At 49.9% G+C, this 115,343-nt stretch carries 113 protein-coding genes, 2 pseudogenes and 1 riboswitch (2 of these 116 running past the window's edge); of the genes and pseudogenes, 53 read left to right on the forward strand and 62 right to left on the reverse strand.

Annotated features, from left to right (window positions below; all coding sequences use genetic code 11):
• Positions 1-1,066, forward strand: the 3' portion of a protein-coding gene (locus WBJ47_RS04480) for an MATE family efflux transporter (protein WP_422243734.1). 308 nt of this gene lie to the left of the window's left edge; 1,066 of the gene's 1,374 nt are visible here — the last part of the coding sequence; its start codon lies beyond the left edge, outside the window; its stop codon occupies positions 1,064-1,066.
• Here WBJ47_RS04480 and WBJ47_RS04485 read toward each other — a convergent pair.
• Both WBJ47_RS04485 and WBJ47_RS04490 read right to left on the reverse strand, forming a co-directional pair.
• On the reverse strand, positions 1,056-2,585 hold the full coding sequence (locus WBJ47_RS04485; protein WP_422243735.1) for a glycosyltransferase: 1,530 nt from the start codon (positions 2,583-2,585) through the stop codon (positions 1,056-1,058). The two genes, WBJ47_RS04480 and WBJ47_RS04485, sit on opposite strands and share 11 nt — an antisense overlap.
• 65 nt (positions 2,586-2,650) lie before the next feature.
• A complete protein-coding gene (locus WBJ47_RS04490; RefSeq protein ID WP_422243736.1) occupies positions 2,651-4,066 on the reverse strand; it encodes a sodium:solute symporter family protein in 1,416 nt (471 codons plus the stop codon).
• A 126-nt stretch (positions 4,067-4,192) separates the two neighbouring features.
• Here WBJ47_RS04490 and WBJ47_RS04495 point away from each other — a divergent pair, with 126 nt between their 5' ends.
• The 5 genes from WBJ47_RS04495 to can all read left to right on the forward strand — a co-directional run bounded on the left by WBJ47_RS04495 (position 4,193) and on the right by can (position 7,817).
• A complete protein-coding gene (locus tag WBJ47_RS04495) occupies positions 4,193-4,744 on the forward strand; it encodes a cytochrome b (RefSeq protein WP_422243737.1) in 552 nt (183 codons plus the stop codon).
• A gap of 271 nt (positions 4,745-5,015) precedes the next feature.
• Positions 5,016-5,714, forward strand: coding sequence for a TerC family protein (locus WBJ47_RS04500; protein ID WP_422243738.1), 699 nt, complete (start codon positions 5,016-5,018; stop codon positions 5,712-5,714).
• Positions 5,715-5,843: 129 nt separating this feature from the next.
• A complete protein-coding gene (locus WBJ47_RS04505) occupies positions 5,844-6,593 on the forward strand; it encodes an SDR family NAD(P)-dependent oxidoreductase (protein ID WP_422243739.1) in 750 nt (249 codons plus the stop codon).
• A 15-nt stretch (positions 6,594-6,608) separates the two neighbouring features.
• Positions 6,609-7,106 carry a hypothetical protein gene (locus WBJ47_RS04510; protein ID WP_422243740.1) on the forward strand — a complete coding sequence of 166 codons (498 nt, stop codon included), beginning with the start codon at positions 6,609-6,611 and terminating at the stop codon, positions 7,104-7,106.
• A gap of 30 nt (positions 7,107-7,136) precedes the next feature.
• Complete coding sequence (gene can / locus WBJ47_RS04515; protein ID WP_422243741.1) at positions 7,137-7,817, forward strand: carbonate dehydratase; 681 nt, start codon at positions 7,137-7,139, stop codon at positions 7,815-7,817.
• Here the strand turns inward: can and WBJ47_RS04520 are convergent.
• Positions 7,797-9,047, reverse strand: coding sequence for an MFS transporter (locus tag WBJ47_RS04520; RefSeq protein ID WP_422243742.1), 1,251 nt, complete (start codon positions 9,045-9,047; stop codon positions 7,797-7,799). The genes can and WBJ47_RS04520 overlap by 21 nt on opposite strands.
• Before the next feature lie 82 nt (positions 9,048-9,129).
• On the opposite strand from WBJ47_RS04520, the gene WBJ47_RS04525 reads away from it, so the two are divergent.
• Positions 9,130-10,011: a DMT family transporter gene (locus WBJ47_RS04525; RefSeq protein ID WP_422243743.1), complete on the forward strand. Its 882-nt coding sequence runs from the start codon at positions 9,130-9,132 to the stop codon at positions 10,009-10,011.
• Between the two features lie 24 nt (positions 10,012-10,035).
• Here WBJ47_RS04525 and WBJ47_RS04530 read toward each other — a convergent pair whose 3' ends face one another.
• Positions 10,036-10,230, reverse strand: coding sequence for a hypothetical protein (locus WBJ47_RS04530; RefSeq protein ID WP_422243744.1), 195 nt, complete (start codon positions 10,228-10,230; stop codon positions 10,036-10,038).
• Positions 10,231-10,381: 151 nt separating this feature from the next.
• Here WBJ47_RS04530 and WBJ47_RS04535 point away from each other — a divergent pair, with 151 nt between their 5' ends.
• From WBJ47_RS04535 to WBJ47_RS04550, 4 genes are all read left to right on the forward strand, one after another.
• Entirely contained in the window at positions 10,382-11,536 is a 1,155-nt protein-coding gene (locus WBJ47_RS04535; RefSeq protein ID WP_422243745.1) for an alpha-hydroxy acid oxidase, read from the forward strand.
• 71 nt (positions 11,537-11,607) lie between these two features.
• Positions 11,608-12,129, forward strand: a complete 522-nt coding sequence (locus WBJ47_RS04540; protein WP_422243746.1) for a TIGR00645 family protein — start codon at positions 11,608-11,610, stop codon at positions 12,127-12,129.
• An 11-nt stretch (positions 12,130-12,140) separates the two neighbouring features.
• Positions 12,141-13,712 carry an alkaline phosphatase D family protein gene (locus tag WBJ47_RS04545; RefSeq protein WP_422243747.1) on the forward strand — a complete coding sequence of 524 codons (1,572 nt, stop codon included), beginning with the start codon at positions 12,141-12,143 and terminating at the stop codon, positions 13,710-13,712.
• Positions 13,713-13,904: 192 nt separating this feature from the next.
• On the forward strand, positions 13,905-14,555 hold the full coding sequence (locus tag WBJ47_RS04550) for a response regulator transcription factor (RefSeq protein ID WP_422243748.1): 651 nt from the start codon (positions 13,905-13,907) through the stop codon (positions 14,553-14,555).
• Here WBJ47_RS04550 and WBJ47_RS04555 read toward each other — a convergent pair.
• Genes WBJ47_RS04555 through apaG form a run of 6 tightly spaced genes read right to left on the reverse strand, consistent with a single transcriptional unit; the run spans position 14,548 to position 20,253 of the window.
• On the reverse strand, positions 14,548-15,621 hold the full coding sequence (locus tag WBJ47_RS04555; RefSeq protein ID WP_422243749.1) for an AI-2E family transporter: 1,074 nt from the start codon (positions 15,619-15,621) through the stop codon (positions 14,548-14,550). The two genes, WBJ47_RS04550 and WBJ47_RS04555, sit on opposite strands and share 8 nt — an antisense overlap.
• Positions 15,621-16,568, reverse strand: coding sequence for a D-2-hydroxyacid dehydrogenase family protein (locus tag WBJ47_RS04560; protein WP_422243750.1), 948 nt, complete (start codon positions 16,566-16,568; stop codon positions 15,621-15,623). The genes WBJ47_RS04555 and WBJ47_RS04560 overlap by 1 nt, the downstream gene beginning before the upstream one ends.
• A 49-nt stretch (positions 16,569-16,617) precedes the next feature.
• Entirely contained in the window at positions 16,618-17,358 is a 741-nt protein-coding gene (locus WBJ47_RS04565; RefSeq protein ID WP_422243751.1) for a DsbC family protein, read from the reverse strand.
• 8 nt (positions 17,359-17,366) lie between these two features.
• Positions 17,367-18,533: an FAD-dependent monooxygenase gene (locus WBJ47_RS04570; protein WP_422243752.1), complete on the reverse strand. Its 1,167-nt coding sequence runs from the start codon at positions 18,531-18,533 to the stop codon at positions 17,367-17,369.
• Positions 18,534-18,543: 10 nt separating this feature from the next.
• On the reverse strand, positions 18,544-19,824 hold the full coding sequence (locus WBJ47_RS04575) for a murein transglycosylase A (protein WP_422243753.1): 1,281 nt from the start codon (positions 19,822-19,824) through the stop codon (positions 18,544-18,546).
• Positions 19,825-19,878: 54 nt separating this feature from the next.
• Positions 19,879-20,253, reverse strand: a complete 375-nt coding sequence (apaG, locus tag WBJ47_RS04580) for a Co2+/Mg2+ efflux protein ApaG (RefSeq protein WP_422243754.1) — start codon at positions 20,251-20,253, stop codon at positions 19,879-19,881.
• A 59-nt stretch (positions 20,254-20,312) separates the two neighbouring features.
• Between apaG and rpe the strand changes: the two genes are divergently transcribed.
• The 9 genes from rpe to WBJ47_RS04625 all read left to right on the forward strand — a co-directional run bounded on the left by rpe (position 20,313) and on the right by WBJ47_RS04625 (position 30,052).
• On the forward strand, positions 20,313-21,026 hold the full coding sequence (gene rpe, locus WBJ47_RS04585; RefSeq protein WP_422243755.1) for a ribulose-phosphate 3-epimerase: 714 nt from the start codon (positions 20,313-20,315) through the stop codon (positions 21,024-21,026).
• 2 nt (positions 21,027-21,028) lie between these two features.
• On the forward strand, positions 21,029-21,712 hold the full coding sequence (locus tag WBJ47_RS04590) for a phosphoglycolate phosphatase (RefSeq protein ID WP_422243756.1): 684 nt from the start codon (positions 21,029-21,031) through the stop codon (positions 21,710-21,712).
• Positions 21,713-21,950: 238 nt separating this feature from the next.
• On the forward strand, positions 21,951-23,489 hold the full coding sequence (locus WBJ47_RS04595) for an anthranilate synthase component I family protein (protein WP_422243757.1): 1,539 nt from the start codon (positions 21,951-21,953) through the stop codon (positions 23,487-23,489).
• Between the two features lie 24 nt (positions 23,490-23,513).
• Positions 23,514-24,104, forward strand: coding sequence for an anthranilate synthase component II (locus WBJ47_RS04600; RefSeq protein ID WP_422243758.1), 591 nt, complete (start codon positions 23,514-23,516; stop codon positions 24,102-24,104).
• An 11-nt stretch (positions 24,105-24,115) separates the two neighbouring features.
• Entirely contained in the window at positions 24,116-25,144 is a 1,029-nt protein-coding gene (gene trpD / locus WBJ47_RS04605) for an anthranilate phosphoribosyltransferase (protein WP_422243759.1), read from the forward strand.
• On the forward strand, positions 25,141-25,929 hold the full coding sequence (trpC, locus tag WBJ47_RS04610; protein ID WP_422243760.1) for an indole-3-glycerol phosphate synthase TrpC: 789 nt from the start codon (positions 25,141-25,143) through the stop codon (positions 25,927-25,929). The genes trpD and trpC overlap by 4 nt, the downstream gene beginning before the upstream one ends.
• Before the next feature lie 42 nt (positions 25,930-25,971).
• Complete coding sequence (locus tag WBJ47_RS04615; RefSeq protein WP_422243761.1) at positions 25,972-26,718, forward strand: uracil-DNA glycosylase; 747 nt, start codon at positions 25,972-25,974, stop codon at positions 26,716-26,718.
• A 372-nt stretch (positions 26,719-27,090) separates the two neighbouring features.
• Positions 27,091-28,848: a DEAD/DEAH box helicase gene (locus WBJ47_RS04620; protein WP_422243762.1), complete on the forward strand. Its 1,758-nt coding sequence runs from the start codon at positions 27,091-27,093 to the stop codon at positions 28,846-28,848.
• On the forward strand, positions 28,751-30,052 hold the full coding sequence (locus tag WBJ47_RS04625) for a class I SAM-dependent methyltransferase (protein ID WP_422243771.1): 1,302 nt from the start codon (positions 28,751-28,753) through the stop codon (positions 30,050-30,052). Before WBJ47_RS04620 ends, WBJ47_RS04625 begins: the two co-directional genes overlap by 98 nt.
• Here WBJ47_RS04625 and WBJ47_RS04630 read toward each other — a convergent pair.
• Together WBJ47_RS04630 and WBJ47_RS04635 are read right to left on the reverse strand one after the other, a co-directional pair.
• The gene (locus WBJ47_RS04630; protein ID WP_422243763.1) at positions 29,997-31,079 is read right to left on the reverse strand and encodes a CCA tRNA nucleotidyltransferase; all 1,083 of its coding nucleotides are present in this window, start codon (positions 31,077-31,079) and stop codon (positions 29,997-29,999) included. The two genes, WBJ47_RS04625 and WBJ47_RS04630, sit on opposite strands and share 56 nt — an antisense overlap.
• Positions 31,080-31,087: 8 nt before the next feature.
• Entirely contained in the window at positions 31,088-33,139 is a 2,052-nt protein-coding gene (locus WBJ47_RS04635) for a transglycosylase SLT domain-containing protein (protein WP_424585261.1), read from the reverse strand.
• 205 nt (positions 33,140-33,344) lie between these two features.
• On the opposite strand from WBJ47_RS04635, the gene WBJ47_RS04640 reads away from it, so the two are divergent.
• A complete protein-coding gene (locus WBJ47_RS04640; protein WP_422246076.1) occupies positions 33,345-33,965 on the forward strand; it encodes a 5-formyltetrahydrofolate cyclo-ligase in 621 nt (206 codons plus the stop codon).
• Positions 33,966-33,986: 21 nt separating this feature from the next.
• On the opposite strand, the gene metF is transcribed toward WBJ47_RS04640, so the two are convergent.
• From metF to WBJ47_RS04660, 4 genes are all read right to left on the reverse strand, one after another.
• Positions 33,987-34,832 carry a methylenetetrahydrofolate reductase [NAD(P)H] gene (gene metF, locus WBJ47_RS04645; RefSeq protein WP_422246075.1) on the reverse strand — a complete coding sequence of 282 codons (846 nt, stop codon included), beginning with the start codon at positions 34,830-34,832 and terminating at the stop codon, positions 33,987-33,989.
• Complete coding sequence (locus WBJ47_RS04650; RefSeq protein WP_422246073.1) at positions 34,829-35,167, reverse strand: phage holin family protein; 339 nt, start codon at positions 35,165-35,167, stop codon at positions 34,829-34,831. The genes metF and WBJ47_RS04650 overlap by 4 nt, the downstream gene beginning before the upstream one ends.
• Positions 35,168-35,266: 99 nt before the next feature.
• Positions 35,267-36,682 (reverse strand): adenosylhomocysteinase, encoded by a 1,416-nt coding sequence (gene ahcY / locus WBJ47_RS04655; protein WP_422246071.1) that lies wholly within the window; start codon positions 36,680-36,682, stop codon positions 35,267-35,269.
• A gap of 80 nt (positions 36,683-36,762) precedes the next feature.
• Positions 36,763-36,858: riboswitch (S-adenosyl-L-homocysteine riboswitch) on the reverse strand.
• A 68-nt stretch (positions 36,859-36,926) separates the two neighbouring features.
• Entirely contained in the window at positions 36,927-37,742 is an 816-nt protein-coding gene (locus tag WBJ47_RS04660; protein ID WP_422246069.1) for an N-acyl homoserine lactonase family protein, read from the reverse strand.
• A gap of 150 nt (positions 37,743-37,892) precedes the next feature.
• Here WBJ47_RS04660 and WBJ47_RS04665 point away from each other — a divergent pair.
• Positions 37,893-38,297, forward strand: a pseudogene (locus tag WBJ47_RS04665) (carboxymuconolactone decarboxylase family protein); the annotation flags it as partial.
• A gap of 137 nt (positions 38,298-38,434) precedes the next feature.
• On the forward strand, positions 38,435-39,349 hold the full coding sequence (locus WBJ47_RS04670) for an NAD(P)-dependent oxidoreductase (protein WP_422246067.1): 915 nt from the start codon (positions 38,435-38,437) through the stop codon (positions 39,347-39,349).
• 72 nt (positions 39,350-39,421) lie between these two features.
• Here WBJ47_RS04670 and WBJ47_RS04675 read toward each other — a convergent pair whose 3' ends face one another.
• On the reverse strand, positions 39,422-39,694 hold the full coding sequence (locus WBJ47_RS04675; protein ID WP_422246065.1) for a DUF1289 domain-containing protein: 273 nt from the start codon (positions 39,692-39,694) through the stop codon (positions 39,422-39,424).
• Between the two features lies 1 nt (position 39,695).
• Entirely contained in the window at positions 39,696-40,865 is a 1,170-nt protein-coding gene (gene metK, locus WBJ47_RS04680; RefSeq protein WP_422246063.1) for a methionine adenosyltransferase, read from the reverse strand.
• A gap of 216 nt (positions 40,866-41,081) precedes the next feature.
• Between metK and dapF the strand changes: the two genes are divergently transcribed.
• The 8 genes from dapF (at position 41,082) to WBJ47_RS04720 (ending at position 48,314) form a co-directional block, all read left to right on the forward strand.
• Positions 41,082-42,008, forward strand: a complete 927-nt coding sequence (gene dapF, locus WBJ47_RS04685; protein WP_422246061.1) for a diaminopimelate epimerase — start codon at positions 41,082-41,084, stop codon at positions 42,006-42,008.
• On the forward strand, positions 42,005-42,694 hold the full coding sequence (locus tag WBJ47_RS04690; RefSeq protein WP_422246059.1) for a DUF484 family protein: 690 nt from the start codon (positions 42,005-42,007) through the stop codon (positions 42,692-42,694). The genes dapF and WBJ47_RS04690 overlap by 4 nt, the downstream gene beginning before the upstream one ends.
• A gap of 14 nt (positions 42,695-42,708) precedes the next feature.
• Complete coding sequence (xerC, locus tag WBJ47_RS04695; RefSeq protein ID WP_422246058.1) at positions 42,709-43,680, forward strand: tyrosine recombinase XerC; 972 nt, start codon at positions 42,709-42,711, stop codon at positions 43,678-43,680.
• Positions 43,681-43,929: 249 nt separating this feature from the next.
• Positions 43,930-45,108, forward strand: coding sequence for a CobW family GTP-binding protein (locus tag WBJ47_RS04700; protein ID WP_422246056.1), 1,179 nt, complete (start codon positions 43,930-43,932; stop codon positions 45,106-45,108).
• Positions 45,109-45,316: 208 nt separating this feature from the next.
• Positions 45,317-45,736 (forward strand): RNA polymerase-binding protein DksA, encoded by a 420-nt coding sequence (gene dksA, locus WBJ47_RS04705; RefSeq protein ID WP_422246081.1) that lies wholly within the window; start codon positions 45,317-45,319, stop codon positions 45,734-45,736.
• A gap of 125 nt (positions 45,737-45,861) precedes the next feature.
• Positions 45,862-46,398, forward strand: coding sequence for an ATP-dependent protease subunit HslV (hslV, locus tag WBJ47_RS04710; protein WP_028816652.1), 537 nt, complete (start codon positions 45,862-45,864; stop codon positions 46,396-46,398).
• A 2-nt stretch (positions 46,399-46,400) separates the two neighbouring features.
• A complete protein-coding gene (hslU, locus tag WBJ47_RS04715) occupies positions 46,401-47,732 on the forward strand; it encodes an ATP-dependent protease ATPase subunit HslU (protein ID WP_422246054.1) in 1,332 nt (443 codons plus the stop codon).
• A 39-nt stretch (positions 47,733-47,771) separates the two neighbouring features.
• On the forward strand, positions 47,772-48,314 hold the full coding sequence (locus tag WBJ47_RS04720) for a cob(I)yrinic acid a,c-diamide adenosyltransferase (protein WP_422246052.1): 543 nt from the start codon (positions 47,772-47,774) through the stop codon (positions 48,312-48,314).
• On the opposite strand, the gene WBJ47_RS04725 is transcribed toward WBJ47_RS04720, so the two are convergent.
• Both WBJ47_RS04725 and WBJ47_RS04730 read right to left on the reverse strand, forming a co-directional pair.
• On the reverse strand, positions 48,315-48,818 hold the full coding sequence (locus tag WBJ47_RS04725) for a type II toxin-antitoxin system YhaV family toxin (protein ID WP_422246050.1): 504 nt from the start codon (positions 48,816-48,818) through the stop codon (positions 48,315-48,317).
• Positions 48,815-49,144, reverse strand: a complete 330-nt coding sequence (locus WBJ47_RS04730) for a type II toxin-antitoxin system PrlF family antitoxin (protein WP_422246048.1) — start codon at positions 49,142-49,144, stop codon at positions 48,815-48,817. Before WBJ47_RS04730 ends, WBJ47_RS04725 begins: the two co-directional genes overlap by 4 nt.
• Positions 49,145-49,333: 189 nt before the next feature.
• Here WBJ47_RS04730 and WBJ47_RS04735 point away from each other — a divergent pair, with 189 nt between their 5' ends.
• The 3 genes from WBJ47_RS04735 to WBJ47_RS04745 are packed head-to-tail and all read left to right on the forward strand — an operon-like array spanning position 49,334 to position 52,423.
• Entirely contained in the window at positions 49,334-50,296 is a 963-nt protein-coding gene (locus tag WBJ47_RS04735; protein ID WP_422246046.1) for a Bug family tripartite tricarboxylate transporter substrate binding protein, read from the forward strand.
• Positions 50,297-50,323: 27 nt separating this feature from the next.
• Entirely contained in the window at positions 50,324-51,496 is a 1,173-nt protein-coding gene (locus WBJ47_RS04740) for an L-rhamnonate dehydratase (RefSeq protein ID WP_422246044.1), read from the forward strand.
• A 3-nt stretch (positions 51,497-51,499) separates the two neighbouring features.
• Positions 51,500-52,423 carry a dihydrodipicolinate synthase family protein gene (locus WBJ47_RS04745; protein WP_422246042.1) on the forward strand — a complete coding sequence of 308 codons (924 nt, stop codon included), beginning with the start codon at positions 51,500-51,502 and terminating at the stop codon, positions 52,421-52,423.
• Between the two features lie 53 nt (positions 52,424-52,476).
• Here the strand turns inward: WBJ47_RS04745 and WBJ47_RS04750 are convergent, their stop codons facing one another.
• Positions 52,477-53,397 (reverse strand): LysR family transcriptional regulator, encoded by a 921-nt coding sequence (locus tag WBJ47_RS04750; protein ID WP_422246040.1) that lies wholly within the window; start codon positions 53,395-53,397, stop codon positions 52,477-52,479.
• Between the two features lie 162 nt (positions 53,398-53,559).
• On the opposite strand from WBJ47_RS04750, the gene WBJ47_RS04755 reads away from it, so the two are divergent.
• Positions 53,560-54,585: a 4-hydroxythreonine-4-phosphate dehydrogenase PdxA gene (locus WBJ47_RS04755; RefSeq protein WP_422246038.1), complete on the forward strand. Its 1,026-nt coding sequence runs from the start codon at positions 53,560-53,562 to the stop codon at positions 54,583-54,585.
• Positions 54,582-55,184 carry a LysE family translocator gene (locus tag WBJ47_RS04760; RefSeq protein WP_422246036.1) on the forward strand — a complete coding sequence of 201 codons (603 nt, stop codon included), beginning with the start codon at positions 54,582-54,584 and terminating at the stop codon, positions 55,182-55,184. Before WBJ47_RS04755 ends, WBJ47_RS04760 begins: the two co-directional genes overlap by 4 nt.
• Before the next feature lie 8 nt (positions 55,185-55,192).
• On the opposite strand, the gene WBJ47_RS04765 is transcribed toward WBJ47_RS04760, so the two are convergent.
• Positions 55,193-55,699, reverse strand: coding sequence for a zinc ribbon domain-containing protein (locus WBJ47_RS04765; RefSeq protein ID WP_422246034.1), 507 nt, complete (start codon positions 55,697-55,699; stop codon positions 55,193-55,195).
• 156 nt (positions 55,700-55,855) lie between these two features.
• Here WBJ47_RS04765 and WBJ47_RS04770 point away from each other — a divergent pair, with 156 nt between their 5' ends.
• Positions 55,856-57,337, forward strand: coding sequence for an aldehyde dehydrogenase (locus tag WBJ47_RS04770; RefSeq protein ID WP_422246032.1), 1,482 nt, complete (start codon positions 55,856-55,858; stop codon positions 57,335-57,337).
• 3 nt (positions 57,338-57,340) lie between these two features.
• Here the strand turns inward: WBJ47_RS04770 and WBJ47_RS04775 are convergent, their stop codons facing one another.
• The 12 genes from WBJ47_RS04775 to WBJ47_RS04830 all read right to left on the reverse strand — a co-directional run bounded on the left by WBJ47_RS04775 (position 57,341) and on the right by WBJ47_RS04830 (position 68,100).
• On the reverse strand, positions 57,341-58,285 hold the full coding sequence (locus WBJ47_RS04775) for a hydroxymethylglutaryl-CoA lyase (protein WP_422246030.1): 945 nt from the start codon (positions 58,283-58,285) through the stop codon (positions 57,341-57,343).
• 44 nt (positions 58,286-58,329) lie between these two features.
• Positions 58,330-59,508, reverse strand: a complete 1,179-nt coding sequence (locus tag WBJ47_RS04780) for a CaiB/BaiF CoA transferase family protein (RefSeq protein WP_422246028.1) — start codon at positions 59,506-59,508, stop codon at positions 58,330-58,332.
• Between the two features lie 24 nt (positions 59,509-59,532).
• The gene (gene lipA, locus WBJ47_RS04785) at positions 59,533-60,534 is read right to left on the reverse strand and encodes a lipoyl synthase (protein WP_422246026.1); all 1,002 of its coding nucleotides are present in this window, start codon (positions 60,532-60,534) and stop codon (positions 59,533-59,535) included.
• 53 nt (positions 60,535-60,587) lie between these two features.
• Complete coding sequence (gene lipB / locus WBJ47_RS04790; RefSeq protein WP_422246024.1) at positions 60,588-61,220, reverse strand: lipoyl(octanoyl) transferase LipB; 633 nt, start codon at positions 61,218-61,220, stop codon at positions 60,588-60,590.
• A 38-nt stretch (positions 61,221-61,258) separates the two neighbouring features.
• Positions 61,259-61,531 carry a DUF493 family protein gene (locus WBJ47_RS04795; protein ID WP_422246022.1) on the reverse strand — a complete coding sequence of 91 codons (273 nt, stop codon included), beginning with the start codon at positions 61,529-61,531 and terminating at the stop codon, positions 61,259-61,261.
• Between the two features lie 28 nt (positions 61,532-61,559).
• On the reverse strand, positions 61,560-62,432 hold the full coding sequence (locus tag WBJ47_RS04800; protein ID WP_422246020.1) for a D-amino acid aminotransferase: 873 nt from the start codon (positions 62,430-62,432) through the stop codon (positions 61,560-61,562).
• Between the two features lie 38 nt (positions 62,433-62,470).
• A complete protein-coding gene (locus WBJ47_RS04805) occupies positions 62,471-63,775 on the reverse strand; it encodes a D-alanyl-D-alanine carboxypeptidase family protein (protein WP_422246018.1) in 1,305 nt (434 codons plus the stop codon).
• A 93-nt stretch (positions 63,776-63,868) separates the two neighbouring features.
• Positions 63,869-64,513: an alpha/beta hydrolase gene (locus tag WBJ47_RS04810; RefSeq protein WP_422246017.1), complete on the reverse strand. Its 645-nt coding sequence runs from the start codon at positions 64,511-64,513 to the stop codon at positions 63,869-63,871.
• Between the two features lie 64 nt (positions 64,514-64,577).
• Positions 64,578-65,213 (reverse strand): ABC-type transport auxiliary lipoprotein family protein, encoded by a 636-nt coding sequence (locus WBJ47_RS04815; RefSeq protein WP_422246015.1) that lies wholly within the window; start codon positions 65,211-65,213, stop codon positions 64,578-64,580.
• Positions 65,214-65,223: 10 nt separating this feature from the next.
• A complete protein-coding gene (locus WBJ47_RS04820; protein ID WP_422246014.1) occupies positions 65,224-66,180 on the reverse strand; it encodes an MlaD family protein in 957 nt (318 codons plus the stop codon).
• Positions 66,167-67,015 (reverse strand): ABC transporter ATP-binding protein, encoded by an 849-nt coding sequence (locus tag WBJ47_RS04825; protein WP_422246012.1) that lies wholly within the window; start codon positions 67,013-67,015, stop codon positions 66,167-66,169. Before WBJ47_RS04825 ends, WBJ47_RS04820 begins: the two co-directional genes overlap by 14 nt.
• Positions 67,016-67,017: 2 nt before the next feature.
• Complete coding sequence (locus tag WBJ47_RS04830; RefSeq protein ID WP_422246080.1) at positions 67,018-68,100, reverse strand: MlaE family ABC transporter permease; 1,083 nt, start codon at positions 68,098-68,100, stop codon at positions 67,018-67,020.
• A 204-nt stretch (positions 68,101-68,304) separates the two neighbouring features.
• On the opposite strand from WBJ47_RS04830, the gene WBJ47_RS04835 reads away from it, so the two are divergent.
• Genes WBJ47_RS04835 through WBJ47_RS04845 form a run of 3 tightly spaced genes read left to right on the forward strand, consistent with a single transcriptional unit; the run spans position 68,305 to position 70,190 of the window.
• Positions 68,305-69,198 (forward strand): biotin--[acetyl-CoA-carboxylase] ligase, encoded by an 894-nt coding sequence (locus WBJ47_RS04835; protein ID WP_422246010.1) that lies wholly within the window; start codon positions 68,305-68,307, stop codon positions 69,196-69,198.
• Positions 69,195-69,971 (forward strand): type III pantothenate kinase, encoded by a 777-nt coding sequence (locus WBJ47_RS04840; protein ID WP_422246008.1) that lies wholly within the window; start codon positions 69,195-69,197, stop codon positions 69,969-69,971. The genes WBJ47_RS04835 and WBJ47_RS04840 overlap by 4 nt, the downstream gene beginning before the upstream one ends.
• Positions 69,972-70,016: 45 nt before the next feature.
• Positions 70,017-70,190, forward strand: coding sequence for a hypothetical protein (locus WBJ47_RS04845; protein ID WP_422246006.1), 174 nt, complete (start codon positions 70,017-70,019; stop codon positions 70,188-70,190).
• Here WBJ47_RS04845 and WBJ47_RS04850 read toward each other — a convergent pair.
• From WBJ47_RS04850 to WBJ47_RS04910, 13 genes are all read right to left on the reverse strand, one after another.
• On the reverse strand, positions 70,141-71,640 hold the full coding sequence (locus WBJ47_RS04850) for a 3-deoxy-D-manno-octulosonic acid transferase (RefSeq protein ID WP_422246004.1): 1,500 nt from the start codon (positions 71,638-71,640) through the stop codon (positions 70,141-70,143). The genes WBJ47_RS04845 and WBJ47_RS04850 overlap by 50 nt on opposite strands.
• Positions 71,641-71,649: 9 nt before the next feature.
• The gene (waaC, locus tag WBJ47_RS04855; RefSeq protein WP_422246002.1) at positions 71,650-72,615 is read right to left on the reverse strand and encodes a lipopolysaccharide heptosyltransferase I; all 966 of its coding nucleotides are present in this window, start codon (positions 72,613-72,615) and stop codon (positions 71,650-71,652) included.
• A complete protein-coding gene (locus tag WBJ47_RS04860) occupies positions 72,605-72,805 on the reverse strand; it encodes a hypothetical protein (RefSeq protein WP_422246000.1) in 201 nt (66 codons plus the stop codon). The genes waaC and WBJ47_RS04860 overlap by 11 nt, the downstream gene beginning before the upstream one ends.
• A gap of 13 nt (positions 72,806-72,818) precedes the next feature.
• Positions 72,819-73,235, reverse strand: a complete 417-nt coding sequence (locus tag WBJ47_RS04865) for a type II toxin-antitoxin system PemK/MazF family toxin (RefSeq protein ID WP_422245998.1) — start codon at positions 73,233-73,235, stop codon at positions 72,819-72,821.
• Positions 73,235-73,516 carry a hypothetical protein gene (locus WBJ47_RS04870; protein WP_422245996.1) on the reverse strand — a complete coding sequence of 94 codons (282 nt, stop codon included), beginning with the start codon at positions 73,514-73,516 and terminating at the stop codon, positions 73,235-73,237. The genes WBJ47_RS04865 and WBJ47_RS04870 overlap by 1 nt, the downstream gene beginning before the upstream one ends.
• Positions 73,517-73,618: 102 nt before the next feature.
• The gene (gene rfbD, locus WBJ47_RS04875; protein WP_422245995.1) at positions 73,619-74,542 is read right to left on the reverse strand and encodes a dTDP-4-dehydrorhamnose reductase; all 924 of its coding nucleotides are present in this window, start codon (positions 74,540-74,542) and stop codon (positions 73,619-73,621) included.
• Positions 74,543-74,562: 20 nt separating this feature from the next.
• Positions 74,563-75,327 carry a sulfite exporter TauE/SafE family protein gene (locus WBJ47_RS04880; RefSeq protein ID WP_422245992.1) on the reverse strand — a complete coding sequence of 255 codons (765 nt, stop codon included), beginning with the start codon at positions 75,325-75,327 and terminating at the stop codon, positions 74,563-74,565.
• A 58-nt stretch (positions 75,328-75,385) separates the two neighbouring features.
• Positions 75,386-75,703, reverse strand: coding sequence for a helix-turn-helix domain-containing protein (locus tag WBJ47_RS04885; RefSeq protein ID WP_422245991.1), 318 nt, complete (start codon positions 75,701-75,703; stop codon positions 75,386-75,388).
• Positions 75,696-76,070 carry a type II toxin-antitoxin system RelE/ParE family toxin gene (locus WBJ47_RS04890; protein ID WP_422245989.1) on the reverse strand — a complete coding sequence of 125 codons (375 nt, stop codon included), beginning with the start codon at positions 76,068-76,070 and terminating at the stop codon, positions 75,696-75,698. The genes WBJ47_RS04885 and WBJ47_RS04890 overlap by 8 nt, the downstream gene beginning before the upstream one ends.
• Before the next feature lie 115 nt (positions 76,071-76,185).
• Complete coding sequence (locus WBJ47_RS04895; RefSeq protein ID WP_422245988.1) at positions 76,186-77,001, reverse strand: enoyl-CoA hydratase; 816 nt, start codon at positions 76,999-77,001, stop codon at positions 76,186-76,188.
• 2 nt (positions 77,002-77,003) lie between these two features.
• A complete protein-coding gene (locus tag WBJ47_RS04900; protein WP_422245986.1) occupies positions 77,004-77,843 on the reverse strand; it encodes a FadR/GntR family transcriptional regulator in 840 nt (279 codons plus the stop codon).
• Positions 77,827-79,005 (reverse strand): CaiB/BaiF CoA transferase family protein, encoded by a 1,179-nt coding sequence (locus WBJ47_RS04905; RefSeq protein ID WP_422245984.1) that lies wholly within the window; start codon positions 79,003-79,005, stop codon positions 77,827-77,829. Before WBJ47_RS04905 ends, WBJ47_RS04900 begins: the two co-directional genes overlap by 17 nt.
• A gap of 138 nt (positions 79,006-79,143) precedes the next feature.
• Entirely contained in the window at positions 79,144-80,499 is a 1,356-nt protein-coding gene (locus WBJ47_RS04910) for a leucine-rich repeat-containing protein kinase family protein (protein WP_422246078.1), read from the reverse strand.
• A gap of 86 nt (positions 80,500-80,585) precedes the next feature.
• Here WBJ47_RS04910 and rfbB point away from each other — a divergent pair, with 86 nt between their 5' ends.
• The 3 genes from rfbB (at position 80,586) to WBJ47_RS04925 (ending at position 84,822) form a co-directional block, all read left to right on the forward strand.
• On the forward strand, positions 80,586-81,659 hold the full coding sequence (rfbB, locus tag WBJ47_RS04915; protein WP_422245982.1) for a dTDP-glucose 4,6-dehydratase: 1,074 nt from the start codon (positions 80,586-80,588) through the stop codon (positions 81,657-81,659).
• 11 nt (positions 81,660-81,670) lie between these two features.
• A complete protein-coding gene (locus WBJ47_RS04920) occupies positions 81,671-82,855 on the forward strand; it encodes a hypothetical protein (protein ID WP_424585622.1) in 1,185 nt (394 codons plus the stop codon).
• Between the two features lie 116 nt (positions 82,856-82,971).
• The gene (locus WBJ47_RS04925) at positions 82,972-84,822 is read left to right on the forward strand and encodes a hypothetical protein (RefSeq protein WP_422245979.1); all 1,851 of its coding nucleotides are present in this window, start codon (positions 82,972-82,974) and stop codon (positions 84,820-84,822) included.
• Positions 84,823-84,829: 7 nt separating this feature from the next.
• Here the strand turns inward: WBJ47_RS04925 and WBJ47_RS04930 are convergent, their stop codons facing one another.
• On the reverse strand, positions 84,830-85,693 hold the full coding sequence (locus tag WBJ47_RS04930; RefSeq protein WP_422245977.1) for a class I SAM-dependent methyltransferase: 864 nt from the start codon (positions 85,691-85,693) through the stop codon (positions 84,830-84,832).
• 132 nt (positions 85,694-85,825) lie between these two features.
• Here WBJ47_RS04930 and WBJ47_RS04935 point away from each other — a divergent pair, with 132 nt between their 5' ends.
• Both WBJ47_RS04935 and WBJ47_RS04940 read left to right on the forward strand, forming a co-directional pair.
• Entirely contained in the window at positions 85,826-86,806 is a 981-nt protein-coding gene (locus WBJ47_RS04935; RefSeq protein WP_422245975.1) for a glycosyltransferase family 2 protein, read from the forward strand.
• Between the two features lie 34 nt (positions 86,807-86,840).
• Positions 86,841-88,031, forward strand: coding sequence for an acyltransferase family protein (locus tag WBJ47_RS04940; RefSeq protein WP_422245974.1), 1,191 nt, complete (start codon positions 86,841-86,843; stop codon positions 88,029-88,031).
• Between the two features lie 6 nt (positions 88,032-88,037).
• On the opposite strand, the gene WBJ47_RS04945 is transcribed toward WBJ47_RS04940, so the two are convergent.
• Positions 88,038-88,904 carry a hypothetical protein gene (locus WBJ47_RS04945; protein WP_422245972.1) on the reverse strand — a complete coding sequence of 289 codons (867 nt, stop codon included), beginning with the start codon at positions 88,902-88,904 and terminating at the stop codon, positions 88,038-88,040.
• A 197-nt stretch (positions 88,905-89,101) separates the two neighbouring features.
• Here WBJ47_RS04945 and WBJ47_RS04950 point away from each other — a divergent pair, with 197 nt between their 5' ends.
• The 5 genes from WBJ47_RS04950 to WBJ47_RS04970 are packed head-to-tail and all read left to right on the forward strand — an operon-like array spanning position 89,102 to position 96,967.
• Positions 89,102-90,169 (forward strand): NAD-dependent epimerase/dehydratase family protein, encoded by a 1,068-nt coding sequence (locus WBJ47_RS04950; RefSeq protein ID WP_422245970.1) that lies wholly within the window; start codon positions 89,102-89,104, stop codon positions 90,167-90,169.
• On the forward strand, positions 90,166-92,337 hold the full coding sequence (locus tag WBJ47_RS04955) for a bi-domain-containing oxidoreductase (RefSeq protein ID WP_422245968.1): 2,172 nt from the start codon (positions 90,166-90,168) through the stop codon (positions 92,335-92,337). Before WBJ47_RS04950 ends, WBJ47_RS04955 begins: the two co-directional genes overlap by 4 nt.
• Positions 92,334-93,542: a glycosyltransferase family 4 protein gene (locus tag WBJ47_RS04960; RefSeq protein WP_422245966.1), complete on the forward strand. Its 1,209-nt coding sequence runs from the start codon at positions 92,334-92,336 to the stop codon at positions 93,540-93,542. The genes WBJ47_RS04955 and WBJ47_RS04960 overlap by 4 nt, the downstream gene beginning before the upstream one ends.
• Before the next feature lie 46 nt (positions 93,543-93,588).
• Positions 93,589-94,983, forward strand: a complete 1,395-nt coding sequence (locus WBJ47_RS04965) for a DUF2142 domain-containing protein (protein ID WP_422245964.1) — start codon at positions 93,589-93,591, stop codon at positions 94,981-94,983.
• Positions 94,952-96,967, forward strand: a complete 2,016-nt coding sequence (locus tag WBJ47_RS04970; RefSeq protein WP_422245963.1) for an acyltransferase family protein — start codon at positions 94,952-94,954, stop codon at positions 96,965-96,967. Before WBJ47_RS04965 ends, WBJ47_RS04970 begins: the two co-directional genes overlap by 32 nt.
• Here WBJ47_RS04970 and WBJ47_RS04975 read toward each other — a convergent pair.
• Positions 96,964-98,394 carry a glycosyltransferase gene (locus WBJ47_RS04975; RefSeq protein ID WP_422245961.1) on the reverse strand — a complete coding sequence of 477 codons (1,431 nt, stop codon included), beginning with the start codon at positions 98,392-98,394 and terminating at the stop codon, positions 96,964-96,966. The two genes, WBJ47_RS04970 and WBJ47_RS04975, sit on opposite strands and share 4 nt — an antisense overlap.
• A gap of 320 nt (positions 98,395-98,714) precedes the next feature.
• Between WBJ47_RS04975 and WBJ47_RS04980 the strand changes: the two genes are divergently transcribed.
• The gene (locus WBJ47_RS04980) at positions 98,715-100,115 is read left to right on the forward strand and encodes a hypothetical protein (RefSeq protein WP_422245960.1); all 1,401 of its coding nucleotides are present in this window, start codon (positions 98,715-98,717) and stop codon (positions 100,113-100,115) included.
• A 7-nt stretch (positions 100,116-100,122) separates the two neighbouring features.
• On the opposite strand, the gene WBJ47_RS04985 is transcribed toward WBJ47_RS04980, so the two are convergent.
• From WBJ47_RS04985 to WBJ47_RS05005, 5 genes are all read right to left on the reverse strand, one after another.
• Positions 100,123-102,066 (reverse strand): ArnT family glycosyltransferase, encoded by a 1,944-nt coding sequence (locus WBJ47_RS04985; protein WP_422245958.1) that lies wholly within the window; start codon positions 102,064-102,066, stop codon positions 100,123-100,125.
• Positions 102,067-102,361: 295 nt separating this feature from the next.
• On the reverse strand, positions 102,362-104,203 hold the full coding sequence (locus tag WBJ47_RS04990; RefSeq protein WP_422245956.1) for an acyltransferase family protein: 1,842 nt from the start codon (positions 104,201-104,203) through the stop codon (positions 102,362-102,364).
• Between the two features lie 33 nt (positions 104,204-104,236).
• Complete coding sequence (locus WBJ47_RS04995) at positions 104,237-105,082, reverse strand: hypothetical protein (protein ID WP_422245954.1); 846 nt, start codon at positions 105,080-105,082, stop codon at positions 104,237-104,239.
• Positions 105,083-105,156: 74 nt separating this feature from the next.
• Positions 105,157-106,257, reverse strand: coding sequence for a glycosyltransferase family 10 domain-containing protein (locus WBJ47_RS05000; RefSeq protein ID WP_422245952.1), 1,101 nt, complete (start codon positions 106,255-106,257; stop codon positions 105,157-105,159).
• Positions 106,254-107,453, reverse strand: coding sequence for a hypothetical protein (locus tag WBJ47_RS05005; RefSeq protein ID WP_422245951.1), 1,200 nt, complete (start codon positions 107,451-107,453; stop codon positions 106,254-106,256). Before WBJ47_RS05005 ends, WBJ47_RS05000 begins: the two co-directional genes overlap by 4 nt.
• Before the next feature lie 231 nt (positions 107,454-107,684).
• On the opposite strand from WBJ47_RS05005, the gene rfbF reads away from it, so the two are divergent.
• Both rfbF and rfbG read left to right on the forward strand, forming a co-directional pair.
• Entirely contained in the window at positions 107,685-108,449 is a 765-nt protein-coding gene (gene rfbF / locus WBJ47_RS05010; RefSeq protein WP_422245949.1) for a glucose-1-phosphate cytidylyltransferase, read from the forward strand.
• Positions 108,434-109,537: a CDP-glucose 4,6-dehydratase gene (gene rfbG, locus WBJ47_RS05015; RefSeq protein WP_422245947.1), complete on the forward strand. Its 1,104-nt coding sequence runs from the start codon at positions 108,434-108,436 to the stop codon at positions 109,535-109,537. Before rfbF ends, rfbG begins: the two co-directional genes overlap by 16 nt.
• Before the next feature lie 35 nt (positions 109,538-109,572).
• On the opposite strand, the gene WBJ47_RS05020 is transcribed toward rfbG, so the two are convergent.
• The 7 genes and pseudogenes from WBJ47_RS05020 to WBJ47_RS05050 all read right to left on the reverse strand — a co-directional run.
• Complete coding sequence (locus WBJ47_RS05020; protein ID WP_422245945.1) at positions 109,573-110,517, reverse strand: SGNH hydrolase domain-containing protein; 945 nt, start codon at positions 110,515-110,517, stop codon at positions 109,573-109,575.
• Between the two features lie 57 nt (positions 110,518-110,574).
• Positions 110,575-111,456, reverse strand: a pseudogene (locus WBJ47_RS05025) (acyltransferase family protein).
• Positions 111,457-111,490: 34 nt separating this feature from the next.
• On the reverse strand, positions 111,491-112,219 hold the full coding sequence (locus WBJ47_RS05030) for an FkbM family methyltransferase (protein WP_422245944.1): 729 nt from the start codon (positions 112,217-112,219) through the stop codon (positions 111,491-111,493).
• Positions 112,220-112,288: 69 nt separating this feature from the next.
• Positions 112,289-113,209 carry a transketolase family protein gene (locus tag WBJ47_RS05035; RefSeq protein WP_422245942.1) on the reverse strand — a complete coding sequence of 307 codons (921 nt, stop codon included), beginning with the start codon at positions 113,207-113,209 and terminating at the stop codon, positions 112,289-112,291.
• 1 nt (position 113,210) lies between these two features.
• Positions 113,211-114,023 (reverse strand): transketolase, encoded by an 813-nt coding sequence (locus WBJ47_RS05040; RefSeq protein WP_422245940.1) that lies wholly within the window; start codon positions 114,021-114,023, stop codon positions 113,211-113,213.
• A 5-nt stretch (positions 114,024-114,028) separates the two neighbouring features.
• Entirely contained in the window at positions 114,029-115,063 is a 1,035-nt protein-coding gene (locus WBJ47_RS05045) for an NAD-dependent epimerase/dehydratase family protein (RefSeq protein ID WP_422245938.1), read from the reverse strand.
• A 43-nt stretch (positions 115,064-115,106) separates the two neighbouring features.
• On the reverse strand, positions 115,107-115,343 hold the 3' end of the coding sequence (locus tag WBJ47_RS05050; RefSeq protein WP_422245936.1) for an aminoglycoside phosphotransferase family protein. Its footprint extends 660 nt past the window's final position; 237 of the gene's 897 nt are visible here — the last part of the coding sequence; the start codon falls outside the window, past its right edge; its stop codon occupies positions 115,107-115,109.

Genomic DNA, 115,343 nt, shown 5'->3' on the forward strand with positions numbered 1-115,343 from the left:
CAGCCTCGCCCTCCATGCTCTTGTTCTCAACACAGTGTTGGGCATCATCTGCTCTGCCGTCCTGATCATATTCAGTACGCCGCTATTTGAGCTGATGGGTGCCAAAGATGAATCTCTTGTTGCAGCCCTTGCTTACGCAAATATTGCCTTTCCTGGCTTAATTCTGATGTGGGTCATGAATGCGCTCGCAAGCGTCATCCGCGGCTCTGGCAACATGTTTACCCCCGGCATCGTCATCTCAGGCGGCGCCGTATTGCTCGTCCCGATTTCTCCACTGCTCATCTTTGGTTGGGGACCTTTTCCAGCTCTTGGTATCGCCGGTGCGGGGTGGGCGCTAGTGATCTATTACGCCAGCGGCACAGCAATTATGTTGTGGTACGTCCTGTCGGGCCGCAATCTTGCACGCCTTCAAAAAGGACTGCTGAGCTGGCCACCTATGCGCAACATTCTGGCTGTAGGCGGCCTCGCCACCCTCAATCCACTTTTGACAAATGGCTTGATCGCGTCCACCACCGCCCTGGTCGGCGCCTACCTTGGCACAGCCGCTTTAGCCGGCTATGGCACAGCTGCCAGACTTGAATATTTGATTTTTCCAGTCGCCTTTGGCATTGGCGCACCGCTTGTGGCGATGGTCGCCTCCAATCTCGGTGCCAATCAACCTGAGCGGGCCTTGCGCATCGCGTTGACAGGTGGCGCGATGGCGTTTGTCGTTGCAGAGATCATCGGCGTTGCTGCCGCGATCTGGCCGCATCACTGGATGCAACTATTTGGTCACGATCCCGACATGATTGAAGCGGGCGTCTCATACCTTAGAGTCGTCGGACCATTTTTTGGATTTTTTGGATTGGGTTTTACGCTTTATTTCGCCGCGCAAGGTGCCAGAAAACTTGCCTGGCCTCTCTTTTCGGGCATCTTGCGCTTAATCATTGCTGTACTGGGGGGCTGGGCGATTTTGCACATCACCGGCTCACTCAACTGGTTTTTTGTCGCGTCAGCTGTTGCCATGACCGCATATGGAGGATTGATCTTGACGACGACCAATCCCCGCATATGGTTTAGGCAGTAGGCTTTCCCTCAAGGATTTCCGCATAAGACGTCACCTGCTGAATATGCGGATAACGCATAAAGTCATCACTTTCAGGGCTCATCACAAAAGCACGATTGGCGAGCGCCAACAATTTGATGTCATCCTGAGCGTCTCCGACCACCCAAATTTCTTTGAACAAAGGCGCGCTATTTTTTGCCCTAAATTGGTCCAGAACGTGTGACTTGCACACAGTATGATCCGAGCGATCATGCTCACTTAAGAATGCATCATTGAGCAAGAGCTGTCCCGTGCAGATATCATTTTGAAACTGCAACACATGCGCAAGCGCAAAATCCGCAAAAATTCGCTTTCGAATGATTTCAGCTCCTGCGAAATAATGATTAGAGACAACACCCACCATAAAGTGATCACGTCTCATCTGATTAACAAACTCAATCACACCAGGCTTGAGTGTTAAGGCCATCGCGGCTTTTTCAAACTGACTGCGATGGATAAATTTGAATAGCAGTGCGATACGCTCGCTCCGCTCTGCCTCAGTCAAACGTGGATCAAGGCGCAACGCTTCAAGTTCTTTTTCCGCATTGGTTAACACTGCCAACGCATCGATATAGCGCTCTTCGCAAAGCGTCTTATCCATATCTAGCAGCAAGAGCTTCGTTCGATCCTTTTGACGCGTTAGAACATATTCAAAGGTCGCCACTGCCTGACGCTGGTTTTCGTACATTTCATTAATTTGTTCAACATGGAGGCGGCCGGCTTCGCGTGAATAGTGATGGATGACACGCGACACTTCAAATGCCATAGAGGTCAAATCTGTTAACGGTTGGCTCTCATGCTCCAACGAACCGATGTCTACCTCAGACAATCTAGCGCCTTTACGAAAGGCACCAATTAGCAAACCGATATCCACACCGTAGCCAGCTTCGAAGGATAGGTTTTTAAACAGACTGACTCGGCCAGAAATAATCCCACCCAAGGGTTGTGAAAAATGTGCGAGCTCTGGGAAAAAAACCTTTAGCATGGGCTTGGCGGTCAACTCGGTGACGCGCCCGCCCCCTCGCCCAAATTTTGCTTTCACAAAATCAGCTTGATCTTGCCGGAGCGGCGCAATCATGTCAGAAATAATATTGGGTTGAAGCCCAGACAAATCTCCATCTAAAAACACCACAAACTCGTGGCGTGCAACAGCCACGCCATCTCGCATCGATATGCCTTTACCCAGCATCGAGCTTGTCATCACTGTCGCACCCATCGCGCGTGCAATTTCCACAGTCCGATCAATCGAACTGTCATCTACGACAACGACTTCACCCGTTGAGGGATCACTCAACGCGTACTGAATCACCGAAGCGATTGCTTTTTCTTCGTTTAACGCAGGAATGATGACCGTTGCAAGCACGTCTTGCGCAGTGTTTGAGTATGCTACTTTTTCAGGAGTGGATAACAATCCAAACAGATGATCTAGCCGTGAACGTTGCCTAAGCTGCAGCAAGTAATGATGAGATAAGCGCAAAAATCGCGCAATGCGTATCCCCATGGATGACCCCCACGTGGTTTCTTTCGGATCTCATTGTAACTGCAAGACCTCAAACGCACCTGATCTTATGCACGCAGATGAATTTTGTTAGGTGTGATGTAAGAGCCCAAGATCATTCCGAACAGACTCGCAAACAAACCAAAGAGCTGCGGGGGTACTGGAGTGTCGACTCCGGTGATCTCCAAAATAATCCAAGTCGCCAAGCCAAAGAAAATCGCAAAGGCTGCGCCAAGATTACTGGCTCGTTTCCAAAATAGCCCTGCCACCAAGGGCACAAAGGCGCCCGCAAGCGTGATGCGATAGGCGTTTTCCACCATCGTGTGGATCGAAGCCTCTGTCGCGATCGCGTAAAACGTCACCATACAACTAAACACAAGCACAGTAATTCGCGTAGACCAGAGCAACTGCCTGTCTGTCATATGCGGCGCAAAGCCTTTCAAAATATTTTCAGTAAAAGTAATGGACGGCGCGAGTAACGTTCCCGAAGCTGTGCTCATGATCACAGAAATCAAGGCACCGAAAAAAATCACCTGCATATAAAACGGCATGTGATTCATGATCAGTGTCGGCAAAATCAATTGCGAATCTGAGTCAATCAGACGCGCGACCATTTGTGGATCAATAATATTGGCGGTATAGGCGAGAAACAACGGGATCGCTGCAAAAAAGAAATACGAAATTCCACCCAAGGTGGTTGCCCACACTGCGATCGTTTCATTACGCGATGAATTCACACGCTGAAAGACATCCTGCTGTGGGATAGAACCCAAGGCCATTGTCACCAAGGCCGCCATCCATCCCAACATGTCCCAAATTTCAAATGACGGCAAAAAGGCGAACTTGCCCTCCGCGGAGGCTTTAGCGAGAACGCTCGATACACCACCCGCTTGATCGGCCGCAAAATTTGTCACCAACAATAGTCCGACAATAATCACGATCATTTGGACAAACGTTGTCAGCGCGACGGACCACATTCCACCAAAAATTGTGTAGAGCACCACCACGCCTGCGCCGATCAACATACCCTGTGTCATAGAGAGTACGTCAAGTGAAAGTACGTTAAACACGAGACCGAGTGCGGTGATTTGTGCCGACACCCATCCAAGGTAGGACACCACAATACAGATTGATAACAACAACTCTGTTTGGCGGTTGTAGCGAATCCTGAAATAATCACCCAAGGTCAAAAGATTCATCCGGTAGAGCGGACGGGCAAAAATCAGGCCAAACAGCACGAGGCATAGTGAGGCGCCAAGGGGATCTGAAATCAGGCCTCTAAAACCTTCTTTCAAAAAAGTGGCAGAAATCCCTAATACGGTTTCAGCACCAAACCACGTCGCAAACACCATCGCCAAGACAATGGCCATGGGCAAGTTACGACCGGCGGTCACATAGTCCCGCGCATTGTGCACTTTAGAGGCGCCATAGAGTCCAATGGCAACAGAGATGGCAAGATAAGCAATAACGAGCCAGAGCAACATATCCAAAGTCCCTATTCTTCGCGCGGTCTTGAGGAAAATTAATCGTTCGGATTATAGACAAGCAGTGCATAATTTCGTGAATAACATGACAACGCAATGCGACCGACCAAACCTCTGGAGATGTCCATGCCTCAAACCTATTCAATCGCTGCGCGCGTGCTGCATTGGCTCACAGCCATTTTTGTTGTTACCTTGATTATTCTTGGCATCTGGATGACAGAGCGTGCTGCCGCCAATCTCTGGGATGCGCTTACAAACACTTTATACGGGTGGCACAAGCTCATTGGATTTCTCGTCTTGTTGTTGACCGCAGTCAGACTGATCGTCAAAGCACGCTCAGTCCGTCCCGCTTATCCTGAGAGCGTCTCTCCCACCACCATTAAACTCGCAGCCGCTGCCCACGGCGCACTTTATTTGCTGTTACTCGTTGTGCCACTTCTGGGCTGGGCGGGTGTCTCCGCCTATCCGGCCTTAGTCACACTCGGAGGCTACCACCTACCTGCCATGCCCGGCATTCCCAAAGATCAGGCGTTGGCCAAGCAACTTTTTGAAATACACGGCAACCTCGCACTTGTGCTGGCGGCACTTGCTGTTGCGCACCTTTCCGCGGCACTGCATCATTTGCTGATCAAAAAGGACAACGTCTTTCAGCGCATGTGGCGCCTACCCAAAAAGTGAACGGGCCCCCAACCTAGGGAAAGCCCTTAGAGTTTCGTTTTAAACGAAACGACGAGCGCACAGGGCGACAAACTTTGGTACATTGTGCGCTCGATGGGGAGTAGCTCTGGTCCAGCTGAACAGGTTTTTCACCTGCTCAATAGACCTTCGACAAGTCGTCATACACGTTGCTTAGCTTATGCGTAGCTTCCGGTTTGTCGGGCAGAGAGACATTCGCTGACTCGCTGAGCAAGACCGTCGCTCCGTTATCACACCAAAGGCTTCTACTCATATGGAAATGTTCACCGCTCCCTGGTGGTCCGCACTACTGGCCATCATCATTATTGACCTCGTCCTCGCGGGCGACAACGCTATTGTGATTGCACTTGCCGCGCGCAAGCTGCCACCTGCACTTCAGAAAAAGGCCATCATCTGGGGTACCGTCGGCGCTATCGTCGTGCGCTCCGCGATGACCCTCATTGTGGTCTGGCTGCTCAAGATCCCAGGCCTGATGCTGGTGGGTGGTTTGGGCTTGATCTGGATCGCCTACAAGCTTCTAGCCGACTCAGGCGAAGAAGAAGGCCATGACGACATGAAAGTCAATGGTTTCTGGGGTGCGATGAAAACCATCATCATCGCTGACGCTCTGATGGGTATCGATAACGTCTTAGGCGTTGCTGGTGCTGCACAAGGCGCCTTTGACTTAGTCATACTTGGTCTGCTGATTAGCATTCCAATCGTTGTGCTCGGCAGTACCGTTGTGCTCAAGATTGTTGAGCGCTTCCCGATCGTGATTAGCCTCGGCGCAGCAGTTCTGGCGTTCACAGCCGGCAAAATGATCGTAAACGAGAAGCTTCTGAGCGATATTTTCAAGGCAGGTACCAGCACCTCATCCATGTTGTACTGGGGTCTGATTGTCATTGCCGTGATCGGTGTTCTTTTGGTCGGCAACATGAAGGCCAAAAAAGCAAAAGCGTCACAAGCGCACTAATCTCAACAGGCCCACGCCTGTCCGCACTTAAAAATGGCTCCTAGGAGCCATTTTTTATGCCCATCATTTTCGAGTACGCCTTCTACTGTTTGCTATAAACTCGACCGTAATATCACTCAAGGTACAACAATGATGCAGATCAATTTGAAAGGTAAGCGTGCCCTGATCGCCGGGGGCAGTCGCGGAATCGGTCTGGGAATCGCCCAGTGTTTTGCTCAAGCAGGTGCGGACGTATCAATCTGTGCTCGCACACCGAGCTCACTGGCCGACGCGAAAAAAATTCTTTCTCAACATGGAGGTCGCGTACTCACGACCGCTTGCGACTTGGGCAATGCCGAGGCGATCAAATCTTGGGTGAACGACTCCGCCGCAAAGTTAGGCGGCGTCGACATCTTGGTCAATAATGCCTCAGCATTCGGTCGCCAAGACAGCGAAGAAGACTGGGCGGCGAGCGTACAAATCGATTTAATGGCAGCCGTGCGTGCCAGTGCAGCTGCGATGCCCTTTCTTGAAAAACAAGGAGGAAACATCATCCACATTTCCTCGATCTCTGGTCTCAAAGCAACCGTCCGCTCCGTACCCTATGGCGCCATCAAAGCCGCCATGATGGAATACACCCAGACTCAGGCCTTGTCCTATGCCAAGAAAAACATCCGAGTAAACTGTATCGCGCCAGGCTCTGTCTTTTTCGAAGGCGGAAACTGGGACAAGGTCAAACGCGACAATCCGAAACTGTACGAAGCGACGTTGTCAAAAATCCCTTTTGGTCGCTATGGCAAACCCGAAGAGATTGGTCAAGTTGTCGCCTTTCTTGTCAGCGACCTGGGTTCTTGGGTCACAGGCCAGACCATCGTCGTCGACGGCGGACAAACACTCTAGTCAATGGAATACTTCATGCGCACACCTTTTAAGACCATCCTCGGCGCAGCGCTGCTCTCGCTCCTACTCGGTTGCGGCTCCTCCGGCAAAGAGCAGAAAAAAGAAGCGAAGGTCGTACCTGAACGCCCCGCTGAAGTCGTCTTTAAAAACATGTCTGACGTACAGGTTAAAAATAGCCTGATGAGTGCATGCTCTCAGAGTCGCATGCGGATTGTGCCAGACCAATTTGAAGTCCTCTGCATCCGCAATCGACTGAGCGAAGATCGCGAACAAATGCTGGTGACACTGATGAATGACGAGTACGCCAGAAATCTCACAGACAACGTCAAATTTGTCATGACAACCGAGGGACGCGACGTACGTGTGATTGGTAACGCTTACATTCAGTTTGCTTCCCCACTGGGCGTTGAGATTGATGCAGGGGTCAAAATCACGCGGATCAATCTGCTCGATCAAGCCTCCTTTTCAATGCTTGAAGCCTTACTCAAACAAGCGGGTGCCACGCAGCCTTAATCTAATACGTATCACCGAGAGCCCCTCTACATGACCGCTTCAAATACGACAAAATCGACCAACCCCCACGAACTCACCCAACTCTTTGAAAAAAATAAAGAGTGGGTCGCCTCGGTCATCAAAAGTGACCCTGAGTTTTTTAACCGACTGGCCAATCAGCAGTCTCCCGAATACCTTTGGATTGGATGCTCAGACTCTCGGGTACCCGCCAATCAAATCACGGGTCTGGCACCCGGAGAAGTCTTTGTTCACAGAAATATTGCCAACGTCGTAGTGCACACCGACTTGAATGCACTGTCCGTCATTCAGTTCGCCATTGATCAGCTCAAGGTCAAACACATCATCGTCGTCGGTCACTACGGCTGTGGTGGTGTGCGAGCTGCGATGGAAAATGTCCGTATCGGCTTAGCAGACAATTGGATTCGACACGTCAAAGACGTTCACGATAAACACGGCACTTACCTAGGTCGGCTCACAAACCAGAACGAGCGGCTTGATCGCTTGTGCGAACTCAATGTCATCGAACAAGTAGTCAATGTTTGCCAAACGACCAGTGTCCAAGACGCCTGGCATCATGGCCAGCCCGTGACAGTTCATGGATGGGTGTATGGCGTAGAAGACGGACTGGCACGCGACCTGGGCGTGAGCGTCGCCTCGCCCGATGAGCTCGAGCAGCGCTACCAGCTGGTTTTAGCCAAACGCTTTACCTGACACGCTCAGACTCTGGCGTCTCAGGCGCCAGAACAACCAAAAAGCAATCGTCAGGTTGAGTGCATTCCAAATCAAGCCATTAATCATCGCGACCTTGTAGGATCCGGTGACATCGAAGATTTTTCCGGACATCCAGCCACCCAATGCCATCCCGAGCATCGTCGCCATAATGACCGCCCCCACGCGGCGCCCCGTTTCCGCCGCCGGAAAATGCTCACGAATAATGATCGCGTAGGACGGCACAATACCGCCTTGAAACAATCCAAACGTCGCAGCAATCAGATAGAGCGATACCAAGCCATCAAACGGCAAGAACATCAGCAATGCAATGCCCTGCAAAGACGAACCCAATAAAAGTGTTCGAATACCGCCTATCTTGTCGCAAATGACACCCGAAATCAGGCGACTCACCACACCACACGCCAGCATCAGCGACAACATCTCCGCACCACGCGCCGCGCCGTAGCCTAAATCGACACAGTAGGCCACAATGTGCACTTGTGGCATCGACATCGCCACACAACAAGCCAAGCCTGCAATGATCAGGAGGGTCTGGGCCTGTCCCATGCTCAACCCGAAAGGGCGTGTCGAAGAAAAGCTGGTTGAAACCGTGGAAGCAGAAACCACATTCAATGGGGGACGCCGCCTTAGAAACAAGGCAAGAATGCCCATGCTGACACCGCAAACAACGCCCATCCACAGATATGTCTGTCGCCAGCCAATCGTGGTCACGCCCCACTGCGCCAAATATGGCCAGACCGCGCCAGCGAGATAGTTGCCGCTCGCGCAAACCGCTACCGCGATGCCACGTCGCTTGTTCCACCAGAGCGAGGTATCGGCCACGAGTGGCGCAAAGGTCGACGAGGTCCCCAATAAACCCAAAAAGAGTCCATGGGCCATCGCAAAGCCCATGATGCTGGTACTCAGTCCCGCCCAGATAAAACCAATCACAATCCCGGCAGAACCGATTAACAGAGAAATCGTGACTCCAAAACGATCGGCGATCTTGCCCATGTAGACCCCGCCCACACCGAAACCGATCATCATCAGCGTGTAAGGCAGCGAGGCATCAGAACGGGACACCCCAAACTCGGCTTGAACCTCAGGCAGAACGACCGCGACAACGAACATGCAACTGCTGCCCATCAGCATCGCCAGCAAGGCAATGACCAAACGCCAAAATGCGTAGCGCGAATCGATGAGTTCTGCGGGGGCCGGTGTGTTGTTCATACGAAGTATTCAAGAAGACGATGCAGCGTAACATGACTCAAACCGGCGCAATAGGCCAGCATCTGGACGTACACTCTGGTCTATGAAAAGTACTTTTTGGTTTACCCCGGTTTTTATCCTGATCTGGAGCACCGGTTTCATCATCGCCCGCTACGGCATGCCCTACTCCGAACCGATGACCTTTTTGGCGATTCGCTTTGGCGCAGTGGTGCTGTGTATGCTCCCGGTGGTCCTGTGGCTTAAAGCCCCTTGGCCACGTGGCAAACAGGTCTGGCACATCGCCATTGCAGGCGCATTGTTTCAGTTTGGCTACTTAGGTGGGGTTTGGGCTGCGGTCAAACTCGGCATGCCTGCAGGTTTGGCAGCCCTCATCATTGGATTGCAACCCATTTTGACCGGCCTGCTCGCCTCCTTTGTCTCAGAGCGCGTTTCTCCTAGGCAATGGCTCGGCCTCGCTTTGGGTCTGACAGGGGTCGCGCTCGTACTGTTTACCAACATCCGACTTGAAGGTCTGACTCTCGCCAGCACTGTGCTCGCCTTTGCCGGCATGTTCGCCATTACCTCAGGCACGCTTTATCAAAAACGCTTTTGCCCGGCCTTTGATTTACGCACAGGCTCGGTGATTCAATTTTCTATCAGCACCTTGCTCTGCGTGATCATGATGTTTCTTTTTGAAACGCGCGAGATTCAATGGACCATCCCTATGATCGGTGCGATGCTGTGGGGCATCTTGGCGATTTCAATTGGTGCCATGAGCTTATGGTTTATCTTATTAAGACGTGGCGATGCCACTAAAGTCAGCAGCATGATGTATCTGGTTCCACCCACCACGGCCATCATGGCCTGGGCATTATTTGACGAACCCTTGACGCCCTCTGTGCTGATGGGCATTTTTATCACCATGCTGGGCGTACTCATCATTAACCAGGCCTCTTGGCCAAGTTGGCTCAAACGCCGAGCCTGATGGGGTCAGCGCTGCAAAATCGACTTAGCGGCGGCTTTGCCAGATCAAAAGACCTGTGACCAACGCCACGCCTATCACCATCGTGATCGGCAAGTGATCCGCAGCGGTCAGTGTGTGAAAAATCTCCGCAAGCAAACTCTCCCCATGCCCTGGATGCGCGCTTGCCTGTACGCTCACAACTGATAATGCACCAAGAACAGCCAGCTTTTGCTTTCCCATCTCACATTCCTCAAAACATTGCCTCAAAAGAGGCGGTTAAATATAACCTGCAGAAAGCACCCGCGCCCGTTAAACTTGCGTCTACGCGCAGCCACCTTGCGCATGCACCACTTTGGTTCATTCATGCACTCATGTCCGGAGACCATGCAACATGACAGTCATTACTAGCGTCGAAGATCTACGCGTTCTCGCTAAAAAACGTGTCCCACGTATGTTTTACGACTACGCAGACTCGGGTTCCTGGACTGAAAGCACGTATCGTGCCAACGAAAGCGATTTTCAAAAAATCAAACTGCGCCAACGCATTTTGGTCAACATGGAAAACCGCTCAACCGCGACCACCATGATTGGTCAAAAAGTGGCAATGCCTGTTGCCATCGCTCCGACTGGACTGACTGGCATGCAGCACGCCGATGGTGAGATTTTGGCGGCCCGCGCGGCAAAAGACTTTGGCGTACCTTTTACTCTTTCGACCATGAGTATCTGCTCGATCGAAGATGTAGCCGAGGGCACCAATCATCACCCCTTCTGGTTTCAGCTGTACGTCATGAAAGATCGGGACTTCATTGAACGCCTGATTGAGCGGGCCAAACGTGCCAACTGCTCTGCGCTGGTTCTCACTCTCGATTTACAGATCCTTGGCCAGCGGCACAAAGACCTGAAAAACGGCTTAAGCGCTCCGCCAAAGATGACGCTTGCCAACATGATCGACATCGCGACCAAGCCGCGCTGGGCCCTCGGCATGCTCGGCACGCCGCGGCGCCAATTTGGCAATATCGTCGGACACGTCAAAGGCGTCTCCGACATGAGCAAACTCAGCGAATGGACCGCTTCACAGTTTGATCCCGCACTCAACTGGAATGATGTCGAGTGGATTAAAAAACTCTGGGGTGGCAAGCTCATCCTCAAAGGCATTCAGGACCCCGAAGACGCTCGCCTCGCACTCAACAGCGGTGCCGATGCGCTGATTGTCAGCAACCACGGCGGACGCCAACTCGATGGCGCAGAATCCAGCATTCAGTGCCTTCCCGCAATCGTTGATGCCGTGGGCAAACAAATCGAAATTCATATGGATGGCGGTGTGCGTAGTGGTCAGGATGTCCTCAAGGCACGCGCGCTCGGCGCACAGGGTTGCTATATTGGCCGCGCTTTTTTGTACGGCTTAGGCGCCATGGGCGGTCCGGGCGTCACCAAAGTACTCGAAATGCTTCACAAGGAACTCGACCTGACGATGGCGTTTTGCGGTCGGACGGATGTGGAAACCGTGGATAAAAGCATCCTGCTCCCTGGCACGTATCCTGTGTGACCAATACTTATTTTGTCATCAAACTATGATTTAATTCCGGCCGTCCGATACCTTTAAACACTGAAATAAAAATGACACCACAGAAAAGCAAAATGCGTGCAATGCCACGCTGGATTTTTATGAGCCGCTGGCTCCAGGCACCACTCTATCTCGGCCTGATCGTCGCCCAAGGTATTTACGTCTGGCAATTCTGGAAAGAGCTGATTCATCTCATCGGCATGATGGCGATCGAAAAATCAGTCACCGAAACTGAACTGATGCTGATCGTTCTGGGCCTGATCGATGTGGTGATGATTTCTAACCTGTTGATCATGGTGATCGTCGGCGGTTGGGAAACCTTTGTCTCCCGACTTGACCTTGAAGATCACCCAGATCAGCCGGAATGGCTTTCCCATGTCAACGCCGGAGTACTCAAGGTTAAGCTGGCGACAGCCATCATTGGTATCTCCTCGATTCACCTGCTGAAAACCTTTATCAACGCGCCCAGCATGGATGACTCAACGTTAATGTGGCAAACCATCATTCATCTTGCCTTTGTTGTGTCTGCACTCGCCATCGCTTACACCGAAAGGCTGCTGCGCTCAGATCACTGACAGAACCCTCCATGCAACGCCGCCAGCTTTTAGGTCTCGCGGCTGCTTCGGCGGCAACAGCCGCCTTGGTTGGCCTTACTAAAACGAGCTGGGGGCGTCTGAGCTGGCCAGTCGACCCCTTCTCACTTGGGGTCGCAAGCGGCTCTCCAACCAGTCAGTCCATGGTGCTTTGGTCACGGCTCGGTCGCGAAGCACTTGCACAAGCAGGCCGCACACACGAACATATCCCCGTGATGTGGCAGCTTGCCCACGATCCACAATTTACCCAAATCGTTCAACAAGGTCAGCTCACGGCCACGCCTGAACTTGGTCACTCTTTGCACGCAGAGGTAGCGGATCTCTCACCGGCTCGCACATACTTTTATCGCTTTTTAACAGGAAGCGTGAGCAGTCCTGTGGGGCAAACACGGACTTTTCCAGCACCCAATCAATCCCCCTCGAGGCTGCGACTCGCCTACGCCTCCTGCCAGCGCTGGGGAGACGGTTTTTACTCCGCGTATCGCGATATGCGCGAGCAAGATCTCGATGTCGTGATGTTTTTAGGCGACTACATCTACGAATACCCCGCCTCTGCCACGCGCGACGTCAGACCCACAACGGGCGGCTGGGTACTGAGCTTGGATGACTACCGTGATCGTTACGCACTTCATAAGTCTGATCCTCATTTACAAGCCATGCATGCCGCCTGTCCGTGGATCGTGACGTGGGACGACCACGAAGTGCAAAATGACTACGCTGAAATACATGCGGGCTTTTCAGGCTTACCCGTGCCGGATTTTGCCCAGCGCAGGCATTCGGCTTATCAAGCCTTTTATGAAAACATGCCCGTTCGCTATGCGGACTTTGCACAGCTTCTTAAACGCCAAGGTGATCAGGTACAGGTATACGGCAGCGTCCCCTTCGGACAACTCGCCACGCTTTATACCCTCGACAATCGTCAATACCGACACCGTCAAGCGTGTACGCCGGGCAATCTACCTGGCGGTGGGCGGGTAAATCCAGCGCGTTGCGAAACCCTCACTCAAGAACACCGAACATTACTCGGCCAGCAACAAGAGGCTTGGCTCAAGCGCCAATTCGAACAAAGCCAGTCAAACTGGAATGTCCTCGGTCAGCAAAGCCTTCTTGGACCACGAAATGGCGGACCCACCTCACAAAGCATCTCAAACGATGGCTGGAGTGGCTATCCTGCTGCCCGCCAGAGACTTATCGACGCGATGCGCACGACTCGCCTGAAAAATCCGGTGGTGCTTGGCGGTGATGTGCACCAAAACTGGGTCGGTCACATTTTGTCCAACTATGCCCAGCCTGACAGCCAACTCGTCGGGGTGGAGTTTTGCGGCACAAGCATCACGTCACGCAATCGCGCCACAGAGGCCGAACTTGCAAAAATTCTCCACCACAGCCCTTATTTCCTCTATGCCAATGCCGAATATCGTGGTTATGGCATTGTGGATGTCACGCAACACAATATGACCACAACCTTACGCGCGGTGAGAAACATTCGCGATCCTCATTCAGAGGTCATGACGCTGGCAAAATTCATCGTTGACGCTGGGCAATCCAAGGTTCAAACTTACTAGAAAGACCTATGTCCGCTAGTCACATTGGTGCGCTTCTGCCCTCTTAGTACGCCTTGGGGTGTATATGCACAAATTGAAAAGTTTTGTAATGTTCGGCTTCAATATGTAAGCGCACGGATCAAAGGCGGACAGAGCATTTAAATTCGCCCGATGCTCCGCTTTAGAATCATCATAATAATATTTCGGTGTAGCGTGGATACTGCTAGCGATACTTCAGGCTCGGGTCACATTTATTTAATCGACGATGACGCGTCTATTAGACGTGCCTTGACAGGTACGCTTGAGCGTTTAGGCTACTCTGTCAGCGTCTATGAGGCGCCTGATGACTTTCTAAAAAGCGCTGTCCCAGTTTCACCCGCAGTGGTATTGCTAGACATGCGGATGCCAGGCAAATCCGGCGTCGAAGTTCAAGCCGAGCTCATCGCCAACAAATGGCGCACCCCCATTATTTTTATTAGTGGTGAAAGCCTTCCTGCACAAATCGTTCGCGCAATGAAGCAAGGTGCAGCGGACTTCCTGCTCAAGCCCTTTTCCATGGAGTCCTTACTGCGCGCGGTTGATAGCGGTCTTGCCAAAGATGCTGAGCAGCATGCAGTGCTCCTGCGCTCACTGAATATTCAGCAGCGCTTTGAGCGACTGACGCCGCGCGAAAAAGAAGTCTGCAGCGAGATTATCTCTGGGCGCTCAAACAAGGAAATTGCTGAAATCAGTGGTTCAGCAGCCGCCACGATCAAGCTGCATCGCGCCCGGGTTCTGAGCAAAATGCAAGCCAAGTCTCTCAGTGACCTGATTGCGATGTTTGAAGGTACCGACTTATTAACTGCGAATAAAAGCCTCAGCTAGGCGGCTGCTCGGTCGTCAGCTGAACTTCAAGCACCCACTCGCGCCATAACGCAACGATCAGGGCCATCAAGACGGGCCCGATGAAAAGACCGACAAAGCCCATTGTCGTCACGCCGCCCACCAAACCAAAGAAAGTGGGCAAAAACGGTAATTTGACAGGTCCGCCTACTAAACGAGGGCGTAAGGTCTTGTCCACGATAAACAATTCGATCGAGCCCCAGGCAAACAGCGCCGCTCCAGCTAAGGGCTCACCAGAGCCTACGAGATAGAGCGAAACCAAGGTAAAGGATAGTGGCGCACCGCCCGGAATCATCGCCATCACGGCAGTGATGACACCTAGCAAGACCGGAGAGGGGACGCCTGCGATCCAGTACGCCAGGCCGAGTACTACGCCCTCACCGATCGCAATTAAACCCATCCCCGTCACCGTCGCACTGATCGTCGCGGGAATCACACGCGACAAGTGCTGCCAGCGCTGCGGCAGCACTCGCTCACCCAAGATATCCAACTGACCCACCATCCTGTGTCCATCTTTGTAGACAAACAGCAAGGTAATCAGCATAAACAACAGGGTCAACAAAATGTGAAATACGTTACCCGTTGTAGATAGAATCAAGCGATAAATATTGCCAATGTGCTGACCACTGACCATTTCAATCATGCCGCCTAAGGCATGCGGTTGTCCCAGATACTCGTCCCAATAACCACCCAGACGCTCACCCACCAAAGGCAAGGCAGAGATCCAAGCGGGCGCACTCATTCCTTCTTTGTTGGCAGCAATCAACCAGACCAATAAATGCGTCACTTCATTAATCGCAAAATAGAGCGCCGCAGAAAGCGGAACAATCAGGACTAGGGTGATAAAAACCAGCGCGCCACTCGCCGCAAGGGTCGTGCGCCCCCCACAGACTCTGACCCAGCGAGAGTAAAGCGGCCAGCTGGCAAACCCCACAATGAGGGCCGCCAGCACCGGCACCACAAAGCCGCTAAAAAAATAGACGCCTGCTGCCAGCAATAACACCAGCAAAATACGCGCAACAATGTGGACCGGCAAAAAGGGCTGCATTAGGTCAGCACTCGCGTGGGGGTGCCCGCTGCAAAAGCCTCAATATTGGCCACAACGTTCTTGTAAAACACCGCGAAGTTCTCTGGCGTGGCATACCCCAAATGCGGGGTCAACACTGTACGGGGCACTTGGCGCCAAGGATCATTTGCCAACACAGGCTCAGACTCATAGACGTCCAGACCTGCACCACCAATCTTGCCTTGTTCTAAGGCTTGTTTAAGCGCCGCCAGATCCACCAAGCCTGCGCGCGAAGTATTGACTAGATACGCAGTAGGCTTCATCGACGCAATACATGCAGCATCGACGATCTTACGTGTACGGTCGCTCAACACGAGGTGAATACTAATTGCATCAGAAGTTTTGAAAAGCTCCTCTTTGCTCACGAGCTTGACGCCTGCTTCAGCGGCACGCTCTGCCGTCAAATTAGGACTCCACGCAACGACTTCCATGCCAAAGGCTGTGCCCACACGACCCACTTGCTGACCCAAATTGCCAACGCCCAACAAACCCAGGCGCTTGCCTTTGATAGTAGGGGGCATCGAAGTCTGCCAGAGACCCTTTCTCATATTGGCATCTTCTTGGGGAATCTTTTTAAACAGCGCCAACAACAAGGACCATGAGAGTTCAGCCGTTGCGCCAGTGCTCAGCGGATCGCCAGGCGAACCCGATACGACAACACCCGCTTGGCGGCAAGCCTCCAGATCAATCGAGTTGTTCCGCAAACCGGTCGTCACCAATAACTTAAGCTTCGGCATCGCCTGAATCACCGAGGCGGGGAACGCCGAGCGTTCACGCATCGCCACCACGACGTCAAAAGACGCAAGCGTCGCAGCCAGCTTGTCAGGCTGAATAAACTCATTGAAAAAAGTGACCTCCGCTTTGAGCGAGTCCCAGTTGGCCATTCCTTTTGCCACTTTCAAATAGTCGTCCAGTACGGCAATACGCATATCTATCTCCAGTTCAATCTAATTAACGTTATTCTCAACACAATTTTTATTACTTCAAGCGCTTTTCAATTTCTGCTTTTGGAATCGCTCCGCCAACACGGCTTCCATCCGCAAAAAACAACGCAGGGGTGCCACGCACCATCAGCTTTTTACCCAGGGCAAGCATTTGATCAATCGGCACCTCACACTCCACAGTCGGTGGTACCTTACCCTTGAGCATCCAGTCATCCCAAGTCGCGGCGCGATCCTTTGAGCACCAGACGTTTTTGACCTTTTGTGTCGAGTCAGGCGACAAAATAGGAAACGGGAAGGTGTAAACCGTGAGATTGTCGATGTCACCCAAAGACTTTCGTAACACTTTGCAATATCCACAATTGGGATCTTCAAAAATCGCGAGCTTGCGTGAGCCATCGCCCTTGACCTGCTTCATGGCCAACTCAAAAGGCAATTGATCGAAAGGCACGCGCGCGATCGCATCCATGCGTTCGCGGGTGTAGTCCTGACGCGTTTTGGCATCAATCAAGGTGCCATCAAACACAAAGGTGACCTTTTCGTCCGTAAAGACCAAGTCCGGGCCCAACTGGATTTCGTACAAACCATAGGGCGTCGGGCGCACAGCCGTAATCTCAGGGTTGTCAAAACGCTGAGAAAAAAGCTTTTGAACCGCAAGCGACTTGGCATCCGTTGCGACAGGCGCAGAGGGGGCAGCCAAAGCACCCTGAGCAAAGGCGCCCGCCCAAAACGAAGAAGCGCACAACACCGTCAGACCAAACATGAAACGCTTTACCATCACTACTCCTAACGAGAGGCACCTGCAATTAAAAAACGCTTAACGAACGGCAACTGTTCGACGATATTCATGCCAGCATTGCGCAACCACGCCACCGGGGCCTGAGGCGCATCAAACAAGCGAAACAGACCGTCCGTCACGACCCGAATAGCCAGTACAGGCTCTGCACGTGCTCGGCGATAACGTCTCAGCAACATGGCATCACCAGGACGACGAAATGACTCGCGGCCCGCTATGGTATCAACAAGTGCCTCGACATCGCCCAAGCCAAGATTGAGCCCTTGACCGGCCAAAGGATGAACGCGGTGGGCCGCATCTCCGGCTAACACCAACCCGTCGGCCACCATCGGGGATTGATTCAAACTCAGAGGAAAGCCTTGCAATGCTCCCCTCAAGGTCAGCTTACCGAGACGAGATGCCGTCATCCAAGACAGTCTGTTGCTTAAAAACTGAGCTTGCTCAGGCTCGGACATCGCCAACACTTCGCGGGCAAGCGTTTCCTTGGCTGACCACACCATGGAGACTTGAGGCCCCTCGGATGTCGTCGGCATCGGCAATAAGGCCAACACACCTTCTGAAGTAAACCATTGCAATGCCGTGCCTTGGTGCGGGAGTTCGCTATTGAAATGGGCGACAAGACCCGTTGCGCCATAAGGTCGCACGGTCACAGGCACGCCTGCTGCCTCACGCAACGCTGACTGAGCACCATCAGCTGCCACGAACAACTCAGCCTCCAAGACCGTGCCTTGCTCTGTTGCGAGCCGACCCGGTGCATAGCTGGCAAACTTTTCAGGGATCCACGGCACACCAAACATTTGCACAGCCTGCGTCAGCACACGCTCAATCTCAAGCGCCTCCACAATCCAGGCCAATTCTGTTTGTGCAGTCTGCCACGCATTCAGGTTCAGCAAACCATCGCCATCGCCATGAATCTCCATCGCCTCAACAGCAGTCAGCCTCCTGGCATCCAGCAGATCCCAAACCCCAAGTCCCGCAAGAAAACGTTGACTCGCAGGCGAAATCGCATAGACACGTGAGTGAAACGTTTCAGGGTGTGCAGACTCGAAATGGCGCTTAGGTCCTAATAACGTGACTTTCTCGCCGCGACGCGCAAAACCTAACGCGGTAGCTAAACCGACAATACCTGTGCCACAGACGACGATTGGTGTGTGCATGAAGAGGTCTTTATCGAGCCGTCGGCTGACCGGCCTGCTTGGGCCACAAGACCCACATTTGACCCGGTTGCTTCATGCGGCCCGCCATATTGCCAGCCGCCTCACCAAAACCCCAGTAAAAGTCTGCGCGCGCCGCGCCTTTGATCGCGGTCCCAGTATCTTGCGCAAACACTAAACGGTTGAGCGAGTCCTTTGAAGACGGCATCGTAGTCGCTAAAAATACAGGCGTCCCCAGTGGGACAAAATTGGTATCAATGGCGATCGAACGCTGCGCCATCAAAGGAATGCCGTAGGCACCTTTGGGTCCAATTTCAGGATCAGTGACGGGTTCTTCTTGGAAAAACACCAAAGCTGGATTGGCATTGAGCATTTCCTGAACACGATTGGGATTGCGCTTGGCCCAGGCCCGGATATTTTGCATAGACGTTTGCGCTAGGGGAAGCTCTCCCTTGTCTGCTAACCATTTACCAATTGAGACATAGGGATGACCGTTATGGTCGGCATAGGCGACGCGTATCGTTTTGCCATCTGGCAACTGCACACGTCCAGAACCCTGAACCTGCAAAAAGAAATTGTCGACGGGATCATCCACATACACCACCGCAGGTGGTCGACGACCCGAGGACTCGAGGGCGGCTCGACTGTCATAAGGCACCACGCGTTTGCCGTCGAGTTTGCCACGCACCCGCTTGCCTGCAAGCTCTGGATAGACGCGCCCAAGATCAATAGTCAGCAAGTCAGCAGGCACGGTGTAGAGCGGCCATTGGTTCGCTCCACCTTTTGTCCGGGAACCCTTTACCAAAGGCTCGTAATAACCCGTCACGATGTTGCTGGCAGGCTTGCCATCGGATCCTTGCAGGCGCCAAGGAGACAACCACGTCTGAATAAAGCGGCGCACCGCCTGAGGATCGTTCGCAGCTGGCGCACGCTTGGGATCCAGGGCTGCAGCACACACCGGCTGCCATGCTTTAGGAGTTGCCCGGGTCGGGCCGGCCAGGTTGGTCGAAGTCGGGCGCATCAAGCCTCGACAGTTTCGAACAAACGTTGTCCACACATTGCGCAAATCATCATTATTCCAGCCCGGCAAATCAGACCAACCCGCTGCAACAAATTTGCCTTGCAAGTTGCGGGCGGCGCTGTCAGGCAATGCACCCGCACTAGGCACTGCAAAAGGCGCATCAGGCTTGGACACGCCCTGGTCCGCAGTCTCGGGAGGTGTTGAGACCGTCGAACAGCCCGCAACCAACGTGACGATCGTGGCCAAGGCTAGGCGGAAAACACTTTTTTGCATCGTTCAATCTCAATCAATATTTAGTGCGGAAGTCAGCGCAAACCAACATAGAGCTTAGTGCAGAGTGCGCGGCATTGCCAGAACAAACTCAGGAACTTCCACCTCAAAAGGCACGCCATTTTCGCCGACACAATGGTAACTGCCACGCATCGTCCCGACAGGATTTTTGAGCGGACATCCACTCGTGTATTCAAACGTCTCGCCCGGGCCTAACAGTGGCTGCTGTCCAACCACACCCAGGCCGCGCACCTCATGCTCACCTTGCTCGCCATCTGAGATGATCCAGTGACGACTAATCACCTGTGCAGGCCGCTCGCCGACATTGGTGATGCGTACCTTGTAGGCGAACACAAACTGCTGTTTGCCCGGATCAGACTGCTCCGGTACAAAATGCGGCTCAACGGCCACTGAGAGCTCAAAAGGTTTCACAAGCACATCCAAAGAAAACTGCAATAATGAGGGCTACTTAGACTCGCGACTCGACCATCATGCCAGAAACTCAAGCCTTACCGAAGGCCCGTCTCGCGCCCAGCATTTTATCCGCTGACTTCGCCCGACTGGGCGAAGAAGTGAGAAATGTTGTGGCTGCTGGTGCCGACTGGATTCATTTTGACGTCATGGACAACCATTACGTTCCAAATCTCACCATCGGCCCTATGGTTTGTGAGGCTATTCGCCCGCACGTACAAGTCCCGATTGATGTGCATTTGATGGTCGAACCCGTCGACAGTCTGATTCCGATGTTTGCCAAAGCCGGCGCCAACGTCATCACTTTTCACCCCGAAGCCTCTCGCCATGTCGATCGCAGCCTCTCGCTGATCCGTGACCAAGGCTGTCAGGCAGGCCTTGTCTTTAACCCCGCCACACCACTCGACTGGCTCGCTCACGTGATGCACAAAGTCGACATCATCTTGCTGATGTCCGTCAACCCCGGTTTTGGTGGTCAAAGCTTTATTCCTGGCACGCTGACCAAGCTGCGCCAGGCACGTGCCCTGATTGACGCCCACACCCAAGCAGGCGGGCAGCCGATCGCCCTTGAGGTCGATGGTGGCGTCAAAGCAGACAATATCGGTGCCATCCGCGCCGCAGGTGCGGATACCTTTGTCGCAGGCTCCGCTATTTTTGGTCAGCCCGACTACGCCCGCGTCATCCAAGACATGCGCAAACAAATCGCACTCGCAGATCAACAGACTGGTAATTAAAAATGGCTTCCTCCAAATCCTACGACGCAGTCCTGCTTGATCTGGACGGCACCTTGATGGACACGATCCCCGATCTGGCGATCGCCGTCAACGCGATGTTGAACGAATTAGACTTTGCGACCATGCCGCAAGCTGAGATTTCCACCTATATTGGCAAAGGCTCAGACAATCTGATGCGCCGCATTCTGGCGACCGCCCAAGGCGGCAAACCCGCCTCAGAAGAGCTGTTTTTGCGGGGTCGTGACATCTACTATGCCGAATATCACAAGATCAATGGTGATAACGCCATCATTTTTGACGGTGTCATCCCCGGTCTTGAACGCATCCAGAGCATGGGCCTCAAAATGGCAGTGGTGACCAACAAAAACACCGAGTTCACTATGCCACTACTTGAGCGCACCGGCCTGCTACGCTTTATGCAAGGCGTTGTCTGTGGCGATACCCTCCCTGAGCGCAAACCCCACCCCGCCCCGATGCTACATGGCTGCTCACTGGTCGGCTCCCAGCCTGCCCGCACCTGTGCAGTGGGTGACTCGATTAACGACGCCTTATCGGCACGCGCAGCAGGCTGCTCAGTCCTGGCCGTCCCCTATGGCTACAACGAAGGTCAGAGTGTGCAGACTCTGGATGTCGATGCTATAGTAGACTCCATTGATGCTGCAGCCCTGTGGGTTGCAGCGCGCTGAGTGAGTCAAGCGCTAACTTATTAAACAATATAGATCAGATGAATACAGCCGTTCACATTCCTGCCATTCCCCGCGCCTCGTGGCGCTGGTGGCGTTTGTGTTCCGGGTGATGGTTCGTCTGACTCCGGCCGAGAGGCTATAACCTCCAAGCCAGCAATACAAACCAAGCCCGCCCAACCATGGCCGGGCTTTTTTTTTGGACAACCCGGTCTGCTAACTGCGAGAACCGCCCGAACAGATGACTGAAATCGAATTCAAAGCCCTAGCGGCCCAAGGCTACAACCGTATTCCACTGATCGCCGAGACTTACGCCGATCTGGATACCCCCTTGGGGATTTACCTCAAACTGGCGCACACCGGACCTCAGGGAGGCAAAAACTCATGCCTGCTCGAGTCAGTGGTGGGTGGCGAGCGCTTTGGTCGGTATTCTTTTATCGGCCTGCCTGCACGCAACGTCATCCAGGCGCGCGGCACCAAAACCACCTTGTTACGTGACGACAAAATTGTCGAAACCCACGAAGGCGACCCACTCAGTTTTATTTCCGAGTATCAGAGCCGCTTTAAAGTCGCTTTGCGCCCAGGCATGCCGCGCTTTGCGGGTGGGTTAGCAGGCTATTTTGGCTACGACACCGTGCGCAATATCGAGCCTAAGCTCGGCCCCGCACTCAAACCCTACCCAGCCGGCATGGGCGAAGGTCCACCGGATATTCTGTTGCTGCAAACCGACGAGCTCGTCATTGTGGACAACCTGGCCGGACGCATCTACCTGATGGTCTACGCAGACCCCGCCGAACCCGAAGCCTTTAGCCGTGCGCAAAAACGCCTCAAAGAGCTGCGGATCAAGCTGCGTAAACCTGTTGAGATTCCCTACAGTCACTCAAGCGTTGTGACCAAAGAGGAGCGCAGCTTTGCCAAGGCCGACTATCTAGCCGCGGTGAGACGCGCCAAGGAATACATCGCCGCGGGCGACCTGATGCAAGTTCAGGTCGGACAGGTCATCACCAAACCCTTTAGTGACTCGCCGCTTTCGCTTTACCGCGCGCTGCGCTCGCTTAATCCTTCGCCCTACATGTACTTCTGGAACTTTGGTGACTTCCAAGTCGTCGGTGCATCGCCCGAGATTTTGGTGCGCCAAGAGGCCCTGCCAGTTGCCGAAGACGCCCCCGCAGGCACACAGGCCGAAACAGAAATCACTATTCGGCCGCTCGCGGGTACACGCAAACGTGGAGCGACGCCCGAAGAAGACGCTGCACTCGCCGAAGAGCTGCTCGCCGACCCCAAGGAACGTGCTGAACACGTCATGCTGATTGACCTCGCGCGCAATGACGTCGGTCGTGTGGCCAAAATTGGCTCGGTCAAAGTGACCGACACGATGGTGATCGAACGCTACTCACACGTGATGCACTTAGTCTCCAACGTCACCGGCACGCTTGAAGCCGGCATGAGCAACATGGATGTGCTGCGCGCCTCATTTCCCGCCGGCACACTCACGGGCGCACCCAAAGTCCGCGCCATGCAAATGATCGACGAGCTCGAACCCGTGCGCCGCGGCATTTACGGTGGCGCCGCCGGGTACCTGAGCTATGGCGGAGAAATGGATGTTGCCATCGCGATTCGCACCGGCATCATCAAGGACGGCATGCTCTATGTGCAGGCCGCCGCCGGCATCGTGGCCGACTCGGATCCCGAAATGGAATGGCTCGAAACCGAAGCCAAAGCACGCGCAGTCCTGCGTGCCGCCGAACAAGTGCAAAACGGTCTCGATGATCCGTTCTAACTCGCCAAAACAGGACAAACAAAAATGTTACTGATGATCGACAACTATGACTCGTTTACCTACAACCTGGTGCAGTACTTTGGCGAGCTTGGCGAAGACGTGCGCGTCTACCGCAACGACCAGATTACGCTCGAAGAAATCGACGCACTGAAACCAGACCACATCTGCATTTCACCTGGCCCCTGCTCGCCTGCCGAAGCGGGCGTCTCGGTCGACGTGATCAAGCGCTACGCCGGCAAAGTGCCGATTCTGGGCGTTTGCTTGGGGCATCAAGCCATCGGCGCCGCCTTTGGTGGCAAGATTGTCCGTGCCCAGCAAATCATGCACGGCAAAACCTCAGAGATCACGCACACGGATTCCGACGTTTTCAAAGGACTACCCTCCCCCTTTACCGTGATCCGCTATCACTCACTGGCGATCGAGCGCGCCACCATTCCAGATTGCCTGGAAATCACCGCCCAAACCGCGGATGGTGAAATCATGGGTGTGCGCCACAAAACATTGCCCATCTACGGCGTTCAGTTTCACCCCGAATCCATTTTGAGTGAACATGGTCACGCCATGCTGCGTAACTTTCTCGAACTGCCTGCGACTACGCTCGCCTCGACCAAATAAGCGGACGCCCAATGATTACTCCAAGCGAAGCACTACACCGCTGCATCGAACACCGTGAAATTTTTCACGATGAAATGCTGCATTTGATGCGTATGTTGATGCGTGGCGATATGTCGCCCACCATTGCAGCAGCCTTGTTGATGGGCTTGCGCGTCAAAAAAGAAACCATTGGTGAAATCACTGCCGCCGCACAAGTCATGCGCGAATTCGCCACACCTGTGCACGTCACCAATCCACAAGACATGGTGGACATGTGTGGCACGGGCGGTGATGGGAGCAACACCTTTAACATCTCTACGACCGCGATGTTTGTCGCTGCGGCAGCCGGTGTGCCGATCGCCAAACACGGTGGACGCAGTGCGTCCTCGTCGTCAGGTAGCGCGGATGTACTCGAAGCACTCGGCGCCAACCTATCCCTGACACCCGAACAAGTCTCAGCGTGTATTGAGGAAACCGGCATCGGCTTTATGTTCGCCCCCGCTCACCACGGCGCGATGAAAAATATCGCGCCTGTGCGCAAAGAGCTCGGCGTGCGCACGATTTTCAACCTCCTTGGCCCCCTGACTAATCCCGCGGGTGCAGCCAATCAATTGATGGGCGTTTTTCACGCCGATCTCGTCGGCATACAGGTGCGTGTGCTGCAATCACTCGGCTCACGGCACGTCATGATTGTGCACGGCAAAGACGGCATGGACGAGGCCTCGCTCGGTGCGGGCACACTCGTCGGTGAACTCAAAGACGGTGTCATCCGCGAATACGAAATTCATCCCGAGGACTTCGGCCTGCAAATGGCCTCCAATCGCAGCATTAGAGTGTCGAGCAAAGAAGAGTCCCGTGACTACGTGCTCGAAGCGCTTGGCAACACGCCCGGGACAGCGCGCGATATTGTGGCCTTTAACGCAGGACTGGCGATTTACGTTGGCAATCACGCCACCACGATCCAAGACGGGATTAAGATGGCCTTTGAAGCCATCGCGAGCGGCGCCGCGCGCGACAAGCTCGAAGCCTTTTGTGCCCACACAAGGAAATATGCAGCATGAGCGATATCCTCAATAAAATCCTCGCCGTCAAAGCCCAAGAAGTCGCTGCCGAGCGTCTCGTGCGCAGCGAAGCTGAGCTCCTCAAAGAAGCCAAAGCGCGCAAAGATGTCCGTGGTTTTGGCAAAGCGCTCGAAACCAAGATTGCCGCAGGCAAGCCTGGCGTCATTGCAGAGATCAAAAAAGCCTCACCCTCAAAAGGCGTGCTGCGCGAAATCTTTATTCCTGCCGAAATCGCCGAGTCTTATGCCGAGCATGGTGCGGCATGTTTGTCCGTGCTGACTGACAAACAGTTTTTCCTGGGCGACGACGATTACCTGCGGCAGGCCCGCGAGGCTTGCAAACTCCCCGTTTTACGCAAAGACTTTATCGTCGACCCCTATCAAATCATTGCTGCCCGTGCCATGGGCGCTGATTGCGTGTTGCTGATTGTTTCTGCCTTAAGCTCCACACAACTCTCTGAGTTTGAAGAGTGCGCGTTCGAGCTGGGGATGGATGTGCTGGTGGAGGTACATGATGCCGAAGAGCTGGACATCGCGCTGGACATGAATACCTCTTTGCTGGGGATCAACAACCGCAACCTGCGTACGTTCGAAACCTCGCTGCAAAACACGCTCGATTTGTTACAACGCATCCCCATCGGCAAGCTTGTCATTACCGAAAGCGGCATTTTGGCTCCCAACGATGTGCAGTTAATGCGTGACAATGACGTCAATGCGTTCCTGGTTGGCGAGGCGTTTATGCGCGCACCCAATCCAGGCGCAGAGCTCGCACGCTTGTTTGCCTAAACGCGTTTTCCACACTTTTTGCCTGAGTATGTTTCTTTGAAGATGTCGCCCCAGAGCAATCAACTTGAGCAAGCCTCGCTCTGGGTGCATCTCGAACACGTGCCCCAGGCGTGGCAACCATGCTTGGCGTCTGCATCTGTACGCACCGCGCTCGAAAGCCTTTCTAGCATGCTGCAGTCTCGACTCGCGCAAGGTGCAGTCATTTATCCCGCGCGCCCGTTTCGCGCGTTAGATACGTTAGAGCCCCACACCGTCCAAGTCGTGATCTTGGGTCAAGATCCCTATCACGGTCCCGGCCAAGCACAAGGACTCGCTTTTTCTGTGCCGGATGGTTTTAAACGCCCCCCCAGCTTGCGCAACATCTTGCAAGAGATTGAGCGCGCCTACCCAACCGACGACTCCACGCTTGTATTGACCTCCAACCTTCTTAAAAACGATTTGTCACGCTGGGCACAACAAGGGGTTCTCCTTCTCAATACATGCCTGACTGTCGAGGATGGACAGCCCGCCTCTCATGCCCGTGCAGGCTGGGAAACGGTGACGGACGCCCTGATTACTGAGGTTGCCCGCGATCCCTCACCCAAGGTGTTCATGCTCTGGGGCGCACATGCCCAAGCCAAACACGCACTCATTGCTGGCCAGGGCGACCACCTGATTTTGATGGCCAATCACCCCTCACCGCTCTCCGCCCGCAGACCCCCTGTACCGTTTATCGGCTGCGATCATTTTCGCTTGGCAAATGAATGGTTAATACAACACAAGCGCCAAGTAATTGACTGGAAAGCATAATTTTTTTACCCAAAGGGTATACCCGCATCAAAAAATAGGTTAGTATTCGGGCTCTGTACAAAAAGTGCATTTGTATAAATTACCGCTGGTTTTGTGGTTTTGTGGTTTTAACCGTACCCTTGGTATAACGTACCGCTGCACAAGAAAGTGCATAAGTCTGAAAATAGGCAAACAACCTAGATTTCGGCTTCACATCATCGATTCCTGACCTCCTTTCCTTTCGTGGGCAGCTAGTGTGATCCAGATAGATGGATCTATAGCCCAGACGTTCGGTTGATTCGGTCGGCACGATGCTCGATTCAACCGACTACCGCCGGTCTACCAATTCTCCGGGCTGCGTCATATGGCCACTATCTGGCCAAAAGGAAAGTCATGTCCTTCGATTCGTTGGGGCTCGTCCCCGCTTTGTTGTCTTCCATTGAACGTACCGGCTTCACCACGCCGACACCCGTCCAGATGTCTGCGATTCCAGCAGCCTTGGCCGGTGCCGACTTGATGGTGTCCGCCCAGACAGGCAGCGGCAAGACCGCAGCCTTTATGCTTCCCGCACTGAACAAAATCGCTCACAAGCCTGGTAACAAAGGTCGTGGCGTCCAAGTGCTGGTGCTCACCCCCACACGCGAACTCGCCATGCAGGTCAGCGAAGCCACCGAAATGTACGGTAGCAACCTGGACGATCTGCGTGTCGCAACCGTTGTCGGCGGCATGCCTTACGGCGCCCAACTCAAAGCACTCTCACGTCGCGTTGACGTGTTGGTGGCCACACCTGGTCGTCTCTTAGACCACCTGCAAGCCCGTCGTGTCGACTTGTCGACCGTGCACACACTGGTGCTCGACGAAGCTGACCGCATGCTTGACATGGGTTTCATCGACGACATCAACACCATCGTTGACCGTTGCCCCGAGTCACGCCAGACCTTGCTGTTCTCAGCAACGCTGGACGGCACGGTTGCCAAGCTCGCCGCACGCATGATGCGCGATCCACAGCGTATCGAAATGACCTCACAGTCAGATCGTCACGCCAACATTACACAAACGTTGCTGTACGCAGATGACGCCGGTCACAAACTGCGCCTGCTTGACCATCTGTTGCGCGACGTGTCAATGGACCAAGCCATTATCTTCACCGCGACCAAGCGTGGCGCGGATGATCTGGCCGAACACCTCGCCGACAGCGGTTTCTCAGCAATGGCCTTGCATGGCGACATGAACCAGCGCCAGCGTTCACGTACGTTGTCCGAAGTTCAGGACGGTCGTGTCCGTGTCTTGGTTGCCACCGACGTTGCCGCACGCGGTATTGACGTTCAGGCCATCAGCCACGCAATCAACTACGATTTGCCCATGCAGCCCGAAGACTACGTACACCGCATTGGTCGTACCGGTCGCGCCGGTCGTGATGGCGCAGCCTTTACTTTGGCTGTCCACAGCGAGCGTCATAAAGTGCGTCGCATCGAACATTTCATCGGCAACACCATTCCTCCTGGCGTGATCGCCGGCCTCGAGCCACAGCGCACACCAAGTTCACGCCCCGAAGGCGCGTCACGCGGTGCAGGCGGTAAAAAGCCAAACCGTTGGAGCAACGACCGTAGCGGCGACCGTTTCGGTAGCAACAACGACCGTTACTCAGCCGGCCGCGGCGAGTCGCGTTCATTTGCGCCTCGTGGCGATGCACCAAGTGGCGCGCCACGCGGTGACAGGCCCTACGCAGACCGTGGTGAAAAATCTTTCGCTCCTCGCGGTGACAAGCCCGCCTACGCACCACGTGGCGACAAGCCTTTTGGTGACCGTGAGCGCACCTTCGCTCCACGCGGTGACAAGCCTGCATACGCCCCACGCGGTGATCGTCCTCAAGCTGCTCGCAGCGACAATCCTTTCGCCAGCACCCGTGGCGAGGGTCGTCCTTTTGAGCATCGCAGCGATCGCGCACCTTCAGACCGTCCAGCTTATGCAGGCAAGCCTGCAGCACGCGCCGGTCGTGACTTTGCTCCTCGCTCAGCCGCACCTGGCGGCAAGACTTTCGCCCCACGTGGTGATGGTCCTGCTCGTGCAGGCGGTGCAGCACGTCCTGGCGCACCTCGCGCTGCGGCAGGTGCACGTCGTGGTTTTAACTTTGACGGTGGTCGCCGCTAATCAAGCAATCCCGGTAAGCGCTGACGCACTGAGTCACACTCAGCGCGTCAGCGCTTTTTTGCATCTGCAGATCCAGCAAGCAGGTGGCTGGTTGCCTTTTAGTACATGGATGCATCACGTGCTGTACGCACCTGGGCTTGGCTATTATGCCGCCGGCAATACCAAGCTCGCTGAAACACCGAACACCAGTACGACAGCGCTGAGCGGTGATTTCGTCACCGCCCCGCAACTCACACCCTTGTTCGGACAAACACTCGCTCGACAAGTGTCAGAAATTTTGCGCCAAACCGACACGCTCGACGTGCTGGAGTTTGGTGCAGGTAGCGGCGCGCTCGCCCATGACCTCCTCAGCGCATTGCATGCGGAGGGCCTCAATGTGCGCTACAACATTCTCGAAGTGTCCGGAGATCTCAGGCAGCGGCAGCAGCAACGCCTCGCCGCCTGGGGCGATCGCGTCTCTTGGCTGGAAACACTCCCGACTCACTTTGCTGGCTGTGTCGTGGGCAATGAGTTGCTGGATGCCATGCCAGTTGAGCTCTTTGCCTGGTCTGACCAAGGCGAGGTGCTGGAGCGTGGTGTGGTGTCGAGTGACTCAGGTTTTGCCTTTTTAGACAAACCCGCCTCACCCAAGCTCGCCGACGCCGTTCGATCGCGCATGCCTGCTCTTCCCGGTTACACCTCTGAGGTCAACTTGCAGGCCGAAGCATGGATTCGCGACCTCGGTCGCTGGTTGACGCGCGGTGCAGCCCTACTGATTGATTACGGCTTCCCACGCCATGAGTACTACCATCCTCAGCGACAACGCGGCACCCTGATGTGTCATATCCAGCACCGTACGCATGACGATGTTTTTTTAGCGCCTGGTCTACAAGACATTACGGCTCACGTAGATTTCACCGCGATTGCCGACGCCGCACAACAAAGCGGACTAGACGTCTTGGGCTATACCTCCCAAGCGCGTTTTTTACTCAATACCGGCCTTCCCCAGTTGCTTGAAACATACGCACAACAACAACTCGAGCATCCGGACCCCAAAGACCGGGCCCAAACCTATGCTGCCGTGCAAAAGCTGATTTCCGAAGCGGAAATGGGCGAACTGTTTAAAGTCATTGTTCTTGGACGAGGCATTCAAGTGCCCCTCAGCGGTTTTAGTCAGAGCGACCGTACAGGGCAGCTAGACGCGCAGCGCGCACCACCTGTTTAATTTGCGCAGGCTCAGCGGCTGTCTTGGCCGCAGCACCCGCATCCACCGCCAAAACAGCCTGCAGTTTAGTCCGCCACCACTCCGGATGATCCGCCTGAATCCGTCCTGATATCTCCAGTAACAAATCAAAACGCTCGGGCTTCCTGAAGGCATCGCACATTTCAAACAGTGACATTGCCGCCTCTGGAGTGCACTGAGTGATGCCCGCCAACACGACGGGCAATAAGCGCGCCATGTCGGCACACTCCGTCGGCACGCGCAAACGCTTGGCCAACTCAGCACGCGCGTCTGTGTCTAGGCAGAACAACGCATAACGTGCAGTCAACGGCAAGCTTGCCGCAGTATCCACAAGCTGCACCACACGGGCCGTAGGCTGCCACTCAGGCATGACTCGTGCACTCGCGCCAGACTCTAACAAAATTGCCAACATACGCGAAGGCTTTTCGCTCATCAGTCCACGTGACAACTCCTGCCAGACCCGCTCCGGCACCAAGGCATCGACCTCACCTGTCGACACCATGCGCCGGCACACAGCAAGCGTTTCCGGTGCCACAGAAAAATCCGTCAACCTCGCAGCAAAACGTGCGAGCCGCAAAATCCGGACGGGGTCCTCTTCGAAAGCAGGACCGACATGACGAAACAAACGTGACTGTAAATCCGCTAAGCCGTTCAAGGGATCGATTAAGACTCCCGTCATCGACTGTGCCATCGCATTGATCGTCAGATCACGACGCTTTAAATCTTCTTCGAGGGTAACGTCCGCACCCGTGTAAAAAGTGAAGCCTTTGTAACCCCGCCCCGACTTTCTCTCCGTTCGGGCAAGGGCGTATTCTTCTTTGGTTCGTGGATGCAAAAACACCGGAAAATCGCCGCCGACGGGAATGAATCCACGTTCAACCATTTCCTCAGGTGTCGCACCGACCACCACCCAATCACGATCGCCAGCAGGGCGACCCAGCAACGCATCGCGCACCGCGCCACCCACAATGTAGACCTGCAAGCCCGTCAAGGCGGGATCTATCGTCACTGACGCTGTCACGGCAAGGGAGAACGACCATACGGTCGTGGCTCAATTTGTCCCAGACGCTGCTTGAGTGACTGAGGGTTGCCAGAAAAGACTGCCGCATAATAAGTCGCGTTAGACATGACTTTTTTAACGTAATCGCGAGTCTCGTTAAACGGAATGGTTTCAGCAAAAATCGCCCCCTCTACGGGCGCATCCAGCTTTGAACGCCACAGCATTGGGCGGCCAGGACCTGCGTTGTATCCCGCACTCGCAAGTACCTGCGAGCCACCCAGATCAGACTGGACCATACTCAGATAGCTCGTGCCCAGCTTAGTATTGGTATCAAAATCATTCACGCTATTTGGCGTGAAATCCGTCAAGCCGATTTTTTTAGCCATCCACTTTGCAGTGGCCGGCATCAACTGCATCAAACCCGATGCCCCCACATGTGAACGCGCATCCATAATAAACAGCGACTCTTGTCGAATCAAACCATAGACCCACGCCGGCTCGACATTGACCTCACGTGCCTGGGCACTCACCCGCCCTTCAAAAGGCGCCACAAAGCGTTGCGTGAAATCCACCTCACTCTTGGTGCGTCCAGACGTGACCACCACACGATCGTAAATACTTTCGCGTCGAGCAAGCTCAGAAGCCGCCAACAACTGCCGATCCGTCATGCCGCGCAAGGTAAAGTTCCACTCTGGTACAGCATCAGGTCGCCAACCTCTTTTAAACAAGGTCACCGCTCGCTGCAAGCCAGGATTCGCTCTGGCTTGTGCCAACTCTTGGTCCGTCACCGCCTCGGGGCGCTTCGGTGCACTGATTGTCCGGCCCAGCTCTTCAGCTGCGAGCTGTCCATAAAAGCTGTAGTCTGCAGCGATCGACTCATAGGCTTTTTCTGCCTCGGTCTTTTTGCCTGTCGCGGCCAAGCCACGCGCCTTCCAATACACCCATGTCGGATCACTGCGCTGCGGCTCACGCATCGTATCGATGCCTTGCATGACCCACTTCCAGTCGATCTTCGGTTGCCGCAAGGCCATCCGTACACGCCACGCTTCATTGTTATCCGACAAACGGACCGAACCCGACTCGCGGTACCATTTGTAGGCACGCGGATCCAGATTCATACTCGCCACCAAGGCCATCTGACCATATACCCATTGCGTATATTTTTTTGGCAGCAGATTTTTCCACTGCTTATTCACGAGTGCATCAGCCGCCGCCAAATCTGTTCGTGCCAACCGTGCGAGGCCGATCGCAATAATCTCGTTGCGCTCAGTCGAACCCAACGCAGTTTGCGTCGCTAACCAAGCTGCTGGGCTCTTTAGCATCGCGTCATAGGCCGCCATTTCCTTGGCATCAAACACATAGGCCGCAAAGCGACGCGCATCGGGCAACTTATTGTTTTCAATCGCCTCGTGCAAGTAGGGAATCAACTCGGCATTGGTCAGCACACGATCCGCTACCAGCTGGTCAAACAACTTCCAACACGCACCAAAGGGCACAAAAATCTTCATCGCCTCGGCTGCAGTCGCGCGCTGACCACCCATATGTTTGGCTTCGAGTTGCGCGCACAAGACCTGATTGCTTGGGTTGAGTACGGGCCCCAGGCTGCGAACGGTGACAAAGTCGCCGCTTCGCGCTGCCGTCAGCAACCATTCACCTCGCAGTCGATCTGCGAGATACGCTCCATTGTTTTTTTCAAGGAACTGCTCAAGACTTTGCGCGACGCCAGGCGTTTTATATAAACCAAGCTGTGTGCGTAAAAACCAATACTCAGGATACGTCGCCAACACATCACCACGCGCCTGTGGCACAAAACTGGCGAGTTGACCGAACTGTTTACTGTTCAGCGCCTGACGCGCTGCGGCCACCGCTTTAGCAGCAGGCGTATTGTCCGAGGCCGCTATGGTGTCTTTGGGATTCGTCACTGGATTGGTCACTGAGCTAGCTGCTTGGCTAGCGACTGGGCTTGCCGCGTTATTCGGTGCAGTATTCGTAGCTGGCTTGACGACAGTGGGAGCGGCTTTAGGCGTTGCGGCAGCGGCACCTTGAGAAGTGCCGCCAACCGGACTCATGCTGCCATCTGCCTTCAACACAAACTGCTCTGCGCCTGAAGAGGATGTTTGTGCCACGCTGGGTGACGCGACCAGCGAGCCCATACAGGCCACTGCGGCGACCAAGACGCTAAACTGAACGCGGATATTCTGATACTTTGCGCTTGTGTGCATACAATGCCTCTGAACAACATTTACAACAATGAGTTAGCAACTGCTACGGTATATGTCAAAGAATAGCGCAGACCTGCTCCGTGTGCGGCTTCGCAGCCTACGAGAGGCCATTCCTGTTGCCGAACGCCAACATGGCAGCGCTTTTTTATGCACGACCTTGCTCAGCTGGTTTGAGACCCGCCGCTCAGCATGTGCAGCGGTTGGACAGACTGAACCTGAAATAGTTGCTGGCTTTTGGCCCCTCGACGGCGAACCTGACTTGCGCCCGATCTATGCGCAATTGCACTCGATGGGTGTCACGATTGTCCTGCCAATCGTTGTCAAAAAACAGGCACCACTCGAATTTCACGCTTGGCGACCAGAGGACCCTCTGGCACGCGGCGCCTTTGGTGTGCTTGAGCCCGTGCGAGGCGAGGTCATACAACCCACTGTTTTGCTCGTCCCCACACTCGGCTTTACGGAGCATGGTGCACGGATCGGCTACGGTGGTGGTTATTACGACCGCACGCTTGCTCAAATCAATGAAACGGGCCAGCCCTTTGTCACCATTGGGATTGCCTGGGACCAAGCGCGTATCGAAGAAGAAGCGGGGCATCGACCAGAGGAACACGACTATCCGCTCGATGCCATTCTGACACCAAGCGGCTGGCTACAAGACCCACCACCGGTATAACTGCTTCGTAGTCTCTTCAGACTAGCGGCCCAGACCACGCCAAATAGACAAAGTCGCTTCAGCATTATTGAGCGTATAAAAATGCAAGCCTGGCACACCATTGTCCAGAAGTGTCTCGCACAGACGTGTCACGACCTCGGCACCAAAAGCACGGATCGACTCTTTGTCATCACCCAGCTCAGCCAGACGCAGACGAATCCAGCGCGGCACTTCGGCCCCGCACATTTCTGAAAAACGCATCAATTGCGTGTAATTGGTGATCGGCATAATGCCCGGCACGATCGGAATATCAATACCCTGAGCCTGGACGCGCTCGACAAAATCAAAATACGCATCCGCGTTGAAAAAGTACTGCGTAATCGCGCTATTCGCACCCGCGCGGACTTTGTTGACAAAATGCGTCAGATCTTTTTCTGGACCCGCTGCTTGAGGATGCATTTCAGGATAAGCCGCGACCTCAATGTGAAACCAGTCACCTGTTTCCTGACGAATAAACTCCACCAAGTCACTTGCGTGATGCAACGCACCGGCCGCACTCGCCCCCATGCCAGACGGCATGTCACCGCGCAAGGCTACGATTCGGCGAACGCCTTCGTCGCGGTAGCGTTGCAACAACCCCTTGAGATCGTCACGCGAAGAGCCTATACAAGACAGATGCGGCGCCGCATCGCAGCCGAGCGAGCGCATCGTCCGTACCGTATCCAGCGTGCCATCACGGGTAGAACCGCCCGCTCCGAACGTCACACTGACATAGTGCGGCGCGATCACCAGCATTTGCTTGGCACCTTCGACGAGACGTTGCTGGGCAGCATCGTCGCGGGGAGGGAAAAACTCGAGACTAAAAGCAGGCGTAGCTTGGGAGGTCATTGATTAATCAAACCCGACAAGAAACCCGAGATCACGCTGTAGAGCAATGCGCCCCCAACCGCCCACCAAAAGCCACTGACCTGAAAGCCTTTCAGGAGCGAGCCGGCAAGCCAGAACATGAGTGCGTTGATCACGAGTAAAAACAGACCCAGCGTCACAATCGTGATGGGCAAGGTCAATAAAATGAGGATGGGTTTGACCAGCATGTTGATCAAACCCAAGACGAGCGCCGCAATCATGGCCGACCAGAAACTGGCCACCGTAATTCCGGGCAAGACGTAGGCGACGATCAGTAATGTCACCGCATTTAATATCCAGACAAGCAACCAAGTCATGACAATCTCCGGTGAACATTACTTTGGGTTGCAAATGGGAATATCCCGCTTGCAACCCTGACTCATAACCGCGTATGACAACCTTAGAAAAAAGGCTGATCAATAACGGTATGCGTCGCCCTTGAAAGGACCTTCTTGCTTGACGCTGATGTAAGCGGCTTGCTGAGGTGTCAAGGTCGTCAAGTTTGCGCCAATCTTCTTGAGGTGCAAACGTGCGACTTTTTCGTCCAAATGCTTGGGCAACACATAGACCTGACCCGACTTGTACTCTTCGTTGCGTGAGAACAACTCGATCTGTGCAATCGTCTGGTTGGTAAACGAAGACGACATCACGAACGAGGGGTGGCCTGTGCCGCAACCGAGGTTCACGAGACGGCCCTTCGCCAACAAGATGATGCGCTTGCCGTTAGGGAAAATCACGTGATCGACTTGTGGCTTGATTTCTTCCCACTGCAAGTCTTCGATACCGACGACGTCAATTTCGTTGTCGAAGTGACCGATGTTACAAACAATGGCCTGGTCCTTCATGCGGTCCATGTGGGCACGCGTGATGACGTTGTAGTTGCCTGTTGCTGTCACGAAAATGTCTGCCTTGTCTGCGGCTTCTTCCATGGTGACAACTTTAAAGCCTTCCATCGCTGCCTGCAGTGCGCAGATTGGATCGACTTCAGTCACCCACACCTGAGCGCGCAACGCGGCCAAGGCTTGTGCCGAACCCTTGCCCACATCGCCATAACCTGCAACCACGGCGATCTTGCCTGCGATCATGACGTCTGTCGCGCGCTTGATCGCGTCGACCAATGATTCACGGCAGCCGTACAAGTTATCAAACTTTGACTTGGTCACGGAGTCGTTCACGTTGATGGCGGCAAAGGCCAATTCGCCTTTTTTCGACATCTGATACAAACGCAGCACGCCAGTCGTCGTTTCCTCAGTCACGCCCTTGATCTGGGCCAGACGTGTGGAGTACCACTTAGGATCTTTTTTGATCTGCGCTTTGATTGCAGCAAACAAAACGACTTCTTCTTCGGAACCTGGGTTGTTCAAGACCGAAATGTCGCTCTCAGCTTTTGTACCGAGGTGCAACAACAGTGTGGCATCGCCGCCATCATCCAAAATCATGTTGGCTTGCTTGTCGCCAGGCCATTCAAAAATCTTGTGTGTGTATTCCCAGTACTCGACCAGTGACTCGCCTTTTTTGGCGAACACAGGTGTGCCCATTGCAGCGATGGCAGCAGCGGCGTGATCCTGAGTCGAAAAAATATTGCAAGAGGCCCAACGCACTTCGGCGCCGAGTGCCTGCAAGGTTTCGATCAGCACTGCCGTCTGGATCGTCATGTGCAAGCTACCCGTGATACGGGCGCCTTTCAGCGGCTTGGTCTTGGCGAACTCTTCGCGCGTGGCCATCAGACCTGGCATTTCTGTTTCAGCAATCGCGATCTCGCGACGACCAAAATCAGCCTGGGTGATGTCGGCAACAATGTAATCAGCGAATTTTTCTTTTACAGCGTTCATGTGTTTAAGCTCCGGTATACCCGCGGAACAACAATTGAACGGCTGTGTATTGAGCACCACCGCAATCGCTGCTTGGCAGGATTGGGTGAGCGCCGTTAAGGTCGACAAATGGCCGACGGTAACGTGGAAGCTAATGAGCCTGGCGGGCTTGACCCGTCGCAACGCTCCTCAAAAGCACAGCCATTGTAGCCCGTTTTTGGAGATTACGACAGGGTTTACCCCACAACCCCTGAATATTTAAGCCTTAAGTGTTGGCTGAGGTGGTGGTCTGAGGAGGCAAGTGCAACGCCACAATGTCATCCTCTGGCTTGCCATGGAACGGATAGCGCGCACGGACCAAAGGATCGTGCCCGGGAATGATGTGTTCGGACGTTGCAGCCGCCGCACGCAGGGTCGCATAGCCCGCCACCATATCACCCACATGAAACACAATCGGAAAGGGCGACGGCCTTTCCATATTTTCATAAAAATGGCTCGCATCCGAAGCCAACACCACCCAGCCACGTGCGGTGTGCACGCGTAAAGATTGCAAGCCCTTCGTATGGCCACCGATTTTGATCAGCTCGATGCCTGGCGCCAGCTCATGTCGCCCCTGATGGAACTGGACACGTTCCGCATACACGCGTCGCACAAGACTCACCACGTCTTCTACATCGTAGGCATGACGAAACAGTCCGTGGCACATGTGCTTACCGCACGCGTAATCCACCTCGTCTTCTTGCACATGAAAGCGTGCATTTGGAAGCAGATCGATGTTGCCCGCATGGTCATAATGCAGATGCGTCAACACCACGTCCTGGATGTCCTCTGGCGCCAGACCCAGCAAAGACAGCGCGCCAATGGGACAACGCAACAGTGTGCGGCCACGTTCTTTGGCTTGTCGCGCATTGAAACCCGTATCCACCAAAATATTGCGCTGACCATCGCGAATAAGCCAGACAAAATAATCCATCGGCATCGGCTCATCGTGCGGATCCTGAACAATGAAGTTTTCGCGGCGCATCCGTTGCTGAATCGTCGCATAGCGCAACGCATAAATTTCATACTGGGGCAGATTCATTGTTTCTCCTTTATAGGCAACATCGACGATTCCCGCTTGACACAGGTAAAGACAAGCGCAGACAATCGAGGCCAATCGTGGTGTGTCTTACACATTTAGTTACACGTTTTACTTTATTTATTTTTAATCATACTGATTCTGGAGCCTTACATGTCTGCTAAAAGCGAAACCGCTCAATTGTTCAAAGACGGCCTGGCCGTTCGTCGTGACGTACTCGGCGCTGATTACGTGGACGGCTCCATTGCCAAAGCCAACGATTTCACCATGGCTTTCCAGCACATCACTACCGAGTGGTGCTGGGGCTATGCCTGGACCCGTGACGGTCTGAGCCGCAAGACACGCAGCATGCTCAACCTGGCCATGCTGACTGCACTGAACCGTTCCGCTGAAATCAAGCTGCACGTCAAAGGCGCACTGGCTAACGGCGTGACCATCGAAGAAATCAAAGAAGTCCTGCTGCACGCGACAGTCTACTGTGGCATCCCAGCTGGTCTGGACGCTTTCAAAGCCGCCAACCAAGTGCTCGAAGAAGAAGGCGCTTACGAAAAAGCTGCTGCCAAAGCCGCCAAGAAAAAAGTGACTGCCAAGAAAGCCGCTGCTAAAAAAGTCGCCGCCGCTAAGCCTGCTGCCGCTGAAGCCGTCGCTGCTAAAGCGCCTGCCAAAAAAGCAGCTGCAAAAAAGGCAGTTAAGAAATGAGCGCCCTGCCCACGATCGGTTTTGTGGGCTTAGGCAGCATGGGATGGCCGATGGCCTCCCTGCTGCACAAAGCTGGCTATCCTCTGCAAGTGATTGATGCCTCGAAAGAGCGCGCACAAGCCTTCGCCAAGGAAATCGGTGGCACCGTCGCCGCTTCCAACCGCGAGCTGGCTGCTGCCTCTGAGCTCATCGTCACGATCTTGCCCACCAGCAACATTCTGGAAGCCGTCCTCACAGGTCCTGACGGCGTATTGGCCGGCTTGCGTCCAGGTTCCGTCGTCATCGACATGACTTCTGGCGTACCGACCATCACCCGCGCGTTGGCTGAACTCGTCACGGCCGCCAAAGGTCACTTGGTTGACGCCCCTGTTTCAGGCGGCGTGCCACGCGCCAAGACTGGCGAACTGGCCATCATGTTTGGCGGTAGCGTCGAGCTGCTTGAGCGCGTTCGCCCAGTATTGGCTTGCATGGGAACCTCGATTACGCCAACCGGCGACGTCGGCTCTGCCCACGCCATGAAGGCACTGAACAATCTGGTGTCTGCTGGTGGCTTTTTGATCGGCGTCGAAGCGCTGCTGATCGGCAAGCGCTTTGGTCTGGATCCCTCGGCCATGGTCGACGTGCTGAACTCTTCGACGGGGATGAACAACTCCACGCAGAAGAAATTCAAACAGTTCGTGTTGTCAGGTCAATACAACGCTGGCTTTGGTCTGGACCTGATGGTCAAAGATCTGAGCATTGCCCTTGGCATTGGTCGCGACACCAACACACCGACGCCTTTTTCGTCGTTGTGTCGTGAAATGTGGGCCTCGTGCGCACAAATGCTCGGACCAGGCCAAGACCACACGGCAATCGCCAAGTTGTCCGAAGCTTTAGCAGGCGACACCTTGTCGGAAAAGAAAGAAAAGTAATTAAAAGCTAATAAAAGTCAGTCGAAAAAAATAGGTACTCAGAAATGAGTACCTATTTTTCTTTAGACCTGCTCAGGTTTCCCCAGACTTTTTGGGATAACCTTCCGCAAGAATCCGCACCCACACTGCATGCTTTTCCTCTTTGGTCATGAAGACCCAGTTCGAGACCTCCATCACCGTGCGGCCGCAGCCACGGCACACATCATCAAACAAGGTGGAGCAAATCGCCACACAAGGCGAATCTGCACCCTTTGAAACATCTTCAAGTGTCGTCTGACCAGAAGCTTTCGGTGAAGCACCCTCAGGCGCCTCATCCCAGTTTAATGAAGGTGGCTGAGTGGTCACCTTAGACTGACTTTTTCAGTGCAGCAGCCTTGTCCGTCGCTTCCCAGCTGAACTCAGGCTCGCTACGACCAAAGTGGCCGTAGGCAGCTGTCTTGCTATAGATCGGACGCAACAGGTCAAGCATGTTGACGATACCTTTTGGACGCAGGTCAAAATGCTCGCGCACGAGTTTGGACAATTGCTCGTCAGACACGACGCCTGTGCCGTGCGTATCAACCGTGATGTTGATCGGCTCAGCCACACCAATCGCATAGCTCACCTGCACTTCACACTTACTCGCCAGACCAGCTGCCACAATGTTTTTTGCCACATAGCGCGCAGCGTAAGCAGCGGAACGGTCAACCTTTGAAGGGTCCTTGCCGGAGAACGCGCCACCACCGTGACGGCAAGCGCCACCATAGGTGTCGACAATGATCTTACGACCTGTCAGACCGCAATCACCCTGGGGTCCGCCGATCACGAAACGACCGGTTGGGTTGATCAGGAACTTGGTCTTGGGTGTCAACAAACCAGCAGGGAAACTTGGACGAATAATGTCCTCAATCACCGCTTCGTGAATTGCAGTCTGCGAAATTTCAGGTGCGTGCTGTGTCGACAACACCACAGTGTCGACCTCGACAGGCTTGCCGTCGACGTAGCGGAACGTGACCTGTGATTTTGCATCGGGACGCAGCCAAGGCAGGCGGCCGTCTTTGCGCAACTCGCTCTGACGCTGCACCAGGCGGTGTGCGTACCAGATTGGTGCGGGCATCAAATCAGGCGTTTCGTTACATGCGTAACCAAACATCAAACCCTGGTCGCCCGCGCCTTGATTGAGATAGTCCTCAGAGGTGCGATCCACGCCCTGAGCGATATCGGGAGACTGTTTGTCATAGGCCACCAACACCGCGCAGCCTTTGTAGTCGATCCCGTAGTCGGTATTGTCGTAGCCAATGCGCTTGATCGTGTCGCGCGCAACTTGGATGTAATCAACGTTCGCAGTCGTGGTGATTTCACCTGCCAAGACGACCAAACCTGTGTTGCAAAGCGTTTCCGCTGCGACACGTGCGTGGGGGTCTTGAGTAAAAATCGCATCTAGGATGGCATCGGAGACTTGGTCAGCGACCTTGTCTGGATGTCCTTCGGAAACGGATTCGGAGGTAAAGAGATAGTCAGAAGAAGTTGTAGCCATGATCACGTCCTATTTCTGGCAAAGCCAGAGGTGAAGTTAAGGAGGTGCGTTGCACCCCGTACCGACACCTGAATAGACGCTGGATTGGGCGCGACGCTTTAGCGGATTTATTTTTGTATTGACGCAGCATTTCAGCATTTGTCCAACACCGTCGCCCCGCAAGTTGTCGGTTAACTCAGCGACTTAATTTCTATTTTAAGTCAAAACTATAAACAAATGGGCGATAATCCCTACATGATCTGGAACTTCACAAAAATGCACGGCGCCGGCAATGACTTTGTGGTCTTGGATGGGGTGCGCCAACCCATCGAAATGACTGCAGAGCGCGCCCGCGCCCTCGCGCACCGACAATTCGGCATTGGCTGCGATCAGATATTGCTGGTCGAACATCCATCCCATCCTGAGGCACATTTCCGCTACCGGATTTTCAATTCCGACGGCAGCGAAGTCGAGCATTGCGGCAACGGTGCCCGCTGCTTCGTCAAATTTGTCCATGAGCAAAAACTCTCCTCCCGCAATCCCTTGCGTGCCGAGATCTCGACCGGCCTGATTACGCTCGAGGAGATGCCCAACGGCGAAGTGGTGGTCGACATGGGTCAGACCCGTTTCGTGCCCGAGGCCTTACCTTTTGATGTGACAGGGTTGCACACTCGCTTTGAGGGCCAAGACACACTTTACGCCTTGCCTCTACATACCCATACTGACCTCGGCGAGGTCACCGCCTGGTTATCCGCTGTTGCGATTTCCAACCCGCACGCGGTTCAGATAGTAGAAGACGTCGATACGGCACCCGTATCCCTCCTTGGTCCCTTGATCGAGTCACACCCTCGCTTCGCCCGACGCGTCAACGCGGGCTTTCTGCAAATTGTCGATCGTCACACCGCCCATCTGCGGGTGTACGAACGTGGCGCCGGCGAAACACTCGCCTGCGGCTCAGGCGCCTGCGCCGCTGTTGCAGCCGGCATTCGACGCGGTCTCCTGGACTCCCCCGTGCGTGTGCGTACCCATGGCGGTTGGCTCACGATTGCCACCCATGGCGATCAAATGCGTATGACCGGCCCTGCCACGACAGTCTTTTCGAGCACCATCGATATCGATCGTCTGGTTGCCTCCATTCCTACTTCACTGATTGCCCAACCATGACCGACTCACTGCATCCTCATACTGTTGCCAAGTTCCTGCAGGAACATCCTGAGTTTTTTGTTCAGTATTCAGAGTTGTTCTCAACGCTCGAAGTCCCCCATCCGCACCAAGCGCGCACGATTTCGCTCGGCGAACGTCAGATCATGACCTTGCGCGAGCGACTGCGTGACTTTGAGTTCAGGCTGGCAGATTTGGTGCGCAACGCCGCCCTCAATGAAATCACCACAGACAAACTGAACCGCTGGTGCGTGCGCATGCTGGCCGAGCAATCGACCCTGCGCTTGCCGGGCGAAGTCGCACTCGGGTTGGCCGAACAATTCAATCTCCAAGAGGTCGCCTTGCGGGTTTGGGGCTTGGATCTACCCGCTGAAGGGGTTGGTGCCCCTGTTGGCGAGGAAGTACACACTTACGCCAACAGTCTTGTTAATCCTTATTGTGGCAACGACACAAGCTTGACGCCCGCGAGCTGGCTACACGCCAAACCTGCCTCGCTCGCCATTCTGCCGTTACGTTCGGCGGTGGGACAGCCCGCGTTTGGACTACTGGTTTTAGGCTCTGACGATCCCGAACGCTTTGGCCCGGACATGGGTGTTGCGTTTTTGCAAACCGTCAGCATCCTCGCTAGCTCAACGCTCTCACGTCTCAAGCCCGCTGGCACCACGCTGCGCGCAGCCGACGACGCCTGAGCACGATTCCGCGCATGTCGGACCCTTCACCGCTTTCAAGCCCATCAGATCCCGTCACGGCTTGGCTCAAGCACCTCGAAGTCAACCGTCGCTACTCCGGACACACGCTTTCGGCCTATCGGCGTGACCTGCAACAACTCGTCACGCTGGCCGACGGCAAGCCGCTTGACCAACTCGTCAACGGAAATATCCGACATTTTCTCGCCCGACTGCATGGCAAGGGCCACAGCGCCCGCAGTCTGGCCCGTATGCTTGCTGCCTGGCGTGGCTTTTATAAATGGTTGGCACCTCAGAGCCAGATGGCGGCCAATCCTGCTGCCGACGTGCGTGCCCCCAAGGCCGCACGCGGCCTACCCAAGGCGCTCTCCGTGGATCAGACCCAGGCACTTCTTGAAGCCCCTGCGCTGATCACGATGACCGACCCGGCCTCGTTGCGCGACCGTGCCATGTTCGAGCTGTTTTACTCGAGCGGCTTGCGGCTCTCCGAACTCGTTGGTCTCGATGTCGACTACACACAAAGTAAAACCTACAGCTCAGCTGGCTGGATCAATTTGAGTGACCGCGAGGTCAATGTGCTCGGCAAAGGTGGCAAGCGCCGCAGCGTCCCGATTGGCACCCAGGCCCTCGAATGTTTGGTGCGCTGGCTTGAGGCCCGCCAGCAGTTTGCGCATGCTCACGCGAGCGAAACGAATGCCGCAGCTCTTTTTATCGGGGTACGCGGTGGCCGGATTAGTCCGCGCGTCGTGCAAAGCCAGCTGACTAAACTTGTCAAACTGGCGGGCTTACCCACGCATGTTCATCCTCACGTTTTACGGCATAGTTTTGCCAGCCACGTTTTACAATCTGCACAAGATTTAAGGGCAGTTCAAGAAATGCTTGGTCACGCCAATATTTCCACGACACAGCTCTATACCAAGCTGGATTTCCAGCATTTAGCCAAAGCTTACGATTCCGCGCACCCGCGCGCCGGAAGAAAAAGCGAATAAAAACATTAGGTTACAGCCTTTAAGCCCCCCTATCGATCCTCTGGGGCCTTGAAATCTGGCCGATCGACTCCATATAAGATAATGTTATTTAAATTGGCAATCAGATTGAGATGACATTTTCATGTCAGCCTGAATGACTAGAATGTTTGCCGGAAGGCCTAGGCTGTGCTGTAATCCGGCGTTCGCTTTGAGCCTGAGGACTGGCCCGACGCTCCGCATTTTTACCCGTTTTTTGAAATCAACCTGATCATGAACTCCCCTCGCAGTCTGGACCAAATGGTCCCCGTCACCATCCTCACCGGCTTTCTCGGTGCAGGAAAAACTACGTTGTTAAAACGCATTCTGACGGAGTACCACGGAAAGCGTATCGCGGTCATCGAAAACGAATTCGGTCCCGAGAGCATCGATAACGATTTACTCGTCCAAGATCAGGACGAAGAAATCATCGAGCTTTCCAATGGTTGTGTGTGCTGCACCGTACGCGGCGATCTGATGCGTACTTTGCTCGATCTGCGCAAGCGTCACGAAAGCGGCGAATTGAAATTCGAACGCGTCATTATTGAAACGACTGGCATGGCCAACCCAGGTCCCGTTTGCCAGACGTTTTTCATGGATGATGATATCGCTGAGTACTACCGCCTCGATGCGGTGGTGACCATCGTCGATGCCAAACACGGCATGGATACGCTCGACGAACAAGAAGAAGCCCAAAAACAAGTCGGCTTCGCGGATCGTATTCTGATCTCCAAAAAAGATCTGGTCACCGAGTCTGAGTACGCCGCCTTGCGTCGTCGCATCGTGCACATGAACCCGCGCGCTGCGATTGAGGCCGTCAACTTTGGCGATACCGATCTGAAAAAGATCATCGATATTAGTGGCTTCAATCTCAACACCATTTTAGATATCGACCCACTTTTCCTGGCCGATGATCATCCCGATGCTGCGCACGATCATGACCATGATCACAGCCATTGCGACCACGATCACGGTCACTGCGATCATGAACACGGACATGACCACGGGCATGATCACGCACATGCGCACGATCACGGCCATGACCATGACCCCGCGACATGCACCAACCCCGACCATCACCATGGTCACCAGCACGCCAAACCCGCGCACGACGACACCATCGGTGCGTTTGTGTTCAAGTCCGACAAACCCTTTGATCCAGAACGTCTCGAAGAGTTTCTCGGAGGTGTGGTTCAGGTCTACGGACCCGACCTGCTGCGCTACAAGGGTATTCTTTACATGAAGGGCATCAATAAACGGATGCTCTTTCAGGGCGTCCATATGTTGATGGGTGCCGAACCTGGCAAGCCTTGGCTGGCGAACGAAAAAAAGACCACGAAAATGGTCTTTATCGGACGCAAACTGCCCCAAGAAATCTTTACCAAAGGTCTGGAGCAGTGTCTGGCCAAGTAGTCCCTCAGCGCTCGTGCGCTGAGCTTAATTATTGGAGTGTTTTTTCATGGTAACCAAGGCAGCAAAACCCGCAGCAAGCAAGGCTACTGCAGCAAAAGCCCCCGTATCCACCGAGGTCGCGGCCGCTAAAAAAGCAGCACCCGCACCGGCAAAAACACCAGCTGTTGCCACCAAAGCGGCACAAAAAAAGCCGACTCCCGCTGGCGACATGTCAGAAAACAATTTGCCCACTGAGGCCGAGTTGTTGAAAATGCCTGAGTCTGATTACATGAACGAGCGTCAGCTCGGCTTTTTCCGCGACCGTCTCAGACAGCTCGAGCAAGAAATTCTCAGCAACGCCGGTGCGACGACAGAGCACTTGCGCGAGACGCAGTTTGTGCCCGACCCAGCCGATCGCGCGACGATCGAAGAAGAGCACGCACTCGAATTGCGTACGCGTGACCGCGAGCGCAAACTACTGAAAAAAGTCCAACAATCCATCGTGCGTATCGACGGTGGCGAGTACGGCTGGTGCGAAGAAACAGGCGAGCCGATTGGCTTGCGTCGTCTGCTGGCCCGCCCGACTGCAACGCTTTCTCTCGAAGCGCAAGAGCGTCGGGAAATGCGACAGAAAATGTTTGGTGACTAAGCAGAACCTGCTCAGCACCTCATCACTGCGCAGTCAGTCTCGCTAGACATCCCACAGGGCACACTTGCTTCACCACGAGTGTGCCCTTGTTGACTTTAAGCCCTACTCTCTTTCAAAGTACGCATATGGAACAATTTCACGGCACTACTATTGTTTGCGTCCGCCGCGGCAACCGCGTCGCACTTGGCGGTGATGGTCAGGTCACGCTTGGCAACATCATCATCAAAGGCACGGCACGCAAAATCCGTCGTCTCTATCACGACAAAATTCTCGCAGGCTTTGCCGGTGCGACTGCTGACGCCTTTACGCTCCAAGAGCGTTTTGAAGGCAAGCTGGAAAAACATCAAGGCAATCTGATGCGCGCTGCAGTCGAACTCACACGCGACTGGCGTACCGATCGTGTCTTGCGTCGTCTCGAAGCCATGTTGATCGTGGCCGACCGCGAACACACGCTGGTACTGACCGGCAACGGTGATGTGCTCGAACCTGAAAACGGACTTGCCGCCATCGGCTCTGGTGGTGCGTATGCACAATCCGCTGCCATGGCGCTCTTGCGTCACACCGAGCTCGCGCCCGAAGTCATCGTCAAACAGTCGCTCGAAATCGCCGGCGACCTTTGCATCTATACCAATCAACAGCACCTGATTGAAACACTGGAATAATCATGTCAGCCTCCACCATGACACCTAGCGAGATTGTGTCCGAACTGGACAAATATATCGTCGGACAAAATCGTGCCAAGCGTTCAGTCGCCGTTGCCTTGCGCAACCGCTGGCGCCGTCAGCAAGTCGCCGAACCACTGCGTCACGAGATCCATCCAAAAAATATTCTGATGATCGGCCCCACCGGCGTCGGCAAAACCGAGATCGCTCGCCGACTCGCCAAGCTCGTCGATGCGCCATTCATCAAAATCGAAGCCACGAAATTCACTGAAGTCGGTTATGTCGGTCGCGATGTCGACACTATCATCCGTGACCTCGCTGAAATCGCGATCAAACAAACGCGCGAACAAGAAATGAAGCGCGTGCGCACGCTCGCCGAAGATTCAGCAGAAGACCGTATTCTTGATGTCTTGCTGACCCCTCCACGTGCGGCAGACGGCTCACCCATTCGCGAAGAAACCGCGACTCGCCAAACCTTTCGCAAGCGTTTGCGCGAGGGACATCTCGATGCCACAGAGATTGATATCGAAGTCGCACAGCCCACGCCACAAATGGACATCATGACGCCGCCAGGCATGGAAGACATGGCCGAGCAGCTCAAGGGCATGTTCGCAGGTCTGTCCCGTGACAAAACCAAGTCACGCAAAATGACGGTCAAAGAGGCCTTCAAACTGTTAGTCGACGAAGAAGCCGCCAAACGCGTCAACGAAGAAGACCTCCGCACAGTCGCAATTCAAAAAGTTGAACAGCACGGCATCGTCTTTCTAGACGAGATCGACAAGATTGCTGCCCGCCAAGAGTCCGGTGGAGCCGATGTGTCACGTCAAGGTGTCCAGCGCGATCTGTTGCCGCTGGTCGAAGGCACAACGGTCACCACCAAATACGGCATGATTCGTACTGATCACATTTTGTTTATCGCTTCTGGTGCCTTTCATCTTTCGCGCCCTTCAGATCTGATCCCCGAACTCCAGGGTCGCTTTCCGATTCGCGTCGAGCTCGACTCACTGACGGCCAAAGATTTTGTTCAGATTCTGTGCGACACCGACGCTTCGTTGACCAAGCAATACACCGCGCTTCTGGCCACCGAGTCCGTCCATCTAAACTTTACGGACGAAGGTATCGCCCGACTGGCCGAGCTCGCCTTTGAGGTCAACGAGCGCACTGAAAATATCGGTGCGCGCAGACTTTACACGGTGATGGAAAAGCTCTTGGAGGATTTGTCCTTTGATGCGACCAGCAGCAGCGGTCAAACGATCGTCATTGACGCGCGTTACGTCAATGACCAACTCGCTGAAGCTGCAGCCAGCCAAGACCTCGCTCGCTACGTACTGTAACAATTAGCTTTCTACACCTCTGACACCCCAAGGACTCTTATGAGCACTCGACTCTCGATCATCGCGACACGTACCGGAGATGATGGCTCAACAGGCCTTGGGGACGGCACACGTGTGCCCAAAGACAGCGCACGCGTGCAAGCCATGGGTGATGTGGACGAGCTCAATAGCTGTCTGGGTGTGTTGCTCTCCGATGAGGTGCCCGCAGACATTGCCTCGGCGATCGCTCCCGCACAGCACGTCTTGTTTGATCTGGGCAGCGAACTCGCCGTCCCTGGTTATTTTTTGATGAAAGCCGAACAAGTCGCGTATCTGGATGAACAGATCAGCCACTTTAATGCACGCTTAGAACCACTCAAGGAATTTATCTTGCCTGGCGGTACCCGCACGGCCTCCCTCGCACACGTTGCCCGCAGCGTATGCCGACGCGCCGAACGCGCGGTCGTGGCTCTGCATCACGAGACGCCCTTGGGGCCGCTCCCGCAGCAGTACCTCAACCGTCTCTCGGATTTGCTGTTTATTTTGGCACGCTGTCTGAATCAATCAGCCCAACACCCAGATTCCCTGTGGCGGCGTGACTGATTATTTTTCATGCAGTTTCAGTCTTCGCAATCGAATGAGTTCGCCTTGCGCTTCTTTGAGTAACTGCTGCCAATCGTCTGGCGGATGGCCGCTCTCAAGCATTTTGCGAAACACCAGATAAGCATCATCACTGCTTTCATAAGCCCGTTTAGTATCATCATCGTTGACCCAAACGTACACAATTACTTTAGCTTGTGCGTGATAGCGATAAAACAATCGATACTGTTGGAAAAATTTAGCGCGAAACCAGTGCTTGCGATCTGAGCCAAGGGTTGTACCTTGGCGATACTCCGTTCTAGCTGGATCTTGCGGAATCACCTCAAATGCCAGCTTAATAATTGCTGCTAATCGTTTACTTGCATTTTTCTTTACATAACCCACTGGATCTCTTTTTTTGAGAATCTCAACTTGAATGACGAGCTGTTCAAGCTGACTTAAGAACAGTGGATGCGCAAAAATTGTCCAACCTTGGATAGTGATTCCTTCACTAATAGCGCTTTTCACTCATCATCTGCCGATAAGGGCTGATCCAAATCAACTTGAACACCCTCAACAAGAGATTGAATCCGTTGAACAAAAGCAGGCTCTATCGCCACTAATCGCTCAGGGTGATTTGTAAGATCACGGGCGAGGAAGCTCAGAAACGGATCAAGAGCGGGGTCATTGATTTCAATATTGTCGGCGCGAGTCAGCATCACACCCCCATCTGGAAGAATGGTGTAGTGAATCTTGTCACGTTTACCCAAACGCAAGGCTCTACGCACGGTTTCGGGTACCGTCGTTTGATAACGATCTGTGAGCGTGGATTCGACTTCAAGATTGATGGGCATTATGTGCATACGACGTAGATTCGACCAAACCGATGGTAATGCAATTGCATTACTTTAGTCAAGGACTCAAAATCACCGTCTAAATTGATAGCTAATAGTTATCAATTAATCATTAAGTTTCATTTTACGTGAATCAGTTCTGCTTCTAGTATGTGGAGGTTCGTCCCACAATGGAATCAGGAGACCCTAATGAAAATAAGACTTATCAGCGCACTGACGCTTGGCTTGGCAGTGTCGATCAGTGCACCTGCCTTGGCACAAGAGTGGCCAACAAAACCCGTTAAATTGCTCGTTGGCTCCTCACCTGGCGGCGGCACTGATGCCATGGCCCGGGCCGTGGCAGACAAGCTCACCCCGATGTGGGGCCAGACCGTTGTGGTCGAAAACAAACCTGGTGCTTCAAACACCCTCGCGGCGGACCTCACCGCCAAATCGACAGACGGCCAAACGATGCTCATGGGTGTCTCGACCGCACAAGCGATTGCGCCACATCTGCTCAAGCTCAACTACAACAATGAAAAAGACCTCGTGCCTGTGGCCTTCACCGGCTCCGTTCCGAATGTACTCGTTGTCGCAGCCAACAGCCCAGTCAATAGCGTGCAAGATCTGGTGAAACTCCTCAAGAGCAAACCCGGTCAACTAAACTTTGCCTCAAGCGGCGCAGGCAGCACACAGCACATTGCGGCCGAACTCTTTAAAGACCTAGCTGGCGTCAATGCTGTTCACGTACCGTACAAGGGTAGCGGCCCGGCCATGATCGACTTGATCGCCGGTCAAGTTCAGTACGCCTTTGAGACGATGTCCTCAGCATTGCCACAGATCCGTGCAGGCAAACTCAAAGCACTTGGAGTCGCAAGCGAGGCACGCAATCCTCAGCTGCCCGACACGCCAACGATGAAAGAAGCCGGCGTGCCTTTGGTGATGAGCGCATGGTATGGCGTTTATATGCCTGCTAAAACACCGCAATCAGTGATCAGCAAAGTCAATGCGGACGTAAACAAGACGCTGAGCATGCCTGACACAGTCAAGCGCCTGGAAACAATCGGCGCGACGATTCAACCCATGTCACAAGCTCAGTTCAAGGCGTTTCATGATGCTGAAAACAAGCGTTACGCTGACGTGATTAAAAAGAACAACATTCAAGTTAATTAATTCAAAAGTTGCACAGGAAGTGTATTTATGAAGATCAAAGCCGTCCGTGCCCGCGTGTTTGAATGGAAGGGAAAAACCGTTCCGCCCAAGGGTAATTTTTGCTCAAACGCCATGGACTTGGTGTACTCAAAAAATGAAACTATGAGTACTTTCCGCTTCCATTCATGGACGGTCGTCGAAATCGAGACTGACAACGGGATTGTCGGTCTCGGTAACGTCGCGCTCGCACCCAAAATCGCCAAAGCCATCATCGACGAATATCTCGCCGCCATGGTGATCGGCGAAGATCCTTGGGATTACGAATACCTATGGCAAAAAATGTATCGAGGCACGCATGCTTGGGGTCGCAAAGGCGTGGCCATGGCTGCGATTTCTGCCATCGACCTGGCGATTTGGGACATTCTTGGAAAGAGCGTCAACAAGCCTGTCTTTAAATTACTCGGTGGTCGAACCAAAGAGAAAATTCCCTGCTATTACTCCAAACTCTATCGTACTGACTTGAATGAAATGCAAAAGGAGGCACAGACGTTTCTCGATCAAGGATTCAAGGCATTCAAAATGCGTTTTGGCTATGGTCCCGCACACTTGCAGCAAGGAGTAGTCGAAAACCTCAAATCTGTCGCCGCTGTTCGTGAAGTGATCGGTGAAGATACTGACCTCATGCTCGAATGCTATATGGGCTGGAATCTTGAGTACGCGAAACGCATCCTCCCCAAGCTGGAAAAATATGCGCCACGCTGGCTCGAAGAACCCGTCATCGCCGATGATATCGATGGCTATGCCGAGCTCAATCAGCTCACTAGCATTCCGATCTCTGGCGGGGAACATGAGTTTTCTTTGTACGGATTCAAACAGCTGCTCGACCGAAAAGCCGTTTCCGTGGTTCAGTACGATACCAACCGCGTCGGGGGCATCACAGCCGCCCACAAAATCAACGCACTCTGCGAAGCCTACAGCGTCCCGGTGATTCCTCACGCAGGACAAATGCACAACTACCATTTGACGATGAGTACGCTCGCCTCGCCCATGAGCGAGTACTTTCCGATGTTCGATGTTGAAGTCGGCAATGAATTGTTCTATTACATCTTTGATGGCGAGCCTGTTGCCAAAGATGGTTTTATCCAGCTTGACGACAATATCCCTGGGCTCGGACTCACACTGAAGACCGAGTTTCTGAAAGACTTCAATATCATCGAGTAATCAATGGCCACTCATCCCAGATACCAAGGCGTTTTCCCCGTTGTCCCGACGATCTTTAAAGAATCCGGAGAACTCGATCTACACAGCCAAAAGCGGTGCATCGATTTCATGATCGATGCGGGGTCACACGGTTTGTGCATCCTGGCAAACTTCTCTGAACAGTTTTCTATCTCTGATGACGAAAGAGATCTGCTTACCCGAGAAATCCTAGAACATGTCGCCGGACGCGTACCCGTCATTGTCACGACGACACATTACGGATCACTGATTTGCGCGCAACGCAGTCGACGTGCGCAAGACTTGGGCGCCTCGATGGTGATGATCATGCCGCCGTATCATGGCGCGACTATCCGTGTACCGGAGCCAAACATATACGAGTTTTTTTCGATCGTCTCTGATGCGATTGACATCCCCATCATGATTCAGGATGCGCCTGTCAGCGGCACCACGTTGTCTGCTGCATTTCTGGCAAAGATGGCGACCGAAATCGCCAATGTCTCTTATTTCAAAATCGAGACTGCGGGTGCCGCAAGCAAACTGCGCGAACTCCTCAGGCTCGGTGGTGATGCGATCGAAGGTCCATGGGATGGTGAAGAAGCGATCACTTTGCTGCCCGATCTCGAAGCAGGCTGCACGGGTGCCATGACAGGTGGCGGCTACCCAGACGGCATCCGTCAAATCATGGATCCATGGTTCGCGGGCAATCGTGCACAGGCAGTTGATGCCTACACACGCTGGCTACCATTGATTAATTATGAAAATCGTCAGGGTGGTATTTTATCTGCCAAGGCCCTCATGAAAGCAGGCGGGATCATCGACTCTGATGTTTCGCGACACCCATTTCCTGCCATGCATTCAGAGGTACGCAGCGGACTAATCGAAACCGCCAAACGGCTCGATCCACTGGTGTTTCGCTGGGGCAAGTAATTCACTGCGGCCATCACCTAGGCTAAGCTTCTCACCATCATCCCATAAGAAGCTTAGTCCTTCGGGTGCAGCATCGTTAAAAACGCAAGGGTCGCAGGCGAACATGGGCGATCACGCTTGATCAAGCTGCCGTAAGGTTCCAGCTTGTTCTTGATCCGATAGCCCAGCACTTTGATGCGACCACTCTCCGAGAAAATTGCCGCGACCGACTCCGGGATCACCGCGATCATATCCGTGCGGGTCACAATATCCGCTGTCGTCAAAATCGAAGACGTCTCAATTAGATTAGCAGGTAACACCAAGTGTTGATCGCGAAACTCGCGCTCAATCACTGTGCGCATCGGACTGCCAGGTCCTTGAAGAATCCAGGGATACTCGTGTAGTGCATCGAGCGTGACTTTCGATTTCCCGGCCAAAGGATGATTGGCCGCCCCCACAATAGCCAAAGCCTCGTTGGCGATGGGTCTGAACAGATAATCGTCCTGTTTAACGCTCACAATGCGACCAATCACTAAGTCCAAGCCCCCTTGATTGAGGGCCTCGATCAACACATCACTAGTACCCGTCGAGATATTGATCGATAACATTGGAAAAGATTTGCGCATCGCAATCAGGGCATCCGTCAAGATCGCGGGTGACGCAGCCATAATGCTACCCACCGAAAGCGAACCATGAATACCGGTATGCATGGCATCTAGTTCGCGCGCCAGAGACTCCAGACTTCCTCGCATTCCCTGAAAAAATCCGAGCACCGTCTTACCCGCGAGATTGAGTGTCAGCGTTCTACCCGTTCGATCAAAAATCTTGGTCCCAAGCGCATCCTCTAGCTCGTGCAGCATTTTGGTCGCCGCGGGCTGAGTCATCCCCATCACTTGGGCTGCCGCACGCAAGGTTCGGTGCTCTTGAATGCTCAACAAGAGCAACACTTGCCGCATGCGCAAGCGATTTAATAAGGTGTGAGAATAGAGAGCCACTGAACGAATCTCATTTAGAATGATAACTTTTAGATATCAATTAATGATGAAGTTTCATTTTACTGGAATTAATTTGCTCCCTAGAATGTAGTGAGAAATATATAACAACCCCGCGACCGCAGCTCTTTGCGCGATGGCGCCACTGACTCAAAAGAAACGCTCATGCAAAACGCCCTTCCCGTTGTCGTCCTGACGCTTGGCGATCCAGCCGGCATCGGTCCCGAGCTCATCGCGCGCCTGCTTGCGCAGCATCCGGTCTGCACATTAGCCAACGTCGTGATTGCGGGTGACCCCTGGTTATGGGAACAGGGCCAACAGATCGCCAAGGTTCGCGTGCCAACAACGAGCGTCGATTCTTTTGAGGCCGTGCGTCAGCGCACCGATCAACAGATACCCGCTTTTTTATCGATCCAGTCGATCGATCCACAACATGTCACCATCGGTCAGGTCAGCGCCTTAAACGGTCAGTCTGTTTTAAAGATCCTGGATGCGTGCATGGATGCCACACTGGCAGGACATGTTGATGCGATCTGTTTTGCTCCTCTAAATAAGCAAGCCATGAAAATGGGCGGAATGAAGCACGAGGATGAGCTTCATCACTTTGCCGAACACTTGGGTGTGACAGGTTATTTTTGTGAGTTCAATACATTAGGCAACCTCTGGACCTCACGCATCTCCTCACACGTTCCGCTCAAAGACGTTGCACAGTACCTCAGCAAAGAACGTATCGAGCAAGCCTCTGAGCTCATCTACAAGGCACTGCTTGCCAGCGGCTTTGAAACACCCAAGATCGCGATCGCAGCCTTTAATCCACATGGTGGCGATGGTGGATCCTGCGGTCGCGAAGAAATCGACATCATCGCACCCGCCGTCGCCGCACTTCAAGCGAAAAACTGGCCGACCAACACACCTTTTCACGGTCCCTTTCCAGCCGATACGATCTTCTTAAAGGCCCAAGCTGGCGAGTATCAGGCGATCGTCACCATGTATCACGATCAAGGACAAATTGCGATCAAACTGCTCGGCTTTTCACGAGGTGTCACAGTACAAGGCGGCCTACCGATCCCGATTACCACCCCCGCACACGGTACCGCCTACGATATCGCTGGCAAAGGTCAAGCCAGCGTTGAAGCCACTTGGCAGGCGTTTCAAATCGCTGCACGCATGGGTAAAGCCTGGCGACAATGATTGATTGGCAAATTGTGATTGCGATGGCGATGTTTGCCTTCGCCTCGTCGATCACCCCGGGACCGAACAACATGATGTTGCTCAGCTCTGGTGTGAATTTCGGCTTCAAGCAGACCATCCCCCACATGCTGGGGATTTCATCAGGTCATCTGGTGATGTTGCTCGCCATTGGTGCGGGCCTCGGCCAGCTCTTTCAGGCCTTTCCACTGGGCTTTCAGATCATGAAGGTGGTTGGCTTTTGCTATCTCCTCTATCTAGCCTGGAAGATCGCCTTTAACCAGGGACCACTCAAGCGAGGTGAAACGAAAGGCCATCCCTTGGGATTTATTGGAGCGGCTTTATTTCAATGGGTGAATCCAAAAGCACTGCTGATGGCAATCACTTATTTCAGCAACTACATGCCGATCGATGCCTCCAACACGTTTATCTTTTCAACATGTTTAATGTTTACCGCCATCAACCTGCCTTGCCTGGGCCTGTGGGTATTGTTGGGCACCCAACTCGAACGTGTCCTGTCCAAACCACATCAACGTCAAATTTTTAACGTCGTCATGGCGCTCTTACTTATTTTATCGATGGTACCCGTGCTGTTTACTTGAGCAACTCACTAACGCGCCTCAATACGCTCGCGCAGTGCCACAAACAGCCTAATCAAAATCAACGTCTCTGGAACCCCGGAGATATACGCATCGTAGTAATCAAAACTGGACTCCGCATACATCGGATCAAAACCAGAGAGCCCATCCATATAGGCATACACCTGCCAGGCAATCAAGGGCAAGAGCCAAAGCGTACGACCTTTATCCACCGCTTGATTTTTAATCAGCCAATACGCAAGACCTAAAAACGCCGCTATAAAAAGCGTAAAAATACCCATCGGAATGCTCAGAAAGCCACCGCTTTCCTCTAGGAAAGAGGACGCGGAGTTCGTCAGGAAATAGGCGCCGATATTGAAAAAAGACACATAGAAATACATTTTCCAGAGCTCGTCTGGATTGTCGAACGCCTTGAGCCGGACCTGCGTGACGGGCACCACGACCAGCGCATGGCCACAGGCGCTACAGAAACGTGCATCAGCCGGATTTTTAGTGCCACAGGCGGTGCAAAAAGACATCACTGACCTCTACTTTCAATCAATCAACAAACCACACTTTAAAGCATCCCAAGCACTATCCCCAGCCTGCTTAAGGACGACGTCCTTTTTCATAGAAATTTGTCACTATCTTTGCCTATACTGTCGCCTGCCTAAAACCTCAGAAAAGAGACCGCCATGCAGCAAAAACATCAATTGTTCATCAATAACGAGTGGGTCGATCCACTGACCGGCCAATGGTTTGAATCACTTGATCCTTTTTCAGGCGAAGCCTGGGCACTCGTCCCGCGCGCCGGCAAAGCCGACGTGGATCGCGCCGTCAAGGCCGCCTCCGACGCCATGTCTGGTCCCTGGGGAAAAATGTCCGCCAGCGACCGCGGCATGCTGATGTTTAAACTCGGCGCCTTGATTGAAAAGCACGCCGATGCGCTGACCGAAGCCGAAAGCCGCGACAACGGTAAACTGCGCAGCGAAGTCGGCGGCCAGGTTCGTTACGTCGCCAAGTATTTCTACTATTACGGTGGCCTGTGCGACAAAATCCAGGGCGCCGTGGTTCCCATGGACAAGCCCAAGGTGTTTAACTACATCCGCTACGAGCCTATCGGCGTGGTCGGCACCATCACCCCCTGGAACTCCTCGCTGCTGCTGACCGCCTGGAAACTTGGCCCAGCCTTGTGCGCAGGCAACACCATCGTCGCCAAGCCTTCCGAGCACACCTCCGTTTCTTTGTTCCTGCTGGCCGACCTGTTCCGTGAAGCAGGTTTTCCACCTGGTGTGTTTAACGTCATCACAGGCTTTGGCAACGAAGTCGGCGAGCCACTGGTCGTGCACCCGGACGTTGCCCGTATTGCCTTTACTGGAGGTGACGAAGGCGGCCGCAAGGTCAACATGCTCGCGGCCCAGCACTTCAAACGCGTCTCCCTTGAGCTCGGTGGCAAGTCCCCCAACATTGTGTTTGACGACGCCGACCTGACTCGCGCCGCCAACGGCATCATCACTGGCATTTTCTCCGCCGGCGGCCAAACCTGCATGGCAGGTTCACGCCTGTTGCTGCAGGAAAACATCCATGACGAAATGATCGAGCGTTTGATCGCGATCGCCAGCAAGGCCAAACTCGGTAACCCAGCGCGCACCGACATCCAGATGGGACCTGTCGCGACAAAGCCACAGTACGACAAGGTGGTGAGCTATATCAACATCGCCAAAGCTGAAGGCGCACGCTGCGTGTTTGGAGGCAATGCACCCAAAGGGCCCGAGTACGGTTGTGGTCAATTTGTTGAGCCGACGATTTTTGTCGATGTCACCAACGACATGCGTATCGCCCAAGAGGAAGTCTTTGGACCCGTGCTGTCAGTGATCAAATTCAAGGACGAAGAGGACGCTGTCCGTATTGCCAACGACATCCGCTTTGGACTCGCTGCGGGCATTTGGACCAAGAGCCTGCACCGCGCCCTGATGATGTCCGAGCGCGTCAAAGCCGGCACCGTGTGGGTCAACAACTACCGCTCGACGAGCTACACCACGCCCTTCGGTGGTTACAAGGATAGCGGGATGGGTCGCGAAGGCGGCATCGAGGCGGTTAAAGAATACCTCGAGACCAAGAGCGTCTGGATGTCGAGTGATCTCGACATGCCCGATCCCTTCATTCGTAAGTATTAAGGTTTAACCCACCGCGCGTCGCACAGAGTCCAGCGACATCAATTTCAAACGGGGCCCGGCCTTCATCATCTGGCCGGGCAATTGACGTCCCATCATCTGCTCGACCTGCTTGGCGACGCCAATCAGCTTTTCCAGATCAATCCCTGTCTCGTACCCGCACTCTTCGAGCAGATAGACCAAGTCTTCCGTACAAATATTGCCCGTCGCACCTGGCGCAAACGGACAGCCGCCCAAACCTGCGATCGACGATTCAAACTCGCGCACACCGAGTTGCAAGCCGTTCATGACGTTGGCCAGGCCCACGCCACGTGTGTTGTGGAAATGCAGTGCAATTTCCATCTCTGGATATTTATTACGCACGGCATCGACCACGCGCGTCACCACAGGAGGTGTCGCCATCCCAGTCGTGTCACCAAACGTAATATTACGAATGCCATGCGCATCGTAGGAACCGACAATCTTTAAAATATTGTCGATTGAAACCTCGCCCTCGAACGGACATCCAAACGCCGTCGCCACCGCACCGCGCAACTTGATATCCCACTGACGTGCGATCGGCACCACCTCGGCAAAATCGGCAATCGCTTGATCGATAGATTTGTTCAAGTTTGTTTTGCAATGGCTTTCGCTCGCAGAAATAAAGCCCACCATCATGTCCGCCTTGGCGGCCGCTGCGCGCTCAGCACCGCGTGCATTGGGCACCAGCACAGCGAGACGAACATTTGGATTGCGATGCACCTGGGCCAATACTTCTGCCGCATCGGCCAACTGAGGGAGCGCACGGGGCGAGACAAACGATGTCGCCTCAATGCTGCGCACACCTGCATCAATCAGGCCGTTAATCGTCGCGACCTTGTTTGCGGTGGCGATGAATTCAGGCTCGGCCTGAAAGCCATCACGTGTACCGACCTCGGTGACCATCACAAAATTTTTCGATTGCGTTGACATGGTGAGTCTCTTAATTAAATTGATTTTGAATAATGAGCGAAATATTACACAATCCCACGCGTCTTCAGAGAGGCAATCGCCTCCTGACTTAAGCCGAGCTCGCTCAATACCGCTTCGTTATCCACGCCTAAATCAGGCGGTGGACGATGAATCAGGCAAGGCTCGTCAGAAAACTTGATCGGAAAACCCAACACATCTAGCCTACCGTGTTGTGGATGCTCAATCGTCAAACGCATTTGCTGGTGCTGAGTTTGCGGATCATCAAATACCTCACCGATATTCAGCACACGACCGCAAGGGATACCCGCTTCATTGAGCTTTGCAATCCAATGCGCAATCGGTTTTTGTCGGACCTTTTCGTTGAGCGCCGCATTGATCGCTTCGCGATTAGCAAAGCGTAAGGAATTGTTTGCAAACTCAGGACGCTCCCGCAGATGCTCGAGCTCGAGTGCAGCCAAGAGTTTGAAATAAAACGTATCGTTACTCGGCGCGATCGCAACCTGGCCGTCAGAGGCTTCAAACAAGCCGTAGGGCGAAGCCAGCGCATGGTCGTTACCAGTGCGCAAAGGCAATTTCCCCGTTGCGAAATAATTCGTCGCCAAAAACGCCAACATGCTTGTCAGACCATCCGTCAACGAGGTTGTCACCTCCTCGCCCTGACCCGTCCGCGCACGCCTCACCAAGGCCGCCAAAATGCCCATGGCCGCATAGGAGCCTGCGATCAAATCAGAAATCGGAGGCGCCGCCCGCATCGGCGGCTCGTTGGCCGCGCCATTCACGCTCATAAAGCCACTCATGGCTTGAGCGATAAAATCAAAAGAGGGTCGATCCGCATACGGACCATCCAGGCCAAACCCTGTGACGTTGCAACTCACCAAGTCTGGCTTAATCAGAGAGAGCGCCTCTCGGCCAAACCCCATCTTGTCCATGATGCCTGGACGATAGTTATTCACCACCACATCTGCGGTCTTAAGCAACTCACGCAAAATGTCCTTGCCCTCAGACGTCCGCAAATCCAGCGTCATCGAACGCTTGTTACGGTTAAAAGACGCAAAATAGAAGGAGTAGCCGTTAGGCGCCTCGCCCTGCTGACGCACTGGATCGCCACCCTTGGGATCCTCGATCTTGATGACCTCCGCACCCATGTCGGCCAGAAACATCGTACAAAACGGACCGGACAAAATCCGCGTGAGGTCTACGACCCGAATACCTTGAAGCTGCATGGTGTGCGTGACCGTCTTTAATCTTTAACCAGCAGCACTCAAGCTCGCTGCGTGCGCCTGCTCGTCTGCGTGATACGAAGAACGCACCATCGCGCCGACCGCTGCGTGATGAAAACCCATCGCATACGCTTCGCGCTCAAACATCTTGAACGTGTCAGGATGTACATAACGCAACACAGGCAAGTGATGCTCTGAGGGCTGCAAGTACTGACCGATGGTCAGCATCTCGACATCGTGGGCGCGCATGTCGCGCATGACCTGAAGAATTTCCTCATCGGTCTCGCCCAGACCCAGCATCAGACCAGACTTGGTTGGAGTATTAGGATGACGCTTTTTAAATTCCTGCAACAGCTTGAGCGAATGCATGTAGTCCGAACCGGGACGGGCTTGTTTGTATAAGCGTGGCACCGTTTCCAGGTTGTGGTTCATCACATCGGGTGGACCACCATCCAAAATCTCTAAGGCACGATCCAAGCGACCACGGAAGTCAGGCACCAGGACCTCGATGCGAGTCTCAGGCGATAGCTCGCGGACCTTTTGAATGCACTCTACAAAATGCCCTGCACCACCGTCGCGCAAATCGTCACGATCGACCGAGGTGATGACCACATAGGTCAGCTTCAGCGCCGCGATCGTACGCGCGAGATTGACGGGCTCGTCAACGTCCAAAGGATCGGGACGACCGTGACCCACGTCGCAAAACGGGCAGCGACGGGTGCACTTGTCACCCATGATCATAAAAGTCGCCGTGCCCTTACCGAAGCACTCACCGATGTTGGGGCAAGAGGCTTCTTCGCAGACAGTGTGAAGATTGTGCTCGCGCAAGATACGCTTAATGTCATAAAACCTGGAGCCTGCGGGTGCGGCCTTGACACGGATCCAGTCCGGTTTTTTCAGGCGCTCGGCCGCGACGACCTTGATCGGAATCCGCGAAGTCTTGGCCTGCGATTTCTGCTTTTGGGTGGCGTCATAGGGAGCTGCAGTTGAAGTCGCGGCGACCGAGGTTTGTTCAGGTTGTGTGGACATGATGTACGTGGACGTTTGTGCGCCCAACCGTTCAGTATTGGTGATTCGTCATTTTACTCGCTGGAAAGTGACAAACCACAGTACCTTGTAATTTGTTGGGACAATGTTTGCGCAACATCATCCCAGCCCGCGCTAACCCCATATTGGGCCATGCATACTGTCTGCAAGCCCGCATAGCCACAGGGGTTAATGCCATCAAAGGGAGTCAGATCCATATCCACATTGAGGGCCATGCCATGGTAGGTGCAGCCGTTGCGAACCTTGATGCCCAAAGCGGCGATTTTGGCGAGCTCGCCATCCTGCAGTACATACACGCCGGGTGCGCCTTCCTTGCGGCAAGCATCCTCAATGCCATAGATCCTGAGCGTTTCAATCGTTGCGTCTTCGATCTGATGCACCATGGCCTTGATATAGCGACCAGAGCGTTTGAGATCTGCGAGGATATACGCCATCACCTGGCCGGGACCGTGATAGGTAACCTGACCACCGCGATCGGTTTGGACAACAGGGATTTTGCCTGGGTTGAGCAAATGCTCGGGCTTGCTAGCCTGACCGAGTGTGTAGACAGGCTCATGTTCAACGAGCCAGAGCTCATCTGGCGTCTCAGGCGTGCGGGCTTCGGTAAAGGCCTGCATGGCACGCCAAACAGGCTCGTACGGCGTTGGACGCGGCCACATACGGCTCAAGACTTGGCGCTCACATTTAGCTCAATACGCTTTGCTGATCACAGCACGATCGACACCATGGGGTGTCCGTGCAAGGCTTTATACAAGTTATCGAGTTGCTCGCGCGAGGTCGCATTCACCGTAAAGGTCAACCCCATGTAGTTGCCGGCCTTGCTCGGACGCATCTCGACCGTCGCCGGATCAAAAGCAGGATCAAACTCGAGCACGAGCGCGGTCAACACCTGAGCGAGCTCAGGATGCTGCTTGCCCATCACCTTGATGGGGAAGGCGCTCGGATACTCAATCAGCGATTCGTTTTCAGGAATTGTCACGTATTCTGCTACCTAGGTTTTATGTGCGTCACGCCAACGCCGCGATCCGTGCATCATAAGCTGCACGCAGTTTTTGATAGACTGGGCCAGGCTTGCCTGAGCCGACAGGTTTGCCATCAAGCTCCGCAACAGGCAAGACCTCGCGAGTGGCCGACGACATCATTAACTCATCCGCGGACCGGGTTTCCGCCTCAGACACCACACGAAGCTCAAAGGGAATACCGACTTCGGCGCACAGTTCTTCAAACAAACCGTAACGAATACCTTCGAGCACCAGATTATTTTTTAACGGTGCAATCACTTTTCCGTCTTGGACGACCCAAATATTGCATGTCGCGCCTTCGGTCAGGTTGCCATCACGGAACTGAACCACTTCGTCCACACCCGCATCCACCGCAGCTTGCTTGGCGAGTACGTTACCCAGTAGCGAAACTGACTTGATATCGCAATGCAGCCAACGTTCGTCGCGGATACTCACCAGACGCACGCCTTTTTCACGCTGAGCGGCTGTCGGTAACAACATTGGAGAAACCATGGCAAACACGGTTGGCGTCACAGCGGGCACGGGATAGCCATGATCGCGCTTGGCGACACCCCGGCTAATCTGAATGTAGACCATACAAGTATTGTCGGGTGCCTTAGCCACGAGGTCATTGACCAGGCCTTCCCACTGCACCTTTGTCATGGGCTGTTGAATGTGAATCTTGGCCAGACTGCGCTCTAGACGCGCGAGATGTTGAGCCATACGAAAGGGTTTGCCGTGATAAATCGGCACAACCTCGTAGACCCCGTCGCCAAAAATAAAACCGCGATCAAGCACTGAAATTTTAGCTTCGGATAATGGCCCGAAAACACCATTCAGATAGACAATCGGGTCACCCGACACACCTTGAATCAACATGTTCTGAACCATTTGTAACTATGCTCTCTTTAAAAGAATCACTCAGGCTTTTTGCGGAACCACAATCTGACCGAATCAACCGTACGGCCCACGAAACCAGCGCGCTCGACAGGATCGAGCACCAGCAGTGGACGGGTCAATAACATCTTGTCATCTAGCATCAGTGTCAGCGTACCGACACGCTCATCCTTGGCCAACGGTGCAAGCAATGGGTCTGGACGCTTGGCGATCGGCTTGACCTCACCCGCTTTGCCGCGTGGCACAGTGACCCACAGCGGCTCGGAGACGCCGAGCTTGGTGGAGTCAACCTTGCCCTGCCAAACCTGAGCTTCGACGACAGCGTGTGTCTGATCAAAGAGCTTCACCGTTTCAAAATTCTGGAATGTCCAATTCAGTAACTTGAGACTTTCCTCAGCGCGCGTCGCCATGCTGTCGGAGCCAACCAATACCGTGATGACGCGACGATCGCCGCGTTTGGCGGTGGCAACCAGGCAGTAGCCTGCTGCATCTGTGTGTCCAGTTTTCATACCATCCACCGAAGGATCGGCCCACAACAGACGATTGCGATTGGATTGCTTGATCTTGTTGTACGTGAACTCACGCATGGCGTAGTACGGAAAATAATCTGGATGATCGTTGATCATCCGGCGAGCGATGATCGCCAAATCACGCACCGTGGTGACATGCTGCGGATCAGGCAGACCCGTCGTGTTCATAAAGACGGTATTGGTCATGCCCATGCGGCGGGCTTCTTCGTTCATGGTCGACACAAACGCAGACTCGCTGCCCGAGACTGCTTCGGCCAAGGCAACCGAGGCATCGTTGCCAGATTGAATAATCACGCCCTTGATGAGCTCATCGACCGTGACGGGCTTGCGGGGCTCGATAAACATCCGTGAACCGCGTGTTTTCCAGGCGATCTGAGAGACGTTGGCCTGTTGATCCAGTGCGATGCGTTTTTCTTTGAGCGCATTGAACGCAACATACGCCGTCATGATTTTAGTCAACGAGGCGGGCTCGATTTTCATATCGGGATTGGACGACGCGACGACCTGACCGCTGGTCACGTCTACGGTGATCCAAGCCTTGGCTGCGAGAGCCGGAACAGGCACAGCAGACAGCTCTCCCACCTGAATGGGGGTCAAAGCAGACGGCATCGTCGCCGCTTTGGCGGCATTTGAAGGCGCAGCGGGTGCTGAAGAGGCTGGGGCCTTGTCTGAAGATGATTTTTGCGCCCAAGCTGGACTTAGGCCGGTCGAGACCAAGGCGGCAAGCGTGACCACTGTAGCCATTGCGACCGAGAAAATGCTGCGTCGGGCGGCGCAAAGATGGTGGTTAAGCATAAGAAGGACTCACTGTCATAAACAGCTCTATTATAGGCTTGAGCACTCAGCACAGACCGCGGCTGAAACGATATTTACAAAGCAAACTTAAACTTATAAAGCTTTCAGGCGCGTCTGCACCAATTGGCGTAACACGAGTAATTTGCCGTGAAAGAAATGCCCCGCATCGGGAATCACGACCACAGGCATGCCAATCGGACGCGCCCACTCCATGACTTCAGAGAGCGGCACGACCTCATCGAGCTCACCATGGATGACCAACGCGTCCTCAGGCGCCTTGGCTTCGCTATGCCGAAACCGTAGGGCCGCCGAACCCGTCAAAATGACAATATTAGGCAGGTTTTTTTCTAACTTTTCCCATTGTGCATACAGTTGAACCCCAATCGAGGTGCCAAAGGAAAATCCTCCCAGCACCCAGGGCTTGGCTGCGAGCTCGGGGTAGCGCACACGAAACTGTTCGACCAGCGCCGCCATGTCTTGAAGCTCACCTTTGCCATGATCAAAACTACCACCTGAGGCACCGATCCCACGAAAATTCGGGCGCAAGGCCACCAGACCTTGCTGCACACAGGCACGTGACAACGTGGTCACGACCTTGTTGTCACGTGTGCCGCCTTGGGAAGGATTGGGATGCAAAATCAGTGCCCAACCCGTGGGCACGCCCTCGGGCCAATCGATTGCGCAATCAATGATGCCAGCCAGGCCATCAAAACTCGTATTTTCTGTGTGAGCAGGCATAAATCAATGTTTAAAAATTAAATAAGAAACTTCTCACGCGCGTCGAACTGAATCACGCGCAGACTTAGCGCTTTGTTGTCCCGCGCAAACTTGTGAGCCATTGTGCCACTTGTTCAGCCGCCTGATCGGTTGCAGTGCGCAACGCCAAGGCCCCGCCCGGGGCATCTTGTGTCGCCGCAGGCACGCGAATATTGATCAAACGCTGGCCGACTACCTCAGACCCACGCATCAAGACGGCTTGCAGTGTCAGCTGTGCCTGACTAGTGGCACCATCGGTGGAAAACGTTTGTTCAAACCGCTGGAGATTTAAACGCAGTTGCGGCACCTCGCCACCAATGCTTTGCTGCAGCACCGCGCCTTGCAAGGACAGGCGATCCACAATACGTTGTGTCACCAAACGCGCGGGTGGCGCCACCCAGCGATAGGTTGTATAGCCTTGGGGCTGCCCCTGATCGCCGACCCGCCACACCACCATCGTCTCAGTCAACAGAGAGGAAGAGTTGGCCGGTGGCACGGCAATTGGAGGCATTTCCGGAAAGGCAGTCGCAGTCCCCGCCACGGGCGCCCCCGCTCCCAAATCAAGCTGTTTCGGTGCCGTTGCACTATCGCCCAGGGCGCAAGCCGTCAGCACACTAACAATAGCTGCTGCGACAGCCAACCGAATCGTCGTCACCGTCGTTACAAAAGTCATCTTCATCATCTTAATATCCTTAGCGCCGTGCCGCGCCAAAACCTGCAAACCCTGGCTCACCGGGCCCCGCCACTGAACGTGGTGGACCAAAAATCAGCGACTGGGGTGACTGTCCTAATTGACGTGCTGTTTGTGTCAGCGCTTGTGACGCATCGATCGCGCTGAGCGACAACATTGATACGTCTGGCAGCGTTGACACCCGCAGCTGTGCGACCGCTTCGCGGATATCCTTGAGGCTGCGCGTCAACTGAACCATTGCGCCACCAGGCGCGTTAAAGCCATCAAGCGTTTTCTGTGCAGAGATCGTCAGCTTACGAAAATCGACCATGGCCTCATCGACACGTTTGCCTGTGACCGTCAGCCCATCAATCAGCGCCGGCACCTTGGCAAGCCCGGGCTCAAGCAACACCACCGAACGCTTGAGCTGATCGGACAAAGATGCCACGTTGTGCAACGTCGCACCCAACGCTTCGATATTTTCATCGCTGGCGATTTTTTGAATATGCACCAACAAACCTTCCACAGCTGGCGCCATTGCTGAAGCCTGGGCGATTAAACGATCTAAAAAGTTAGGTCGGATCGGAATTTGCTGCATATTGGCAGCCGAAGACACCAGACGCGTCGTCGAAGTACCGTCATCACGAAGCTCAACGTTTGAAATTCCCGTCACACCCGCGATCACAATCTCTGCCCAGGTCGCTTCTGTGATCGGCGTTTTCGGATCAATGCCAATCAAAATCAGTACCTTGCCAGGCTTTTCAGGCACAAAGCGCAGAGACTCTACGCTTCCCACCGGCACGCCCTGATAGCGGACCTGCGATTGCACGGTCAAGCCAGTGACTGGCGAGGTGGCAATGAGCTCGTAGGGGATACGCGGCAGATTTTGTTTACTGACCCAAACGGCCGTAATAGCGGCCGCAATCACCAGCAGCAGCGTAAATAGTCCCGCCAGGAGGGCATGACTACGGTTTTCCATGATTCATTTCCTTAGGATTGTTCACGCCAAACGCACGCACCGCGCGTTCGCCATGGAAGAACGCGTCGAGGAAGGGATGTTTGACTTTCATCACCTCCTCCAGCGTGCCTTCGACTAACACTTTCTTTTCCGCCAACACCGCCACACGCGTGGACAATGCGGCAATCGTATCGAGATCGTGCGTCACCATCACGACCGTAAAACCCAATTCACGGTGCAAGGCTCGTATCAATTCGACAAACTCATCCGAGCGCTGTGGATCGAGGCCGGCCGTCGGCTCATCGAGAAACAGCAACTCAGGATCGAGCGCCAAAGCGCGCGCCAAGGCCACACGTTTAATCATGCCTCCCGATAAATCCGAAGGCATCAACGCAGCGTCGCGCGCTGTCATGCCCATCCAGCTCAGCCGCATCAATACGACCTCGCGGATCAAATCCTCAGGCAAATTATGCATCTCGCGCAAAGGCAGCGCGATATTGTCAAACACAGGCAAAGCAGAAAACAGTGCCCCAGCTTGAAACAACATTCCCCAACGGTGTGTCAGCGCCACGCGTTCTGCACCAACATAGTCGTGCACCGGCCGACCAAACACGCTCACCACCCCCGCTTTTGGACGATCCAAACCCAAGATCTGTCGCAATAGGGTCGTCTTGCCCGAACCCGAGCCACCCACCAGGGCAAGAATTTCCTTGGGGTAAATATTTAAATTTAAATCCTGATGGACGACATGCGTCCCAAAGGCCGTGGTCAGGTTGTCCACCTCGATAATGGGCGACACCGTGATATCCGTCACTTCAGGATTCGCAATGTTGGGATCGACCACAGGTGCGTCCATGCTCAAATCCCCATCTCGTTAAAGAGGATGGCATATAACGCATCAATCAAAATCACACCCGTAATGGCCGTCACCACCGAGGCTGTCGTGCCGCGTCCCAAACTCTCCGTATTCGGCTCAATCCGCAAGCCAAAATGGCAGGCGATCAACGCAATCCAAGCACCAAAGGTCACGCCTTTGATCAAACTGATCTTGTAATTGGTGAAACCCACAGCGTCTGGCAGCTCGCTAAAAAACCATTGAATCGACAAACCAAGCTGCCATTTTGCGGCCAACATCCCACCCAGCAAAGCAACCGCATCAGTCCACAAGACCAGTAACGGCATCGCGATAGCCAGCGCAATCACACGCGGCAAAATCAGGCGTTGACCATGAGAAATCCCCATGACTTCCATGGCGTCGAGCTCTTGCGTCACGCGCATCACACCAATCTGCGCCGTGATGGAGGAGCCAGACCGTCCCGCCACCAAAATCGCAGCCAGTACGGGGCCCAACTCGCGCACCGTGGCGATCCCCAGCAACTTGACGATGAACTGACCTGCACCAAACACAGCCAGTTGTTGTGCCGACAAATAGGACAAGACGACGCCAATCAAAAATCCGACTAATGCAGTAATACCCAGGGCCTGTGTGCCCACACGATAGACCTGCGCAGAAATCTCTCGCCAAGGTCCGCGCAGCGGGTGGCGCAAAAGCTTGGCAAAATCCAGCACAAAGCCGCCAAGCAAGAGCAACAACTTGCGACCATGCTCCGCGATGACGAACAATCCAGCCCCAATGGCGAGTACCCACGCCAACCAATCGGCTGGAGGGGCGGGAGGAACTTTTTCTAAGGGGTGTTCGGCCAAAATATCAAACAGGGCCTGCTGACCTGGTGTCAGTGCCGTGCCAGCAGGGATCTTTTGTTTCCACTGCGTCCAGAGTAGCTGCGCGCCTACGGCATCCAGCAAACCAATCCCAGAAAGATCCCAGGCCGTTGCAGCCTGAGCCGCCGAGAGAGATTTTCTGCGCCGGCCGACCTCGCCTTTGACTGCCAAGGCCTGCACATTCCAGTCCCCCGTCAACACACAACGCCCGCCTTCCATCTTCACGAACGAAGCGCTGGATGTGCTGGACGTGCTGGACGTGCTACCGGTCGCCGCACTGTTAGCCGAGCGCGCTGCAGGTGTGGACATCTGGGGTGATGCGGGTGGAGGTGTCAATGCCATTAAGCCCTTGAATCCGTCAAAAAATGCGACTTTCATTTAGACTGATTTCCACCATCATAATTCACCCCGTAAAATCAGGTGATGCGCATTTCCCCCCACGACCACCCGAGCTACAAATTTCCAAGCCCCGAGGACTTTCTTGGGAGACTGGCCGAGGCCCTGCCGAGCTTTGGCGCAATCGATTGGGTCAGCAGCACCGGCTCGACCAATGCCGATCTGTCCTTACGCGCGCAACTGAGCAGAGCGCAACAACCCACACCCCCTCGCCCTTGGCTCCTGGGCGCGCACCTGCAAACTGCCGGCAAAGGCCGTGCCGGTCGCCCTTGGGCCAACGAAGCAGGCTCCACACTGATGTTTTCCTGCGCTTTTGCGACAGATATTCCCTTGGCACAGCTGCCTGGCATTGCGCCCGCGCTCGGTGTGTCGACCTGCCTCGCGCTGCGATCCTTATTTGCGCCACAGGGCAATCAGACTGACATCTCGCCACTCACCCCCCTCAACCTGAAGTGGCCCAACGATTTGCAGTGGCATGGTGCCAAACTCGCCGGACTGTTGATTGAAACCGCCCCCTCCTCCACCGTGGTCGTGGGCATGGGACTCAATCTGCGCGGTGCGGCAGCGCTGAGCGCGCAACTCGGTCGAGAGATTGCGGATCTGGGTCAGATCGAACAAGCATGCAATCGCTCCCTTCACCCTGCGCAACTGGTCGCCCACATTGCCCAGACGTGGCAACAGGCCCTGCAAGACTATGCAACAAACGGTTACACAGCTTTTACACATTCCTTTGATATAGTCGACGCACTAGCCGGACAATCCGTGCAAGTGATGGACCAGGGCAAGATTCTCCATCAAGGCATCGCGCAAGGGACCGATCCGCTTGGTCGCCTGCGCGTGATGACGGAAACAGGCTTAGTACCCGTGCTGGTCGGCGATGTGTCGATTCGCCCCGCGCACCCATTTAAAGGGACACCATGATCGTTTTGCTGGACGTTGGCAACAGTCGCCTCAAACTCGGTTGGTATCACCCAAGCCTTGGGCGAGAGGCCGCTGTCCATGCGATCGCACTCAATCCCTTGGCGCAGCTTCCTGAGCGCTTGCGCAAGTGGCTGGTTAGCCTGCCGGTGCAGCCGCGCGCGGCCATGGGGGTCAATGTCGCAGGGAGCGTGGTGGCAGAGATGCTGGTCGAGGTCTTCCAGGCCGCCAGCTGCCAGCTGAGCTGGAACCCGCCTTCAGCCATACAGCTGGACGTTCAAAACGGTTACGACAAGCCAGAACAGCTTGGAGCCGATCGCTGGGCGGCACTCCTCGGTGTCGCCGGTCATTTTCCTAAGGCGCACCCCCCTTTGGTGTTGGCGACCTTTGGCACTGCGACGACGATCGACACCCTCAGTCCGGAAAAACGCTTTGAAGGCGGCCTGATCCTGCCCGGTCCGGCACTGATGCGACAGTCGCTGGCCCAAGGCACTGCTAACTTACCCTTGGCGAGTGGTGTGGGCTCGGACTATCCCACGCACACCTTGCAAGCCATCGCCACAGGCGTTGTGGCGGCGCAAACCGGTGCCGTCTGGCGGCAATGCGAAATCACTCGCCAACGCTTTGGTGTCGCACCCACGCTGTGTGTCAGCGGCGGCGGCTGGCCCGAAGTTGAAAAAGAAGTTCGCCGCATGCTGTCACCGCTCGACATCAAATTTATCGCACACCCCGTGCTGGACGGACTGGCGAGAGTGTTACAGAGCGCTCAAGTTTGACTCCGCTACTTTCACCTATTACAGTGCGCCCATAAGGGGTCCCGCATGAGAGCGATTTTTATTATTTTGCTGTTGATTAACCTTGGTGTCTTTGGTGTTGGCCAAGGCTGGTTTGGCACGCCGCGCGCGGAGGCCGGCCGTACTGCGACCAATCGACTGCCTATCCCGCTTAACGCAGACGCTGCAAAGCTTGGTCCCGTGCAACTTCAAAGTCGTTGAGATGTTGCACAATACGCGCCGTCGCGCCCGTATGCAGCCCTACCCACTCCCGACCTAAACGACCACGCTCGCTGAGCGCCTCGGGCTCCTTGAGCCAGCTGAGTGCCGTGGCCACCGCACGCAAAGCAGGGTCCACAAGCTCCGAGCGTTGAATCTGAATCGCCGCACCGGCCGCGACCGCACCCTGTACCGCATCCGCAAAATTACGCGCAAAAGGTCCCACGATCACAGGCGTACCCATGGCACACGCCTCGATCAGATTTTGTCCACCGTGTGGCGCGAAACTACCCGCCACAATCGCCACATCACTGGCCGCGTAAAAGAACGGCATTTCACCCAAGGTATCACCCAGCACGACTCGGACATCCGACAACTCGCGATCCGCATGCGTGTTGTGACGAATATCCGACCACCGCACATAGCGTATGCCCGACTGTTCTAACAGAGCAGCGGCCTCGTCGAAACGCTGAGGGTGACGGGGGATCAAGAAAAATAGAGGGGGTGGTGACGCAGGAAGGGGGTATGGTGCAGGCGCAGGAGGCGTGACAGACATTGCAGGAGACACCGCAGCAGCGGGCTCCGCTTGCGCAACGGGCATCGGCGTCAAGATCGGATCAAAATGCACTGCGTGCGCAGACAAGTCCTCCGGCATCACCTCAGGATGTGTCAGCTGATGCTTGATCGCCGACACAAACATCGCATCTTCACCCTCTCGCGTGCTCGCAATCGAGATCACGGGACGTGTCAGGCGTTCACGCCAAGCGCGCCCCGCATCGACCGCCACGATCGGCAGCACCACATCAAACTTTAGGTTTCCAACGATCTGGACGTTAGAAGCTCCGACTTCAAACAACCTGCGGGCATCGTCTTCGGTTTGCGCGAGCACCAGATCGATACTGGCATACGTATCGCGCATCAAGCTTAAGAACAACTGATCAATGCGCCGCACATGGCCCTGGGCGCGCTCGGAAAAACGCGCACTCGCCAAAATCATCGGCACATCCGCCGCTTGGGCTTGATCCAACAGATTGGGCCAGACCTCACGCTCAATCAAAATACCAAGTCTAGGCCGATAGTGCTTGAAAAACCGGCGCGTCGCACCCGGAAAATCATAGGGCAGCCATTGCTGACGCAACTGACCTGTCGCGATTTCGGCTGCAAATAACTTTGCGCCCTCGGCACGCCCTGTCGGGGTCGTGTGCGTCAACAATACGCGATCACCGCGAGACAATAAAGACACAATCAAAGACTGCGCCGCACGCGTCTCGCCCAAGCTCACCGCATGCACCCAGACCGGCGCTTCGCCGTCCCAAGGGAGCGCATAGGAACCAAAGCGATCAGCCGAGAAAATCTGCCAATCACCACCCGCGCGCCGCGCACGCCAATACATCCATCCCCAGATCAGGGGGGACAGCAATCGCAAAAGGAGGGTATACGCCTGTTGTGCCATGCCGAGATACTAGCGCAGAGCGTCGTTCAATGCACCTAAAACTACGTCTCGCGGGGGAGAATTTCCCCGATCACCCAAACTTGCGGTAAAACCAGCACCAACCAGAGGTGTTCTCACGGGTGTTGACGCCTTGTAGATGCCAATTGTGGGACGGCCTAAGGCCGCCGAGAGATGCGTTAATCCACTATCCAGACCGACCATCAGTTTCGACCCCGCCAAACAACGGGCCGCTTCAGTCAAATCCATCCGCGGCAAGACGAGAGCATTAGAGCGCCCAGCGACCAGCTCCTGGGCCCGGCGCATCTCAGCGTCATTGCCAGAGAGGATCTTGAGCTGCAAACCCTGCTCAGCCAAACGATCAAACACCGCATGCCAATCCTCGACCGGCCAGAGCTTGTCGTCACGACTGGCCGAGGGCATGATCACGGCATAGGCAACCTCGTGCGTACGTAATACCCGTGCCTCGTCCTCGAAGGCGTGCAAACCAAAGTCAGGTTCGCCCTCGTAGGTGTAACCAAACGTTGCCGCCGCCAATTCTCGTTGACGCGTCACCGCTGGTTGCCAAAATTTCACACGATGTCGCACGTCATAAAAGAATGACGCGAGCGGCTCACGGGCAGAAGTAAAGCCAAGACCGTGTTTGGTACCAGACGCCATGCGCGTGAGCCAGACAGATTTCAACAGCGCTTGCATATCCAACACGATATCGTAATGACGCGCACGCAGATCGAGCTCCAACGCGCGGCGTGCCGCACGCACCTCGGCAGACCACCAGGATTTGCGCCAACGCCGATGCGCCACGCGAATCACCTCGTTGACAGCAGGATGCCACGCAGGAATCTGCGCAAAACTATCCTCCACCAACCAGTCGATCTGGGCATCCGGCACATGCCGCGCGATGTCAGAGATCGCAGGCAACATATGGATCAAGTCGCCAAGCGAGGAAGTGCGAACGATGAGGATTTTAGTGGTCATGGGGGCTAGTCTGGCTGCCTTTTAGACTGAGTGCATTCAGCCATTGAGTATTGATTGATCTATCGCTTTTAACTGGTCGAACCTTTTTCCAAATAAAGACGCGCCTCATTGCTTCAGCTGATACATCTTCAAGTAACCCCTCATCTTTAAGCCACTCATCAAGACTACTACCTGAATGTCTATTTTTCATATGCTTAGCACCATTAAATGGTTAGGTTTTTTCTTGCTGCAGAAAAAGCTGCTGCCGCAATCCTAGTCATGCTTGGGTGCAGAATGCCTAGCTGAGGGTTTTGACCAAATGGAGCCATTGCCGGCACGGAAAAATAGACATCGTTAAACGGCAATTCAAGGGTATTTCGAAAATCAAATTTTGTATCGTAGCTCAGGCCAGCACTTATATATGCCGCGGGATGTTCAGCTTTGGTAATTTGAAACTCGCCACTAAAAAGTCTATTTAACTTTTGGCTTGTTCCATAAGCAACCGTTACGTATATCTGTCCAAGATCATCTTCTTTTGTTGTAATGATCAGACTTGGTCTTGCTTTTGGTTTATGGTTAATGGCATCGGGGAAGTGACACCAAACAATCTCCCCTGCAGTCGGCGCTGACCACCAACGCATTACAAACTTTCCAAATCGAACAAGCTGGTAAGAACTTTTCCGCCCTTGGGTTTTGGCGCAGATTTTTTTATCTGGTTCAGCTGAGTTTTGGTTAATGCTCCCTCGTCAGCTTCGTATTGAGGTAAAAATTTAGTTGCAAGTTCGTGAAGGGCCATGTGAATTACCTGTGTTTCGTCCACACCCAAGGTTTCAGCCAAACGTTTGGCTGTCGCACGAGTAACCCCCGTTGCGCTGTCTTGAGTGCGATACCTAAAAGCAATTTGAGAAGCTGTTGTTTTCATAGAGTTTCTCCGAACTTTTTATACAACATTATTAGATATCTAAAAGATATCAATCTTTCTAGGAAAAGTCAATTTTAGAAACCTGAAACCTAAAACTTAAACTTACTCACTTCGCTTTAGCGCCGCCAACACTCCATCCACGCCCACCCGCCAATCTGGCAAACTCACACCAAACACCGCACGTATCTTGGTGGTATCCAAACAAGAATTCATCGGTCGAGTCGCTGCGACCGGATAATCCTCAGTACGAATCGCCGCAATCGCTTCATCCGCGACCTTGATCGGCCAACCCGCAGCGCGCGCCTGCGCAATCACATAGCTCGCATAGACATGCCAATTGGTCACCCCACCCGCTGTCAGGTGATAGACACCCCAGCGCGGATCGTCTGCGGATTGTGCTGCCATCACATTCAAAATCTGCGTCGTTGTTTCGGCAATTAAAACCGCTGCGGTAGGCGCGCCAACCTGATCGGCCACTACTCTCAACGCGTCGCGTTCTTGCGCAAGCTTGAGCATGGTCTTTAAAAAATTACCGCCATGTGCGCCAACGACCCAGCTTGTTCGGAAGATCAAATGCCGGGGACAGGCCTCAGCAACGGCACGCTCACCCGCGAGCTTGCTACGGCCATACGCAGACAATGGCTGCGTCTCGTCCGTCTCAATATAGGGTGACTTTTTCGTCCCGGCATACACATAATCCGTGGAGTAATGCACCATGCACGCCCCCACTGCATGCGCGGCCTTGGCAAGTAGCCCAGGCGCGACAGCATTGATCGTATGTGCGAGCTCAGTCTCAGTTTCGGCGCGATCGACAGCGGTGTAGGCCGTTCCGTTGACGATAATGCTTGGTTTGACGCGAGAGAAAAGTGCTGAAATTGGACAGTGGGCAACAGAGCCAACTCCTGCCAAACTTAGATCTAACTCCGTGCGGGTGCAAACTATCACCTCGCCGAGTGATTCCAGGGAGGTTTTTAGGGCATGACCGACCTGACCATTGCCACCAATTAAGAGGATTTTGTGTTTCATGACGGATGAATTATGCACCATCACACCGCCAGCGTCGCCACTCCCACCACCAATAAAAACCACAACGAGAGCCGTCTAATCAAATGCGCACTGCTCTTTAAAGCCTTGTGAAACAAGTACGTCCCTAGCAGAGTCGAGACGATATAGACCGGGATAAACGAGACCGTATACACAATCTGAGAAAAGTTGACCAAGTCTTTAAAGACAAAGAAGGTGAGCGTTGCGATTTGGGCGATGGCAAAAAACATCATAAAAAATGCACGCACGACCTGAGGGCTGAGGGACTTGTCACTCAGCAGATACACGACTAAGGGAGGGCCTCCAACGCCTGCCAACGCTGTCAAGGCGCCCGAGGTCACGCCCACAAACCATGCCTGCAAGCGACCACGCGGGCCGTTATAGGTCCAGCCCACCAGCATGATCGCAGCCAAAATCGCCACCGTGCAACCAATCACACGGCGAATCATCATAGGGTCGAGCACCTCGATCAACCAGACTCCAAGCGGCACGCCGACCAAGGAGGGTACGATCAAGGACCAGACCACTGGCCAAGGCGTGGTCTTCCATGTCTCAGGGAGCGACTGCACCGACGTTACAAAATTGAGTAACAACACCACCACAACCAGATCGGCGGGTGACATAAAGAAACTGAAAAATGGCGCGAGTACCAGCCCGCCGCCAAATCCCGTAAAAGAACGGATGGTCCCGGCCAACAACACCGTCATACACATCAAAATAAAAATAGGGATCGAAGGGAACAGCTGATGCCACAGATCTAAAACCATTAGAGCTCTTTAGAAGCACCGATTACAGTGCAGTTGAAATATTGGGTGCAACTAAATGTCATGCGATGGCCTCAAGCCCTTTTTTCTGGATCACCGTGAGCAATCGTAAGGCAGGGCCACCTGGCTTTTTAACGCCGCGTTCCCAGTCTGAGACAAGGTTTCTTGAAACATTGAGATACCGCGCAAAAACAGGCTGTGAAATATGCTCGCGCATTCGGATGGCCTTTATCTCGTCTGGAGCGAGGGCATGCACTGGCGATAAGCATGCCTCATCAAACTCGCGCATCGTCTGCTTGTCAATTGCATCGATTTCGTGCAAGGCCTCCATCGTTTCATGGACGGCGGCGAAAGCTTCACTACGATATTTTTTAACCATTTGTCGTTACCTCTTCAAATTGACCGCTTTCAATCAATTTTCGAATTTGGTTGTCTGACAGCGCTAGGATTGACTTTGCAGCATTCTTGAACTGCTCCACCTCATCATCACGGATGTTGCCAAGGTTGCTTTTGGGGAAACCGAAGACAAAAAATGCCTTTTTGCCCTGCCTGTAAATCACAATACTGCGGTAGCCGCCAGACTTACCAGCACCAGGACGCGCAATTCGCTGCTTTATTACTCCGCCGCCAAGGTCTGCATCAATCAAACCTTTTTCCGCACGCTCCACAGCATCCAAAAGGGATTCAGCCGAGATCTTCTCTTTTCGAGCGAAACGCTCGAACCACGCATTTTTAAAAACTCGCAAACCAAGCTACCTCAAAGACAAACCCATTGTATCACACCTTGTGTGATACAATGGGTTACATCTTATTGAAGTATTTAGTGACTCTTCTAACTCTCGTTAGAGACACATAGCAGTATTACTTGTTGCGGAACACCGGCGCACGCTTCTCAGCAAATGCACGCTTGCCTTCCTGATAGTCGTCGCTGGCGAAACATGCCAAGACCATCTGCTTGATGCCTTCAACGTCGACGTGTGGGGGCACTTTCTGAAATTCGCGAATCGCTTTTTTACCGGCGCGCAGCGTGATCGGTGCGTTTGCGACGACTTTAGCCAGATAGTCATCCACTGCCTTGTCCAGCTCAGCGACTGGCACGAGGTGCTGAATCAGGCCTTTGGCTTTAGCTTCTTGTGCAGTAAAGCGCTGTGCAGACAACATAATGTCCAGTGCCTGTGGCGCACCGACGGTGCTGACCAGATTGCGGATCGCAGTCAGGCGATAGCCCAGACCCAGACGACCGGCGGGGATCGCGAACGAGCTGGCATCTGAAGCGATACGGATATCGCAACACAAAGACAAGTTCAAACCGCCACCGATGCAATAGCCGTCAATACGACCAATCACTGGCTTGGAGCAGTTATAGATCGAGCCCTGGGCTTCTTCGCCGACGCGCTCATACTCAGCAACCGCATCTGCAGCAGTACGCAGTTTTTCAAACTGAGAAATGTTAGCGCCGCTGACAAAGGACTTGCCGCCTGCGCCCGTCAAGACGACTGCGCGGATGTCGTCATCGTTTTCAAACATCTTGATGATGCCGGGCAAAGCCGCCCACATGTCGTAGGACATCGCGTTGTGTTTTGCTGGATCATTAAACGTAATCCAACCCACAGCCCCTCTTTTCTCGATGATCAAGCTGTCTGTGATTTCGCCTTGCAACAATCTGGTAGTCGTCATTTTTAAAGGTCTCCAAGTAATGTTCGATAACGTGCCATAGCGGTTTCTAAATGTGTCCGCATGGCGAGGCGAGCGCCTGCCGAGTCACGCCGAGCGATTGCCTCGACAATGATCTCGTGCTCGTTCTCAATTTCTTCCACGCGGGTCGTGCCAATCGTTCTAAATCTAAACGTGCGCACAGCGTGATGGATCACATGACTCAAGTGACCCATGATGCGCACAAAGTAAGGGTTGTTGGCGCAATGTGCAACCGCCAGATGAAAATCTACCGACGTGTGCGCTGCTGCCTCCCAATCCTCTGCATGTTGCTCCAGACGCTTGAGCGACTGGCGAAGTGATTCGAGCTGCGCCGCAGTGCGATGCGTTGCCGCCAAGGCTGCCGCCCCTGACTCGATCTCAATCCGCAGCTGATGCACATGGATCAGCTGTGACAAGTCCAGCAAATCATCATGCGACACTTCAAACGGACGTAGTGCAATATCCGCACAGACAAAGGTACCCACCCCATGACGCGTCTCGACCAAACCCGTGAGCTTGAGTCGTGCGATGGCTTCGCGCACCACATTGCGACTGACGCCAAACTGCGCGCCGAGCTCTTGCTCGGTCGGCAAACGCTGACCGGGAGCCAAGCTTTCGTTCAAAATGCGGGTACGTAATTGCTGGGCAATCTCGTCCGGGAGATTTTCTGGGCGTCCCAGACTATCAAACGCCGAAGCCGTTGAAGAGGATACGACCGAGGCTACCTTGGCGCTTGCACCCCGACGACTGGTCGTCTGTTGCCTGCGGGCCGTGTAGACCGTTGTTGTGATGCCTGGCTTATCCAACTTAAATTGCACCTTCACGGGCGAGCTCTTCGATGTGAGCCGCACTAATGCCAAACTCGGCGAACACTTCTTTGTTGTGCTCGCCACGATCTGGGGCTGCCACAAACACCTCTCGTTTAGAGCGGCTCATGATGACGGGCTGACCCACTACACTAATTTCGCCAAGCTTCGGATGCTGGAGCTTTTTAGCCATCCCTAGATGCACGACTTGTGGATCTTCCATGGTTTGCTGAACATTCTTGATCGGACCACAAGGCACGCCTTCCTTGTTGAGCAAATCAATCCAAAATTCCGTGTTTTCCTGTTTCGTCCGCGCATTAATGGCAGCGTTGAGCTCAGGGCGATTCTTGGCGCGCAGCTGGAGGGTCTTAAACCGAGGATCTTCGATCAGCTCTGGCAAGCCCAGCACATTAGCCAGACGCACGTACATTTCCGTACCCATGGCGGCGATATTGATATAGCCATCCGAAGTCGTATACACCCCTGTTGGCGAGCTGGTGGGATGGTCGTTGCCACTCTGTCCCGGGATTTCCTTGTTCATCAGCCAACGCATGATCTGAAAATCCATCATCCAGACCTGAGCCTGCAAGAGCGAGGACTGTACCCACTGGCCTTCGCCGGACTCCTCGCGCTCGAGCAGCGCGACTAAGGTCCCGATGGCACAAAATAATCCCGAGGTCAGATCCGCCACCGGAATGCCGGCACGCATCGGACCACGACCGGGCTCACCTGTCACCGACATGATGCCGCCAATGCCCTGTGCGATCTGATCCAGGCCGGGACGATCCTTGTACGGACCATCTTGGCCAAAGCCAGAGACGCTGGCGAGAATAATGCGTGGATTGACCTTGCGCAGTGACTCGTAGTCGATCCCGAGCTTAAATTTCACGTCGGGGCGATAGTTTTCAATCACCACATCCGCCTGCTTGACCATCTCCATGAACAAAGCCTTGCCCTTGGGATGCTTTAAGTTAATGGTGATGCTGCGTTTGTTACGGTGCGTATTTTGGTAGTCCGCAAACTGCGCTGAGCCGCCCGGCTTGTCGTCCGGCATATCGCCCGGCTCTTCGATCTTGATGACATTGGCACCCCAGTCTCCGAGTTGACGGACCGCAGCGGGACCTGAGCGCACGCGCGTCAGATCCAGCACTGTGAAGCGGCTGAGGGGTAGCTTGGGCATTGAGGTCTCCGGTGCAGACGAGTGCAATTTTGATTGCGATTTTTAGATGTTGGACATCTTACAAGAAAATGATCAAGCCGTTTTAATGACCATGTCTTTGACATGGTTTAGGCTGCAATCCGCTTCACCGCACGTTTCTTATACTGACTGGATTCTTGCCACGACCTCTGTAAAAACAGGTCGTTGGGTGGCGTCTGTGTGCAGGCAAACATCACGCAAGGCAGTTAAACGGGTCAGGGTCGTAATGTTCGTCAAGGTCGCCCCCGTCGTTGCCTCACCCTCGCAGCGCTCAAGCAATTCTTCAAGCAAATAGCCAAAGGCACGCACTTCGATCTTTTCAAGCGCGAGACTGTACGCAGCATCGGTAGGCTTAAAACACGCCGCACCAAAATCACCTAGCAAGGCATGTCCATTTTGGCCCAACAGGATGTTGTGCGCGTACAAATCACCGTGCATGATGCCCTTTGCGTGCACTTGCTGAGCAACACTGGCGATACCGGAGGCGATGCTCAGGACCTCAGAAAGGCTCAAGCGCAAGTTGTCTGCGTACACATCGCGCGTACAAGAGGAAAAACTTGGTGGGCCGGCCAAATTGCGATAGTTTGCCTCGACTAATGACATCACCAAACCATTCGCGTTTTCGGGATGTCCCTCTATCTTGCCGAGCACGGTGATCAAGTTTGAATGGCTGCCGGCCCGCATGCAAGCCGCCATTTCGCTGATCGGCAGGCCATCGCTCGTGAGCTCACCTTTGAATACTTTGACTGCGACCGAGATCGAGTGATCAGCTTGCCAGGACGCTTGATAAATCACACCCGAGGCGCCTTCGCCAAGCTTTTGTTGCAACGACAAAGAAGACCAAGGGATGGGTTTGACCGGCGTATCTTGCAAGGCGGTTTGCTCATCGCTTGAACAAAAGGGATTGCCGGAATAACTCAGCCAAGCCAAGCGCGGCAATTGAAACAAGACCTCAGGCAAGGCTTCAAACCTATTTGCTGCGATTCGGATCAGCTCCAGATTTTTACAGTTGCCCAGTTCTTTAGGCAGCGTCTGCAAGCGATTACCCGCCACCATTAGTTTTTGCAGATGCGGGCGATGACCAAGCTCTGACGGCAATTCAGCAAGCTGGTTGCCGGTCAGGATCAGCCAGCGCAGCAAGGGCGGTAAAGCCTCAGGCGAAAAATGGCGGATGTTGTTGCTTCTAAACCCGATCATGCTCAAGGCTTTACATTGACCCAGTACGCGAGGCAGCTCGGTAAAGTGGTTATCAGAGCAAAACAGGATTTTTAATTTGCGTAGCTCGGGCAGACGATCGGGGAGAGAGGATAAGGCGTTGCCTGAGAGGTCCAGGATTTCTAGGGTGTCGGCTAGGTCGAAGATTTCGGGAGGGAAGTCTTTTAGGTTGCAGGACAACTTTAGTTGAGTCCTGCCCGCCAAGCGCCCCGCTCGGGATTCCTCTCTGAACTGCTCAAGTGTCTGGATCGGTGCATTCATAGCGTTAAAGAGTAACAAATCTCCGACTCAAGCCCCCGCCTCATGCCCTACAATTTGGCCATCCATTGACCTTTTGAGTACACGACATGATTCTTGTCACCGGCTGCGCAGGCTTTATTGGCAGTAATTTTGTCCACACCTGGCTTTCAAGCCATGACGAGCCTATCGTTAATCTGGACAAGCTGACCTATGCCGGCAATGTCGACAACCTATCCTCGCTGGCACACGACAAGCGTCATATCTTTGTGCAGGGCGATATCGGCGATCAAACACTCGTCTCTGACTTGCTCTCGACATACAAACCTCGCGCCGTGCTCAATTTTGCTGCAGAGTCCCACGTTGACCGCTCCATTCTAGGGCCTGGTGAATTTATCCAGACCAATGTGATCGGTACGTTCAACTTGTTGGAGTGTGTCCGCGCCTATTGGTACACCCTACCCGCCGCAGATAGCAGCGAGGACCTGAACCAGGCGAGCTTTCGCTTTCTGCATGTGTCGACCGATGAAGTCTACGGCACACTAGGAACTCAAGATCCTCCCTTTAATGAGACGAACCCTTACGAGCCTAATAGTCCGTATGCCGCCAGCAAGGCATCGTCCGATCATCTAGTTCGCGCCTGGCATCATACGTATGGGCTGCCGGTCCTGACGACCAACTGCAGCAACAACTATGGGCCCTATCACTTCCCCGAGAAGCTGATTCCGCTTGTGATTCTGAATGCGCTAAACGACAAGCCCTTACCGATTTATGGCGATGGACAACAAATTCGTGACTGGTTATTTGTGCAAGATCACTGCCGCGCGATCGAACGGGTTCTGGAAGCAGGTCGCGTTGGTGAAACATACAACATTGGCGGCTGGAACGAGATGGCCAATATCGATGTCGTCAAAACAATTTGTACCCATCTTGATGCGCTGCGCCCTCGCGCGGATGGTAAAAAATACGCCGAGCAGATCACCTACGTCAAAGATCGTCCCGGACATGATCGCCGCTACGCGATCGATGCAAGAAAAATTGAAAGCGAACTGGGCTGGAAGCCACAAGAGACATTTACAACCGGGATTAAAAAAACGGTGGAGTGGTATCTAGACAACCCCGAATGGGTGGAAGGCGTCACCAGCGGGGAATATCGTCAATGGCTGGGCAAGCAGTACGTTTAGGCGCATTTATCTTGTCATCACCCCGCCGCCCCCATCTTTTAGTTACCTTATCCTCTCATGGCTTTGGTCATCTATCGCAAGCAGCGCCCGTCATCAATCAATTGCGCGAACTGATCCCGAATTTACGTCTTACTATTCGCGCAACCTTTCCTGCCGACCAAATTCAAAAGCGAATACTCAACCCCAACGTTTTACAACCCGTCGCCGATGACTTTGGCATGGTGATGCGAGATGCACTGACGGTCGATCTTAGCGCCAGCTTGCTTGCTTATCAAAAGTTTCATGCCTCCATGCCCGAAAGGATTGAGCACCTATCCGAGGAACTGCTTGAACAAAAGATCGATCTTGTCTTGGCAGACGTTCCTTATTTAACGCTCGCAGCTGCCAAAAAAGTAGGTATTCCTTCTGTTGCGCTTTGCTCGTTGAACTGGGCCGATGTTCTTGAGCATGCGCTTTTGCTGGCGACTTCTAATGCTCTTGAAAATACTGCTTCATCACGTGCTATTTCGCCAGAGCTTGCGCGCGTGGGAGCAGAGATTGTGCGTGAGATACGCGGGATTTATCAGCAGGCTGACTGCTTCTTGTTGCCTACACCTAGTATGCCGATTCTAACGCTCACCAATACGCGTGCAATCGGCCCCGTCTGCACACCGGGCATCATGCGCAGAGAAGCACTAGCTTTTAACACACAGGTAACCGGAGATGTCTGGTTTGTTTTGGTCGGAATGGGAGGGATGCCCTTCGACCTCGAGCTCGATGAATGGTCAACTCATATGCTTGGCAAGCCGATTCACTACATAGTGGCAGGTAAAATTGCACAAATATCTAAGCATCCACACGTCATTTCAGAAACCCAAACCGGCCTGAGCTACTCTGATTTAGTTTCCTCCGTCGACTTAATCCTAACCAAGCCTGGTTATGGCATGTTTGTCGAAGCGGCTGCCGCTGGTGTCCCTGTTTTGTATGTTGAACGTCGCGATTGGCCCGAAGCAAAAGCACTAACAGACTGGCTTGAGGTCGTTGCTCATTGCACTGAGATATCAACCGAAGTTTTGCATCGCGGTGACTTTGTAGATGAGATGCGCAAACTGCTTGAGCTAGGGCGCTATGACCCTGTCGCTGCGACAGGTAATATGCAAGGTGCTACTTTTCTTGCCCAATATATTTGTTCTACAGGGGAGGCTTGTCGCGGGTGACGTCATGCAAGACATTCATGTCACACAACGCACTGCATTAGACTCCAGAAACTCACCTAACCAAAACAACTACATAATCAAAGTTGCACTTCGGACCTGAAACCAACGAATTCACTATGTCAACTTTTCTTCTCTTTTTATCTAGTTTCGGACTAATAAGTTTCATTAGTCAACAAGCAGAAATTGGTCGCTATAAAGCACCTTTTATATTTTGCTGTTCCGTAAGCTTGGTTCTCTTCTTTTTTGCACTATTTGATTTGCTTTCCCTTGGTTTGATATTTGTCACATCATTGGGATGCTTTTTAGCAATTTTACAAATTATTAGAACTGCAAAGAATCCAAAATCTTTAAACATTCCCTATTCTGATGTGCTGATTGTTGTTCCATTTATTATTTTTTATATTGCTGTTGCTAAGGATTTTAAATTCTTAATATGGGATGAGTTTTCTTTTTGGGCAAGCAGTACAAAAATAATATATGAAACAAATGCATTGTTCAAAAGCGACTCCCCCATTTTTTTGAAATCTTATCCTCCCATTCAACAGTTATTTCAGTACTACTTTGTCAAACAAACATTTTGGTCTGAAAAAAATGTGTTATTTGCACAAACGTTTTGGGTTTTGTCTTCGATTCTTTGTGTAGTCGGCTCAATTGTGAGGGGACCACTAAATGTCTCTTTCACTTTCATTATCGCAACATCATTTTTGTATTTTTTTAATTATAGTTATTCAACAATTTATTCTGATCAATTGTTGGGGGCATGTTTTGCTGCCTGTTTAGCTTTAGCCTATGATCAGAATAAGAAAATAACTACGGCAGTGATATTTTTTATTTCCATTGCTGCCTTAGCATTAATCAAAGAAATAGCCATACTGTTAGCCCTTGTTGCATTCGGTGTTTTCTATGTTTCTTATTTTCTTGAACACCAATCCTTAGACAAGTCATTTAAAGCTAGATTACTTTACCCGACGATCGTCTCGTTACTCGGCTTTACAGCGACTATAGGTGTTTTAAAGTCATGGTCTTGGTATGTCGCAACAATCCAAGCAACGCGAGATGTAGTGATTCCAAATTTCAGTATTTTTACTGAACCTGCTTTAAGTAAGCGCTTATCCCTCACAACGAGTGAATTTTTCACTAGGGTTTTTAAGCCTGGGTTTTTAAGCATCACAGATCGTTGGTCGATTGCTAGCCCTTCCTTAGTGTTTTTATTTATTATTTTTATTCTTTTAAGTGTGGCTGTCGTTTTAATTAAACCCAGGATATTGCGAACAAAACTTGTTTTTACACTATCGATAATTTTTGTAGGTGCCTTGGGTTATCTTGCCTCACTTTTTTTGAGTTATCTTGTTTTTTTTACAGAGTATGAAGGCATTAGACTCGCATCCTTTGAAAGGTATTTTTCTAGTTATATCCTTGCTTGGATGTTATTGCTTTTTGCTTTTCTGTGCAGTGCTATGGATGAACTGAAAACAAAGTCCTTGGTGACTGTACACGCTGCAGTTGGATTGTTTATATGTTTACTCGTCCCAAGCGTATTTTTTAAAGAAGTTAAAGTGATTGAGGCTGGCGGCGAAGCTTATCAGCTTCGTCAAAGGACGGAGTCATTTGCTGACAAAGTCAAAAAGTATATTCAACCCAATGAAAAAGTGTATTTTATTGCGCAAAATTCTAATGGCTTAGAAAGAATCATGTTTTATTACGCCATGCTTCCCTACACAAGCTCGATGTCTTGGTGTTGGAGTATTGGAAAAAAATATTTTGAAGGTGATGTTTGGTCTTGTGATGTCAATCTACCAAGTCTCTTAGATGGGTACCAATATATAGCGGTTTATCGTGGCGATGAAAAACTTTGGCAATCTGGCGGCACGTTATTTGATAAAGATAGTACTAAAAACGGATCACCCAGTCTTTTTAGGATAATCCGAACTGATGGCAAAATTGAATCATTTAGCCGCCTTGAGTAAATTGAGTTTATTTCTTTTTTTGTGTAATGACATACGCGATGTCACTTGGCAGAATTTTCAGCAGTGGCATGGCAATGAAGATTAGGCAATAGATTAAGCTTGTGACTATGGGTCTTGTTTTTTTATTCGCATAGGTCAGTCTCGTATATAAACCATCGAGGCTGAGTGTTTCTAGGCGACCTTTGTCTTTGACTTCGAAGCCTTGGCTCGCAAGAAGAATCCCTAGGTTTTTTTGATTAAAGTAATGGATATGTGGTGAGGGCATCCCCACTTGCCACATTCTTTCGAAAAATCCTTTCATGCCGATGAAATTGAATATTTTTGAAAGGCGATAGAACACTCCATTGCTATCAGGTAGATTTAATACAAGCAACCCATCATCCTTTAGATGGTCATTGCAAGCAGACAATACTGACTGAATATCTGGGATATGTTCAATCACATCATTAAAAACAATGACGTCAAATTTTTCGTCTGTACTTAAAATCTGTGGAAAATAACCCATCCTAATAGGTAAGCCGAGCTTTAAAGTTTGTTTAAATATTGTTTGATCAGGTTCAATGCCAAGCACATCGAAATGATTCTTGGCCAACTCAAGAAACCAGCCGTGCGCGCAGCCCACATCAAGTAATTTGTGATGGTTAGAAGTAAACGTGCAGATTCTATTCAACAGTGTCTTGAAATTGATATTTCTTACTGTGCGTAGACCAGACTCCCGCGAGAGCTCATCCAGCGGACGGTGCAGGTCTGTTTTATTGATGGTCGGCAGGAGTGTTGCCATTTCATAATGACAACGCTTGCATACAAAATGCCAAGGCTCATTGCCAGCTGTCATGACTGATTTGCAAACCGGGCATGCTTTGTCTAACATGAAGAAGCTCTTAAATGTACAGATCTATTAATGTAATAGATAATGGGCCTTTAAGTTTTTTCTGATTTATTAAGTTACTTAAATTGAACTGGCGTTTACAGGCAGTAGCGCCACGACTTGGAGTCAGGTTTAGTGTTCGAGAATAAAGACGAATGGCGAGTGGCTGTCGTGATACCTGCCTATCGGGTTACTCAGCATATCAGCGAAGTCATTCATGGCATACCTGAATCAGTATGGGGTATCTACGTAGTGGATGATGCCTGCCCGGATGAAACAGGTAAGTATGTAGAGACATTCATTACCGACCCTCGAGTTCGCGTTTTATATCAGCCAGTCAATCAAGGTGTGGGTGGCGCAGTGATGGCCGGATACCAGGCTGCACTTGCAGATAAAGCAGACATCATTATCAAGGTTGACGGTGACGGGCAGATGGATCCTGCACTTATTCCGGATTTTATTGCGCCGATTATCTCTGGTGAAGCCGACTACACCAAGGGAAATCGCTTTTATGATTTGGAGAAGATCCGATCAATGCCTAGAGTAAGAATTTTCGGCAATGCCGTTTTGTCCTTACTTACAAAGTTATCCTCTGGCTACTGGAATTTATTCGATCCCACCAATGGGTATACCGCGATACATGCAGACGCCTGTAAGCATCTTCCATTTCATAAAATTAGCAAACGTTATTTCTTTGAAACTGATATGTTATTTCGGCTAAATACGCTTCGGGCCATGGTCGTTGACGTTCCAATGGATGCAAAGTATGGCGAGGAAACTAGCCATCTTAAAATATCCAAGATAATGGGCGAATTTCTGTATAAACACACTAAAAATTTCTGTAAAAGAATTTTTTATAACTATTTTCTGAGAGACCTGTCGCTCGCCTCTATTCAACTTGTTTTAGGATTTTTATTGACCTTTTTTGGTGTTGTATTCGGTGGCTATCAATGGTTAATATCAGCCGATGTTGGCATACCAGCATCGGCTGGTACGGTCATGGTCGCAGCGATGCCACTCTTAATTGGTTTGCAACTTATTTTGTCTTTTATTGGCTACGATATTGCCTCTGTCCCGCGCAGACCCATTCATCGATTAAAGCGAAGACGAACGTAGTAACGCACTTAATTTGATTACATGCCATTCTTTAATGAACACTCCATCCTCAATTACTCAAAGATCAGACACTGGTCATAATAAGAAAAATGAACTTGAGATGCCCTCGCATTTATCGGCACTGGATGGATTTCGTGGCTTGCTTGCAATGTGGGTTTACCTAGGGCATTTGGCTAATTCGGTAGGTTTTAAAAACTATGTTTTAGGCATGCATGCCCTGGCTGTCGACTTATTTATGATTTTGTCAGGTTTTCTAATGGTTTATACATGGAAAACAGCTATCAGTTTTAGGCACACTTTTAGTTTTAGTTTTACCAAAATAGCGATCCCCTTTTATGCGAATCGTTTTTTTCGCATCGCACCACTCTATTATTTCTTACTCATCATTTGCTTTTGTTTTTTGCCAGTATTGGCAGAAATGCATGATGCAACGCATAAGTTGATTCCGCCCCCATGGGCGGAGGGTTTAAGTAGCTATAACCCACATACCGTTTGGGACTTTTCCAATTTTAAATGGCTGTTCTTGCACACCACTTTTGCATTCGGGGCGGTTCCTGGAATGGAGTCATCAACGCCACTCCCTGACTGGAGTTTGTCGCTGGAAATGCAGTTTTATTTAATCATGCCAGCACTGCTGTTGATGTTTGGTCGAATTCATATCATTTTGCTAGCCGCACTAACAGCAGTTCTTGCTTTTTATGCGCCCTCACTTTTCGGAAATTACTTAACACCAGGTTCGATTGCACATTTTGGCCAGCCTAGTTTTATAGTTTATCGGCTGAATGCTTTTATGGCGGGGCTGGTGATCGCAGTCTGGCTGCGCAATAGACAGCTGGAAAAACCTAGCTTAATGGTTAATGTATATACAGTTTTAGCGAGTGTGATTTGCATTCTTCCATTAAGTAAACCTGTTATCTTGGGTTATGCACTTTTTATAATTCTAGTTTTAAATAGGTCGTTTATTCTTAACCAATTGTTTAGTCTTAAGCCACTCAGATTTTTAGGCAATATCTCATATTCAGTTTATTTATCCCATATATTGATTGTTATACCAATAGTATATTGGCTAGTTAATCAACATGCCTTTCTGGCTTTAGACAATACATTACGATTTGTCGTAGCTGTCGGATTAACAGCGCCGTTAGTCATTTTTATCGGCTATGTATTATTTCGAACGGTCGAGATCCCTGCCACTCGATTAGGTCATTATTTTTTAAACCGATGAATCTATTTATAAATATGGATTAGACAATACAATATTAGAGCGGCTTGGGGTAAGTTGATTGCGAACTGCATGATCTAAAACGTGACATTGATACATGTGGTCAATCCATCGCGCATTTTTGAATATTCTGTAACTTCTGAGAAAAGGATGCTTTTCTATTGGTCGCATTGGATGCTCCTCAGTAAACTCATGAATGGCAGCTTGTTCTCCGCACCATGAGTTGTGACTGGGATACTCCAGATCATCCAAATAAATCATGACCTGAGGAAGCATATTATCTGCAGAGTGCGTTAATAGTTTTAGAGCATCAACGGTAGAGCTGTAGTAGTCCACATCAATTGAAACAAATCCTATTGGTGCCTTAGAAAAATCTTTTTCGAGAAATGCCTTCATTGACTCTGCAATAGGTCCGAGAACTAATTTTGTGTTGTTATCTAGCAGGCGCGATAGTTTCTCAAAATCCATCGGAAAGTCGCCAGCTTGATATATCTCTGGATGGTCTTTATAGGATTGTGGCGGCGGCATGCCAGCACCCGTATCAAAACCGTAAATATCAAAATGAATGCCAGTTGATTTTGTTATTTTTTTTGCGATTTCTTGCAAATTAATCAATCCTGAACCTGCGGCAACGCCAAATTCGAAAATTGATACTCGATCGTACCCAAGCGCTTTTGCTTGATCAGCGACACTTAACAGAGAGTATGCATGCTGTGGCCTGATTACCAGATCGAAGTCAATTTTTGTCCTATATGAACCAAAAAGGCTAACAAATAGCGCAATGATATTCAAATGAATTGGCTCAGAGAGGCGCTCGTAGAAGATACGCTTCCAAATGTATGGTTGACTAAGTTTTTTTAAGTATGCAAGTGACATTTGTTTAAACTAGCAGATGGTTAGGGTCGAAGAATTCCGTTACTGCAGCAGATGGTATGAGCGTAATTAAGTACGAGACTGTAAGTGCCCAAATTGTAGCGTTAAGTAGTCGCCGCAGTGCTCGCGTCAAAGGGTTTAGGATTAGTAGTTTCCGATGTAAACATCGCTACAATCTAGCTATGTGAATGTAAATTAGGATGTTTAGAGTGATCGTTAACGAATCTTATAAAGATAAAACCATCTTAATCACGGGTGGTGCTGGTGCAATCGGTAGCAACTTGACACGAGCACTCGCTCACGCGGGTGCCGCAAAGGTAATCATTCTTGATGATTTATCCGCGTCATACCAGTGGAGCATTCCTAACCTGCCCAATGTCTTGTTTGTAAAAGGCAGCATTACTAATGACATTGATTTAAAAAGGGTTTTTCATGAAAAGCCTGATTACATCTTTCATTTGGCCGCTTTTTTCGCCAATCAAAATTCCGTAGATTATCCAGAAAAAGATTTATTGGTGAGCCAGCTTGGTACGGTCAAGATGCTGGAATACGCTGTACTCCAAGGCGGTCTCAAAAGATTTGTATACGCGGGCTCTGGCTGTGCGATATACGGTGCACAGGCGCCACTTCCGCTAAAAGAAGACTTTGTTTCCATGCACCTCACGACACCTTACCAAATCTCCAAGATGGCAGGGGAGTTGTACTGTAATTTTTATTGGCATCATTATGGCCTGCCTGTTGTAAAAACTCGCTTTTTTAATTCATATGGACCAGGCGAAGTCCCTGGGCAGTATCGCAACGTCATTCCCAACTTTATTTATTGGGCAATGAAAGGTCAGCCATTACCAATTACTGGTGATGGAAAAATGACGCGTGACTTTACGTATGTCATGGATATTGTTGATGCACTTTTACGTGCCGGTGTTGTTGAAGAGGCAATCGGTGCTGAGATGAATATTGCATCCGCCACAGAGACGGAAATCGTTCAGATGGCAGAGATGATTAATGAATTAACGGGTAATAAGGCAGGACTGCTTTACACCGATCGACGCAAATGGGACACAAAGTCCAGACTGCTTGCAAGCGTTGACCGCGCACGAGAGTTACTTGGATACGATCCTAAGACAACGTTTGAAGATGGTCTCAAAACAACCATTCAATGGTTTAAGGATAATTGGGAAGATATTTCTCGTGATGCAGAGTTTCCTCCAGGTATGTCCTCTGCTGTTAAAAATTATGTTTTACGTCAAGACGCTGAACGCGAATGAAACAGGTTGTCCAAAGTTACAAGACTGGAGAAGTCACACTGCGTGAAGTCCCAGTGCCACAGTGTGGCAGCAAACGTATTCTGGTCCGTAACAGTCACTCGATCATCAGTCTAGGCACAGAACGCTCAACAATTGAACTGGGCCGGAAATCGTTGCTAGGTAAGGCCGCCTCACGGCCAGATCTCGTTCGTCGTGCTTGGGATAAAGCCAAAAAAGAAGGCTTACTTAAAACATGGCAAGAGGCCATGGGACGCCTAGATACGCCTACGCCTCTGGGGTACAGCAGTGCTGGCGTCGTTGAGCAATGCGGAACCGCTGCAACCGAATTTTCTCCAGGCGACAGAGTGGCGTGTGTAGGACAGGGGTTTGCTTCACATGCTGAATTTGTCTCAATCCCTGTCAATCTGGCCGCACAGATTCCCAAGGGTGTGACGGATGATGAGGCGGCATTTGGAATGCTGGGCATCATCGCATTGCATGGTGTGCGTAGTGCCAATCTGACATTCGGTTCACATGTCGTTGTGATGGGTCTAGGATTGTTGGGTTTATTGACGATCCAAATTCTTCGCGCTTACGGCTGTGAAGTGCTTGCGATAGATCCTGCGCTGGACAAGGTAGAACTTGCCAAGCAATTAGGATTTGCGAACGTTACGACGAATGCAGAAGATTTATTGCAAATTTCTAATCACAAAACTTTAGGATATGGAGCTGATGCAGTCATCATTACTGCAGCGAGCAAAGATCGGAGCTTGGTTGATCAGTCGATTAAGTTATGTCGCACCAAAGGGCGAATCGTCATCGTTGGCACTGCAGATATTCATCCTGATAGAAATGAGCTGTGGCTCAAAGAGATCGAACTCGTCGTTTCACGAGCAGCAGGCCCTGGATCCTTAGACCCCATATATGAAATAGAAGGTGTTGATCTTCCGATTGGCGATGTTCGTTGGACACAAAAACGTAATTTGCAAGAATTTCTACGTTTAATTGCAGACAAAAAAGTGGATGTGTTGTCCCTAATTACACATCGGTTCGCCATCGAAGAGGCCGAGAGTGTATATGGACAATTCGTTGCAGGCAGCCTCATTCAGCCTATAGGCGTATTGCTGAATTATCCAGAGACAGCACACATTGCACGAACAATGACATTAGCCCCAGTGCAGGTCATGCCTCGCAACGCAGACAAGATACAAATTGGTGTGATTGGCGCTGGATTATTTGGAAAAGCTTTACTCCTGCCTGCTCTAAAGTCACAGCCTGGCGTTATCCTTCATACCCTGGTAACAGGTTCTGGAGCGAGTGTTGAGCACAGTGCACGTAAATTCGGATTTTTAAATCAATCTACCGATACGGATAGTGTCTGGGAAAATTCTGAGTTAGATGCCGTGATTGGGCTTACACCTCACAGCCAACATGCACAGCTTGTGACTTCTGCAATAAAAAAAAGGAAAGCGCTATTTCTGGAAAAGCCAATTTGCGTAAGCGTTGAAGAGCTCACGAATTTGCGCGAGTCTGCATCCAAGGCTACCTCACTACCTTTAGTATTTGTTGGGCACAACAGAAGATTTTCACCGCACGCAGTGCAAATGCAAAAGTGGTTGGCTGACCGTCAAGGACCGCTGGTTTTACAAATGCGCATTAACACAGGATTTATTCCTGTCTCGCACTGGGTTCACTCAGAAGATGAAGGTCGAAGCCGCGTCGTGGGCGAAATGTCTCACTTTATTGATTTTATTCAATGCTTGGCAAAAGCATCTATTGTGCGAGTATCGGCAGAAAGGATTTCTGGCGATAACCGAAGTGCGGTTAATAATGACAATATCGCCATCAGTTTTAAACTGAGCGATGGTTCTGTCGGCTCTATGATTTACTCTGCGTCCGGTGATAAAGCGTACTCCCGAGAAATGACTGAAATATTTTTTGATGAGAAAACGATTGTTTCAAAAGATTTTCGGGTAAGCGAGTTTCATAAAGGCGGTAGGTCAGAAAGCTTTAAGACCAGCGGACAAGAAATGGGATATTCACAAGAGCTGATGCACTTTGTGAACTGCGTAAAGGGAACTGAATCACCCGTTGTTTCATTAAATGAATCCTTCGAAACAATGGACGTCATTTTTGCCATTGAGCGCGCTTTAGCAACCGCAACTATCATTACCATTGGTTCAAAGTGAAAGTACTACTTGTTACCGATTCGTATCCACCGGAGATTCGCTCCGCCTCTCATCTGATGCTTGAGCTTGCACAAGAGCTTAAACATCGAGGCCATGACGTCACAGTGATTACTACTTGGCCCGAATACAATTTAGATCAGGCAATCGAACACAAAAAATTTAGTGAGTTTGAAATTGAAGACGCGATTAACGTGATTCGAGTCAAAACCTTGCCTCACCATAACGTCAATTACATTGTGCGTGGATTATCTCAATTATTAATGCCACTACAGTTTTTACTCAAACTTAGACGTTACAAAATTAAGACCGACGCAGTTGTTGTATACAGCCCTCCTTTGCCTCTAGCGCTCGTCGGAAGTTGGCTTAGAAAATATGGGGTGAGAAATATCTTGAATATCCAAGACTTATTCCCCCAGAACGCCATTGATCTTGGTATTTTGCGCAGTAATGCTCAAATTAAGTTTTTTAAAGCATTAGAGAAGTATGCCTATAAAACTGCTGACATCGTCACCGTTCATTCCGAGGGTAATCGAAAGATGCTTTTGGAGCAGCAAGACAAGATCGAATCAAAACTCAAGCTTCTACATAATTGGGTGGATGTTGAACACCATAGCTCTGAACATTCGACAGTAAACTTTAAGCAAAAGTGGGCGATTCATCAGAAGCATGTTGCTGTATTTGCTGGTGTGATGGGGCCTTCACAGTATCTTGATCTGATTTTAATGATTGCTGAGCAGATGCAAGAGAACACGAATCTTTTATTTTTACTGGTCGGTGATGGTAAAGAAAAGGAAAGGCTCCAAGCGCTTGTAAAGACAAAAGGGCTAGCAAATGTGCGATTTGAGGGTTTTATCTCACGAGATATTTATCCAGATTTACTCAGCGCCTGCAGTATCGGGCTCGTATGTTTGAGCCCACAGAATCAAACCCCAGTCGTGCCGGGGAAAATATTAGGGCACATGGCTGCTGGATTGCCAGTGGCTGCCTTTCTTCATACAACAAGTGATGCGCATCAGATGATATCGGATGCAAATTGTGGTGTTTCAGCAAACTCTGCTGATGTGCAAGAGTGTGTCAGCGCGATGAAAGATTTGCTTTCGCGAGAATCGGAGTTTGATCGTATAGGATTGTCAGGGAAGCAATATGCGAAGCAGCATTTTTCTAAAGAAGTCTGCGTGTCCCAGCTTGAAGCAATGCTCAATTAAGTTCCTATTTTTTTAGATATGCTTTTGAAATGAATGAGTGCATTTCATGACTGACAAAAATGCAGCGATCACTACAACAAAAGCTAATAGCCGTAAAAATATAATATTTGTAGCTTTGTTATTTGTAGTGTGTAATTTTTTATCTACATTCATTCCTCCCTTCCAATCACCAGATGAATTTGAGCATGTCACCAGAGCCTATTTATTTGGTAAAGGTGTGATTGTTCTTGAAGTTCCCAAAGATGAAGTGTCGGGTGGCTTCATTGACTCTGGCCTCGCTCGGTACATGGATGTCTTTAGACCGATACCTTTTAATCCTGATCGCAAAATTTCAGAGTCTGAACTGGCTGCTGCCAAGAAAATAGAATGGACTGGGACAACAGAATTTAATCGTGCTCCAGGTATGGCTTTTTATTTCCCAGCCATTTACAGCATACATGCTCTAGGGCTTTTAATGGGTGAGCATCTTAATCTGTCGGTTGATGCGACCTATAAGCTCACAAGGGCACTATTGTTACTTGCGATCTGCGGGATTCTTCACTTTTCATTTCAGCTTTATCAACCACCTTATCTCGTCATGGCATTGCTTGTCATCCCGATGAGTTTATTTCAGCTTGCTTCAGCAAGCTTAGATGGTATCGCAACCGCAATTTCAATTTTTCTTATTTCTGCATTTTTAAAAATTACAGAAAACAAAGAGCAATCAGCAAAGTGGCTTTTTTATACTTTAATGATTGCATGGCTGCTATTGGCATCAAGTCGTGTTCAGCAATTTTCTTTGATTCTTTTAGTGGCTAGCTGTGGATACTTCATGCGCAAGCCGCGCTACTTTTATCTAACTATTCTTGCCGCTCTCGTTGTCATTATTTGGCAGATAATTGCTGTATCAACGAGTGTGGATGGTCGTGTCAAGCTTGGGGCACCTACATCCGTCATTGTCAGTTGGTATTTAGATAACCCTTTGGAGTTTGTTGTTGTTTTGAAGACAACATTGAGTAGCGCAGAAACTTGGCGCTCATATCTAAGTAGTTTTTTTGGCATGTTGGGTTGGCTTGATACACCTTTTGTAGGGAAAGAGTATATCTACTTATTAGGATTGACCGCACTGATTACATTACTTTCGATGACCTTCCGTAATTTGCATATTCACCTTGAGGCTAGGCTATTGCTTGTGATTTGTTCAGTAGGGTCGATATTATTGATTTATTTTGCCCTGTTAGTGACATGGACGCCGCATCCCGCTGTGGTTGTGCATGGAGTTGTTGGAAGATATTTTTTGATTCCTGTCATCATGCTGGCCTATGCATTTGCAGACTTGACCGTTTCGGCCAATTTAAAAAAACAACTCTGTACGCTCTTTTTATTAATTTTGTTAGGTGTGTTTAGTGTTGTGAACACTAGCAAGCTTCTTGACAACAGATATTTTGCTCATGCAAAGTAAATACGAATACAAAGCTTATCGCGCAGACATTGATGGATTACGTGCCTTAGCTGTATTGGCAGTAGTGATCTACCATGCTTTTCCAGGACGATTGCCTGGTGGTTTTATAGGTGTTGATATTTTTTTTGTAATTTCAGGCTATCTGATTTCTGGAATAATTTTTTCAGAGCTCTCTGTAAATTCCTTTAGTCTTCGTCACTTTTATGAAAGACGAATTCGTCGCATATTCCCAGCTCTTTTGATTGTTTTAGCTTTCTGCTTAACAGTAGGATGGGTAGTCCTGCTAGCTGACGAGTATGCTCAGTTAGGCAAGCATGTAGTAGCGAGTGCTGGTTTTTTGTTAAATCTCGTCTTATGGAGTGAGAGTGGATATTTTGATAATGCTGTAGTTACAAAACCTTTGCTGCATTTATGGTCTTTAGGCATAGAAGAGCAGTTTTATATTTTTTGGCCTTTGCTTTTATTATTCCTTTGGAAAAAGAAATTAAACATCAAATGGTTCATTATTGTTACTTGTCTACTTTCATTTGTATTCAATTTACACCAAACTACGGTTAACCCTACTGCTGCGTTTTACTCCCCACTCACTAGATTTTGGGAGTTATTGATGGGGTCTTTGATTGCCTTGTGGCATCAAAGAAACTCTTATGCAAACAATAGATTAATTTCACAATTCTCACAGAACAGTTTATCTTTTCTTGGAATTTTTTTAATTATATGTGCTTTATTTTTAATAGATAAAGAACGTGCTTTTCCAGGCGCTTGGGCGCTCTTGCCAGTTTTAGGCGCCGCTCTCGTTGTACTTGCAGGCCCATCAGGGTGGATCAATCGTATCTTTCTTTCGAATAGAGTCATGGTAGGAATCGGTCTCATTAGCTACCCACTCTACCTTTGGCATTGGCCACTCTTGTCTTTTACTCGAATTATAGAAAATCAAACACCAACAGTTTTTTTACGTTTATTAATTGTTAGTTTATCTTTTTTATTAGCGTGGATGACATATGTCTTTGTAGAAAAACCATTACGTCAAAGTAACAACAATAGATCATTTATTTTTTCCTGGCTTTTAGTATTAATGTTTTTGTTTAGCGCAGTTGGTTATTGGGTGTTTTACAATCAAGGGATTAAAAGCCGTCTAGTGGTCCAGGCGAGCGAGCAAACAGCGCCATTTTTAAATATTTATTTTCCGCCTGAGACTTCATGTCAAGAGGTGTTTAATCAAACAGCTATCAACTCTCCTGCCCTACAGTTTTGCAAACGTTATGCTTCTAAAAAGCCACAAAAGACAATCCTGCTTTGGGGTGATTCATCGGTTGCGTCTTTACTTCCTGTTTTTGCAACAATTGCTAAAGAAAATAATTATGCAGTTGTGAGTCTCTCACATCTTTCTTGCCCACCAATTATCCAGGCTCGCAAAACCTTTTTTACATTTGAAGCAAGTAAAAAGTATTGTGCTGACGGTGTTATTCAAGGTGAGATTATTGATTTTATCCGTCAACTCAAGCCTGATTTAATTGTGATTTCTGCGGCTTGGTCCGTCTTTGGCAATAAGGAATTTTTTACGGATGTAACTAGTGAAATTGCAAATCAGGCTTCCACCAGAAAAGTGTTAATGACTCATTTACCTGATACGCTTGAGCGATTGTCGGCGGTTGCCAACGTGATTGTTGTTAAGGGCTGGCCCGATCTTCCTAGAAATCCTCAAATAAGAGTAGTTGATTTGATCGGCCTATCTAAAGGTGAAGTCACAACATCTCAACAAGAGTTTGAGCAAAAAACTCAATTCATCAATCAAGTCTTCGACAACCTGTCTAGTGAGCGTATACGCCTTTACTCTCCATCTGATAAATTATGTGATGGATTGTTATGTCACAGCATCATTGATGGAGTCATGCTCTATGAGGATACCTATCATTTGACTCCACAAGGAGTGATGCATTTCAAAAAAGATCTCGAAGAAATTATTGACCAGAATATTCATTAAATAAATTTAATACGACGCGCAGCGAATGCCACCATCCTTAACAACAACCACCCGTGCTTCCAGCGCGATATATTTGTTTCTCCATAGCGTCTAGCCCTATAACGAATTGGAACTTCAAGGATTTTGAGGTTCAGTCGAGCTGCACCAAAAAGCAAATCAAAATCTCCAAAAGGATCAAAGTCACCAAAATAGGATCTATTTTCAGCAATCCGGTTATAGTCCTCACGCCAAAGTACTTTTGTTCCGCACAGAGTGTCTCTAATTGATTGCCCCAGTAGCCAACTAAACGCCCAGGAAAAAAACTTATTTCCAATAAGATTTGCAAAACGCATTGCATCACCTTCCATTGGATAGACTAAGCGAACGCCATTAACGAATTCTGCATCGCCATTTGCGATTAGCGCATAGAATCGAGGCAGATCTTCTGGAGGTACAGTAATGTCAGCGTCCAAAATCATCAGCACATCGCCTTTTGCAAGATCAAAACCTGCTCTGACCGCATCACCCTTCCCTTTGCCTTGTTGCTTGATCAACTTACATTGTTTGTTTGTATGGGCTGCAATTTCTCTTTCAATCACTTCATACGTGTCGTCAGAGGAATGTCCTTCGACAAAGATGATTTCTGTTCCTGCCCCCATCTCTGGGATGCGCGCGATGAGTTCTTTGATATGACCAGACTCATTGCGTGCAGCAACAATTACAGAAACACTAGGCGTGATCACTTTTGGCACTAAAAGCGGTCGCGCAACCATGAAGTTGGCCATGGATAAATAGCGAAAGGGGAATAGTTTGGTTAAATAACGGTTTGAGAAATCTGAAATAAAAGGGATGCGTATGGGTATCAGTACTTCAGTCCAATGTCTTAGCGGCTGAAAGCCAGATATCTCAAGCAGATTTTTCATGTCTTGAGGGGCCAACCAATTTTGAGCTAATTTTGGAGAGGCCACGCCTATCTTGCCAGCAATGGCGAGAGGGATATTCCAGAGATGGCTGTAAAAATTGAAGATTACGCGAGTGCTAGGGGAACAGTATTTTTTTAACGATTCAAGAAGAGTTTGCACATCCCAAACATCGTTTACTAATTCCGAAACGATAATATAATCAAAGTATCTTTCACCTAGTTCAACATTCTGAGCATCTGCAAGAATAAATTCTAAATGTGGGTGAAACGAAATCGCTCGGTCAATAGCTGACTTTGAAAAATCAACACCTACTCCATGACTTGGATTTAAGGCAAAAAGAAGATCCCCTTGACCACAACCTAACTCTAGAATACTTAAATTTTCTGGAACTAATTGACGATAGGTTGATATTAGTTTTCTTCGATAATAAGCTGACTGAGCTCGGGGAGCAAATGCATTTATATCATTCCAATATTTAAGCCGCTCTGAGCGATAATCAATTGCTTCGGATTCAAATGTATTCATATCATTTTTGCGATTAAAAACGCTGCACCCTGAGAATATATTGTTAGATAAATAATAACAGTAGACTGTGAATCTAGGGACTTTAATTTATATTAAACATTCATTTTTTAAATATCATCATTACAACAGTTTAATCTTAAAGCTTTTAAATGAATATTTTACCTAGTTTTAAAATCGTGGGCCAATCATTTATTGATTATATGATCAAGAATAGGCTGTCTTTGCTTTTTATCATTCTTCTATTCAAAATTACAGTTAATTCCACGAATGGGATTTGGGTTGATGATTTCTGGGAGCATGCCTCAGATATACGAGCCTTCATGAATAACCCCTTTAGTCCTGGGCACCCACAGTTTTTAACGACAGATCCCCATGTTTTCTTAAATCCGTACACCTTTTTAGTTGCACTGTCTGGTTTAGCGGTGGGATTAGACCAAATAACAAGTCTTGCATTGTTTAGTATTGTTAATTACTGTCTTTTTTTTACGGGATTATATTTATTTATTTCAACCATTGATAATAAAAATAAGAAGGATATTTGTTTTTATACAGTTCTATTAATATTATTTCTGCATGGCGAAAATACGTGGCAATTTAGCGGCTTTTTCAATAGCGAAATTTTCTTAAGTGTAATGCCACTGCCATCTACATTCGTAATGGGACTTTCTTTAATTGGATTTCATCTTAACTTTTTAAGAACGAAACAATCTAGAAATGTTCTACTATTTCCATTGCTAGCAATTACCACTTTTTCAATATTATCTCACCCACTCACCACAATTTTTTTATTTACCGGTTTGTTAGCGCAATCACTTGTAGATAAAAGAATCTCTTCACTTATTACCTTTACTTTACTTTTCTTTCTTACTTTTTTATTTGCGAGTTTTTGGCCATTTTTCTCAATTGTTAATTTAATGTTTTCAGGTGGCAATACATATCATGCTTTAAACATTAATTTGTATTCTAATATTTTAGAAAAGATTTGGACATCATTAATTTTAATCCCGTTTATATTAAATATTATTTTCGATAAACAAAATCGAGTTTTATTATTTTCATTAACTATCTTGATTGGCATTTACTTATATGGTTACTTTTTTCAAAAATATGCGTATGGAAGATCTATATCTTTTATATTGATAATAGTAAATATTTTTATTGCAATATTCATTATCAGGTATGAGTTAAAGTTGAAAGACTTTAATCGCAATATTTATTTATTTACACAACTAATTTTTATAATTATATTGGTTATATTTAACGCTCCCTGGATAAAGGAATCAACTCAGCGCGCATTAACCATCGCAAACAGCTTTAGAATTGGTCGTCCAATTTTTAATGAAATAACTTTTTCAGATTATACTTTTTTGAAACAATATACAGGTCTGAACGATCTCATCATTGCAGATTTAAATTCCTCGTGGATCATTCCTGCCTTCAGTGGGAAAGTTATTGCAACAATGCTTCCTGCTCCCCTTGTAAAAGATGTCACATCTAGAACAAATGATATGGTTAGTTTTTTTGATTTAAACACCTCCGCTGAGACACGCTGCAGAATTATTAATGTGTATAAACCGAAATTTCTGTTTTTAATTAATCCCCCAGAAACTAACTTTGAAAGTCTATTCAATCAATTCGGACCCAATGGAGGGGGTGATTTAATTTTTAAAAATACTAAATTTACATTATTAAAGATTAATAAAAATTACAGTTGCAAATGATATTTTTTTATTTTGGCATATATATTTTTAGCGCATCACTTTTCCAAACTATATAAAAATTTCTATTTACTAAGAGGACGGGATTTGTTGTCGCCCATGCGGGGACAATAAATGCACACAAATTTGAATACAAAGAATTAATCTTACTGTCTGAATATGTTTTTATTGATTGATTAGTAACTTCAATATGATTAATTTGTTTTTTCTCAGTTGAATTTTTATTAATTAAAACCAATAAGGCATACTCCCAATCATTTCCAAACCCCAATAATCCAATTGACTTACAGTCTGACTTATTTAAGTAATCAGCTGCATCCTTATAAGAATTTTGAATTTTATTATTTCCAGAGAAATACTGATCTTCTCGCGAGATATTAAATACACTATTCGAACCTAAAAATGGCTTATTTACTGATGTTATTAAAAATGATATTGACCAATATATCGCTGCACAGAGCATAATATTTCCAACTTGGATTAACTCTAATTTCGAGAATATTTTAGTTAATTTTGGTAATTTTTGTGCAAAGAAAGGGAGTCTGATTAATATAATATCTTTAATTTGATAATTTTGTAATTTTTCAATGATATAACCAATAAAAGGAGTCAATATTACAAATAGTGGAAGATGTAAACGACTGTGCCATGGTTGCCATCTTAAATATCCACAAAAAATAATGAATCCGCTTAGAGTACACAAGATATACAAAGTGATTTTTCTTTTGCGTGATAGAAATAAAAAATATACTGCAATGCCTAGCGCTAACAAAAGTACGTGTACATAATTTCCTGCATAATCCTCATGTTTCATTATTCCCTGCAACTTAAATTCATATTCTGGCCACGATATTCTTCTATCATTTTTATCAATATCAATATATGCATGTATTTTAGAAATTACTTTTTCTATTTTTTTATCTAAAAATGTGCCAGTTTCAATATGCAATCCTATATTTCGCACTAAATTTGAAATGACGGTCGTGGGGGTTATGATTTCGCTTGCATATGAATAATTTCCAGTTTCTGTTGTTTGACCTAATGGCGAACCAACTAACTTATAATTCCTATAATAATGCCCACTATTTATTAAAATTACAGCAATGGGTATTAGCATCAGTAAAAAAATATTTTTATAAGTTAAATATCTTATTTTTGATGCAATAAGCCAAACTAAAAATGGAAAGCAAAAAATATACGCAGTTGGTTTTGTTAAAAGAGCTAAACCAAGAGAAATTCCAGCCCCTACAGCGTTAATCAAATTGATTTTTACTCTAATACTTAAGCAATAATGTACAAAACAAACTATCCAAAGTGCTACAACATAATCTGTTTGTGTTGAAGTACTTTGCAATATTCCCATGGGTAAAGCTGCACAAAGAACAGCCGAATAAATTTGGCCTTTTAGAGTAGCTCCAAGCTGTTTTGCTATAGTTGAAACAACTATTAATGAACTTACCATGCTCAACCATTGAACATAATTTGCATATCTATCGGAATTGCTCAATAGCTGCAAATTAAGAATGGCATACTCTGACCATGGGCTTGAAAATAATTGCCTTAATATTGATGTGGGGTAAAAATCTACAGATCTGTTTTGAATCCAATGCATCACACGACTCATATGATAAGTCATTGAATCATACGTATTAGGGGGGGCGTACCACGCTAAGACCCCTGTGATTAACAGCACAGTGACCATGTACCCTAAATAAATATATAAGATTTTTTGATTATTAAAATCAGTTAAATTTGATTTAATTACAAAGTTATTTTTATTTTTTTTAATGTAAAAACACTCTTTAATAATCCAAAAAATTATTACTATTATCCAAATTGCCTGTATATTTTTTGAATCAATCAAGCCGTATAGGCTTAATATTTCAGTTATTACTAATATTAATACAGCTAGTAAAGCCACATTAAATATGTATCTTTCACGTATATTATTCATTTTTTGTTTTCGATTTTATTGAATTAACGCACTTTAAAAGATATTTTTAAACAAAAATCTATGGTTTTGGATAAATTCCATCAAATATTTTTACTTCATTTATTACATATCCAGGCCTCAAGTGCGAGTCATCATTATAAACTGGCATACCGCCATTATATAATCTTATGCATAAATTATCAGGGCATAGATATTTCAATTGATCCAAGTAATAGGCACTTGATTTTTTTGCTATCAATTTCAATTCATTATTTAAACTGAACTGTATTCCAGAAATAGGGATGTGATTTTTAATCTATTCAAGGTCTATTAAGTTCAATCTATTACCTATGATTTTTCTTGGATCGAATAAATCATTCATAGGATTATCTAATAATAAATATACCTTATACTTTTTTGATAATTCTGAAATATACTTTTCAAGTTCTAGTTTTGATTGCTTAACGCCTTCCTTTGATATATCTCTAAAATAATATCTTATGTTGTTTTCTTCATAATAATAATTAAAGTTATTGTAGTTTGTAACTTCACTAGCCTCAGTTTCAAAGTAGCAATTCCAACAAGCTCCAATAACTATTTTTTGAACCTGAGGGTTTTCGTTTAAGAATAAATTTATATTTGAAATAAAACTTCTGCATTGTGGATGTTTATCATCATAAACGTTAGGAATGGGTGGGCACCCAGGAATTGTATAAAAAGCGGAATTTTTAAATCCCCCTTCTTTAAATAATTTTACAATCCTTGGACCGAATTGTTGTACATGAGAGTCTCCAATGAATGCAATTTTAACTTCTTCATTATTTGTTACGTTATACGTATTCCCATTACTGAGAGATTTCTCCAACATTCCTTCTTTCCAATTCCAATCGTTAAATGCTGATACTAATAGACTGTAATTTTTAGCAAATTTACGATTAGGAAATCCATTATTTAAATATATTGTAATTCCAAAAATAAATACTAACGCTAGAATTGTATAAATTATTTCTATCCTTATCTTTACCTTATGTGCATATCTAATAGGTTTTTCAATGTATTGATATGTCAGCCAAGCAAATAAAAATGAAATCCCAACTAGTATTAGCCTAGTTGCAAAAGTAAATCCCTCAACATATATAATTTTTCCAAAACTTAAAAGCACCCAATGCCAAAGATACAAAGGGAAACTTATTAAACCTATATAAACTAGTACTTTATTTGACAGTACGTACTCATTTAATAAAGTATTCTTCCCAGACTGTATTATTAAAACCGTACCCATAACAGGCGCTAACGCCCACCATCCTGGAAAAATCACTTTAGTATTTATCATTAATAGACCAAATGCTATTAAAGCAGCGCCAATCAATGAAATAATATTATTATTGATAATTTTGTTATTTATTTTAATACTTTCAAATGATAAAGAATTTAAGAATTTAATTTTTTTATAGTTTTTATCTACAAACCACTCTTTATTTTGAAAACATGCTAACAATGCCCCCGCTCCGAGCTCCCAGAATCTTGTCTGCGGTAAATAGTATAAACCCTCGTGTTGATTTGTTTTTTCGTAAATATTAAGACCAAACGAAATGATTGTTATTATTAAAATACAAATATATATATTTGTATTTTTTCTCCAACATATCCACAAAAATAATGGCCAAAAAATATAAAATTGCTCCTCTATCCCTAATGACCATAAATTTAACAAAGGCTTTGTGTATGCATCCGCATCAAAATACCCAACCTCATTAAAATATAAAATATTTTCAATAAAGATTGTGCCGCCTGCGATATGTTTTCCTAGTTGTTTAAACTCAGGGCCTAATAAATACAACCAACCTATTAGCCCGCTAAATAACAAAACCAAAATTAGTGCAGGAAATATTCTTCTCGCTCGTCTTGAATAAAAATCAATAAATTCAAATTTATCTTTACTCAAATCCCCTACAATATTTTTTGTTATTAAGTAGCCTGAAATAACAAAAAATATATCTACACCAATAAAACCACCTTTTATCCAATTAGGTGATGCGTGAAATCCTATAACAAGCAACACTGCAATGGCTCTTAGCCCATCAATATCTGGTCTATAGGCATTATTACTGAGGCTGTTAGCGTTATTTTTACTTTTATTACTTACAAAAGTTGGCATTATCATAATAAAAAATTAATTTCAGTTACCCGGCTACCGGCGTAGTAACTTCTTTAATATAATTTTGATTTTTAAACGATACAGCTTTAAAAGCTGACTAAAATTATTTTCATATGACACGCAGTCACTTCGCCATGTAAAAGGCAAGTGTTCAACACACTGATAATCCTCAATCGGAAACGGGTTGCTACCAACCCAGCTCTTTCTCATCGCAACCCAATGCTCATCAAACTCATCCTTTGGCCCGTGTGAGCTTCCCTCTCCCCAACCAATATCAAGCGAACGACTGCAATACGGCATCACAACAAAACCTTGAAGTGTCCACTCTTCTATCAAATAATCAAAATGTTGATCAACGCCAGGCTTCCAATACTTTGATAAGGTATTCCACGCGGAACGACTGACTGACCAGCCTTTGCCGATACCATAGCGGAACTTTCCATATGACCAAAGCATATCGCGTTGCTTCGGCTCTTTTGAAAAGGCATTGATTGCCCTGAACTTTTTGTCGTTGGCATAACGTGCGTGCATGACATCGCAAAAATTAAAAAAATCATAGCCAAGTAAGATGTCATCCTCAACAACAACCGTATATTCGCAGTCAATGTTAGCAAAAGCTATTTCGAGGCCCGTTCGGACATTATTATTGATACGGTACTTCACGCTACTCTGTGAGTGATAGGTAATAACATGGTGCGTTGTATCAATCCACGATATTGCGTCTATGATTTGTTTGACTTCGTCAGATCCTTCCTGCCGAATAACAATTAGATTAAATTGTTCAATCAAATATACTTGTCTGAGAGCATTCAGTGTTTCTTTTGTTTTATCAGGTCGATTGAAAACAATGAAGACAACTGATTTTTTGTATACTGACATTTCAATCACCCAATTTAATTGATATCAGAAAATGTAGACTGGCGAAATTGAATCATCAATGTCTTGACTTGGCATCATTTATTGTATTGCTGAAGTAAACGCGTACTGATTTTCTTCAGTAAGTGGCCAGGGTAGTAATATAACAATCGCTTTAAAATCAGACTAAATTTATTTTTTTTCAATAGTCCACTTAAATCTTGCTTTACATCGAATTGATTCATCGCCATTAAGGTCACATCTTCCTTAACCCCCTGATCTGCATGCGGCGTAGTCGATTGATCGACCAGACAAATATCCGCAATTCGCTCGAATAAATTATATTTGCTCAACACAAGATTCTTCGAAGCAATCATTGCGTTTAAACGTTGCTCATATAAATCGCTTTCAATTATTTTCTCAATTTTTTTAATTGAGCCTTTAAAGTCGACTATATCAATAGTGGAAAATGATTCTGAGTCAAAGTACTCACTTGCATTGGGTGCCCCATAATAGATGGGATACGCCAGCCCTAAGAATGCGTCATATAATTTTTCGGTAATGACATTATTACGAGACTGGTTTTCTATCGCAATATGGTATTTGTAAGGCGAAATGCCCTCCCATTTTTGCTCTAACGGTTGGACTCCATTGCCAAACCAGTCAATTTGATCACCAAAGTGTGCTTTCAGAGCTTTAACAAATTTAAGCCTTAGCTGATGCTCCTCTGTCCAAATCTGATTCGAACAAAACACAGATAAAGTCTTTGTTTTGGGTAGAAAAGTGAGCTCCTCAAAAAAATTGCGGTCCCTATCATATGCTGAAAAAATCGATTGGCCATGATTGGCATTGATCATCCATGGTAAGTACGGCAATCCAAAAAAAACATTATCAGCATAAATATCATGACAAGTATAAACTCTGGCAAATTGTGCTAAAAAATTTTTCTTTAACTCCCCGTCATAAAAAAATCGGGGCCATGCGACTTCTGCAGTGAGAAAGAATACATTTTTCTTTTGAATATGACAGGTTTCGATAGATTTATAAGGTGCTTCTAAACAAAACCAATAATCTGCAGTTTTTACATCATCACGATTAATAAAAAAAACACAATCTCTGACCGTATTATCAGTACGACCAATAAATTGACTTATATCTGCAGCCTCAAAACCAGGCAGTGACAGTTTTATAGTGATCATGGCTTAACAATACCTTCACGGTATATTTCAAGCAGTCGTTCGTTTGATTTTGCAACTGACTGCTCGTAGGCCAGCTGCAATGATTTGACCGAATGTTCGTAGACTAGCTCAGGACTATCAATATATGCTTGTATTTTCTCAGCCAAGCTTACTTTTGCAAGATCATATCTGCCTTGAACCATTTCCGATTCAACATTAGCCATATAGTCTTCAATACTATTAAAGCGAAAGCCGTATTCGCCTAAACGATAAAATTGATTGGGGAAGTCGATCACTATCCCGTTCTGATTTTTAGTCAGATAATCACTCCGATGGTAGGTATTGGTAACAATCGGGTGTCCGTATTCGATACCTTCCCATGCATTGGCGCCACCATCGACGTGCGTCAAACAGATACTAATATCTGCATTTGATAATAATGCTTTTTTCGTTTTTGCTGAGAGTGGAGCTTCTTTAATGATCTTGATTGATTTTACAGACCTTAACTTATCTAATTCTTTTGCTGGAATATTCGAACAAGCGATCGTTAAGATCGCACCATTTAGCCGCCTAATTGTTAACCAAGATTCGATTAGTAAATCGATTGCTTTTAATTTATAGTCAGACGCCAAAAATAAAAAATGGCGCCCGTTCTGATCAGCGTGACATTTAATTTCGTTAATTTTTTTTCTTGGGATACAACGCATTTGCGGGTACTTGTATAACTTATGAATGAGTTCCGTGCCAAAATAATGAACAAACTGGTCCTCTAAACCGTCTTCGCCAATTAACAATCCTTTGAAGTTATTAGAGGCGATTAAACTCTTAATATCATCCAGCCGCTTTATAATCTCAAAGGGTTTACTGGCGCCAAAATAAACACCTGGCGTCAATATTTGATCATTGGGCTCAATAAAATAGGGCTTGGCGACACTCTCAGGTTTCTGCAAAAAATGTGCGACGTCCGCTTCTGGGTAGTTGGACCAGGCCAACGGCGCACAGTCCCCATACATGCGCTCAGCAATGTATGGGTGCGTATTCAAAGACTGAAGATGATAATAAACCGTTAACGCACGTTGACTACTGAGCGTCCGATGACTTCGCTGTCTTTGATATTTTTGATATTTTTGCGACAGAAAGTCGTAGGCTTTGTCTAATCTGAGTTTAGCTTGTATGCGGTGGATCAGTTTATTAGAGCGTGTGATTTGAATTGACATTGAATGTTGAGGCGATAAAAACCTATCTATTTATGACTTTATCAATCACGTGCGCGTTTATTATCCGATACAACTATTTTTAGGGCGCTTGATTGGTGACGACGACTTTTAGCAATCTTAAAGCTGTTTTAAAATCTAACGCATATACACGCATCTGTTGATCGTGGTTCAATGACTTTAGAGTTAATTCCAGACTCTTTAGCCGTTTATAGCAAGTATTTTGAGGATAACATGAAAGCTGTTTTGCTTGCGGGTGGTCTCGGTACACGAATTTCAGAAGAGTCCATCATTAGACCGAAACCCATGATTGAAATTGGTGGCAAGCCTATTTTATGGCACATTATGAAAATCTATTCCGCCCATGGCGTGAATGACTTCATTGTTTGCTGTGGCTACAAGGGTTATCTGATCAAAGAGTACTTCGCCAACTATTTCCTGCACATGTCGGATGTTACGTTCGATTTAGCAAATAACTCGGTGTCGGTGCATCATCAAAAAGCGGAGCCCTGGAAGATAACACTCGTGGATACCGGCGATCTCACCCAAACCGGAGGGCGCATTAAGCGTATCGAGGAACATTTAGACGGAGATTTTTGTCTGACTTATGGCGATGGCGTCGCATCAGTCAATATCACCGAACTCATCGCTTTTCACAAGGCACATGGCAAGGTTGCGTCAATGACAGCGGTTCAGCCCCCAGGCAGGTTTGGCGCACTCAAAATACAAGGTACCTCCGTCGCCAGTTTTCAAGAAAAACCCTCTGGCGATGGTAATTGGATCAATGGCGGCTTCTTTGTGTTGAAACCTGAATGCCTTTCTCTAATTGAAAATGACAGCACCATCTGGGAGCGCGAACCTCTCGAGGCACTGGCAAAAGGCGGTGAAATGCAGGCTTTTTTTCATCGTGGCTTTTGGCAGCCAATGGACACGTTACGCGATAAGAATTACCTTGAAGAGCTTTGGTCGAAGGGTGATGCGCCATGGAAGATTTGGTAATGACTGGTGCAAATGTTGACAAAGCCTTTTGGAGAGGTAAGCGTGTTTTCCTAACGGGTCACACCGGTTTCAAAGGTAGTTGGCTTTCAGTCTGGCTGGTTTCAATGGGTGCCCACGTTACAGGATTTTCTTTAGCGCCTAATACTGACCCCTCTCTGTTCGAGGTTTTGGGTGTCGAGCACCAAATTGATACCTCCATATTTGGCAACATTAATGATCTTGATGCGCTCGTCAAGGCGATGCGTGCCTCGCAAGCCGAGATCGTCATTCATATGGCAGCTCAGCCTCTGGTGCGTTACGGGTATGCAAATCCACTTGAAACATACACAACGAATGTCCTAGGGACAGCGCACGTGCTTGAAGCTATCCGTCAGATACCTTATGTCCGAGCCGTTTTGGTAGTGACGACGGACAAGTGTTATGAAAATAAAGAGCATGGCAACCCATTCCAAGAGTCAGACCCCATGGGCGGGGATGACCCTTACAGCAGCAGTAAAGCTTGCGCCGAGCTAGTAACCACAGCCTATCGGAAATCCTATTTCACGACAAATCAAGGCGGCGGTCGTACGGCAATTGCAACGGCAAGAGCTGGAAATGTTATCGGTGGGGGTGACTGGTCTTTAGATCGTTTAATCCCCGACGCCATACGCGCTTTTAATAGCGGCGAGCCTGTCGTCATTCGTAACCCACTGGCAATCCGACCATGGCAACACGTGATCGAGCCTCTCTCTGGTTATCTACTGCTCTTAGAAAATCTCTTTCACCATGGAGATCAATTTGCAAGCGCTTGGAATTTTGGCCCCCAGGATTCTGATACGCGTAGCGTAAGCTCGGTCATTGAATTGATGGCAATGCGTTGGCATAGACCTGCATCGTGGACGTTAATCGATGCAGAACAACCGCACGAGGCACAACTTTTGCGCCTAGACTGTGGTCGAGCCCATGACAAATTAAACTGGCACCCACGCTGGTCGCTTGAAGTTGCAATCGAAAATATATCCACATGGCACCGATCACATCACGAGCACGGAGACATGCTAGCGCTTAGTCTCGCTCAAATTGCTCAACACCAATCTCACACGCACTGACATAGTCGTTTTTTTTCAGCTCTTAACAGACAAACCTAACGACTTTTGCCGAATATTTTTTGCACTAAGTTAACTGAGCCGCCTTCGGTTAAATGCTCATAATCCCACGTGGTCAGCACCTGCTTATCTTGAAACTGGGTGGTGACTTGGCATGCCTGTCCATCACAAAGTATATCGAGTGCAGAGTGAAATCGTACTTTATGCAGCGCACTTATCGTAGAAAGCGATTGGTCTAGCTCGATAATTGCTGGTAAACCGGTATTAATGACTGTATTGATTTGATCAATATAGAGATTCCTCTTCAACAGATGCACAGGCAAAGATGGGTACCACTGAGGAACGCCACCGATCACATCGACAATCGTATTTGGCGATTCTTTTTTTATGGCATCTAACGTAGAGGCCAATTCACTAGCCACAGCAATGTCCTGATAGAGAATCCAATTCGCAAATAAAATCAACCGTTCAGGCCTGAGTGTTTTTACCTGCTCGAACACATATTGATTGATCTCTTTGCAAAATGGTCTCCAGGGCTGATTGATTGAAAGAACAGGCGGACAGCCGCTCGCTGAATACTGCGCGACATGCTCAAACTGATGCTTTAAACCAGGATAAAGGGCCGCAGCGTTGGAGTCCCCCCAGACCATGACACGTGAAGGCTGGCCGTCACCGACACAATTTTTTCCAAATGAGTGATAAGACTGCTCAGGCTGAAGAAAACACTGACCCACGCGCCAAAGAGTTCCAACATCGTAATGCGTGTATGCCAACAACTCCTTTTGTTGGGTAGAGAATCTATTTTCAAAACCTTTTGTGAAAAGACCTGAGACGCCGAAGACTACTAAGCCAATGCTTGAACTCAACACAAATATGACTAGAGTTTTGGTGCTTATCAACCCTATTTTTCTGAAGGGCTGCTCGACAAACTTGTAGCTAAGCCAACCACAAACCAGGCTTCCCAGCGCAAGTAAATGCTTCACGAGCAAGCTGGGCGAATCAATCGAAATATGCCTGGTAAATGCCAAGAGAGGCTGATGTCATAAGTACGCACTGTAACTCACTAAGCCAATTGCCATCAAGGGTTTAATTTCGAACAGTCTCGCTACAAAAGTTCGCTGCTCAACACAGCGCAATATCAATGCGGCTCCGAACGTCGGCACAAGCGTCGCCAAGCCTGGGAACACTGTGTTCTTATCAAAAAAACAGATTGAGTACAGTATTAACAGCAAACCGCCCGTACTCAATAACTCAGCGACCCAGTGAGGTAATTGATCTCGGTTATTAGCATCTATCATGTAGCATGCAACTGCGGCACCTATTAAAATTTCCCATCCTCTGGTGGGCAGCATAAAGAATTTAAACGAAAGTTTGTCGACAAATACTGTCTGCAGCATTAAGAGTTCAATCAGTATGATGAATACTATGAGCCCAAGTAATGATGTCTTCTTAAAGCGCCGCGTGACCAACAGGAAGAATGGGAACAGTAAATAATATTGCTCTTCGACTGCAAGGCTCCAAGTGTGTACTAACGGAGAGAAGTCAGTTGAAGGATCGAAATAGGTATTGTTGCGCCAAAAATAAAAATTCTGAAGAAAAAATGGGATGCTGATTAAACTACCAGAAAATTGTTGCATGTCATAGGGCAGTAAAACTACCCAAGCGACAGGCAAGCAGAAGAAAATAACAACAAATAACGCGGGTAGAATTCGCCGCGCTCTACGCTCCCAAAATTCAACCAAAGAAAACGTCTGATCTCTTATTTGCTACAAGATCAAAGTGGTAATCAGATAACCGCTAATCACAAAAAAAATGTCGACGCCTACATAACCACCGGAAAAGCCAACGACTTCAGCATGAAAAAAAATGACTGCAATAACAGCTAACGCTCTTAGACCATCAATTTGGCTCTTGTATTTCATTTAACCCAGCGCGCAAGGAAAGGGATTACAGAAGTTATTTCAACAGAAAGATATGGTCGTGGTGGCTGATTTTTTCTTTGTGAATATATCCGTATTGACTTAGGTATGCGGTCAATACCTCTGGACTTCTAGTCTCAATGCACATGAGTTTAAACTTGTACGTATCGTGATCAACGCCTTTTAGAACTTCGATTTCTACGCCCTCAACATCCAATGAGAGAAAATCAATTAATTTTGGCGCGTCTGCTTCGATCAATAATGCGTTTAAAGGCCTGGCGATAGCCCCGTATCTGAATACCCTCTCAGTATCTGCTGCTAAATAACGTGAACCACTTAAAGCGTGCTTAACGGGATCGATAACGTCCGACTCCAGCCCAACTGCGGCAGTCATATAGTGCGCGTAAATCATTTCTACGAATTTTTCAGGGTAATCAAAGGACGTACACGCATTGCAAAAAAATGAGTTTCGGTCCGATCGATTTGCCAGGCACTGCAGAAAGTTGTTCGGTGAAGGTTCGATCAGTATTCCTGACCAGTTTTTATGCAACTCAAAAAACAAGGTATTAGAAAATCCGATCCCATCGGCAGCGCCAAGCTCAACATAATAGCCGTTGCGGTAATTAAGATATTTTTCGATGATTGCATCTATTTGTTCTGCGCCGTGATATTTTTTAACTCGCAGTTTTGTATCTCTGAGTAACTTCCAAAGCATCGGTGGGGTGAGCCCCTTGATGATGGATCTCATTGTGTACTTATCAGACATCGCCATACCCCTATCAACTTGATCGCTCTCATCACTTGATTCATATATTGATTAAATATGATTCTGTACTTACTTCTCGTCGCTACGGTCGTCAGTGAGGTGTAGCTTCGCCACCGTTCGCAAATAATCTTGACTGCCGGACATACCAAAAAATTTGTTCGGGATACCGATGCGCCGTACTCGCGGCATTCGTTCGATACCGCGTTCACTATAAAGATCACCTAACACTTCCATAATCGAACTGCCAAAGCCGCCGTTCAACTGGTGTTCTTCTACCGTAACAATCTCTTCGAATTGTTCCGTCAGATTAATTAAAGTCTGACGATCATAGTGACCGATAAAAGGGACACTAAAAACCGCATAATTTAGGGCGTGCCGCTCTATATCTTTCATCACCACACTTAACATCGCTCCGGTTGAGAGTACTGCCGTCGACGATCCCGTGCGAATTGGTAAAAATTTTCCAGGCGCTATTGTTAGCTGAGCTGAAGGGTCGTGAATACATGACTCACCTGACTTGTTAATACGCACATAACCTGGTCCAGCACACCCAGCCATGAATCTGGCTGCAGCCGCGGCCTCAACCGGATCCGCAGGCGCACAAACAAGCATATTAGGAATAGCGCGCAGCATTGCGATGTCTTCTGTTGTATGGTGAGACACGCCTTGCGGTCCGTAGGCATAACCCGCACCTACAGCAACAATTTTGACGTTCGCTTGATGGTAACAAACGTCGTAACGTATTTGCTCCATACAGCGCAGGGTGGGAAAGTTACCGATCGAATAGGTAAAAACATTGTAGCCTTCCCTCGCAAGCCCGACTGCCACCTGGGTCATATTCTGTTCGGCGATGCCTACGTTTAAAAATCGCTCTGGAAATTTAGCGGCAAAAGGCTCCAGAACTGAGTAGCCAAGATCGCCACAGAGCAAAAATATGTCCTTGTTATTTTCTGCAAGTGCAGTCAAGGTATTGATAAATGTGTTTCGCATGTTATGAGGCTTCTATTTCAAGGTAGGCGGCTTGAAAATCAATGTCGTTCGGCGACTTGTAGTGCCACGCCAGTTTGTTCTCCATAAAACTTACGCCTTTTCCCTTGATCGTATGTGCGATTAGACATTTAGGCTTACCCGACCGGTTAGCTTTAGCCTGGCTCAGCGTCGACACTAACTGCTCAAGGCAATGGCCATCTACTTCTGTGACATCCCAGTTGAACGCTTTAAATTTATCGGCGAGTGGTTCGAGGCCCATCACTTCTTGAACAGACCCAAAACTTTGAATCTTGTTGTAATCGATGATAGCGATCAAATTATCTAAGTGATGATGGGCTGCAAACATGATCGCCTCCCAATTAGAACCCTCGTCTAATTCACCATCGCTTAAAACTGCAAAGATGCTTTGAGGTTGCTGCCTTCGCTTTGCCGCAAGTGACACACCGCATGCAACGCCTAGAGCATGCCCAAGGCTTCCTGTTGACAGTTCAACTCCTGGCAATTGATGATTTATATGCGAGGTAAAGTAGCTTCCATCCGCAGTGAAGCCCTCGGATAGCGCATTAGGCTCAAAAAAACCCTTTAAATCTAACGCTGCATATAAGGCAGTGCAAGCATGACCCTTGCTGTAGAACAAGCGATCTCGTGAAGGATCCTTGATCCTGGCTGGCGAAATATCCAAAACTTTACCGTATAAAACTGCGAGGATATCGGCGACGGACAGCGCCCCCCCCACGTGCGATGTTTTTTTTTGAAAACACAGCGTGACAATTTTTAAACGAATTTTCTTTGCAAGTGTTGCAACATCAATCATGTTTCTCACCTGTGATGATCACGGAACCAATCGAGCGTCCGAGACAGCGCGTCTCTTAAGTCGACCCTAATATCCAGCGCTAGCTCATCTCGTGCTCTCGAAATATCAGGTATGTAGCGCTCAGGTGGCTGACCCGGTAAGGGCTTACCCTTAATTTGGATGATTGGCGTCACTATACCTGCAACCTCTGCTGTCAACTTGGCAAGTTCATAAATAGAAATCGCGTCACTTGAGCCGACGTTATATGCGCGGCCCGTCTCACCTTGCACGAGGATTCGCAACAGCCAAACCGCCAGATCGGTACCGTACATATAGGATCTTAGGGCTGTACCATCCCCTTTGATCAGAAAAGGCTCTTGTTTTATTGCATGAAGTAGAAAATTTCCTGCAGCAAACTGCTTGTCGAGGGCAAGATGAGGCCCAATTTGAGCAAACACCCTCGCAGCTTTGCAGGCCATCGATCTGTCAGCTGAATAGGCCGTGCCCAACCATTCAGCCGCCAGTTTACCTATGCCATAAGCCGCACCAAGATCACTTACTCGGGGAGCACCAGAATAGTCCTCGACAACAAGATCAATCGTTGCTGGGATTGGGCCATAAATCGCTCCAGAACTTAAAAGCAAAACATGCTCAACCCTTTTTTCACGACAAAAATCAAGCAATCTCTTTGTACCTGAAACAATCACATCGAAGGTCTCTAACGCAGGATTGGTCGCGATCACATCTGTTGCCGCATGTATGACGTGCGTAAAGGCGCCCTGCGGAAATTGAAAGGTTCTGATGTCACCTTCGATAAAGTTGACGACCAACCTGTCACTGAGATGAGGGTAATTGCTTCGAAACTGGTCAGGTGCTCGACTCAAGACAGTCAACTTCAACTCTAATTTCAAAACGGTATTTGCGTAGCAAAGCGCTTCAAGCAACCAACGTCCGATATACCCCGTACCCCCAGTAAGAAATATATGCGAACGTCTGAGCGCAAGTAAATCTGGCGTGGCTTGCTCGGTAATTTGCTTTAGATCGTATTCAAAAATACGCATCACTTGGGGCAGCCTTGTATACGCAAGAATATCGACACGCGAATCATTTCAGCTCAAGTATTTCGGTAATACGTTGATCAAAACTTAATTGTCTGTTCATCTGCGGATCCATTCGGAGAGACAGCTCGCTTTTTAAAACCACGATAAGCACCAAAATAGCCAATTCGATTTCTTTGCCTAAAGAGGTTTTACCTAAAACATCTTGTGCGTAATATTTTCTGTTACGCAAAAAAGTCAGCCAGTACAGATAGTCATATCCTTCCACACCCCAAAAGGCATC

The sequence above is a fragment of the Zwartia sp. genome (assembly GCF_049655405.1).
Lineage (GTDB): Bacteria > Pseudomonadota > Gammaproteobacteria > Burkholderiales > Burkholderiaceae_B > Zwartia.

Excerpts from the sequence above, each read along its gene's own strand:
- WBJ47_RS04485 (WP_422243735.1), bottom strand. The coding sequence starts at position 2,585 with ATGGGGATACGCATTGCGCGATTTTTGCGCTTATCTCATCATTACTTG.
- WBJ47_RS04490 (WP_422243736.1), bottom strand. The coding sequence starts at position 4,066 with ATGTTGCTCTGGCTCGTTATTGCTTATCTTGCCATCTCTGTTGCCATT.
- WBJ47_RS04495 (WP_422243737.1), top strand. The coding sequence starts at position 4,193 with ATGCCTCAAACCTATTCAATCGCTGCGCGCGTGCTGCATTGGCTCACA.
- WBJ47_RS04500 (WP_422243738.1), top strand. The coding sequence starts at position 5,016 with ATGGAAATGTTCACCGCTCCCTGGTGGTCCGCACTACTGGCCATCATC.
- WBJ47_RS04505 (WP_422243739.1), top strand. The coding sequence starts at position 5,844 with ATGATGCAGATCAATTTGAAAGGTAAGCGTGCCCTGATCGCCGGGGGC.
- WBJ47_RS04510 (WP_422243740.1), top strand. The coding sequence starts at position 6,609 with ATGCGCACACCTTTTAAGACCATCCTCGGCGCAGCGCTGCTCTCGCTC.
- can (WP_422243741.1), top strand. The coding sequence starts at position 7,137 with ATGACCGCTTCAAATACGACAAAATCGACCAACCCCCACGAACTCACC.
- WBJ47_RS04520 (WP_422243742.1), bottom strand. The coding sequence starts at position 9,047 with ATGAACAACACACCGGCCCCCGCAGAACTCATCGATTCGCGCTACGCA.
- WBJ47_RS04525 (WP_422243743.1), top strand. The coding sequence starts at position 9,130 with ATGAAAAGTACTTTTTGGTTTACCCCGGTTTTTATCCTGATCTGGAGC.
- WBJ47_RS04530 (WP_422243744.1), bottom strand. The coding sequence starts at position 10,230 with ATGGGAAAGCAAAAGCTGGCTGTTCTTGGTGCATTATCAGTTGTGAGC.
- WBJ47_RS04535 (WP_422243745.1), top strand. The coding sequence starts at position 10,382 with ATGACAGTCATTACTAGCGTCGAAGATCTACGCGTTCTCGCTAAAAAA.
- WBJ47_RS04540 (WP_422243746.1), top strand. The coding sequence starts at position 11,608 with ATGACACCACAGAAAAGCAAAATGCGTGCAATGCCACGCTGGATTTTT.
- WBJ47_RS04545 (WP_422243747.1), top strand. The coding sequence starts at position 12,141 with ATGCAACGCCGCCAGCTTTTAGGTCTCGCGGCTGCTTCGGCGGCAACA.
- WBJ47_RS04555 (WP_422243749.1), bottom strand. The coding sequence starts at position 15,621 with ATGCAGCCCTTTTTGCCGGTCCACATTGTTGCGCGTATTTTGCTGGTG.
- WBJ47_RS04560 (WP_422243750.1), bottom strand. The coding sequence starts at position 16,568 with ATGCGTATTGCCGTACTGGACGACTATTTGAAAGTGGCAAAAGGAATG.
- WBJ47_RS04565 (WP_422243751.1), bottom strand. The coding sequence starts at position 17,358 with ATGGTAAAGCGTTTCATGTTTGGTCTGACGGTGTTGTGCGCTTCTTCG.
- WBJ47_RS04570 (WP_422243752.1), bottom strand. The coding sequence starts at position 18,533 with ATGCACACACCAATCGTCGTCTGTGGCACAGGTATTGTCGGTTTAGCT.
- WBJ47_RS04575 (WP_422243753.1), bottom strand. The coding sequence starts at position 19,824 with ATGCAAAAAAGTGTTTTCCGCCTAGCCTTGGCCACGATCGTCACGTTG.
- rpe (WP_422243755.1), top strand. The coding sequence starts at position 20,313 with ATGCCAGAAACTCAAGCCTTACCGAAGGCCCGTCTCGCGCCCAGCATT.
- WBJ47_RS04590 (WP_422243756.1), top strand. The coding sequence starts at position 21,029 with ATGGCTTCCTCCAAATCCTACGACGCAGTCCTGCTTGATCTGGACGGC.
- WBJ47_RS04595 (WP_422243757.1), top strand. The coding sequence starts at position 21,951 with ATGACTGAAATCGAATTCAAAGCCCTAGCGGCCCAAGGCTACAACCGT.
- WBJ47_RS04600 (WP_422243758.1), top strand. The coding sequence starts at position 23,514 with ATGTTACTGATGATCGACAACTATGACTCGTTTACCTACAACCTGGTG.
- trpD (WP_422243759.1), top strand. The coding sequence starts at position 24,116 with ATGATTACTCCAAGCGAAGCACTACACCGCTGCATCGAACACCGTGAA.
- trpC (WP_422243760.1), top strand. The coding sequence starts at position 25,141 with ATGAGCGATATCCTCAATAAAATCCTCGCCGTCAAAGCCCAAGAAGTC.
- WBJ47_RS04615 (WP_422243761.1), top strand. The coding sequence starts at position 25,972 with ATGTCGCCCCAGAGCAATCAACTTGAGCAAGCCTCGCTCTGGGTGCAT.
- WBJ47_RS04620 (WP_422243762.1), top strand. The coding sequence starts at position 27,091 with ATGTCCTTCGATTCGTTGGGGCTCGTCCCCGCTTTGTTGTCTTCCATT.
- WBJ47_RS04625 (WP_422243771.1), top strand. The coding sequence starts at position 28,751 with ATGGTCCTGCTCGTGCAGGCGGTGCAGCACGTCCTGGCGCACCTCGCG.
- WBJ47_RS04635 (WP_424585261.1), bottom strand. The coding sequence starts at position 33,139 with ATGAGTCCGGTTGGCGGCACTTCTCAAGGTGCCGCTGCCGCAACGCCT.
- WBJ47_RS04640 (WP_422246076.1), top strand. The coding sequence starts at position 33,345 with ATGTCAAAGAATAGCGCAGACCTGCTCCGTGTGCGGCTTCGCAGCCTA.
- metF (WP_422246075.1), bottom strand. The coding sequence starts at position 34,832 with ATGACCTCCCAAGCTACGCCTGCTTTTAGTCTCGAGTTTTTCCCTCCC.
- WBJ47_RS04650 (WP_422246073.1), bottom strand. The coding sequence starts at position 35,167 with ATGACTTGGTTGCTTGTCTGGATATTAAATGCGGTGACATTACTGATC.
- ahcY (WP_422246071.1), bottom strand. The coding sequence starts at position 36,682 with ATGAACGCTGTAAAAGAAAAATTCGCTGATTACATTGTTGCCGACATC.
- WBJ47_RS04660 (WP_422246069.1), bottom strand. The coding sequence starts at position 37,742 with ATGAATCTGCCCCAGTATGAAATTTATGCGTTGCGCTATGCGACGATT.
- WBJ47_RS04670 (WP_422246067.1), top strand. The coding sequence starts at position 38,435 with ATGAGCGCCCTGCCCACGATCGGTTTTGTGGGCTTAGGCAGCATGGGA.
- metK (WP_422246063.1), bottom strand. The coding sequence starts at position 40,865 with ATGGCTACAACTTCTTCTGACTATCTCTTTACCTCCGAATCCGTTTCC.
- dapF (WP_422246061.1), top strand. The coding sequence starts at position 41,082 with ATGGGCGATAATCCCTACATGATCTGGAACTTCACAAAAATGCACGGC.
- WBJ47_RS04690 (WP_422246059.1), top strand. The coding sequence starts at position 42,005 with ATGACCGACTCACTGCATCCTCATACTGTTGCCAAGTTCCTGCAGGAA.
- xerC (WP_422246058.1), top strand. The coding sequence starts at position 42,709 with ATGTCGGACCCTTCACCGCTTTCAAGCCCATCAGATCCCGTCACGGCT.
- WBJ47_RS04700 (WP_422246056.1), top strand. The coding sequence starts at position 43,930 with ATGAACTCCCCTCGCAGTCTGGACCAAATGGTCCCCGTCACCATCCTC.
- dksA (WP_422246081.1), top strand. The coding sequence starts at position 45,317 with ATGTCAGAAAACAATTTGCCCACTGAGGCCGAGTTGTTGAAAATGCCT.
- hslV (WP_028816652.1), top strand. The coding sequence starts at position 45,862 with ATGGAACAATTTCACGGCACTACTATTGTTTGCGTCCGCCGCGGCAAC.
- hslU (WP_422246054.1), top strand. The coding sequence starts at position 46,401 with ATGTCAGCCTCCACCATGACACCTAGCGAGATTGTGTCCGAACTGGAC.
- WBJ47_RS04720 (WP_422246052.1), top strand. The coding sequence starts at position 47,772 with ATGAGCACTCGACTCTCGATCATCGCGACACGTACCGGAGATGATGGC.
- WBJ47_RS04730 (WP_422246048.1), bottom strand. The coding sequence starts at position 49,144 with ATGCCCATCAATCTTGAAGTCGAATCCACGCTCACAGATCGTTATCAA.
- WBJ47_RS04735 (WP_422246046.1), top strand. The coding sequence starts at position 49,334 with ATGAAAATAAGACTTATCAGCGCACTGACGCTTGGCTTGGCAGTGTCG.
- WBJ47_RS04740 (WP_422246044.1), top strand. The coding sequence starts at position 50,324 with ATGAAGATCAAAGCCGTCCGTGCCCGCGTGTTTGAATGGAAGGGAAAA.
- WBJ47_RS04745 (WP_422246042.1), top strand. The coding sequence starts at position 51,500 with ATGGCCACTCATCCCAGATACCAAGGCGTTTTCCCCGTTGTCCCGACG.
- WBJ47_RS04755 (WP_422246038.1), top strand. The coding sequence starts at position 53,560 with ATGCAAAACGCCCTTCCCGTTGTCGTCCTGACGCTTGGCGATCCAGCC.
- WBJ47_RS04760 (WP_422246036.1), top strand. The coding sequence starts at position 54,582 with ATGATTGATTGGCAAATTGTGATTGCGATGGCGATGTTTGCCTTCGCC.
- WBJ47_RS04765 (WP_422246034.1), bottom strand. The coding sequence starts at position 55,699 with ATGTCTTTTTGCACCGCCTGTGGCACTAAAAATCCGGCTGATGCACGT.
- WBJ47_RS04770 (WP_422246032.1), top strand. The coding sequence starts at position 55,856 with ATGCAGCAAAAACATCAATTGTTCATCAATAACGAGTGGGTCGATCCA.
- WBJ47_RS04775 (WP_422246030.1), bottom strand. The coding sequence starts at position 58,285 with ATGTCAACGCAATCGAAAAATTTTGTGATGGTCACCGAGGTCGGTACA.
- WBJ47_RS04780 (WP_422246028.1), bottom strand. The coding sequence starts at position 59,508 with ATGCAGCTTCAAGGTATTCGGGTCGTAGACCTCACGCGGATTTTGTCC.
- lipA (WP_422246026.1), bottom strand. The coding sequence starts at position 60,534 with ATGTCCACACAACCTGAACAAACCTCGGTCGCCGCGACTTCAACTGCA.
- WBJ47_RS04800 (WP_422246020.1), bottom strand. The coding sequence starts at position 62,432 with ATGTTGATTCAAGGTGTGTCGGGTGACCCGATTGTCTATCTGAATGGT.
- WBJ47_RS04805 (WP_422246018.1), bottom strand. The coding sequence starts at position 63,775 with ATGCTTAACCACCATCTTTGCGCCGCCCGACGCAGCATTTTCTCGGTC.
- WBJ47_RS04810 (WP_422246017.1), bottom strand. The coding sequence starts at position 64,513 with ATGCCTGCTCACACAGAAAATACGAGTTTTGATGGCCTGGCTGGCATC.
- WBJ47_RS04815 (WP_422246015.1), bottom strand. The coding sequence starts at position 65,213 with ATGATGAAGATGACTTTTGTAACGACGGTGACGACGATTCGGTTGGCT.
- WBJ47_RS04820 (WP_422246014.1), bottom strand. The coding sequence starts at position 66,180 with ATGGAAAACCGTAGTCATGCCCTCCTGGCGGGACTATTTACGCTGCTG.
- WBJ47_RS04825 (WP_422246012.1), bottom strand. The coding sequence starts at position 67,015 with ATGGACGCACCTGTGGTCGATCCCAACATTGCGAATCCTGAAGTGACG.
- WBJ47_RS04830 (WP_422246080.1), bottom strand. The coding sequence starts at position 68,100 with ATGGAAGGCGGGCGTTGTGTGTTGACGGGGGACTGGAATGTGCAGGCC.
- WBJ47_RS04835 (WP_422246010.1), top strand. The coding sequence starts at position 68,305 with ATGCGCATTTCCCCCCACGACCACCCGAGCTACAAATTTCCAAGCCCC.
- WBJ47_RS04840 (WP_422246008.1), top strand. The coding sequence starts at position 69,195 with ATGATCGTTTTGCTGGACGTTGGCAACAGTCGCCTCAAACTCGGTTGG.
- WBJ47_RS04845 (WP_422246006.1), top strand. The coding sequence starts at position 70,017 with ATGAGAGCGATTTTTATTATTTTGCTGTTGATTAACCTTGGTGTCTTT.
- WBJ47_RS04850 (WP_422246004.1), bottom strand. The coding sequence starts at position 71,640 with ATGGCACAACAGGCGTATACCCTCCTTTTGCGATTGCTGTCCCCCCTG.
- waaC (WP_422246002.1), bottom strand. The coding sequence starts at position 72,615 with ATGACCACTAAAATCCTCATCGTTCGCACTTCCTCGCTTGGCGACTTG.
- WBJ47_RS04860 (WP_422246000.1), bottom strand. The coding sequence starts at position 72,805 with ATGAAAAATAGACATTCAGGTAGTAGTCTTGATGAGTGGCTTAAAGAT.
- WBJ47_RS04865 (WP_422245998.1), bottom strand. The coding sequence starts at position 73,235 with ATGCGTTGGTGGTCAGCGCCGACTGCAGGGGAGATTGTTTGGTGTCAC.
- WBJ47_RS04870 (WP_422245996.1), bottom strand. The coding sequence starts at position 73,516 with ATGAAAACAACAGCTTCTCAAATTGCTTTTAGGTATCGCACTCAAGAC.
- rfbD (WP_422245995.1), bottom strand. The coding sequence starts at position 74,542 with ATGAAACACAAAATCCTCTTAATTGGTGGCAATGGTCAGGTCGGTCAT.
- WBJ47_RS04880 (WP_422245992.1), bottom strand. The coding sequence starts at position 75,327 with ATGGTTTTAGATCTGTGGCATCAGCTGTTCCCTTCGATCCCTATTTTT.
- WBJ47_RS04885 (WP_422245991.1), bottom strand. The coding sequence starts at position 75,703 with ATGGTTAAAAAATATCGTAGTGAAGCTTTCGCCGCCGTCCATGAAACG.
- WBJ47_RS04895 (WP_422245988.1), bottom strand. The coding sequence starts at position 77,001 with ATGACGACTACCAGATTGTTGCAAGGCGAAATCACAGACAGCTTGATC.
- WBJ47_RS04905 (WP_422245984.1), bottom strand. The coding sequence starts at position 79,005 with ATGCCCAAGCTACCCCTCAGCCGCTTCACAGTGCTGGATCTGACGCGC.
- WBJ47_RS04910 (WP_422246078.1), bottom strand. The coding sequence starts at position 80,499 with ATGAATGCACCGATCCAGACACTTGAGCAGTTCAGAGAGGAATCCCGA.
- rfbB (WP_422245982.1), top strand. The coding sequence starts at position 80,586 with ATGATTCTTGTCACCGGCTGCGCAGGCTTTATTGGCAGTAATTTTGTC.
- WBJ47_RS04925 (WP_422245979.1), top strand. The coding sequence starts at position 82,972 with ATGTCAACTTTTCTTCTCTTTTTATCTAGTTTCGGACTAATAAGTTTC.
- WBJ47_RS04930 (WP_422245977.1), bottom strand. The coding sequence starts at position 85,693 with ATGTTAGACAAAGCATGCCCGGTTTGCAAATCAGTCATGACAGCTGGC.
- WBJ47_RS04940 (WP_422245974.1), top strand. The coding sequence starts at position 86,841 with ATGAACACTCCATCCTCAATTACTCAAAGATCAGACACTGGTCATAAT.
- WBJ47_RS04945 (WP_422245972.1), bottom strand. The coding sequence starts at position 88,904 with ATGTCACTTGCATACTTAAAAAAACTTAGTCAACCATACATTTGGAAG.
- WBJ47_RS04950 (WP_422245970.1), top strand. The coding sequence starts at position 89,102 with ATGTTTAGAGTGATCGTTAACGAATCTTATAAAGATAAAACCATCTTA.
- WBJ47_RS04955 (WP_422245968.1), top strand. The coding sequence starts at position 90,166 with ATGAAACAGGTTGTCCAAAGTTACAAGACTGGAGAAGTCACACTGCGT.
- WBJ47_RS04965 (WP_422245964.1), top strand. The coding sequence starts at position 93,589 with ATGACTGACAAAAATGCAGCGATCACTACAACAAAAGCTAATAGCCGT.
- WBJ47_RS04975 (WP_422245961.1), bottom strand. The coding sequence starts at position 98,394 with ATGAATACATTTGAATCCGAAGCAATTGATTATCGCTCAGAGCGGCTT.
- WBJ47_RS04980 (WP_422245960.1), top strand. The coding sequence starts at position 98,715 with ATGAATAACCCCTTTAGTCCTGGGCACCCACAGTTTTTAACGACAGAT.
- WBJ47_RS04985 (WP_422245958.1), bottom strand. The coding sequence starts at position 102,066 with ATGAATAATATACGTGAAAGATACATATTTAATGTGGCTTTACTAGCT.
- WBJ47_RS04990 (WP_422245956.1), bottom strand. The coding sequence starts at position 104,203 with ATGCCAACTTTTGTAAGTAATAAAAGTAAAAATAACGCTAACAGCCTC.
- WBJ47_RS04995 (WP_422245954.1), bottom strand. The coding sequence starts at position 105,082 with ATGTCAGTATACAAAAAATCAGTTGTCTTCATTGTTTTCAATCGACCT.
- WBJ47_RS05000 (WP_422245952.1), bottom strand. The coding sequence starts at position 106,257 with ATGATCACTATAAAACTGTCACTGCCTGGTTTTGAGGCTGCAGATATA.
- WBJ47_RS05005 (WP_422245951.1), bottom strand. The coding sequence starts at position 107,453 with ATGTCAATTCAAATCACACGCTCTAATAAACTGATCCACCGCATACAA.
- rfbF (WP_422245949.1), top strand. The coding sequence starts at position 107,685 with ATGAAAGCTGTTTTGCTTGCGGGTGGTCTCGGTACACGAATTTCAGAA.
- rfbG (WP_422245947.1), top strand. The coding sequence starts at position 108,434 with ATGGAAGATTTGGTAATGACTGGTGCAAATGTTGACAAAGCCTTTTGG.
- WBJ47_RS05030 (WP_422245944.1), bottom strand. The coding sequence starts at position 112,219 with ATGTCTGATAAGTACACAATGAGATCCATCATCAAGGGGCTCACCCCA.
- WBJ47_RS05035 (WP_422245942.1), bottom strand. The coding sequence starts at position 113,209 with ATGCGAAACACATTTATCAATACCTTGACTGCACTTGCAGAAAATAAC.
- WBJ47_RS05040 (WP_422245940.1), bottom strand. The coding sequence starts at position 114,023 with ATGATTGATGTTGCAACACTTGCAAAGAAAATTCGTTTAAAAATTGTC.
- WBJ47_RS05045 (WP_422245938.1), bottom strand. The coding sequence starts at position 115,063 with ATGCGTATTTTTGAATACGATCTAAAGCAAATTACCGAGCAAGCCACG.